Origin of the sequence: Ensifer adhaerens (assembly GCF_002007205.1) — a bacterium.
GTDB lineage: Bacteria > Pseudomonadota > Alphaproteobacteria > Rhizobiales > Rhizobiaceae > Ensifer > Ensifer adhaerens_D.
This window is the reverse complement of the sequence record NZ_LAZS01000008.1, coordinates 285816-399072: the sequence shown is the minus strand read 5'-3', so window position 1 is coordinate 399072 and position 113257 is coordinate 285816. Positions and strand designations below refer to the sequence as shown.

Annotated in this window: 108 protein-coding genes and 1 pseudogene (2 of these 109 only partly in view); 49 read left to right on the top strand and 60 right to left on the bottom strand. The window is 63.8% G+C overall.

Annotated elements, in window-relative coordinates:
* Positions 1-825: the 3' portion of a sensor histidine kinase gene (locus XB14_RS20135; RefSeq protein ID WP_077963366.1), read on the top strand. The gene continues 561 nt to the left of window position 1, outside the view; the window shows 825 of its 1386 coding nt (coding positions 562-1386); its start codon lies beyond the left edge, outside the window; it ends in the stop codon at positions 823-825.
* 5 nt (positions 826-830) lie between these two features.
* The gene (locus XB14_RS20130; RefSeq protein WP_077963365.1) at positions 831-1472 is read left to right on the top strand and encodes a response regulator; all 642 of its coding nucleotides are present in this window, start codon (positions 831-833) and stop codon (positions 1470-1472) included.
* Positions 1473-1630: 158 nt separating this feature from the next.
* On the opposite strand, the gene XB14_RS33295 is transcribed toward XB14_RS20130, so the two are convergent.
* Complete coding sequence (locus XB14_RS33295) at positions 1631-2077, bottom strand: hypothetical protein (protein WP_179119623.1); 447 nt, start codon at positions 2075-2077, stop codon at positions 1631-1633.
* 445 nt (positions 2078-2522) lie between these two features.
* On the opposite strand from XB14_RS33295, the gene XB14_RS20115 reads away from it, so the two are divergent.
* A complete protein-coding gene (locus XB14_RS20115) occupies positions 2523-3671 on the top strand; it encodes a hypothetical protein (RefSeq protein WP_077963362.1) in 1149 nt (382 codons plus the stop codon).
* A 75-nt stretch (positions 3672-3746) separates the two neighbouring features.
* Here the strand turns inward: XB14_RS20115 and pepT are convergent, their stop codons facing one another.
* From pepT to XB14_RS20075, 8 genes are all read right to left on the bottom strand, one after another.
* Entirely contained in the window at positions 3747-4979 is a 1233-nt protein-coding gene (pepT, locus tag XB14_RS20110; protein WP_077963361.1) for a peptidase T, read from the bottom strand.
* Between the two features lie 136 nt (positions 4980-5115).
* Positions 5116-5922: a 4-hydroxy-2-oxoheptanedioate aldolase gene (gene hpaI, locus XB14_RS20105; RefSeq protein ID WP_077963360.1), complete on the bottom strand. Its 807-nt coding sequence runs from the start codon at positions 5920-5922 to the stop codon at positions 5116-5118.
* Between the two features lie 8 nt (positions 5923-5930).
* Positions 5931-6734, bottom strand: a complete 804-nt coding sequence (gene hpaH / locus XB14_RS20100; protein WP_077963359.1) for a 2-oxo-hept-4-ene-1,7-dioate hydratase — start codon at positions 6732-6734, stop codon at positions 5931-5933.
* A gap of 3 nt (positions 6735-6737) precedes the next feature.
* Positions 6738-7607, bottom strand: coding sequence for a fumarylacetoacetate hydrolase family protein (locus XB14_RS20095; RefSeq protein WP_077963358.1), 870 nt, complete (start codon positions 7605-7607; stop codon positions 6738-6740).
* Positions 7604-9040, bottom strand: a complete 1437-nt coding sequence (locus tag XB14_RS20090) for a pyridoxal phosphate-dependent decarboxylase family protein (RefSeq protein WP_077963357.1) — start codon at positions 9038-9040, stop codon at positions 7604-7606. The genes XB14_RS20095 and XB14_RS20090 overlap by 4 nt, the downstream gene beginning before the upstream one ends.
* A 52-nt stretch (positions 9041-9092) precedes the next feature.
* Positions 9093-10073 carry a 3,4-dihydroxyphenylacetate 2,3-dioxygenase gene (gene hpaD / locus XB14_RS20085; RefSeq protein WP_077963356.1) on the bottom strand — a complete coding sequence of 327 codons (981 nt, stop codon included), beginning with the start codon at positions 10071-10073 and terminating at the stop codon, positions 9093-9095.
* 33 nt (positions 10074-10106) lie between these two features.
* Positions 10107-11624 (bottom strand): 5-carboxymethyl-2-hydroxymuconate semialdehyde dehydrogenase, encoded by a 1518-nt coding sequence (gene hpaE, locus XB14_RS20080; protein WP_077963355.1) that lies wholly within the window; start codon positions 11622-11624, stop codon positions 10107-10109.
* 65 nt (positions 11625-11689) lie between these two features.
* On the bottom strand, positions 11690-12082 hold the full coding sequence (locus tag XB14_RS20075; protein WP_077963354.1) for a 5-carboxymethyl-2-hydroxymuconate Delta-isomerase: 393 nt from the start codon (positions 12080-12082) through the stop codon (positions 11690-11692).
* A gap of 108 nt (positions 12083-12190) precedes the next feature.
* Between XB14_RS20075 and hpaR the strand changes: the two genes are divergently transcribed.
* On the top strand, positions 12191-12679 hold the full coding sequence (gene hpaR, locus XB14_RS20070) for a homoprotocatechuate degradation operon regulator HpaR (protein ID WP_077963353.1): 489 nt from the start codon (positions 12191-12193) through the stop codon (positions 12677-12679).
* A gap of 20 nt (positions 12680-12699) precedes the next feature.
* Here the strand turns inward: hpaR and XB14_RS20065 are convergent, their stop codons facing one another.
* The 6 genes from XB14_RS20065 to XB14_RS20040 are packed head-to-tail and all read right to left on the bottom strand — an operon-like array spanning position 12700 to position 19082.
* On the bottom strand, positions 12700-13698 hold the full coding sequence (locus tag XB14_RS20065) for a homoserine kinase (protein WP_419178611.1): 999 nt from the start codon (positions 13696-13698) through the stop codon (positions 12700-12702).
* A gap of 19 nt (positions 13699-13717) precedes the next feature.
* Complete coding sequence (locus XB14_RS20060) at positions 13718-15001, bottom strand: aspartate aminotransferase family protein (protein ID WP_077963351.1); 1284 nt, start codon at positions 14999-15001, stop codon at positions 13718-13720.
* Positions 15002-15005: 4 nt separating this feature from the next.
* Positions 15006-16361 carry an aspartate aminotransferase family protein gene (locus XB14_RS20055; RefSeq protein WP_077963350.1) on the bottom strand — a complete coding sequence of 452 codons (1356 nt, stop codon included), beginning with the start codon at positions 16359-16361 and terminating at the stop codon, positions 15006-15008.
* Between the two features lie 2 nt (positions 16362-16363).
* A complete protein-coding gene (locus XB14_RS20050; protein WP_077963349.1) occupies positions 16364-17050 on the bottom strand; it encodes an HAD family hydrolase in 687 nt (228 codons plus the stop codon).
* The gene (locus tag XB14_RS20045; RefSeq protein WP_077963348.1) at positions 17047-18300 is read right to left on the bottom strand and encodes a Tm-1-like ATP-binding domain-containing protein; all 1254 of its coding nucleotides are present in this window, start codon (positions 18298-18300) and stop codon (positions 17047-17049) included. The genes XB14_RS20050 and XB14_RS20045 overlap by 4 nt, the downstream gene beginning before the upstream one ends.
* On the bottom strand, positions 18300-19082 hold the full coding sequence (locus XB14_RS20040) for an IclR family transcriptional regulator (RefSeq protein WP_077963347.1): 783 nt from the start codon (positions 19080-19082) through the stop codon (positions 18300-18302). Before XB14_RS20040 ends, XB14_RS20045 begins: the two co-directional genes overlap by 1 nt.
* Before the next feature lie 297 nt (positions 19083-19379).
* Between XB14_RS20040 and XB14_RS20035 the strand changes: the two genes are divergently transcribed.
* Together XB14_RS20035 and XB14_RS20030 are read left to right on the top strand one after the other, a co-directional pair.
* The gene (locus XB14_RS20035) at positions 19380-20831 is read left to right on the top strand and encodes an APC family permease (protein WP_077963346.1); all 1452 of its coding nucleotides are present in this window, start codon (positions 19380-19382) and stop codon (positions 20829-20831) included.
* A 116-nt stretch (positions 20832-20947) separates the two neighbouring features.
* Positions 20948-22426, top strand: a complete 1479-nt coding sequence (locus XB14_RS20030) for an aldehyde dehydrogenase (RefSeq protein ID WP_077963345.1) — start codon at positions 20948-20950, stop codon at positions 22424-22426.
* Positions 22427-22469: 43 nt separating this feature from the next.
* Here XB14_RS20030 and XB14_RS20025 read toward each other — a convergent pair whose 3' ends face one another.
* Entirely contained in the window at positions 22470-23372 is a 903-nt protein-coding gene (locus XB14_RS20025; protein ID WP_077963518.1) for a LysR family transcriptional regulator, read from the bottom strand.
* A gap of 195 nt (positions 23373-23567) precedes the next feature.
* Between XB14_RS20025 and XB14_RS20020 the strand changes: the two genes are divergently transcribed.
* Positions 23568-25295 carry an amidohydrolase family protein gene (locus XB14_RS20020; RefSeq protein ID WP_210190030.1) on the top strand — a complete coding sequence of 576 codons (1728 nt, stop codon included), beginning with the start codon at positions 23568-23570 and terminating at the stop codon, positions 25293-25295.
* Positions 25296-25462: 167 nt separating this feature from the next.
* Positions 25463-26173, top strand: coding sequence for a YczE/YyaS/YitT family protein (locus tag XB14_RS20015; protein WP_077963343.1), 711 nt, complete (start codon positions 25463-25465; stop codon positions 26171-26173).
* A 73-nt stretch (positions 26174-26246) separates the two neighbouring features.
* On the opposite strand, the gene XB14_RS20010 is transcribed toward XB14_RS20015, so the two are convergent.
* The 3 genes from XB14_RS20010 to XB14_RS20000 form a co-directional block, all read right to left on the bottom strand.
* Positions 26247-27500: a sensor domain-containing diguanylate cyclase gene (locus XB14_RS20010; protein ID WP_077963342.1), complete on the bottom strand. Its 1254-nt coding sequence runs from the start codon at positions 27498-27500 to the stop codon at positions 26247-26249.
* A 170-nt stretch (positions 27501-27670) separates the two neighbouring features.
* Positions 27671-28183 carry a flavin reductase gene (locus XB14_RS20005; RefSeq protein WP_077963341.1) on the bottom strand — a complete coding sequence of 171 codons (513 nt, stop codon included), beginning with the start codon at positions 28181-28183 and terminating at the stop codon, positions 27671-27673.
* An 8-nt stretch (positions 28184-28191) separates the two neighbouring features.
* On the bottom strand, positions 28192-29754 hold the full coding sequence (locus XB14_RS20000; protein WP_077963340.1) for a 4-hydroxyphenylacetate 3-hydroxylase N-terminal domain-containing protein: 1563 nt from the start codon (positions 29752-29754) through the stop codon (positions 28192-28194).
* A gap of 94 nt (positions 29755-29848) precedes the next feature.
* Between XB14_RS20000 and XB14_RS19995 the strand changes: the two genes are divergently transcribed.
* Positions 29849-30727, top strand: coding sequence for a helix-turn-helix domain-containing protein (locus XB14_RS19995; protein ID WP_077963339.1), 879 nt, complete (start codon positions 29849-29851; stop codon positions 30725-30727).
* A gap of 30 nt (positions 30728-30757) precedes the next feature.
* Here XB14_RS19995 and XB14_RS19990 read toward each other — a convergent pair whose 3' ends face one another.
* Genes XB14_RS19990 through XB14_RS19975 form a run of 4 tightly spaced genes read right to left on the bottom strand, consistent with a single transcriptional unit; the run spans position 30758 to position 34719 of the window.
* Complete coding sequence (locus XB14_RS19990) at positions 30758-31882, bottom strand: P1 family peptidase (protein WP_077963517.1); 1125 nt, start codon at positions 31880-31882, stop codon at positions 30758-30760.
* A 2-nt stretch (positions 31883-31884) separates the two neighbouring features.
* Positions 31885-32715: an ABC transporter permease gene (locus XB14_RS19985; protein ID WP_077963338.1), complete on the bottom strand. Its 831-nt coding sequence runs from the start codon at positions 32713-32715 to the stop codon at positions 31885-31887.
* Positions 32716-32723: 8 nt separating this feature from the next.
* Complete coding sequence (locus XB14_RS19980) at positions 32724-33623, bottom strand: ABC transporter permease (RefSeq protein WP_077963337.1); 900 nt, start codon at positions 33621-33623, stop codon at positions 32724-32726.
* A 1-nt stretch (position 33624) separates the two neighbouring features.
* Positions 33625-34719, bottom strand: coding sequence for an ABC transporter ATP-binding protein (locus tag XB14_RS19975; RefSeq protein WP_077963336.1), 1095 nt, complete (start codon positions 34717-34719; stop codon positions 33625-33627).
* A 164-nt stretch (positions 34720-34883) separates the two neighbouring features.
* Here XB14_RS19975 and XB14_RS19970 point away from each other — a divergent pair, with 164 nt between their 5' ends.
* Positions 34884-35963, top strand: coding sequence for a polyamine ABC transporter substrate-binding protein (locus tag XB14_RS19970; protein ID WP_234804089.1), 1080 nt, complete (start codon positions 34884-34886; stop codon positions 35961-35963).
* 74 nt (positions 35964-36037) lie between these two features.
* Positions 36038-36895 (top strand): MurR/RpiR family transcriptional regulator, encoded by an 858-nt coding sequence (locus XB14_RS19965; protein WP_077963335.1) that lies wholly within the window; start codon positions 36038-36040, stop codon positions 36893-36895.
* Between the two features lie 16 nt (positions 36896-36911).
* Here XB14_RS19965 and XB14_RS19960 read toward each other — a convergent pair whose 3' ends face one another.
* The 6 genes from XB14_RS19960 to XB14_RS19935 are packed head-to-tail and all read right to left on the bottom strand — an operon-like array spanning position 36912 to position 43573.
* On the bottom strand, positions 36912-38210 hold the full coding sequence (locus tag XB14_RS19960) for an amidohydrolase family protein (RefSeq protein ID WP_077963334.1): 1299 nt from the start codon (positions 38208-38210) through the stop codon (positions 36912-36914).
* Between the two features lie 45 nt (positions 38211-38255).
* Positions 38256-39215, bottom strand: coding sequence for a GlxA family transcriptional regulator (locus tag XB14_RS19955; protein WP_077963333.1), 960 nt, complete (start codon positions 39213-39215; stop codon positions 38256-38258).
* Positions 39215-40405, bottom strand: coding sequence for an SLAC1 anion channel family protein (locus XB14_RS19950; protein WP_234804088.1), 1191 nt, complete (start codon positions 40403-40405; stop codon positions 39215-39217). The genes XB14_RS19955 and XB14_RS19950 overlap by 1 nt, the downstream gene beginning before the upstream one ends.
* A 13-nt stretch (positions 40406-40418) precedes the next feature.
* Positions 40419-41180, bottom strand: coding sequence for a sulfite exporter TauE/SafE family protein (locus XB14_RS19945; RefSeq protein ID WP_077963331.1), 762 nt, complete (start codon positions 41178-41180; stop codon positions 40419-40421).
* A 28-nt stretch (positions 41181-41208) separates the two neighbouring features.
* Positions 41209-42084: an MBL fold metallo-hydrolase gene (locus XB14_RS19940; protein WP_077963330.1), complete on the bottom strand. Its 876-nt coding sequence runs from the start codon at positions 42082-42084 to the stop codon at positions 41209-41211.
* Entirely contained in the window at positions 42077-43573 is a 1497-nt protein-coding gene (locus XB14_RS19935; protein WP_077963329.1) for an aminotransferase class V-fold PLP-dependent enzyme, read from the bottom strand. Before XB14_RS19935 ends, XB14_RS19940 begins: the two co-directional genes overlap by 8 nt.
* Before the next feature lie 100 nt (positions 43574-43673).
* Here XB14_RS19935 and XB14_RS19930 point away from each other — a divergent pair, with 100 nt between their 5' ends.
* Positions 43674-44156 (top strand): Lrp/AsnC family transcriptional regulator, encoded by a 483-nt coding sequence (locus XB14_RS19930; RefSeq protein ID WP_077963328.1) that lies wholly within the window; start codon positions 43674-43676, stop codon positions 44154-44156.
* Between the two features lie 30 nt (positions 44157-44186).
* Here the strand turns inward: XB14_RS19930 and XB14_RS19925 are convergent, their stop codons facing one another.
* Together XB14_RS19925 and uxuA are read right to left on the bottom strand one after the other, a co-directional pair.
* A complete protein-coding gene (locus tag XB14_RS19925) occupies positions 44187-44879 on the bottom strand; it encodes an RraA family protein (RefSeq protein WP_077963327.1) in 693 nt (230 codons plus the stop codon).
* Positions 44880-44887: 8 nt separating this feature from the next.
* Positions 44888-46078, bottom strand: a complete 1191-nt coding sequence (gene uxuA / locus XB14_RS19920) for a mannonate dehydratase (protein WP_077963326.1) — start codon at positions 46076-46078, stop codon at positions 44888-44890.
* A gap of 201 nt (positions 46079-46279) precedes the next feature.
* Here uxuA and XB14_RS19915 point away from each other — a divergent pair, with 201 nt between their 5' ends.
* The 10 genes from XB14_RS19915 (at position 46280) to XB14_RS19870 (ending at position 56301) form a co-directional block, all read left to right on the top strand.
* Entirely contained in the window at positions 46280-47023 is a 744-nt protein-coding gene (locus XB14_RS19915; RefSeq protein ID WP_077963325.1) for a FadR/GntR family transcriptional regulator, read from the top strand.
* Between the two features lie 111 nt (positions 47024-47134).
* On the top strand, positions 47135-48094 hold the full coding sequence (locus tag XB14_RS19910) for a substrate-binding domain-containing protein (RefSeq protein ID WP_077963324.1): 960 nt from the start codon (positions 47135-47137) through the stop codon (positions 48092-48094).
* A 70-nt stretch (positions 48095-48164) separates the two neighbouring features.
* Positions 48165-49709: a sugar ABC transporter ATP-binding protein gene (locus XB14_RS19905; RefSeq protein ID WP_077963323.1), complete on the top strand. Its 1545-nt coding sequence runs from the start codon at positions 48165-48167 to the stop codon at positions 49707-49709.
* Positions 49706-50698 (top strand): ABC transporter permease, encoded by a 993-nt coding sequence (locus XB14_RS19900; RefSeq protein WP_034787896.1) that lies wholly within the window; start codon positions 49706-49708, stop codon positions 50696-50698. The genes XB14_RS19905 and XB14_RS19900 overlap by 4 nt, the downstream gene beginning before the upstream one ends.
* A gap of 108 nt (positions 50699-50806) precedes the next feature.
* A complete protein-coding gene (locus XB14_RS19895; RefSeq protein ID WP_077963322.1) occupies positions 50807-51592 on the top strand; it encodes an SDR family NAD(P)-dependent oxidoreductase in 786 nt (261 codons plus the stop codon).
* A 19-nt stretch (positions 51593-51611) separates the two neighbouring features.
* Positions 51612-52724: a mannonate dehydratase gene (locus XB14_RS19890; protein ID WP_077963321.1), complete on the top strand. Its 1113-nt coding sequence runs from the start codon at positions 51612-51614 to the stop codon at positions 52722-52724.
* 9 nt (positions 52725-52733) lie between these two features.
* Positions 52734-53627: an SMP-30/gluconolactonase/LRE family protein gene (locus XB14_RS19885; protein ID WP_077963320.1), complete on the top strand. Its 894-nt coding sequence runs from the start codon at positions 52734-52736 to the stop codon at positions 53625-53627.
* Positions 53624-54646, top strand: coding sequence for a hypothetical protein (locus XB14_RS19880; RefSeq protein WP_077963319.1), 1023 nt, complete (start codon positions 53624-53626; stop codon positions 54644-54646). Before XB14_RS19885 ends, XB14_RS19880 begins: the two co-directional genes overlap by 4 nt.
* 42 nt (positions 54647-54688) lie before the next feature.
* On the top strand, positions 54689-55531 hold the full coding sequence (locus XB14_RS19875; protein WP_077963318.1) for a fumarylacetoacetate hydrolase family protein: 843 nt from the start codon (positions 54689-54691) through the stop codon (positions 55529-55531).
* A gap of 20 nt (positions 55532-55551) precedes the next feature.
* Entirely contained in the window at positions 55552-56301 is a 750-nt protein-coding gene (locus tag XB14_RS19870; protein WP_077963515.1) for an SDR family oxidoreductase, read from the top strand.
* Between the two features lie 170 nt (positions 56302-56471).
* On the opposite strand, the gene leuB is transcribed toward XB14_RS19870, so the two are convergent.
* From leuB to XB14_RS19815, 11 genes are all read right to left on the bottom strand, one after another.
* Positions 56472-57581, bottom strand: coding sequence for a 3-isopropylmalate dehydrogenase (leuB, locus tag XB14_RS19865; RefSeq protein WP_077963317.1), 1110 nt, complete (start codon positions 57579-57581; stop codon positions 56472-56474).
* A 26-nt stretch (positions 57582-57607) separates the two neighbouring features.
* The gene (locus tag XB14_RS19860; protein WP_077963316.1) at positions 57608-57907 is read right to left on the bottom strand and encodes a hypothetical protein; all 300 of its coding nucleotides are present in this window, start codon (positions 57905-57907) and stop codon (positions 57608-57610) included.
* Positions 57907-59295, bottom strand: a complete 1389-nt coding sequence (locus XB14_RS19855; protein WP_077963315.1) for an amidase — start codon at positions 59293-59295, stop codon at positions 57907-57909. Before XB14_RS19855 ends, XB14_RS19860 begins: the two co-directional genes overlap by 1 nt.
* 10 nt (positions 59296-59305) lie before the next feature.
* Entirely contained in the window at positions 59306-60280 is a 975-nt protein-coding gene (locus tag XB14_RS19850; RefSeq protein WP_077963314.1) for an ABC transporter ATP-binding protein, read from the bottom strand.
* Entirely contained in the window at positions 60277-61293 is a 1017-nt protein-coding gene (locus XB14_RS19845; protein WP_077963313.1) for an ABC transporter ATP-binding protein, read from the bottom strand. The genes XB14_RS19850 and XB14_RS19845 overlap by 4 nt, the downstream gene beginning before the upstream one ends.
* Positions 61290-62150 (bottom strand): ABC transporter permease, encoded by an 861-nt coding sequence (locus XB14_RS19840; protein ID WP_077963312.1) that lies wholly within the window; start codon positions 62148-62150, stop codon positions 61290-61292. The genes XB14_RS19845 and XB14_RS19840 overlap by 4 nt, the downstream gene beginning before the upstream one ends.
* Positions 62150-63100 (bottom strand): ABC transporter permease, encoded by a 951-nt coding sequence (locus XB14_RS19835; RefSeq protein ID WP_077963311.1) that lies wholly within the window; start codon positions 63098-63100, stop codon positions 62150-62152. The genes XB14_RS19840 and XB14_RS19835 overlap by 1 nt, the downstream gene beginning before the upstream one ends.
* 140 nt (positions 63101-63240) lie before the next feature.
* Positions 63241-64716 carry an ABC transporter substrate-binding protein gene (locus XB14_RS19830; RefSeq protein ID WP_077963310.1) on the bottom strand — a complete coding sequence of 492 codons (1476 nt, stop codon included), beginning with the start codon at positions 64714-64716 and terminating at the stop codon, positions 63241-63243.
* A 56-nt stretch (positions 64717-64772) separates the two neighbouring features.
* Positions 64773-65519 (bottom strand): glucose 1-dehydrogenase, encoded by a 747-nt coding sequence (locus tag XB14_RS19825; protein WP_077963309.1) that lies wholly within the window; start codon positions 65517-65519, stop codon positions 64773-64775.
* Positions 65520-65585: 66 nt separating this feature from the next.
* A complete protein-coding gene (locus XB14_RS19820; protein ID WP_077963308.1) occupies positions 65586-67031 on the bottom strand; it encodes an aldehyde dehydrogenase family protein in 1446 nt (481 codons plus the stop codon).
* Positions 67028-67711: a GntR family transcriptional regulator gene (locus XB14_RS19815; RefSeq protein WP_077963307.1), complete on the bottom strand. Its 684-nt coding sequence runs from the start codon at positions 67709-67711 to the stop codon at positions 67028-67030. The genes XB14_RS19820 and XB14_RS19815 overlap by 4 nt, the downstream gene beginning before the upstream one ends.
* A 311-nt stretch (positions 67712-68022) precedes the next feature.
* Here XB14_RS19815 and XB14_RS19810 point away from each other — a divergent pair, with 311 nt between their 5' ends.
* Entirely contained in the window at positions 68023-70560 is a 2538-nt protein-coding gene (locus tag XB14_RS19810) for an autotransporter outer membrane beta-barrel domain-containing protein (protein ID WP_419178605.1), read from the top strand.
* Between the two features lie 165 nt (positions 70561-70725).
* A complete protein-coding gene (locus XB14_RS19805) occupies positions 70726-71106 on the top strand; it encodes a DUF427 domain-containing protein (protein WP_077963305.1) in 381 nt (126 codons plus the stop codon).
* A gap of 104 nt (positions 71107-71210) precedes the next feature.
* On the opposite strand, the gene XB14_RS19800 is transcribed toward XB14_RS19805, so the two are convergent.
* Positions 71211-72122, bottom strand: coding sequence for a LysR family transcriptional regulator (locus tag XB14_RS19800; RefSeq protein WP_077963304.1), 912 nt, complete (start codon positions 72120-72122; stop codon positions 71211-71213).
* 91 nt (positions 72123-72213) lie between these two features.
* On the opposite strand from XB14_RS19800, the gene XB14_RS19795 reads away from it, so the two are divergent.
* On the top strand, positions 72214-73173 hold the full coding sequence (locus XB14_RS19795) for an MBL fold metallo-hydrolase (RefSeq protein ID WP_077963303.1): 960 nt from the start codon (positions 72214-72216) through the stop codon (positions 73171-73173).
* 21 nt (positions 73174-73194) lie between these two features.
* On the opposite strand, the gene XB14_RS19790 is transcribed toward XB14_RS19795, so the two are convergent.
* Together XB14_RS19790 and XB14_RS19785 are read right to left on the bottom strand one after the other, a co-directional pair.
* Positions 73195-74490 (bottom strand): adenylate/guanylate cyclase domain-containing protein, encoded by a 1296-nt coding sequence (locus XB14_RS19790; protein WP_077963302.1) that lies wholly within the window; start codon positions 74488-74490, stop codon positions 73195-73197.
* Positions 74491-74657: 167 nt separating this feature from the next.
* Positions 74658-75227 carry a helix-turn-helix domain-containing protein gene (locus XB14_RS19785; RefSeq protein WP_077963301.1) on the bottom strand — a complete coding sequence of 190 codons (570 nt, stop codon included), beginning with the start codon at positions 75225-75227 and terminating at the stop codon, positions 74658-74660.
* Positions 75228-75421: 194 nt separating this feature from the next.
* Here XB14_RS19785 and XB14_RS19780 point away from each other — a divergent pair, with 194 nt between their 5' ends.
* Positions 75422-76555: an aminotransferase gene (locus XB14_RS19780; RefSeq protein ID WP_077963300.1), complete on the top strand. Its 1134-nt coding sequence runs from the start codon at positions 75422-75424 to the stop codon at positions 76553-76555.
* A gap of 11 nt (positions 76556-76566) precedes the next feature.
* Here the strand turns inward: XB14_RS19780 and XB14_RS19775 are convergent, their stop codons facing one another.
* On the bottom strand, positions 76567-77292 hold the full coding sequence (locus tag XB14_RS19775) for a glutathione S-transferase (protein WP_077963299.1): 726 nt from the start codon (positions 77290-77292) through the stop codon (positions 76567-76569).
* A gap of 160 nt (positions 77293-77452) precedes the next feature.
* Here XB14_RS19775 and XB14_RS19770 point away from each other — a divergent pair, with 160 nt between their 5' ends.
* The 6 genes from XB14_RS19770 to XB14_RS19745 all read left to right on the top strand — a co-directional run bounded on the left by XB14_RS19770 (position 77453) and on the right by XB14_RS19745 (position 83291).
* The gene (locus XB14_RS19770) at positions 77453-78454 is read left to right on the top strand and encodes a LacI family DNA-binding transcriptional regulator (protein WP_077963298.1); all 1002 of its coding nucleotides are present in this window, start codon (positions 77453-77455) and stop codon (positions 78452-78454) included.
* A 148-nt stretch (positions 78455-78602) separates the two neighbouring features.
* A complete protein-coding gene (locus XB14_RS19765; RefSeq protein ID WP_077963297.1) occupies positions 78603-79637 on the top strand; it encodes a sterol desaturase family protein in 1035 nt (344 codons plus the stop codon).
* A gap of 8 nt (positions 79638-79645) precedes the next feature.
* The gene (locus XB14_RS19760) at positions 79646-79957 is read left to right on the top strand and encodes a MocE family 2Fe-2S type ferredoxin (RefSeq protein ID WP_077963514.1); all 312 of its coding nucleotides are present in this window, start codon (positions 79646-79648) and stop codon (positions 79955-79957) included.
* 81 nt (positions 79958-80038) lie between these two features.
* Positions 80039-80983 (top strand): substrate-binding domain-containing protein, encoded by a 945-nt coding sequence (locus XB14_RS19755; protein WP_077963296.1) that lies wholly within the window; start codon positions 80039-80041, stop codon positions 80981-80983.
* A gap of 221 nt (positions 80984-81204) precedes the next feature.
* Positions 81205-82410: an NAD(P)/FAD-dependent oxidoreductase gene (locus XB14_RS19750; protein WP_077963295.1), complete on the top strand. Its 1206-nt coding sequence runs from the start codon at positions 81205-81207 to the stop codon at positions 82408-82410.
* Positions 82410-83291 (top strand): sugar phosphate isomerase/epimerase family protein, encoded by an 882-nt coding sequence (locus XB14_RS19745; protein ID WP_077963294.1) that lies wholly within the window; start codon positions 82410-82412, stop codon positions 83289-83291. Before XB14_RS19750 ends, XB14_RS19745 begins: the two co-directional genes overlap by 1 nt.
* Here XB14_RS19745 and XB14_RS19740 read toward each other — a convergent pair.
* Positions 83284-84225 (bottom strand): LysR family transcriptional regulator, encoded by a 942-nt coding sequence (locus tag XB14_RS19740; RefSeq protein WP_077963293.1) that lies wholly within the window; start codon positions 84223-84225, stop codon positions 83284-83286. The two genes, XB14_RS19745 and XB14_RS19740, sit on opposite strands and share 8 nt — an antisense overlap.
* A gap of 151 nt (positions 84226-84376) precedes the next feature.
* On the opposite strand from XB14_RS19740, the gene XB14_RS19735 reads away from it, so the two are divergent.
* From XB14_RS19735 to pcaD, 9 genes are all read left to right on the top strand, one after another.
* On the top strand, positions 84377-85555 hold the full coding sequence (locus XB14_RS19735) for a muconate/chloromuconate family cycloisomerase (RefSeq protein ID WP_077963292.1): 1179 nt from the start codon (positions 84377-84379) through the stop codon (positions 85553-85555).
* Between the two features lie 10 nt (positions 85556-85565).
* Positions 85566-85856 (top strand): muconolactone Delta-isomerase, encoded by a 291-nt coding sequence (gene catC, locus XB14_RS19730; RefSeq protein WP_077963291.1) that lies wholly within the window; start codon positions 85566-85568, stop codon positions 85854-85856.
* Positions 85857-85931: 75 nt separating this feature from the next.
* A complete protein-coding gene (catA, locus tag XB14_RS19725) occupies positions 85932-86870 on the top strand; it encodes a catechol 1,2-dioxygenase (RefSeq protein WP_077963290.1) in 939 nt (312 codons plus the stop codon).
* Positions 86871-86970: 100 nt separating this feature from the next.
* Positions 86971-88329 (top strand): Rieske 2Fe-2S domain-containing protein, encoded by a 1359-nt coding sequence (locus XB14_RS19720; RefSeq protein WP_077963289.1) that lies wholly within the window; start codon positions 86971-86973, stop codon positions 88327-88329.
* Positions 88326-88814, top strand: coding sequence for a benzoate 1,2-dioxygenase small subunit (gene benB / locus XB14_RS19715; protein ID WP_077963288.1), 489 nt, complete (start codon positions 88326-88328; stop codon positions 88812-88814). The genes XB14_RS19720 and benB overlap by 4 nt, the downstream gene beginning before the upstream one ends.
* Before the next feature lie 39 nt (positions 88815-88853).
* The gene (gene benC / locus XB14_RS19710; RefSeq protein ID WP_077963287.1) at positions 88854-89882 is read left to right on the top strand and encodes a benzoate 1,2-dioxygenase electron transfer component BenC; all 1029 of its coding nucleotides are present in this window, start codon (positions 88854-88856) and stop codon (positions 89880-89882) included.
* The gene (gene benD / locus XB14_RS19705) at positions 89879-90667 is read left to right on the top strand and encodes a benzoate diol dehydrogenase BenD (protein WP_077963286.1); all 789 of its coding nucleotides are present in this window, start codon (positions 89879-89881) and stop codon (positions 90665-90667) included. The genes benC and benD overlap by 4 nt, the downstream gene beginning before the upstream one ends.
* Before the next feature lie 36 nt (positions 90668-90703).
* Positions 90704-92038 (top strand): MFS transporter, encoded by a 1335-nt coding sequence (locus XB14_RS19700; protein WP_077963285.1) that lies wholly within the window; start codon positions 90704-90706, stop codon positions 92036-92038.
* 162 nt (positions 92039-92200) lie between these two features.
* Positions 92201-92983 (top strand): 3-oxoadipate enol-lactonase, encoded by a 783-nt coding sequence (gene pcaD, locus XB14_RS19695; RefSeq protein ID WP_077963284.1) that lies wholly within the window; start codon positions 92201-92203, stop codon positions 92981-92983.
* 39 nt (positions 92984-93022) lie between these two features.
* On the opposite strand, the gene XB14_RS19690 is transcribed toward pcaD, so the two are convergent.
* Both XB14_RS19690 and XB14_RS19685 read right to left on the bottom strand, forming a co-directional pair.
* Positions 93023-93427 carry a cupin domain-containing protein gene (locus XB14_RS19690; protein WP_077963283.1) on the bottom strand — a complete coding sequence of 135 codons (405 nt, stop codon included), beginning with the start codon at positions 93425-93427 and terminating at the stop codon, positions 93023-93025.
* A 245-nt stretch (positions 93428-93672) separates the two neighbouring features.
* Positions 93673-94731, bottom strand: a complete 1059-nt coding sequence (locus XB14_RS19685) for an alpha/beta hydrolase family protein (RefSeq protein WP_077963282.1) — start codon at positions 94729-94731, stop codon at positions 93673-93675.
* Positions 94732-94930: 199 nt separating this feature from the next.
* Between XB14_RS19685 and XB14_RS19680 the strand changes: the two genes are divergently transcribed.
* On the top strand, positions 94931-95899 hold the full coding sequence (locus XB14_RS19680) for a helix-turn-helix domain-containing protein (protein WP_077963513.1): 969 nt from the start codon (positions 94931-94933) through the stop codon (positions 95897-95899).
* 85 nt (positions 95900-95984) lie between these two features.
* On the opposite strand, the pseudogene XB14_RS19675 reads toward XB14_RS19680, so the two are convergent.
* From XB14_RS19675 to XB14_RS19665, 3 genes and pseudogenes are all read right to left on the bottom strand, one after another.
* Positions 95985-97160: pseudogene (locus tag XB14_RS19675) on the bottom strand (Do family serine endopeptidase); the annotation flags it as partial.
* A 194-nt stretch (positions 97161-97354) separates the two neighbouring features.
* Complete coding sequence (locus tag XB14_RS19670) at positions 97355-97801, bottom strand: hypothetical protein (RefSeq protein ID WP_077963280.1); 447 nt, start codon at positions 97799-97801, stop codon at positions 97355-97357.
* Between the two features lie 258 nt (positions 97802-98059).
* Entirely contained in the window at positions 98060-99205 is a 1146-nt protein-coding gene (locus tag XB14_RS19665) for a citrate synthase (RefSeq protein WP_234804086.1), read from the bottom strand.
* Positions 99206-99265: 60 nt separating this feature from the next.
* On the opposite strand from XB14_RS19665, the gene XB14_RS19660 reads away from it, so the two are divergent.
* A complete protein-coding gene (locus XB14_RS19660) occupies positions 99266-100357 on the top strand; it encodes a citrate synthase/methylcitrate synthase (RefSeq protein WP_077963511.1) in 1092 nt (363 codons plus the stop codon).
* Positions 100358-100451: 94 nt separating this feature from the next.
* Here XB14_RS19660 and minE read toward each other — a convergent pair whose 3' ends face one another.
* From minE to minC, 3 genes are all read right to left on the bottom strand, one after another.
* Positions 100452-100712, bottom strand: a complete 261-nt coding sequence (gene minE / locus XB14_RS19655) for a cell division topological specificity factor MinE (RefSeq protein ID WP_077963279.1) — start codon at positions 100710-100712, stop codon at positions 100452-100454.
* Positions 100709-101524: a septum site-determining protein MinD gene (gene minD / locus XB14_RS19650; protein ID WP_077963278.1), complete on the bottom strand. Its 816-nt coding sequence runs from the start codon at positions 101522-101524 to the stop codon at positions 100709-100711. Before minD ends, minE begins: the two co-directional genes overlap by 4 nt.
* A gap of 115 nt (positions 101525-101639) precedes the next feature.
* The gene (gene minC / locus XB14_RS19645) at positions 101640-102398 is read right to left on the bottom strand and encodes a septum site-determining protein MinC (RefSeq protein ID WP_077963277.1); all 759 of its coding nucleotides are present in this window, start codon (positions 102396-102398) and stop codon (positions 101640-101642) included.
* A gap of 316 nt (positions 102399-102714) precedes the next feature.
* Here minC and XB14_RS19640 point away from each other — a divergent pair, with 316 nt between their 5' ends.
* The 4 genes from XB14_RS19640 to XB14_RS19625 all read left to right on the top strand — a co-directional run bounded on the left by XB14_RS19640 (position 102715) and on the right by XB14_RS19625 (position 104599).
* Positions 102715-102900 (top strand): hypothetical protein, encoded by a 186-nt coding sequence (locus XB14_RS19640; RefSeq protein WP_034798488.1) that lies wholly within the window; start codon positions 102715-102717, stop codon positions 102898-102900.
* 148 nt (positions 102901-103048) lie between these two features.
* Complete coding sequence (locus tag XB14_RS19635; RefSeq protein WP_077963276.1) at positions 103049-103312, top strand: hypothetical protein; 264 nt, start codon at positions 103049-103051, stop codon at positions 103310-103312.
* A gap of 302 nt (positions 103313-103614) precedes the next feature.
* Entirely contained in the window at positions 103615-104019 is a 405-nt protein-coding gene (locus XB14_RS19630) for a DUF1236 domain-containing protein (RefSeq protein ID WP_077963275.1), read from the top strand.
* 190 nt (positions 104020-104209) lie between these two features.
* Positions 104210-104599: a cupin domain-containing protein gene (locus XB14_RS19625; RefSeq protein WP_077963274.1), complete on the top strand. Its 390-nt coding sequence runs from the start codon at positions 104210-104212 to the stop codon at positions 104597-104599.
* Between the two features lie 114 nt (positions 104600-104713).
* On the opposite strand, the gene XB14_RS19620 is transcribed toward XB14_RS19625, so the two are convergent.
* Genes XB14_RS19620 through XB14_RS19610 form a run of 3 tightly spaced genes read right to left on the bottom strand, consistent with a single transcriptional unit; the run spans position 104714 to position 107692 of the window.
* Entirely contained in the window at positions 104714-105436 is a 723-nt protein-coding gene (locus XB14_RS19620) for an ABC transporter ATP-binding protein (RefSeq protein ID WP_077963273.1), read from the bottom strand.
* Positions 105433-106674 (bottom strand): ABC transporter permease, encoded by a 1242-nt coding sequence (locus tag XB14_RS19615; RefSeq protein WP_077963272.1) that lies wholly within the window; start codon positions 106672-106674, stop codon positions 105433-105435. Before XB14_RS19615 ends, XB14_RS19620 begins: the two co-directional genes overlap by 4 nt.
* A 7-nt stretch (positions 106675-106681) precedes the next feature.
* Positions 106682-107692 carry an efflux RND transporter periplasmic adaptor subunit gene (locus tag XB14_RS19610; RefSeq protein WP_077963271.1) on the bottom strand — a complete coding sequence of 337 codons (1011 nt, stop codon included), beginning with the start codon at positions 107690-107692 and terminating at the stop codon, positions 106682-106684.
* Positions 107693-107835: 143 nt separating this feature from the next.
* Between XB14_RS19610 and XB14_RS19605 the strand changes: the two genes are divergently transcribed.
* Positions 107836-108522 carry a TetR/AcrR family transcriptional regulator gene (locus tag XB14_RS19605; protein WP_077963270.1) on the top strand — a complete coding sequence of 229 codons (687 nt, stop codon included), beginning with the start codon at positions 107836-107838 and terminating at the stop codon, positions 108520-108522.
* 51 nt (positions 108523-108573) lie between these two features.
* On the opposite strand, the gene XB14_RS19600 is transcribed toward XB14_RS19605, so the two are convergent.
* On the bottom strand, positions 108574-110310 hold the full coding sequence (locus tag XB14_RS19600; RefSeq protein ID WP_077963269.1) for a peptidoglycan D,D-transpeptidase FtsI family protein: 1737 nt from the start codon (positions 110308-110310) through the stop codon (positions 108574-108576).
* A 1-nt stretch (position 110311) separates the two neighbouring features.
* Positions 110312-112768 (bottom strand): penicillin-binding protein 1A, encoded by a 2457-nt coding sequence (locus tag XB14_RS19595; protein WP_077963268.1) that lies wholly within the window; start codon positions 112766-112768, stop codon positions 110312-110314.
* A 322-nt stretch (positions 112769-113090) separates the two neighbouring features.
* On the opposite strand from XB14_RS19595, the gene XB14_RS19590 reads away from it, so the two are divergent.
* Positions 113091-113257: the beginning of a LysR family transcriptional regulator gene (locus tag XB14_RS19590; RefSeq protein ID WP_077963267.1), read on the top strand. 751 nt of this gene lie beyond the right edge of the window; the window shows 167 of its 918 coding nt (coding positions 1-167); it begins with the start codon at positions 113091-113093; its stop codon lies beyond the right edge, outside the window.

Here is a 113257-nt window from a genome sequence, read left to right as displayed (position 1 = left end):
AATCAGGCGCGCACGCACACCTGGTTGGCGGTAGCGGCCTTCACGCTCGCGTTCTTTGTCGTGCTGTCGGCGATCGTGCTTCGCGGCAGCAAGACAATCGAAAGCCAGCGTCATGCGCTGGCACAACGCGTCGACGAGCTTTCGGCATCGCTTGCGCAGAACGAAACGTTGCGCGGCCGGCTCCAGCGTGCGTCGCAGCGGGCCACCGCGTTGAACGAAAGCTATCTGAGGCGCATCGGTGCGGATCTGCACGATGGTCCCGCCCAGCTCGTCGCCTACGCCTCGCTGAGGCTGGGTAGCGAGACCTTGAAGCGGGCCGCAACCCCAGCGGCCACGCGCGAGCGCGAAATCGGTGCGATCAAGGCAAGCCTGGACGAGGCGATGCAGGAGATCCGCACGATCTGCGGTGGCCTGGTCCTGCCGCAGATCGAGACGGCCGGTCTTGCCGAAATCCTGCAGCGATGCGTGAAGGCTCATCAGCAGCGGACGGGGTCGCCGGTCGAACTCCATCTGACCAATCCTCCCGATCGTCTCTCGCAGGCGGCGAAAATTTGCATCTACCGCTTCGTGCAGGAAACCCTCAACAACGGCTATCGTCACGCCGGTGGTGTCAGGCAACGGGTGTTGCAGCGGATGGTCGGCGATCGTGTCACGATCGAGGTTGCCGATGGCGGCCCCGGTTTTGATCCGGACAAAGTTCCGCCCACAAGTCTCGGTCTTGCCGGCCTCAGGGAACGGATCGAAAGTCTCGGTGGAACGTTTGAGGTCATCGTGGCCGCGACCGGCACCACCGTTCGCATGACGACCAGCGTCAAGGAGATTTGACAATCATGGTGGCAAGGATACGCGTTGCGGTGGTCGACGATCATCCCCTGTTTCGCGAAGGCGTGACCCGCAGCCTGTCGGAGATCGACGGTTTCGAGATTGTCGCGGAGGGCAGTTCGAAGGACGACGCGACCGAGATAGCGCAGAGCCTTGGGCCTGACGTCATGCTCATGGATATTTCCATGCCCGGCGGTGGGCTAGAAGCGATACCGGCGATCCTGGAGGTCGCCCCCGGCCAGAAGATCATCATCCTCACGGTCTCCGAAGACGGCGACGACGTGACCGCGGCGCTCGACCGGGGCGCCACCGGCTATGTGTTGAAGGGGGTCGGTGCGTCGGCGCTCGCCGAGGTCATTCGCACCGTTGCTTCGGGTGAGCGCTACGTGGCACCGACCTTGTCGGCCAAGCTTTTGTCTCCCAAAGCGCCGGCGCCGTCTGGGAAATCCGGCCTGGTCGCAAGCCTGACGCCCCGCGAAAAGGAAGTCCTGCACCTGGTGGCGGCCGGCATGAGCAACAAGCATGTGGCGATCGAGCTGGACCTGCAGGAGAAGACCGTGAAACATCACATGACGCAGATCATGACGAAGTTGGGCGTCGCCAACCGCACCGAGGCGGCGATGGTGCTGCGTGATGCGCGCGAGCTGTAATCGCCGGAGATCGATTGAAACCGTGGATTAGTCAGCGCCGATCTGCGGTGACGGATCATCGTTCCGTGCCGTATGGCAGGTCGGGATGGCCGCGCGCAGCGCGCAGCGCCATGCGGGCAGTCTAACGCCTGAAGGGCAGGACGAACCCGAAAGACGCTCTAATGCGCGAAGCTCTGCACGCGCTGCTTGTCGGCCGTCGTTGCGCGCCGGTTGATGATCGTCCGTCCGCGGGCGTCCTTCATGATGTAGCGCCCCTTCCTGACTTGCTCGGTTATGCCGCCCTTGTGGCGGATACCGGTTTCGCTGTCGCCTTCGTCGACGGCGTCTTCACTGGCGCGTGAGGCCTTGGAGTTCCCGCCGGAGCGGTTTTCGTTGGAATTGCCGTTGCCGCCGCCATTTCCGCCCCCGTTACCACCGCCATTGCCGCCACCGTTGCCACCATTCCCACCACCGTTGCCGCTGCCGCTATTGCCGTTCTTGGCAAAGGCGGCCGTCTCGGTGAACGACAGGCCCCCGCGTGTCAGATCGAGCTTGTAGGGAAGGGTGGTTGCCAGGAGGAACGCCAGCCAGAAGAATGCAGCGAGAAATATTCGGCAATTGGCCATTTCAGTCCTCTGGCGATTGTCGCGACACACTCGGGTGGGCGCGTTCCGGCGGAGACCGGCACGCTCGACTTTGCTCACGGCCGGCACGGCCAGTCAACGAGTGTCTGCACCGGCGGCGCCTTCCCAGACCTTTCCCCGGCGGCGGCCGGACAATCGTCGGATTCCCTTAGGACCAAAGTCCGGTTCCGTGCGTCGCTTTTGCCGGCCGTTATCCGCGGTTCCTGCCGAATGGCGCCCATGGCACGATGCAGGCGATTGGGGCTGGGCGCGATCGAAAATATGATCGCCCCGCCATTGTATCGGTTCATTTGGCCATATTCTCGACACCGAGATCGCTGACGTCTCCGGCAGGCTGGGACCACCTGGCGTTCATCGAGCGCCCGCTCCCCGCGTCTCTTCGGAGGCCCGGGGGCGGGCGTTTTGCGCCTATTGAAAGATCAACCACTTGTCACGCGACAAATCGACCGGGCACGTCAAGAAACGCATCGTGCTGCATTTTCCCGGCTTCGAGCCGCTGGATGCCGTCAAGCATCAGGCGCGCTACAAGCGATCGGCGGCAAAGACCGCGAAACTCCAGGATTTCGATGTTCAAGTCGGGCCGGTGCAGATCGAGGGATCTGGCCGCTACTTCGACGTGGACAGCCAGGGCGTCGACTGGCAAACGGCCAGCCGAGTCTACATCTTCGATCACGACGATATCGTCAGGCGTCTGAACGGCCGGCGCACGCTTCATAGAATGGTCGCGGGCTACTTGAGTGCCGCGCGCGTTGTCTGGGAAGGTGGAGCCTTCGGCTATTTCCGGCATGCTTGGCGGTTCGGCCTGTTCTTTCTCTTTCCGTTCCTGCTCGTGGCCATCGGGCTCGCCGTCAGCGTGTTGATCGGCACCGCCCCCTATTGGCTTGCGCTTGAGTCATCGTTGCTGGTCCTCAGTGCGATCGCCGCCTACCTGGTCTTCTTCAGGCTGTTCCTCCCCTGGTCGGACAGGTGGCATACACTGCACCTCTTTTCCGACTGGGAGTTGGCGGTTGCCGTTGCCAGTCTGGAAAAACCCTATTTCAAGCAATGGGTTGAGGACAATCTGGCATCCGTGCGGGCTGCTCTCAGCGAACCGGCCGACGAATACGTCATCAGCTCGCACAGCATGGGCTCCAGCATCGCCACCCAGGTTATCGGCACGTTGGTGGAGCGAGAGCCGGGCCTCTTTGCCGGAAAGCGCGTCGTCTTCGTCACGCTCGGCGGCGCGATCCTGCAATGTGCGCTGCTGCGCTCAGCCGAGGTCTTGCGCGCGCGTGTCGGCGCCATCGCCCGGGTCAAGGATATCTTCTGGTTCGACGTTCAGTGCCTGACCGATGCCATCAATTTCTACAGATGTCAGGTCGTGGCGCTTGCCGGACACGGGGATGCACCCCAACCGCCGATCGTCTTCATCCGGCTCAAGCACATGCTGTCTCCGGAGCGCTATCGCCGGATCAAGCGCGACTTCCTGCGGGTTCATCGCCAGTACGTGCTCGATGCCGACGTTCGCGCGCCCTTCGATTTTACGATGATGACGGCCGGGCCGCTTCCGGCCGCCTCGTTCACCAACCCGGTCTGACGGGAGATCGGCCTATGGCGGGCCGATCCTTGTTTCTCCGGGCTATAAATGGTGCGAGGTGGGTGCCGTTTCGGTCTAGGCGCGTTCGGCCCAGATCTTCGCCAGCTCGACCAGCGTCTTGACGCTGCGCTCCATGTCCTGGCGGCTGATCCATTCGAGCGGCGAGTGGAAGGCGTGGCCGCCGGCAAAGAGATTGGCCGAAGGCAGGCCCATGAAGGAGAGCCGCGAGCCGTCGGTGCCGCCGCGGATGCTGCCGCGCACCGGCTGCATGCCGGCCCGCCGGATCGCCTCGATGGCGTTCTCGACGATTTCAGGGTGACGGTCGAGGATCGCCTTCATGTTGCGATACTGCTCCTTGACCTCGAAGCTGTAGGTGGAGCCCGGATAGGCCTTCATCACGTCCTTGACGATGCCCTCGAGCATCGCTTCCTTTTTGGCAAGGCCCGCCTCGTCGAAGTCGCGTACGATGAGGCCGAGCTGCGCCCTGTCCATCGAGCCCGTCACGCCGGTCGGATGCAGGAAGCCGTCGCGACCTTCGGTGCCTTCGGGTGATACTTCTCTCGGTAGCCGGCTAATGATATTGCCGGCGATCTTGATGGCATTCTCCATCTTGTCCTTGGCAAAGCCCGGATGGATGGCGACGCCATGAATGACGATCTCGACGCCATCGGCGGAGAAGGTCTCGTCCTCGATATGGCCGGCCGTTTCGCCGTCGACCGTGTAGCAGAACTCGGCGCCGAGCTTCTTCAGGTCGACCTTGTCGACACCGCGGCCGATCTCCTCGTCGGTGGTAAAGAGCAGCTTGATGGTGCCGTGCCTGATATCGGGATTATCGACGAGGACTTGAGCAGCTGTGACGATTTCGGCAAGGCCGGCCTTGTCGTCGGCGCCGAGCAGCGTCGTGCCATCCGTCGTGACGATGTCGTTGCCGATCTGGTCGTTGAGAACCGGGTGGTCTGCGACGCGGATCACCTGCTGCGGATCGCCCGTGAGCCTGATATCGCCGCCCTGATAGTTGCTGACGATCTGCGGCTTGACGTTCGTGCCGGTGAAGTCCGGTGCCGTGTCCATGTGCGAGCACCAGCAGATGACCGGCACCGGCTTGTCCACGTTCGAAGGAATGGTGGCGTAGACGTAGCCGTTTTCATCGAGATGGGCGTCGGCAAGGCCGATCGCCAGCAGTTCCTCGACGAGTACCCGCCCGAGGTTCTTCTGCTTTTCCGTCGAGGGCTGGGTCTTCGACCTGGCGTCGGACTGGGTGTCGATGACGACATAACGAAGGAAGCGGTCGAGAACGGTATCGGTCATGAGCGGGATCCAATGCTGGTGGGCGTGGATTCGCTATACTCCCAGATCGACACGAGGGAAAGTCCGCGACCGCCCAACGTATGCGGGCGGCCGTGACCTGATCAGCCGCATCCACCCGCGACGCAGGCGATGGCGGTCAGTAGGTTTTTCCGACCGTTGTATCGGTCCCGCCACTGGCTCCTTTGAACTCCGCGGCCAGCTTGGACGTTGCGCCGACCAGCAGACCGACGTCGTTGCCAACGGCGACGAAGGTCGCACCGAGTTCGAGGTAGCGACGGGCAAGTGCCTGGTCGGACGTGAGGATACCGGCTGCCCTGCCGTGCGCCTGGATGCGAACGAGCGCCGCTTCGACTGCCTGTTGAACCTCGGGCGCGCCCGGTTCGCCGAGGAAGCCCATGTCGGCGGCGAGGTCGGCCGGGCCGATGAAGACGCCATCGACGCCTTCGGTCGTCGCGATCTCGTCGAGGGCGGCGAGGCCGGCGCGGCTTTCGATCTGCACGAGCAGGCAGATCTCGTCATTGGCCGTCTGCAGGTAGTCAGGGATGCGGTTGAAGGCCGACGCCCGGGCAAGGGCGGCACCGACACCGCGCACCCCGTGGGGCGGATAGCGCACGGCCCGCACCAGCGCGCGGGCCTGTTCGGCGCTTTCGACCATCGGCACCAGCAGCGTCTGAGCGCCGATATCGAGGATCTGTTTGATCATCCAGGTCTCGCCGATCGGCGGGCGCACGATGGCGTGGCTTGGCGAGGCCGAGAGCGCCTGCAGTTGCGCCGCCAGCAGCGGCACATCGTTTGGCGCATGTTCGGCATCGATGAGCAGCCAGTCGAAGCCGGCGCCGCCGCAGACCTCGGCCGTATAGGGATGGGCAAGCGCCAGCCAGAGCCCGATCTGCGGGCGCTTTTCGGCAAGGGCCTGTTTGAACGGATTGCGCGGAGCGGGCATGGTCGGTCCTATTCGAAGAAGCAACTGACGGTGCCGGAGGGGCCGAAGTCGGCGACGAGGGTGTCGCCATGGCGGGCCTCGACCGGACGGATGAAGGAGCCGGCTAGCACGATCTGGCCGGCCTCGATGCGGTCGCCATAGAGCGCCAGCCGGTTGGCGAGCCAGGCGATGCCGCGGGCCGGATGGTTGAGCACGCCGGCGCCGAGCCCGGTCTCTTCGACCTCGGCGTTGCGCGAGACGATTGCGCCCATCCAGCGCATGTCGATCGCATCCGGCCGCATCTGCCGGCCACCGAGAACGATGCCGGCATTGGCGGCATTGTCTGAGATGGTGTCGACGATGGCGCGCGCCTTCTTCGTCTCGGGGTCGACGCGCAGGATGCGGGTGTCGAGGATTTCGAGCGCCGGGGTCACGTAGTCCGTGGCGTTGAGTACATCGAAGACAGTGACATTGGGGCCGGCAAGCGGGGCCTTCATCACGAAGGCAATCTCGGCCTCGATGCGCGGCTGGATGAAGCGGACGCCCGGGATGCGCGCACCGTCCTCAAACAGCATGTCGTCGAAGAGCACGCCGGAATCGGGGATGTCGATGTTCAGCGCATATTGCATTGCCTTGGAGGTGAGGCCGATCTTCCAGCCGATCACCCGGCGCCCTGCGGCAATTTTCCGTTTCACCCAGGCGGCCTGCACCGCATAGGCGTCGTCCATGGTCATCTCGGGGTGTTTGAGCGACAGCAGCCCGATCTGGACGCGTTCTCTCTCGGCGGCGTCGAGCGCGGCTGCTGCCGCCTCGATCTGGGATTTGTCGAGCATGGATCAGGCCTCGTCGGCGACAGGGTTTATGAGCGTGCCGATGCCTTCGGCCTCGACTTCGACGATATCGCCGGGCTTCAGCCAGATCGGCGGATCGAAACGGGCACCGGCCCCGGTCGGCGTGCCGGTGACGATGACGTCGCCGGGAACCAGCGTCGTAAACGTCGAGACGTAATTGATGATCTTGCGGAAGGAGAAGATCATCCGGCTGGTGCGGTCCTGCTGGCGCACTTCGCCGTTCACCCGGGTTTCCAGCCTGATATCGGCAAGCTGGGCTTCGTCGGTGAAGGGCACCAGCCAGGGGCCGATCGAGCCAGTGCGATCGAAGTTCTTGCCCTGGGTGACGTTGAACTTGGCGTGGCGCACCCAGTCGCGGACCGTGCCCTCGTTGCAGAGCGAAAGCGCTGCGATGTGATCCAGCGCTGACGTCTCGGGAATGCGACGGCCGCCCTTGCCGATGACGATGACGATCTCGCCTTCGTAATCGAGCTGCGCGCTCTCGGGCGGGCGGATCAGCGGTTGACCGTGGCCGGTAAAGGAGCGCGGAAAGCGGATGAACAGCGACGGGTTGGCGGGTGCCGCCTGGCCGTCCTTGTATTCCTCGTTGCGGTCGGGGAAATTGACACCGACGCAGATGATTTTTTCGGGTGCCGGGACCGGGATTTCGTAGCGGATCTCATCGAGAGATATGTCTGCTTGCAGTCCGGCGGCCTGGTCGGCAAGCCGGGCAAGGGCGCCGGCCTCGATCACCTCGCGCAGCGTCGGAAAGGTCGATCCATGCCGCTTCGACAGGTCGATGACACCATTGCCGGAAACGAGGCCGTAGCCGCGCCTTTCGCCGGCTGAGAATGTTACGAAACGGGGATGGTTCATCGGGTGGCTCCCGTTTTCTTCTGATGTTCGCCCAGTGCGCCGGCGACCTCTGTGATCACCTCGAAAGCCGTCTCGGCATCCTCTTCCGTCATGTCGAACTGACCCGCCTGGAACCGGATGGCGACGCGACCGTCGACACGGGTTTGCGTGAGGTAAATGCGGCCGTCATCGTTGATCGCGTTGACGAGCGCGATGGTGTGGCCATCCGGATCCGCGTCCCTTAGATGGCGAAACGAAAACAGAGACAGCATCGGCGCCGTCACGATCTCGAAATCCTGGTGCGCGGCAAGCCGCTCCGCCAGCCGCTCCGACCAGCGCACGTGGTTGCGGATCATCGTCTGCAGGCCATCGAGGCCGTGGAAGCGAAGCAGAAACCAGAGCTTCAGCGCGCGGAAGCGTCGGCCGAGCGGGATCGTCCATTCCGAATAGTTGATGATGCCGTCGCGCCCGTGGGTTTTCAGGTATTCCGGCTGGATCGCCAGCGTCTTCACCAGATCATCCGGGCTGCGGATGAAGTGCGCCGAGCAGTCGAATTGCGCGCCCAGCCACTTGTGCGGATTGAAGACGACGGAATCCGCCGCATCGACACCGGCCCAGAGTTCGCGGAACTCTTCGCAGATCATCGCGGCACCGGCCCAGGCGGCGTCGACATGAACGTAGAGACCGTGCGCATGCGCGACCCGCACCACCTCGGCGATGTCGTCGCACGCGCCCGTGCTCGTGCCGCCCGTGCAGGCAATCACGCCGGCCGGCAACAAGCCCGCTGCCTTGTCCTTCAGGATCGCCGCTTCCAGCGCGCCGGTATCCATCGCGCGTCGCGGTCCCTTCGCCGGGATGCGCACGAGGTTCTCCTCGCCGATGCCCGAGACCCAGATCGCCCGGTCGATCGAGGTGTGGACCTGATCGGAAGAATAGATGCGCAGCTGCTTTTGGCCGGAAAGACCCTTTTTGTTGCCCTGCCAGGCGAGCGCCTTCTCGCGCATGACCAGCACGGCCGACAGCGTCGCCGAGGATGCGGAATCCTGGATGACGCCGGAGAAGCCTTCCGGCAGGCCGATCGCCTGTCGCAGCCAGTCGATTACTTTTGTTTCGAGTTCGGTCGCTGCCGGCGAGGTCTGCCAGAGCATGCATTGCGCAGCCATCGCTGTGACGAGATATTCGGCGACGACGGAGACCGGCGCGGCGTTTGCTGGGAAATAGGCGAAGAAGCGCGGATGCTGCCAGTGGGTCATGCCCGGCAGGATGATCTTTTCGAAATCCTCGAAGATCGCCTGCATGTCTTCGCCGGTCCGTGGCGGCTGTGCCGGGATCTGGGCGGCAATCGCGCCCGGTGCCGTCTGCGCCCGCACCGGCCGGTCGCGCAGCGACGCCCGATAGTCGGCGCCCCATTGCGCCGCCTTCAGCGACCACTCGCCGAAACTTTTCTGATCCATCTGCGTCCTCCCGTCTGCTCTCTGGCTCGACCCGACCCTTATCTCAAAACCTTCAAGGCGCGACGATCGGTTGGGCCTTCAGGATCGAGTCACGGATCTCGGCGCCGGCAAAGACGCTGCCTTCCTCGAACCAGGATTTCGGTGCCGGCGCGCCCCAGAGCGTCTGGCGCTGCGGGTCCTTCAGGTCCCATTTGATCGGCTCGAGATCCGGGTCGACGGTCTGGTAGTCAGAGCAATAGATCTCGATGCGGTGTCCATCCGGGTCGCGCACATAGAGGAAGAAGGCGTTGGAGATGCCGTGCCGGCCGGGGCCGCGCTCGATGTTGGCGAGCCAGCCGGAGGTCGACATCAGGTCGAGCAGGTCGATGATGTTGAGCGGCGTCGGCACCCAGAAGGCGGTGTGGTGCAGGCGCGGTCCGCGGCCGTTGGTAAAGGCGATGTCGTGCACCCCGCCCTTGCGGTGGGTCCAGGCGGCCCAGAGGCGTCCGGTTTCTTCATCGGCCGTGTATTCCGTCACGCGAAAGCCGATCTCGTTGTAGAAGGCGACCGCTTCGTCGACATTGGGCGAGAAGCAGTTGAAATGATCGATGCGTAGCGGCTTCACGCCGCGGTAGAGCGCGTATTTCTGGTGGATCGGCGGCAGGCGATCCATCTTCGAATAGAATTCGAGCGGAATGCCCTGCGGATCACGGGTGCGGAAGGTGCGCGACTGGTAGGGGCGCTCGATCCATTCGACCGGCAGTTCCTTACCCCTAAAGAAATGCGCCGCCTTTTCGAGATCCTCGTCGCCAAAAACCTTGAAACCGAGATCGCGCGCCTCGGCGCTCGCCGCCTTCTTCAGGATAATGCAGTGGTGGCCGCGTTCTTCCATGGCCCTCAGATAAATCGTGTCCGCCGTCTCGTCGGTGACCTGCAGGCCGAGCACGTCGACATAGAAGGCGCGCGACTTGGCGAGATCGGTGACGGCGAGTTCCACATGGCTCAGCCGTACGATGTTGAAGGGCGGATAGAGGTTCGGTTTCGGCAAGGGCATAGATGTCTCCTCCAGAATTTTCTGCCAGCGCGCTCAGCCGCCGAGCTTGGCGATCGCATGCGCCGAGCTGGCAAAGGCAATGTTTTTGGTTTCCATGTAAAAATCGAACGACCAGTCGCCGCCATCGCGGCCGATGCCCGAGCTCTTGACCCCGCCGAAGGGTGTCGGCAGGTGGCGCACGTTCTCCGAGTTTACCCAGATCATCCCGGCTTCGAGACGGTCGGTAAAGCGGAAGGCGCGGGTAACGTCCGAAGTCCAGAGATAACCGGTCAGGCCGTATTGTGTGTCGTTGGCGAGCATCAGCGCCTCCGCTTCGTCCTTGAACGGGATTGCGGTCAGCACCGGCCCGAAGATCTCCTCCTGGGCGATGCGCATGGTGTTGTTGGCGCCGGTGAATAGCGTCGGGGTCACGTAGCAGCCACCACCAGGCCCGTCGAACTTCTCGCCACCGGCAGCAACAGTCGCGCCTTCCTCGCGGCCGATGCGGATATAGTCGAGCACCTTCTTCTCGTGCACCGGATGGATGAGCGGGCCGATGACGGTTTCCGGGGCGAGCGGATGGCCGACCTTGATGCGGCTCGCCTTCTCGGCGACCAGCGCCGTGAAGCGATCGTAGATGCTGTCTTCGACCAGGAGCCGCGAGGACGAGGTGCAGCGCTCGCCGTTCAGCGAGTAGATCATGAAGACCGCGGCGTCTGCCGCGCGTTCGAGATCGGCATCGGCAAAGACGATCACGGGGTTCTTGCCGCCAAGCTCGAAATGAACCCGCTTCAGCGTCTCGGCACCTTGCTTCATGATCATCGAGCCGGTGCGGCTTTCGCCGACGAAGCCGATCGCCTTGATATCGGGATGTTCGGTCAGCGCCCGACCGGCATCCTCGCCGAAGCCGTTGACGAGGTTCCACACGCCCTTGGGCAGGCCGGCGTCCTCGGCGATCTCGACCAGCAGCCGCGCGGTCAGCGGAGAGAACTCAGCCGGCTTGTGCACGACCGTGCAACCGGCGGCAAGCGCCGGCGCGATCTTCCAGGTCGAGAGCATGAACGGCGTGTTCCAGGGGGTGATGATGCCGACCGGACCGATCGGCACGCGCGTCGTCATGTTGATCTGGTTGCCACCGCGCAGCACCTTGCCGTCGCGCGCCTCCGGCGCCCGGTCGGCGAAGAAACGGAAGTTTTCCGCCCCGCGCAGGGCAGCCTTCGCCATGAACTTCAGCGATTGTCCGGTGTCCATGCACTCGACGAAGGCGATTTCCTCGGCGCGGGCGACGATTGCGTCGGCGATTTTGTGCAGCAGCTTCTTGCGCGTCTCGCCGGGCATCGCGGCCCATTCGGCGAAGGAGGCCTTCGCAGCCTTTGCCGCGCGATCGATATCGGCTGCCTTGCCACGTGCGACCCTTGCGAGCGGCTTCAGGTCGACGGGCGAGATCGTCTCGAAGGTCTCGCCGTCAAGTGCCGGCACCGCCTCGCCGTCGATGTGGTTGAACACGCCTTCGCGTCTGAAGCGGGCGAGATAGCCTTCCGCCTTGGCGAGGTTTTCATCGAGCTTGGACATGATGTTCTCCGATGCTGGCGCAGATCTTGCCGCGCACTGCCGTCTTTTTGAGGGGAGGGCCGCGCTTAGCCGTTGGAGGCGCGCAGCCGCGGGTGAATGGCGTTTTTCTTCCAGCTCAGCTCCGGATCGATCTCGCGGATTTCGAGGCTGAGGGCGAAATGTGGTGTAGCGAAAAGCTGCGAAAGCTCGTCGCTGACGGCCTTGAAGATCGCTTCACCGGTGGCCTTCTTCTCGGCCTCGCTGCGGCCGCGGCCGATGCGGAAGGACATGTCGATGAAGCCGTTTTCCGGCAGGAGGTCGGCGATCGCATAGTCGCGGCTCTGGATCGTGCGCACCCTGACGGCACCGAGCTCGAAAAGGCCGGTGCCGAGGACCGCCTTGTGGACGGTCCGGCAAAGCCGGGCAAAGTCGACTTGGGTGTCGAGATTGCCGGAATATTCGATTGTCAGATGCGGCATCTTTCCTCCCGATGCGCTCTCATATATTTAACACGTTAATGAAATTGATGGCGGTGTCAAGCAGCTCGGAGTCTGTGGCCGCAGCTGCCAATTGCGGAACGCAAGAAAATGTCCGATAGAACGGCCATGAGCCGTGAGAAAACCAAGACCGATCTCGGTCACGACGCCCTTTTGCCGCACAATACCCGCCGATCGCTGCCGATCGCGCTTCTGCGCGCACGCGAAGCGGTCATGGCGCATTTCCGCCCGATGTTGGCCCGCCACGACATCACCGAGCAGCAATGGCGGGTGATCCGCATTCTTGCGGAAGCCGGCCGGGTCGATGCGTCCGAAATGGCCGACAAGGCCTTCATTCTGGCACCGAGCCTCACCCGTATCATTCGCTCGCTGGAAGAACGCGGCCTGATCACCAAGCACAAGGATGCCGACGACGGCCGGCGCGTCCTGCTCGAGATTGCGCCGGAGGGCATGCGGGTGATCGCCGATGTCAGCCCGGAAAGCCGGGCGATCTACGAGGAGCTCGAAACCCGCTACGGCCGCGAGCGTGTCGAAGTCCTGCTCGACATGCTGGACGAGCTCGCAAACCTCAACGATTGAGTGCTTCGGCAGCGCCGCGTTCATCTGAAACCCAGTTCTTCGGCAAGCGCCAGCGTCTCGTCGGCGTAGCGCCGGACGCGCTCGCGCGCACCGGGGAGTTCCGGGCGCGCAGCAAACCAGCCGATATAGGTGAGGCTGCGAAGCACGAGGAACAGCGGCAGGCCGGCAAGCGCTTCCTCCGTAAGGCTGCGCGAGCTGCGATAGCCGGCGATGAGGGCCGCCTCGATCATTTCGTATGCCGGCTCACGTCTGTTCTTCAAAAGCGCGGTTGCGAGATCAAACAGGCGATAGCCGTAGCCCGCATCGTCGAAGTCGATGAATTTTACCCCTGTAGCGTCGACCAGCACGTTCTCGCGTACGAGATCGGCGTGGATCAATCCGAAATCCCTAGCCGGAGTCGGCATTACTGCCAGGCGTTGCCGGAGATCGAGGCGAAGGTTCGACAGCGCCGACGCCGGCGCTGCGGACAAGCCCTCACAATCCCAGAACCGGCCCCAGATTGGGCGTTCCCCAATCAGGCCGTCCCCGTTCCAGGCCGCGCGCCAGAAGCCGTCGGGTGGCGTCCAGCGATCGGCAAGATTGTGCATCTCGGCCATCGAGGCGCCGAGCGACGAGAAAATCTCGACGAGCCGCCCGGGCGAATGGGACAACCGTTTTCCGCTTTCGCCCAATGGCTCCCCATCCACCCAGCCAATGACATCGACATGCTGCGCGGCAAGTTCGCCAGCGTCCGGCAGGGCGACAAGCAGCCGCCCGTCCGCCGCCGCGATCGGCCGCGGAACCGCGAGACCGCCATCGCCAAGCGCGGCCATCCATTGCAGCTCTGAGCGGAGTGCTGTTTCGCTGTGATAGCCTGCCCGATGCAGCCGCAGCGCGGCCGGACGCCCGTCGGCAAGGCGGACGCGAAACACAGCATTCTCCCGATACTTCAGCAGTTCCGGCTGCTGGTCGGCGACGCCCCAATGGACGAGTGCCTGACGCGCGCGATTGTCGAGCGCGTGGCGAAAGGGTTTGGACAGGTCCACCGACATCGGCCGCTCACAGGCCCGCAAGCACGTCGTCGAGCGTCGACAGCATGAGATCGGCATTGTCGCGGCTAAACGGCATCGGCGGCCGGATCTTCGTCGTGCATTGGTGGATGCCGAGCTTGCCTATCAGCACGCCGCGCTCGCGCATGGCGTTGATCACTTTGGTCGCGAGATCGCCCGCGGGCGTTTTGGCTCCGCGATCGCTGACGAGTTCGGCACCGAAGAACAGCCCGCTGCCCCGGATCTCGCCGATCAAGCTGTGCTTCTCCGCAAGTCGAGCAAGTCCCGCTTTGGCATAGGTGCCTACGGTGGCGGCGTTCTCGATCAGCTTTTCGTCGTCAATAACATCAAGCACGGCCATGGCCGCCGCGCAGGATACGGGATTGCCGCCGAAAGTGTTGAAATAGCGAAACGCCTTGCGGAAGGCGTTGAGCGTGTCGGCGCCCGCAACGACACCGCCGATCGGGTGGCCGTTGCCCATCGGTTTTCCAAGCGTGGCGATATCGGGAACGAGGCCCGCCTTCTGGTGTCCCCACATATGGCCGCCTGTGCGGCCGAAGCCCGGCTGGACTTCATCGGCAATGACCAGACCGCCGGCCTTTCTGACGGCGGCGACGGCGCCGTCGAGAAAGCCTGCCGGCAGTTCCGGGAATCCTTCATTGGCAAAGAAGGGATCGATGATCAGCGCCGAGAAACCGTGCGAGCTCTGCTCGAGCGAAGCGATCGCTTCTTCCACCTTGGCGGTGAAGGCTGCGGCAAAGGCAGCGCCCTGCGCGCCGCCAAGCGGCCGGTAGCTGTCGGGTGCCGGCACGTGGCGCACATGGCCACTGAAACCGCCGACCGGCGGCATGCGGGTCGAAAGCTGCGACACAGCCGCGGTATTGCCGTGATAGGTGTGGTCGGTGGCGATCACGCCGGTCCTGCCGGTCACCGCTTGCGCCATGCGCAGCGCCACGTCGTTCGCCTCGCTGCCGGTGCAGGTCAGGATCGCCGTGTCGAGGCTCTTGTCGAAGGTGGCGGTCAGCCGCTCGACATAGTCGAGAATGCCCTCGTGCAGGTAGCGCGTGTGGGTGTTCAGCGTCGATGCCTGCCGGGCGATTGCCTCGGTCACCCGCGGGTGGCAATGGCCGACATGCGGCACGTTGTTGTAGCAATCGAGGTAGCGGCGGCCGTCGGCGTCGAAAAGCCAGACGCCTTCGCCGCGCACCAGATGCACCGGCTCCTCGTAGAACAGCGACATGTTGCGCCCGAGCAATTGCTCGCGGCGCGCGATCAGATCCGCGTTGCCGGTCATGGCGTTATCCCCTTGCGGCGGTCAGGCCGGCATCGAGAGCCGTCAGAATGCGGGCAACGTCGTTCGCTGTGATGACGAGCGGCGGCGACAGGATGATGTTGGCGCCTGACGTGCGCACCATGACGCCGGCGTCATAGGTCACGTCCTGGACCTTCTGGACGACGTCCTTCGCCGCACCGGTCTTCTTCTCCCGATCGGAGACCAGTTCGAGCGCGCACATCAGACCCTTACCGCGCACGTCGCCGATCAGTTCGTGCCGCTCCTTGAGTGCTTCGAGACCGGCCATCAGCTCCTCGCCGCGGGCACCGGCATTCGCCGCCACGTTCTGCTTGCGCGTCTCCTTCAGCGTTGCGAGCGCTGCCGCAGCACCGACCGGATGGCCGGAATAGGTGTAGCCATGGCCGATCGATCCGGCTGCGGTGCGGTTGCTCTCGAAGACCTCAGCCACCTTGTCGGCGATCATGACGGCGCCGAAGGGGTAGTAGCCGTTGGTGATCGCCTTGGCGGTCGACATGAAATCCGGCTTCACGCCGAAGAGGCGCGAGCCGGTCCAGGCGCCGGTGCGGCCGAAGGCGGTGATCACTTCGTCGGCGATCAAGAGGATGCCGTGGCGGTCGCAGATCTCGCGCATCAGCGGCATGAAGGTTTCGTGCGGCACGATCACGCCGCCGGCGCCGAGCACCGGCTCCATGATCAGTGCCGCGATCGTGTCGGCGCCCTGGAAGGCGATCTCGTCTTCGAACAACCGCGCGATCGCCTTTGCAATGATGACGCCATCGGTGGTGTCGAACGGGTTGCGATAGGTATAGGGCGCCGGCAGATGGAAGACGCCCGGCAGCAGCGGCTCGTAGTTGCGGCGGAAATTTGAGTTGCCGTTGACCGAGGCGCCGCCGAAATGGGTGCCGTGATAGCCCTTTTTCAGCGCCACGAACTTGGTGCGCTCCGGCTGGCCGTTGAGCTTGTGGTACTGACGTGCAAGCCGCAGGCAGGTCTCGACGGAATCCGAGCCGCCGGAGGTGAAGAACGAGCGCGTCAGCCCGTCCTCGCGGAACCATTCCGCGAGCTCGTAGGAAAGCTCGATCAGCGGCGAATTGGTGGTGCCACGGAAGGTCGAATAATAGGGCAGCTCGTCGAGCTGCCGTCGGATTGCCTCTTTCACCGGCTCGCAGGAATATCCGAGATTGACGTTCCAGAGACCGCCGACCGCATCGAGCACCTTCTTGCCGTGGATATCGACGATCTCGACGCCCTCGCCGGCATTGATGATGCGCGGCGGCGTCGCCTGCATCTCGGCCGGGTGTGCCATCGGATGCCAGAGATGGCGGGCGTTGTTCTCGATGAGGAAGTTGGTTTCGCGCATGGTCATGCTCCTGTCTGTTCAAGGCCGAGCATCCGAAGCGCTCGGGCATAGCTTTCAGCGGGGCGGGTGACGTCGAAATGGACGTGAGGCAGGCCGACGGCCCGCGCACCCTCGGTGTTCTTCAATTGGTCATCCACGAAGACGCAGGCTTCGCGCGGCAAGTTGAGCTGGCTCAGTACCAGCTCATAGGCGCGTGGATCGGGCTTCAGGATATGGGTGTAGGTGGCGTCGACGATCGTCTCGAAGTGTTCGATCAGCGGGAAACGCTCGCGGAACGCGACACCGTAGAAGAGGTCGAGTTCGTTGGAGAGGATCGCGAGCCGGATGCCCGCCCTGTGGGCGGTGAGGATCGCCTCACGCGCCTCGGGCCTGAGCACGAGTTCCGGCTCGGCCCCACGCGCCCGTTGCACGAAGGTCTTCATGTCGCTCCAGTCTTCGCCGAGCAACTTTCCGACCTCGCGCGTGCGTGTTGTCCAATAGTCCCGCTCGGTAATCTCGCGCCGCTGCATCGCCGTCCAGAGCGGATCGGTGGCAGGATCGAAGGGACCGCGCCACGTGAGCGTGCCGGGCGCAAGGCCGAGCGCGCGCTCGGTGACGTCATGGGTTTCGAACAGCGTGCGGGTGACGACGCCGCCGAAATCGAGGATCAGTGCCTTGTCGCTCCTGGTGCCGGTTAAGGTTTTCGTCATGGCCGGCCCTCGGGCACGATGCCGCGTGCCACCCAGTCGTCGAAGATTGCAAGTGCAGCCTGCGAGAATTCCGGCGCATTGATGTGGCTGTCGACCTCGTGCAGCGCGACGCCTGACGGGATCGACCGGCGCATCTCGTCGATGAAGGCGTCGAGCGCTTCCGGCTCATGCAGCGGCTCCTCCGGTTGGTCCCATTCCTGGATGCCCCGAAGCGGCAGGATGAAGGCGACCTCAGCGCCGGTGCCGGCAAGTTTGCCGCCGATGACGCGAGCGATCTCGCGCCGCCCTTCCGACGAGGTGGTCACCGAGCCGAGCAGCCGGTTGTGAGCGTGATAGGGACGGCCGGCGAAGGTTTCAGGAACCGGTTGCCAGGCCGGCAGGTCAACCATGTCGACAGCACCGGGTGCAACGATCTGCGGAATGCCGGATCGCCCGGCATTCTCCAGCCGGTCCGGTCCTGACGTGACGACCGTTCCATGATGGTGGTTGCTGACCTCCTGGATGCAGAGGTCGAAGACAGCGGTGAAACCCTTCTCAGCGGCAATCGCCTCGAAGGCGCGCCCGCCCATGCCGGTCGAGTGGAAGACGGCGACGTCGTAGCCGCGGCGTTCGAGTTCGGGTTTCAGGTGTTTCATGTATTTGAGGCAGCTCGATCCGAGCGAGGTCATGCCGATCACCGGCCGCGCCCCATCCGGTTTCGTGCCGAAGCGCGCGGCGCCGACAACGGCGCCGCAGGCCTGTGAAAGCACGGAGCGGCAGATGCCGTTGAGGCCGTAGAGCCCGCCGGCCCAGAGGATCATCATCAGATCCGGGGCGATGCGCTCCGGCGGCAGCAGGTGCGAAAAGGCAATGGTCGAGACGATGAATTTCGGCACGCCGAGCGGCAGCGCCGCGGCAACGTCGAGGGCGAGATCGGTGCCCATGGAACCGCCGAGGATAATGACCCCGTCGGCCTGGCCGGCTTCGTAGAGCGAGCGGGTGAGGGCGGCGGCACCTTCCGCCATCAGCGCCATGGCGCTGTGTTCGTCGCCGCTTGCGGCAATCGCCGCGATGGTGACGCCTGCCGCTTCGGCGATGTCGTGACGAGAATACTCAGGCACATAGGGTGGGTCGCCGAGAATGCTGACATCCATCATTACGGGCATGCCGCCGGCTTCGCGGATGACAGACGCCATGAACTGGAGTTCGTCGCATTTGGTGTCTCCCGTACCCACGACCAGGATATTGGGGAGGCGGTTCATTGCATTCATCAGCCGGCCCTCCTTGCCAGCGGATCGGCAGCAGCCTGCTCCAACCCGAAAAGTCTTTCGGAAATACGTCTGGCTGTCGCCATAACGGCGCGCCCCATCTGTTCAACCGTCTCCTTGTCGGCCCGCGTTGCGGGGGCTGCGATGGCGATCGCGCCGACCGGCGTACTGCCGGGCGCGCGAATCGGAGCGGCGACGCTGACGACGCCGGTTTCAAGCCCGTGATGGCAGATCGAGTAGCCGCGCCGGAGCGTCTCGCCCAAGGTCTGGCGCAGAGCGGTCGGGTCGGTCAGCGTGTGGTCGGTGAAGGCTTGAAGCGGCGCCGACAGGGCCGCGTCGATCTCCTTCTGCGGGCAAAAGGCAAGAAAACCGAGGCCGGAGGCGGTCGCGTGGAAGGGCAGGATGCTGCCGACATCGACGATGACCCGGTGCGCCCGTTGCGAATCCTCGACATGGATGGTCGAGAGACGACCGGCTGCGTGTTCTGAGAGGTGTACGGTTTCGCCGGTGAGGCTTGCGAGTTCCTTTGCGAAAGGCGTCGCCACGCTCAGATAGGGAAAACGCGTCTCGCGGATACGGGCAAGCCGCACCGGCGCACCGCCGAGCCGATAGCGCCGCGTTTCCATGTCCTGCTCGACGAAGCCGTGTTTTTCCAGTTCGACGAGGAAGCGCCTGGCCGTCGCCTTGTCGAGCCCGCAATGCCTGGCGATGTCGCTCAGGCCCGCTTCCTTTTCGAGGCGCGAGATCGTGTCGAGCAAGGTCAGGGCCTTACCGATGGTGCTCATCCATTCCTCCGTTGTCGAGCGCCCCGTCAGTCTTCTCGCCTGTTCCCTCCTAAGGAGCGGTAGGCCCGCTCTCCTGGTTGTTTCCGGTCGAGATACTTAACATGCGAAATAACTTGACAGGGCCAGATGCAATTTGCAAGTCTATATTTGAAGCTGAGGTTCAAATAATGAACCGAAAGACTTGCGCGGCAAAGACAAAAAGCAAGCCCCGCGCCTCAAGTCCGCTTCAGGGAGCAGCCGCCGGAGAGAAGGACCGGAGGCGAAGAGGCGTTCGCGCCAGCAAGGGGAGCCAAGACCATGACCACTTCACCCTCGCCCGTGACCGGGGCGAACCAATTGCGCAAGAACGCCCTCGGCGTCGGCGCCGTCACCTTTCTCGTCGTTTCCGCTGCCGCACCGCTGACCGCGGTTGCCGGCGGCGTTCCGCTGTCGATGATGCTCGGAAACGGTGCGGGTATTCCCGGCACGTTCCTGATCGTCACGGCGATCCTGCTTCTATTTTCCGTCGGCTATGTCGCCATGGCGAGGCACATCCGCAATGCCGGTGCCTTCTATGCCTATACGGCACAGGGCCTCGGCGGTCTGATGGGCGGTGCCGCGGCGATGATCGCGATCCTTGCCTATAACGCCATGCAGATCGGCGTCTTCGGGCTCTTCGGCGCGGCAACGGCGGGGCTCTTCGCCGGCTTGGGTATCGACCTGCCCTGGTGGATCTGGACCTTTCTCGGCATCGCGGCGGTCGGCGTTCTCGGCTATCGCCGCGTCGATCTCTCCGCCAAGGTGCTGACTATCCTCGTCATCCTTGAATATCTGGTCGTGCTCGTCATCGACGTCGCGATCCTCGCCAAGGGCGGCGACGGCGGATTGACGACGGTTTCGTTCACGCCCTCGGCGATCCTCTCCGGTTCGCCGTCGATCGGCATTCTCTTCTGCTTCGCCGCCTTCATCGGTTTCGAAGCGACGACGATCTACAGCGAGGAGGCGCGCGATCCGGAGAAGACCGTGCCGCGTGCGACCTATATTTCCGTGCTCATCATCGGCGTCTTCTACATGTTCACCTCCTGGCTGATGGTGAACGCGGCCGGTGCCGACAAGCTGGTATCGGAACTGCAGGGTCTCGCCGACCCGACCACTTTCCTTTTCGGGCTCGCCGACCGTTACGCCGGCGGCTGGCTGCCGCCGCTGATGAACGTGCTCTTCGTCACCAGCCTTTTTGCCGGCGTGCTGGCGTTCCACAACGGCGTTGCGCGCTACCTCTACGTCGCCGGCCGCGAACGACTGCTGCCGGCGTCCCTCGGCGTGACGCATCCGGTCTACCACAGCCCGCATGTCGGCTCGCTGATCCAGACGGTGATCGCCGTGATGGTCGTGGCGCTCTTTGCCGCGACTGGGCAGGATCCGGTGCTGGCGCTGTTCTCGTGGCTCACCAATGTCGGTACGCTTGCGGTCATGACGCTGATGGCCTTTACCGCCTTTGCGATCGTCGCTTTCTTCGGCCGCAATCCGGGCCTTGAACGCAACCCGCTGGTGACCAAGGTCATTCCCGTCGTGACCGGCCTGATCCTCATTGCCGTCATCATCGCGATTGCGGTGAATTTCGGCGACCTCGCCGGCGCCACGGGCATGCTTGCCGTGTTGCTGCCGGGGCTGGTCGTCATCTTCGGCGTTATCGGTCTGGCGCTTGCGGCATCGCTGAAGTCGGGCAACCCGCTCGAATTCGCCCGCCTCGGTGCCGGCCAGGAGATCTGAGCGCAGGCCTGCAATTCCCGGAAACGCGTGAAGCGAATTCCGGGAATTGCATAAATTTCCAAGGCAGGGATGGCGGGCTCGCCGCCATTCCCGCAAGTCAATCGGGACAGCACATCATGCAGGACAAGATCGATCAATTGCGCAACCTGCCCGTGACGGCCCAGAAGCTGTTCATCGGTGGCCGCTGGCAGGAAAGCTTCTCCGGTCAAAGCCTCGACGTCGTCTCGCCGATCGACGGCCGCCACCTGACGACGATTGCCGATGCGGGTGCCGAAGACGTCGATGCCGCGGTCCGCGCCGCCCGTACCGTCTTCGAGAAGGGAAGCTGGTCGAAGGCAGCGCCCGCGGTGCGCAAGAAGGTTCTGACCCGCATTGCCGAACTCATCGAGGCGCAGGCGCTGGAGCTCGCCGTGCTCGGCGTGCGTGACAATGGCACCGAAATTTCGATGGCGCTGAAGGCCGAACCGGGAAGTGCCGCCGGCACCTTCCGCTACTATGCGGAGGCGCTCGACAAGGTCTATGGCGAGATCGCGCCGACGGCAGACACCATCCTCGGTCTCATCCATCGCGAATCGATCGGCGTGGTCGCCGCGATCGTTCCCTGGAACTTTCCGCTGATGATCGGCGCCTGGAAGATCGCGCCGGCGCTCGCGGCGGGCAATTCCGTGGTGCTCAAACCGGCCGAAGGCGCGTCGCTCAGCCTGCTCCGGCTCGCTGAAATCTGCGCCGAAGCCGGCCTGCCCGAGGGTGTCTTGAATGTCGTCACCGGTCGCGGCGCGACCACGGGCGAGGCGATCGGTCTCCATGGTGATATCGACGTACTCGCCTTCACCGGCTCGGGCGGCGTCGGCCGCCGGCTGCTCGAATATTCTGCGCGCTCGAACCTGAAGCGCGTTTACCTCGAACTCGGCGGCAAGTCGCCGAACGTCGTCTTTGCCGATGCGCCGGATCTCGACCAGGCGGCGCGCGTTTCGGCTTACGGCATCTTCCGCAACTCCGGCCAGGTCTGCGTTGCCGGCTCAAGGCTCCTGGTCGAGCGCTCCATTCACGAAGCCTTCGCTGAGAAGGTGGCGGCGATCGCAGCCAGTTTGAAGGTTGGTGATCCGCTGCTTCTGACGACCGAAGCCGGCGCGATCTCCAGCGATGCGCAACTTCAGAAGAACCTCGAATTCGTCAGAGACGCGGAGGTCGAAGGCGCGCGGCTGCGCTCTGGCGGCAAGCGTATCCTTGAAGAGACCGGTGGCTATTACATGCAGCCGACCGTCTTCGACGTCGAGCCCGATATGAAGCTGGCGAAGGAGGAGGTCTTCGGCCCCGTGCTTGCGGTCATACCGTTCGATGACGAGATCGACGCACTCCGGATCGCAAACGCGACCGACTACGGTCTGGCGTCGGCCGTCTGGACTGCGAACCTGTCGCGCGCGCACCGCATGGTGCGCGGCATCCGCGCCGGCGTGGTACACGTCAATACCTATGGCGGCGCCGACAATACCGTGCCGCTCGGCGGCGTCAGACAGTCCGGCAATGGTCACGACAAGTCGCTGCACGCGCTCGACAAGTACACTGATCTGAAAACGGCCTGGATCCAGCTCTGAACAAGGGGGGTAAGCCGCATCGGCGCCGAGCCGGATGGGCCCGCTATTCCATCGTCGCCCGCAAAGCCCGGATGATTTCCTCGGCAAACATCGCGGCTGCGAGGCCGTGGCCGCGTCTTTCCCGCTGCACCAGCGAAAGCACGTTCTTTGCAAAAGTCCGGTCGCGGATTTGAAGATATGTCAGCACGCCGTTTCGTTGTTCCTCGGTAATGTCGAACTTGCTGAGGAAAGCGATGCCGTCGCCGGCCGCGGCCAGGAACTTCATCGCCTCGATGGAATTGGTGAGATAGCTCGGCTCGACTGTCAGCCCGGCCTCAGCGAAGGCGTCGGCGACGATGCCATGGATCTGCATCGACTTGTCGGCAAAGATCAGTGGGTAGGGCTGGCAATAGGCAAGCGGCAAAGTCTCCATGCCGACGAGCGGATGTTCCGGCGCCACCACCGCGCCGAGCCGCGTATCCATCTTCCACAGCGTCTCGAGCGGCGGCGCCGAGGGGAGATTGAAGGCGAAGCCGAGATCGGCCTCGCCATCGGAAACCGCCTGAACGATGTCGCGGGCAAACATCACCCGGATCGTGATCTTCAGACGCGGATGGCGCGTGCCGAAGATTGCGGCCACCTTCGGCACGATGCCGCCGGAAAGGCCGTTCATGGTGGCGATGATCACCTCACCGCTCTGCAGCGCCTTGATATCGCGGATCTCCGCCTCGACCTGGCTGTATTCCTTCATCGTCCGGCGCACATGCGCGACGAGGATTTCGCCGGCCGGCGTCAGCCTGAGGCCACGCGGCAGCCGTTCGAACAGCGGTTCGCCGATATCTTCCTCAAGCTGCAGCACATGTTTGTTGATGGCGGAGGCGGCAACGTTCAGCCGCTCGCTCGCTCCGCGGATCGAGCCTGAGCGCGCCACCTCGTCGATATAGCGCAGCACGCGTGAATGCAGCATGGTCTCCCTCAATTATCCGTTCTCGAAAAGCGAACGATACGAGCAGAAAATACTGCTTTTCGGAAGCAGTGCAATGACTTCTTATGGTTTGCCAGGGGCGCACTGCCGGCACCGCAACAAGTGCAAGACGTCCGCTGGCGCGGAGCGCGCGGCCTGCCGGCAGGCGCCGATGGCTATGAAAGTGGAGGACTATTCGTGAACCAGACTGAAGCCGTGCATTACGAAAAGGTGCGCGCCATCTTCGACATCCTGAACGGCGAGCGGGAGGCGGATCTTCTTTTGAAGAACCTGAACATCCTCGATGTTCACGGAGAGACCGTCTACCAGGGGGCCATTCTCGTCTATGACAAGCGCATCGTTGCGCTCAACCCCGACGAGACCGTCTTGAAGGTCAAGCAAGTCTTCGACGGCAAGGGCCTCTATGCGATCCCCGGCCTGATCGACGCGCACATCCACTTCGAATCCCAGCTCGCGCACCCGACGGCACTCGCCGAGGCGATGGTTCCCTGCGGCACGACGACGATCTATGCCGAGTGCCTGGATCTGCTCAGCGCCGCCGGCAAGGAAGGCATCGAAGCGGCCGAGAGCCTGTTTAAGGATTACGAGCAGCTGCCCTATCGGCTCTATGCCTTCGCACCGGGCAAGAAGACCGCGGCATCGGTGACGGAAGCCGTGCTCAAGATGGAACCGGTGATCGGCCTCGGCGAGTTCGAGCACTTCACCTACAGTTCCGGCAATGACGATGACTTCCGCAAGGCGGCCTGGGTCCGCGCCAAGGGCGGTTTTATGAACGGCCACTGGGGCGTCACCGCGCTCTCCGACATGATCCTCAACTACCTGCCGGCGATCGGCGTCTCCAACAATCACGACGTCTGGAACGAGAAGGACATCGAAAAGAGCATTCGCTACGGCTTCCCGACCCACATCAAGTTCGGGGTCGGCAGCAGCGAGGTGATCAAGGTGCTGTTGCGCGCGATCGTCGACCGCAAATGGCCGACCGACAATTTCATGCTCTGCACCGACAACATCTCGATCGAGCGACTGCTCACCATGGGCCACATGGACTGGATCATTTCGCTCTCAGCCGAAATGGGCATCAACCCGATCCACGCGATCAAGATGGCGACCTACAACACCGCGCGCTCTTTCCACATGGAAGACAAGATCGGGTCGCTGACGCCCGGCCGCTTCGCTGACATCGTCTTGACCGACAGCCTGTCGAAGATCAATCCGCTCTACGTGTTCAAGGATGGCGAACTGGTCGCAAAAGACCGCAAGCTGCTGAAGAATGCTGACATCGACTATTCCGGCATGTGCAAGGACGGCGTTTCCGGCCTCGCTGATCTCTCGCCGGAGCAACTGGACATCGTGCCCCTGGAAGTATCGGAAGACGGCACGCAGGCCAAGGTCTACCTGTTCGATGTCTACGGCCGCGGCCACGCCAAATTCTACCAGGAAGTCTGGGTTCCGCTGAAGGATGGCAAGGTCGTTGCCGAGCATGAGGGCGCGAAGCTGAGCCGGCTGTCGGTCGTTCAGCGCTATGCCGATGGCAGGCGTCACGTGGTCAACGGCCTGTTCAAGGGCGTGCATGTGGATCGCGGCGCGGTGGCGACGTTCTGGCCGGCGCCGAAGCCCTATTTCGTTGTCGTCGGTCAGGACAGCGCCGAAATGTGCCATTGCCTCAAACGGGTCGATACCCATGCCGGCGCCTGCATCGTCACCGAAAACAGGGTGGAGAAAGCCGTCATGCCGCTCGAGATCTACGGGGTCATGGCGAACATGAGCGTCGAGCAACTGACGGCCAGCGCCGCTGCGATCGATACGGCACTCGAAGCGCTCGGCAACCACAACGAAGGCGAACCGGTGGTCAACAAGCTGCTCAGCCTGTTCATCTCGTTGCATCGCTTCCGCTTCATGGCCTAGAGCCGGTTGAGAAAGAGCAGGCGGGCGTTGCGGCGCCCGCCTGCCTGAAATGTGGCGTGCCGCCCCGACAATGGGCGGAGATGCCGGGAGATTTCAAAAGCGCATCGCTGAGGGGGCGATGGGCAGGCGGGGGAAGGAAACCCGCTTAAGTTTCGAGGGAGGAAACAATGGAACACAATGCGGCGGAAGCCGAGATCGTCGATACCGGCAGCCTGACGCGGCGCTGGATCATGTATGTCGTCGGCATCTATGTGCTGACCTTCGGTGTCAGCCTGGCGATCCGGGCAGGCATCGGCATCTCACCCCAGAGCAGCCTGACGCGGACGATGACGCTGGTCTATCCGCCGTTCAGCCAGGGCACCTACAACTTCATGCTCGAACTGATCATGCTGTTCCTGACCTATCTGGTCCTGCCGAAGGACTTCAAGCTCAAGAACTTCGCGTCGCTGATCCCGGCCTTCGTGCTGGCAGTGTTCCTCGACTTCAACCTCGGCCTCACCGAGTTCATCAAGCTCGACGCCTATCCGCTCAGGGTCGCGCTGTTGGTCTTTGCCGATGCGGCGCTCGCCTTCGGCCTGTTCCTGATGATCCGCGCCAATCTCGTGCTGATGCCGATCGACATGTTCGTCAATACGATCTTCAAGCGCACCGGCTGGAAGTGGGGCAACATCAAGACCGGCTTCGACTGTACGCTGCTCGTTCTGTCGGCCTGTATCGGTCTGCTCTTCCTCGCCGAGGTCAAGTTCATCCGCGAAGGCACGATCCTCAACGCCATTCTCGTCGGGCAGTACATCAAGCTCTACTTCTTCCTGTTCCGGAAGATGCAGGGCGGCAGGAGATCGGCTGCGCTGAAGTCCCTGGAGCCGGCTACGAAATAGTATTCGCCGCCCAAGGACAGAAAGGGGGAGGTCGCCGGTCCGGCGCGCCTCCCCCTTTCCACGGCCCGCTGATTCAGCCGAAAGCGAGTTCGAGGTTCTGCCGGTCCCGGGCCACCACCTGGCACCGCGCTTCAAAACCGTCGCCGGGAACGGCCAGCACGACTTCGGAGGGTATGCCCGCCGAGTCCGAGACCGTGACGGCCGCGCCGTCGGCACCAAGCGACCGGATCGTGCAGTCTATCCGGACGTCAGGGTCGCTGAGGACGATCGAGCCGGCCTTGAGGACGCGTTGCCTGGGGCTCGCATGATGGCGAATGTCGAGGCCGCTCCAATCGACACAGCGATTTCGTCCGGCGGCTTTGGCGAGATACATCGCCGCATCGGCCTGAGCGAGCAAGGTGCCGCTGTCTCTGCTTTTGATCGAGAGCGGGGATGTCCCGAAGCTCGCGGTCACGGCGAGCTGGCCGAAGTCACCATGGATTGTTTGCGCGGCAATCGCCGCTCTCAGTTTCTCCGCGGCCGCCAGCGCGCCCTGCGCGTCGACATGCGGCAGCATGATGGCGAATTCCTCGCCTCCGAGCCGTCCGAACACGTCGCTTGCGCGAAGGTTGGACTGGCAGACGGAGGCGACGGCCTTCAAAACCTCGTCCCCGGCCGCATGGCCATGCGTGTCGTTGACGCGCTTGAAATGATCGACGTCGAGCACGATGCACGACAGCTCGTGCTGATGTCTTACGGCAAGCTTGATGAGCTTGTCCGCCTCTTCCCGGAAGGCACGTCGGGTGAGCGTGCCTGTGAGCCCGTCGGTTGCGGCCGAGCGAAGCAGCTCGATCCGATCCATCGCTACCCCTGCCAGTTCCGTCAGGATCTGGAGATCCCGGTCGGCGAAGGGCTTGGGCGAACGATCGATCGCGCACACCGTTCCGACCGTGTGCCCGTCCCTGGTTCTGAGGGGCACGCCGGCGTAGAAGCGAATGTGGTCCTCGCCGGTCACCGCAGGGTGCTGCGAAAACCGCGGATCCTTCGTAGCATCATTGACGATCAGCGGTTCTTCGGACGCGACCACGTGCTTGCAGAACGTATCCTTGCGCGGAACCTCGTCGGCCGAGAGGCCCGAGCAGGCCTTGTACCATTGCCGATGCGCGTCGATGAAAGAGACGATCCCGATCTCGATGGCGAAGACCTGCCTGATCAGCCGCACCACGCGGTCGATGCCTTCGTCCCTCGGGGTGTCCAGGATATCGAGCTGTTCGAGGGCGGCCAGGCGATCGGACTCTCGGCCCTTCGCTTCCGCCATTGGTCGTCCAGTTGGCTGAGCAACCACCATTCGGTTTTCCTTTCTCATTCGCGCCAAGCAAATAGACGCGTTTCTGGAAAAAGCAAAAGGCGCTGATCAGCATGTGGATGTGGATTGCGTCGGCTCTTGGGCAAGAGCTGCTGCGGCAGCGGCCGAACAGGTCGATTGTGTCGTGCTCGACAAATGGCCGTTGCCGGCCCTTACCCGCCGAAACTTCCGAGTTGGGTCGGCACGTGCACGTAGTTGCGGTCGAAGTAGAGCAGGGCATTGCCGTCGCTGCGCGAGCGAATGCCGACGACCCGGCCGATCAGGATGTGGTGCGTCCCGAGGAGCCGCGCTTCTGACAGTTCGCAGTCGAGCGAGACGATGGCATCCTTGACGGCAAAACTGCCCGATTGCATCTCGACCCAGTCGGCGGCCGCATAGCGCGCCGCCATATCCTTCGTGGCGCCGGCAAAATGGCCGGCGAGGTCCCGGTGGTCGTGGCTGAGCACGTTGACGCAGAAGCGCCTGTTGTCGATGAACAGGCCGCATTGAGCGGAGTTCCTGTTCATGCAGACGAGCAGTGTCGGCGGCTCGTCGGTCACCGAGCACATGGCGGTGGCGGTGAACCCGCCGCGTCCGGCGGGTCCGTTGGTGGTGATGACGTTGACCGGGGCGCAGACCCGCGCCATGGCGTTGCGAAACTCGGTCTTCGAGACGAGCGGCTCCATGGCGGACCTCATTCGGCTGCGTTGCGAAGGGATGCAGTCTCGCCGAGGGGCGGCAGCCAGGTGCTGCTGGTCCAGCCATTCTCGTCGTAGTCGGCCATGCATTGGTCGACCAGCGCTTCCATCTCCTTCAGCCGCCCGCCGCGTTCGGCGCCTTTCAGTACCTGAAGGCGCACCTCTTCCGGGGCGCCCGCATAGTTGAGCTCATAGAGCGCATGCCGACCGCCGAACTCGGTCCCCGTCGCGTCCCAAAGCAGTTTCATGATCTTGATGCGTTCGATGTGGCCCATGTCGTTGGAGCCGCGCACATATTGCGCCAGGTAACGATCGATCTCGGGATTGCCGAAGTCGCGCGCCGAAGACGGCAGGTAGATGAGGCCCGAGGCGACGACCTTGCGGATCGTTTCGACCACCCGCGGATAGGCCTCCGACATGAAGGTTCGATAGGAAAGGGCGGCCTCGAGATTGGGAAGCACCGCACCGTCGGCCCAGGGAATGGGGTTGTGCGCCATGGCATTGGAGAAGCTCCAGAACATATGGCGCAGCGCAATAACCTCGCCGAGTGCCGCCTGGTTGCCGCGGAAGGCGTCGCCGCCGGTCGCCCTCAAGGCCTTGGCAAGCAGTCCCGCCAGGAAGTCGAGCTTCACCGCGAAACGGGTGCAGCCCTGGAAGCAGTAGCCGTGCATGAAGCCGGAGGCCGGGTGGAAGGAGAGGATCTTGGCGGCATCGCGCAGGACCAGCACATCCTCCCAGGGCACGAAGACATTGTCGAGCACCAGGATCGCGTCGTTCTCGTCGAAGCGTGAGGACAGCGGATAGTCGAAGGGATGGCCGACCGTATTGGCGGTTTGCTCGTAGGAGACACGGCAGAACATCTTGATGCCGGGCGCGTTCATCGGGACGATGAACATGACGGAGAGCGACGGATCTTCCGTCACCGTCGCCGAGCTTTGCGCCAGGAAATTGTAATGCGTCAGCGCCGAGGAGGTCGCGACCACCTTGGCACCCGAGACGTAGATGCCGGCGTCCGTTTCCTTGGTGATGTGGACGAAGACGTCTTTCACCGCATCCGCCGGCTTGTGGCGATCGATCGGCGGATTGACGATCGCATGGTTCATGAAGAGGGCCGCTTCCTGGGCGCGTCTGTGCCAGGCAAGCGCATTGTCCTTGAAGGGACCGTACCAGTTGGCATTGGCGCCGAGCGTGTTCATCAGCGCCGCCTTGTAGTCGGCGGTGCGGCCCATCCAGCCATAGGACATGCGCGCCCATTCGGCGATTGCGCCCTGTTGGGCGGCAAGGTCAGTAGAGGAGCGGGCGACGCGGAAATATTTGTGCGTGTAGCCGCCGGAGCCGGTGTCGGTCGGCGAGGTCAGGATGTCCTTCTTTGCCGGATCATGCAGCGCGTCGTAAAGCCGTGCGAGCGAACGGGCGGAATTGCGCATGGCCGGGTGGCTGGTGACATCGTGGATGCGCTCGCCGTTGATATAGACCTCGCGGCCGTCGCGCAGGCTCTCCAGATACTCGGCGCCGGTAAAGGGCCGCGTCCGGTCGGCGCGGAAATCCTCTGCTCTCATTTTCTCCTCCTTGAGTTTCGTCAAGGCTAGGCGTTGAAATCGTCCGCTGCCATGGACAGAATGGCAAAATGACTTGTACTTTTTTCGGTGAGGCATGACCGGCAGCATCCCAAGTTTCTTCGTCTACGGCGAGCCTGAGCAGACGCTCGAGCCCGGATTCTTCCACGTCGAGACGGTGATGGCGCGGCGTAACCTGCATCAGGGACAGGTGAAGGCCCACAAGCACGACCAGATGGGACAGATCACCTACTGGCTGAGCGGCGGGGGAACGTACTTTATCGACGACAAGCCATTGGACTTTTCCGCACCGGCCGTCAGCTTCGTGCCGAGCGGCACCGTACACGGCTTTTCCGTCGATCCGGAGATGAGCGACGCCGTCGTCGTCTCGATTGCCGACGGCGCGCTGCTTTCGATCCGAGAGAACACGACGCTTCCGCTCGATAGGCCGACGATGATCCGCGGTGACAGCGGGGACCGGCATTGGCGTCGCCTTGCGGAATTGCTCGATATCGTCGCCGATGAGTATGCCGGCGGTGCGGCCGGCGCCCAGCAGATGCTGGCGTCGCTGGTCGCCGCCGTGCTGACGCAGATCGCGCGTCTGGCAGCCGCCGCGCCCGCCACCGCCCAGGCGACGCAGGCTATGCTTGCAACCGAACTTCGCCGGCTCATCGACGGACACTTTCGCGAGAACTGGAGCGTCGGGCACTACACCGATGCACTCGCAACGACGCCGCATCTGCTCGCCAAGGCGAGCAGAGACGCGTTCGGCATGCAGGTGAAGGAACTGATCAATGAGCGTCGGTTGCTCGAGGCCAAGCGACTGTTGCTCTTCACCGTGCGGCCGCTCGAAGACATCGCCTATGAAATCGGCTTTGCCGACGCTGCCTATTTCTCGCGTTTCTTCCGCCTGCGGGTCGGAGAGGCGCCGAGCGACTGGCGCCGCGCGCGCGTCGGCTCGTCCGGAGCCGGCTAAGTCACCGACCCCGGGAGCGAAGGCTGCCGGTCATCGGCCATAGGCCCGCATCACCTCCATCAGCGCCTCGTGCCGGATCGCCTGGATCCTGAAGCGATCGTGGGGCGTGCCGCCGGAATCCTCAGCCGCGATCATCGCGTTGACGACCGCCTCCTCGACGCTGTCGACGGTTGCGAGATAGACCGGATCAAGCAGTTCGTCGTTGACGATCTCCAGCGACAGGCGCGGGGGCGCCTTGTGGGCCATCGGCTGGGTGTTGGCGGTGGAAAAGGCGAGGAAGATGTCACCGGAGTTGTTGCCGCCGGGTGTGCCGTTGCGGCCGATGCCGATCGCCGCGCGCCGCGCCAGCCGCTTCAACTGATGCGGCGCCATCGGCAGATCGGTGGCGATCACGACGATGATCGAGCCGCGCTCCTGCATCTGGCTTTGCGGCGTGCCGTCCCGCATGTGCTTGCCGACCGGAACGCCCCCAATCGTCAGCCAGTCGCGCTGGCCGTGATTGGCTTGCACCAGCGTGCCGATCGTGTAGTCGCGGCCGCCGAATTCGACGATGCGCGAGGCCGTGCCGGTGCCGCCCTTGAAGCCATAGGCAATCATGCCGGTGCCGCCGCCGCAATTGCCCTCCTGCACCGGGCCCGACGTGGCGTCGTCGAGGGCTGCGCGCACATCGGCTTCCGTGATCGGCTGGCCGTTGATGTCGTTCAAAACGCCGTCATAGGTCTCGGCGACCACCGGCATCAGCCACAGGAAGTCGTCGGTGTCATAGGTCGTCCTGTAGCGCTCCAGCATCCACTTTATGGTGGCGTGGTGCGTCATGCCGACCGCGTGGGTGTTGGTGATCATGACGGGACCGAGGAAGAAGCCGCCATCCTCGATCCAGTGGGTTCCGGTCATCTCGCCGTTGCCGTTGAAGCGGTGCACGCCGGCATAGACCGGCACCGGCGTTTCCGATCCGGCATGCGGCAGGATGGCCGTGACGCCGGTGCGCACGGGGCGCTTGCGGCCAGGACGCGGCGTTTGCTCCTCGATGGTGCGGAAGCCGACGGCGATGCCCTCGACATCGGTGATGGCGTTGAAGCGGCCGGTGCGGCCGGAAAAGGGCAGGCCGATATCGCGGGCGCGCACGGGCGAAGGCGTCGAAGTTTTGTCGGTCATGATCATTTCTGCCGGGAGCGAAGGTAGAGGCCGAGCGAGGCGACGACGAAGGAGAAGGTCAGCATCATCACGGCGATGGCGTTGATCTCCGGCTTGATGCCGCGTCGGAGCATGGAGAAGATGAACATCGGCAGCGTGGTGACGTCGACGCCGGCGATGAAGTAGGTGATGACGAGATCGTCCATCGAGATGATGAAGGCGAGCAGTGCGCCGCCGACGATTGCCGGAAAGAGCTGCGGGAGCACCACCCGGCGAAACGTCATCCACTCATTGGCGCCGAGATCGGCCGACGCGTGTTCGAGCGTCCGGTCCATCCCGGCAAGGCGCGCCGAGACGACGATGAAAACGTAGGAAATCAGGAAGGTGCATTGGCCGATGATGATCGTCGTCAGGCCGAGCTTGATGCCGGAATTGACGAAGAAGATCAAAAGCGCGATGCCGAGCACGATATCCGGCATCAGCATCGGCATGAACATCACGACCCGATAGAAGCGCTGGCCGACGAACTCGAAGCGGTGGAGGGCGATCGCAATTGCCGTGCCGAAGACGGTCGCAATGGCTGTCGTTGACGCGGCGATGACGAGGCTGTTCCACACCGCCTGCAGCAACTGTCCCGTCGATTCGATATAGAGCGCGCTTTCGGAGACCTTGGTCTTGAAGCCGAGCACCTGCGCGTACCATTCGGTGGTGAAGCCCGTCCAGGTCATCATGTTCACCGGATTGGCGTTGAACGAATAGACGGCGATGACCACCAGCGGAATGTAGATGAAGGCGAAGAACAGGCCGGTGTAGGCAAGCAGGCCACCGGTGAAAAGGGATCGAGCGATCTTCATGGATGACCTCACCGTGCCAGCGCTGCGGTGGCGCTGCGCCGTCCGGAAAGCACCACATGGGCGACCATCATGATCAGCATGACGCTCATTACCATCATCGCAAGTGCTGCGCCGAAGGGCCAGTTGCGGGCGGCGAGGAACTGCTGCTCGATCAGGTTGCCGAACATCATCACCTTGGCGCCGCCAAGCACGGCCGGCACGACGAAATTGCCGAGTGCCGGGATGAAGACGATGACAGCACCTCCGGCAATGCCAGGAGCCGTCAGCGGCAGGATGACGCGCCAGAAGGTGCGCACAGGACCGGCGCCGAGATCGAGCGAGGCGCGCACCAGCGTCCAGTCGAGTTTCTCGACGCTGGCATAGACGGGCATGAACATGAAGGGGATGAACACATAGGTCATGCCGAGGATGATCGCGCCCTTGGTGTAGATGAGGTCGAGCGGCCGTTCGATCAGCCCTGACGACAAAAGCACCTCGTTGACGAGGCCGGTCTGGCGCAGGATCAGCACCCAGACGAAGAGCCGCACGATCAGGCTGGTGAAGAAGGGCAGCGTGATCAGGAACAGGCAGAAATTCTTCCAACGCTCGGAAAGCCGGGCGATGCAGAAGGCCGCGGGATAGCAGACAAGAAGGGTCGCAAGCACCGTGAGCGCCGCGATCTCGATCGAATTGAGGAAGATCGCAATGTAGATCGGATCGAAATCCTCGAACATCGGATCGGCGAAGCCGAGGATGCGGCCGAAATTGTGCGGATAGAAGGTCCACTCCACCCCGCCGTAGAGACCGGGCGCAAGAAAGCTGGTCACGATCATGATCGCGAGCGGGCCAAGGAAGAAGATGGCGAGGAAGGCCGAGACGGGCCCGAGCAGGAGCGCAAGCTGGAAGCGGCGACGGCTGGCGATCGACATCTTACACGCCCTCCATGTTCGAGCCGATCAGGTGCACGGCTGCCGGATCATAGGCAAGCCGCGCCTTGCGGGTTTGCTCCATCGTGCCGACGAGACTGCGGCGGTTCGCCGGCAGCTCCGCCACGACCTTGCGGCCCTCGGCGGTGCGGCCGAACAGTTCGAAGGTGGAGCCGACGAAGACGATCTGGTCGAGATCGACGTCGATCGTCGGGAAGGGGGCGTTGTCCTCGGCGAGGAAGAACTGCTCCGGGCGGATCAGCGCCGTCGCCCGCGTCGAGATCTTGCGGTCGCAGGGCTGGTGGCGGATCGCCATGCCGTCCGCCGTCATCAGCCGGTCGCCGTCGAGCCTGCCCTCAAACAGGTTGCTGGCGCCGATGAAGGTGGCGACAAAGGTGTTGACCGGGTGGTCGTAGATGGCGCGCGGCGTGTCGAGTTGCTGGATGCGCCCGCCGGACAGCACCGCGACGCGATCCGACATCGTCAGCGCTTCCTGCTGGTCGTGGGTGACGAAGATGAAGGAGATGCCGAGCTCGTTCTGCAGCGTCTTCAGCTCGATCTGCATCGCCTGGCGCAGGTTCTTGTCGAGCGCCGACAGCGGTTCGTCGAGCAAAAGCAGCTTCGGCCGGGCGATGATGGCGCGGGCGAGCGCCACGCGCTGCTGCTGGCCGCCGGAAAGCTGGCGCGGGCGGCGCGCTTCCATGCCTTCGAGCCCGACCATCTTCAGGGCGGATGCGACTTTTTCCCGGCGCTGCGGCTTGGCAACGCCCGCAACCTCCAGCGAATAGGCGACGTTTTCGCCTACCGTCATATGCGGGAATAGCGCGTAGTTCTGGAAGACGGTGTTGACGGGGCGGCGATAGGGCGGCCGGTCGGTCATGTCCTCGCCGTCGATCAGGATCGAACCGCTGTCCAGTTCGACGAAGCCGCTGATCGCCTGAAGCAGCGTGGTCTTGCCGCAACCGGAAGGGCCGAGCAAGGTCAGGAATTCGTTGCGGCGGACGTCGAGGTCGATCCTGTCGAGAGCGATCACGCTGCCGCCTTCCGGAGTGGTGAAGGCCTTGCTCGCCTCCACCAGCCGGACGATGGAATTCTGCATACTTCTGTTCCCCAAAATGTTATGCAAATAACGCTTGTGCGTTTTCGATATATGGATACCATTTGCCCATCGGAGTCAACGGCCGCCAAGAAGCCGAGATCCGGAAGCGGCCGGCAAGGGTCGCAGAGGGCCGTCCGGCCACAAGCCATCAGAGGAGAACATCAATGACAAATACCAACGGGGTCACGCGACGAGGCAGAAAGCGCTTCGCTACCCGTGCGCGCACCGTGGCACTTTCGCTGACAACGCTTTTCACCCTGTTCGGGACAGCCGGAGCGGCCGAACTCAACATCTACAACTGGGGCGAATACATCAATCCGGCGGTGCTGAAGAAGTTCGAGGAGGAGACCCAGATCAAGGTCAACCTCTCCACCTATTCGTCGAACGAGGAAATGCTGGCGAAGATCCAGGGCGGCGCCACGGGCTACGACATCGTCTTCCCGTCGGTGCACATGCAGGACATCATGTCCAAGCTAGACCTGCTCGAAAAGACCGACATCAACGCCTATGAGGGCTTCAAGAACATCGACCCGACCTTCCTTCGCGCCAAGAGCGACCCGAAGGGCGAGTATTGCTTGCCCTACGCCTTCGGCTCTGTTGGCATCCTCTATAACCGCAAACTGCTCGGCAAGGACGTGACCGGCTGGCGCGATCTGATCGAGACGGTGAAGGCGAAAGGCCTGAAGTTCACCCTGCTCGACGACATGCGCGAGGTGCTTTCGGTCGGCCTGATCCTCAACGGCCACAAGGTCAATTCCACCGACCCGGCCGAATTGCAGCAGGCGGCCGACACGATCATCGCCATGAAGCCGGACGTTGCTGCCTTTACCTACGACACCCGCCCGATGGTCGCCGCCGGCGACGTGGCGGCAGGCCATTTCTTCGTCGGCTCGATGGTCGACGTCTTCGCCAATCCCAAGGATCTCGGCTACGTCATCCCGGAGGAAGGCGCGACGATGTACCAGGAGGACATCTGCGTGCTGAAGACCGCGCCGAACAAGGATAACGCCATCAAGTTCCTGCAGTTCTATACGCGTCCCGAAGTGGCGGCGCTCAACATCGAGCAGCAGACGAACGGCACGGCCAACGTGCCGGCGCGGCAATTGACCCCCGAGCAGATCAAGAATAGCAAGGAAATCAACCCGCCGCCGGAAACCATGCAGAAGCTGCAGATCTTCGAAGATCTCGGCCCCGGCGTGCGCCAGCTCGACCGGGTCTGGACGAAGGTGAAGACGGCGCAATAATCATGCGATGCGATGGAGCGGGATGGCGGCGGGGCTTGCTGCTTTCCCGCTCCGATCATGCAATGGGAGGGGACGTGGCACAGCGCATCCTGAAGCTGCTGCGCAGCGACGAGCTCAGACGCTCGAAATCGGACAAGCTCATCGCCAACTATATCGAGCGCAATCTCGCCGATATCCCATTCGAGACGGCGCGCTCGATCGCGACCCGTCTCGAAATCTCGCCGATGACGGTCGGGCGCTATCTCCGGCGCATGGGTTTCGACGGTCTCGACGAGCTGAAGCACGCGCTGAGACGCGACGGTTCCAACAATCCCGCCTGGCAGGTCAAGGGCTCGGTCGGCCGGCTGCGGGAGGATAACCGCGAGGGCAAGCTGCTCGCCGGCCTGATCCAGCAGCAGGTCGACAATCTCGGCATGATCTACGAGCTGACGACCGCGCCGGAATGGCAGCAGGCGATCGACGCGCTGATCTCCGCCAGCGAAGTCTACGTCGCCGCCTACCAGAACGTTCGCGGCATCGCGCAATATTTCGCCAGCCAGCTTTCCTATACCCGGCCGCGGGTGCAGTTCGTCGACGGTCTCAACGGGACCTATGCAGAGCTGCTCGACGGTTCCGTCGAGGGGCGGGTGCTGTTCCTGCATGACGTGCGCCGCTTCGCCGCGAAGGCACGGCCCTTGGCTGAAGAAGCGCGCCGGGCCGGCGTCAAGGTCATTCTCTTCACCGACGAGTTCTGCCCTTGGGCGCCGGAGGTCTCCGACATCTGCCTCGTCGTACCCGGTTCGCACGGCCCGCTCTGGGATGGGGCGGCAACGACGGTTGCGGTCATGGACCTGCTGCTCAGCAACATCATCGTTGTCCTCGGCGACGATGTCGGCGAGCGCGTCGCCCAACTTACTCGGCTACAGAACGTCTTCGGCGACTTCGAGGACTGAAATCGAAGTCCGACGCTCAGGGCGCCGGCGTCTGAGGGACGTAATCCAGCCCGATGTCGATCGAGGCCGGCCGCCCGTCGAGGAAGAGCTCACCGATGCGTGGCGCTGTCCTGGCGATGATCTTGCCGGCCTTGATGACGAACAACCGGTTCGGTTTCAGCCGCAGGGCTTCGCTGACATCGGAGGCCTGCAGCAACACGAGGTCGGCCTTGCAGCCAATGTCGAGCCCGTAGCCTTCAAGTCCCATGGTTTTCGCCGAATTCACGGTGATCGCGTCGAAGATCTTCCGCTTGTCCTCGATGCCGCCCATCTGCGTCACATGGATGGCCATGTGGGCGACCTCAAGCATGTCGCCCGATCCCATCGAGTACCAGGGATCCATCACGCAGTCGTGGCCGAAGGAGACGTTGAGGCCTGCCGCCATCAGCTCCCTGACGCGCGTCATACCGCGCCGCTTCGGATAGGTGTCATGGCGCCCCTGCAGCATGATGTTGATCAGCGGATTGGGAATGACGTTGATCTCGGCTTCCGCCATCAGCGGGATGAGCTTGGAGACGTAGTAGTTGTCCATCGAGTGCATCGAGGTCAGGTGCGATCCGGCAACGCGCCCCTGAAGCCCGAAGCGAACCGTTTCAGCCGCCAAGGTCTCGATGTGGCGCGACAGCGGATCGTCGGTCTCGTCGCAATGCATGTCGACCGGCAGGCCACGCTCGGCGGCGATGCGGCAGAGTGCTTCGACGGAGCGGGTGCCGTCTTCCATTGTGCGTTCGAAATGCGGGATGCCGCCGACGATATCGACGCCCATGTCGAGAGCGCGGTTCAGTGACGCCACGCCGTCGGCCGCGCGAAAATAGCCGTCCTGCGGGAAGGCGACGAGTTGCAGGTCGATATAGGGCGCGACCTTCTCCTTGACCTCCAGAAGCGCCTCGGCGGTAACGAGCCGCGGGTCGGATGTGTCCACGTGGCTGCGGATGGCAAGCAGCCCCTGGCTGACGGCGAGGTCGCAGTACCGCAGCGCCCGCTCGACCAGCGCTTCCCTGGTCAGGGACGGGCGCAACTCGCCCCAGAGCGCAATACCCTCGAGCAGCGTGCCGGAGACGTTCATCCGTGGAAGTCCGAGCGACAGCGTCGCGTCCATGTGGAAATGTGGGTCGCAGAAGGGCGGGCTGAGCAACCGCCCGGTGGCGTCGATTTCCTCGCCGCCTGCCGCAGCGATCGCCGGCTCGATCGCGGCAATCCTTCCGCTCCTGACGCCAACATCGACGCCATGCCGTCCGTCAGGAAGATTGGCGTTGCGGATGATCAGGTCGAACATGCTGGTTTTCTCCGGTGGCGGTAGCGGCGCGGCCTTGAGCGAGGCTTAGGAGCCGAAGCTCTTTCGATAGGCCGCCGGCGACGTGCCGAATCGACGAACGAAGGAACGACGGAAGGCGATATCGTCATGGAAGCCGATATCGGTGGCAATCTTTTTGAGCGGGATGCTGGTGTCTTCGGCGAGCCTGCGTCCGGCTTCGAGGCGCATGCTCTCCACATAACCGGCCGGCGTCATGCCGACATCCTGCTTGAACTGTCTCGAGAAATTCCGCTCGCTCATGCCAATGCGCCTGGCCATCGCCGCGACGCTGAGGTCGGCGGCGAGGTTGTCGGCGATGAAATCCTGGACGGCACGGATCGGCGTCTTCTGCGCAAGCTGCCCGGCAAGCAGAGTGCTGAACTGGGTCTGGCCACCGGGTCGCTTAAGGAAGACGACCAGCTCGCGCGCGACCTTGAGGGCGATATCGAGGCCAAGATCCTTCTCGACGATGGCAAGGGCGAGGTCGATGCCAGCCGTGACCCCGGCCGAGGTCCAGACATTGCCGTCCTTGGTGAAAATGCGGTTGGGCTCAAGCTTCACGTCGGGGAAGCGCTTGGCGAATTCCGCCGCTTGCGACCAATGCGTCGTCGCGCGTTTGCCGTTCAGCAAGCCAGCTTCGCCGAGGACGAAGGCGCCGGAACAGACCGATCCGAAGCGGCCGGCGCGGGCCGAAACTTCCGTGACCCATTCAAGGAGCGCGGTCGAAAGCGGCCGTTCCTGGATGAGTGGATCGCCGGCAACGAGCAGGGTATTCACATCGGAGATCCCCTGCTCGATCGAGCGGTCCGGAACGAGGGCGAGGCCGGAGGACCCCCGCACAGGGGTACCGGACGTGCTGATGACCTCGACCGCGTAATAGTCGGTGCCACTTTGTCGATTGGCCTCGGCGAACACGTCGGAAGGGCCGACGACGTCGAGAAGCTGCACCCCCTGCATCGCAACGATCGCAACCTTATGAACGGCCATTAGCGTACCTCGAATAACCTGCCGGTCACAACGATGCTGACGGTGCGATAGAAGACGACCGCGATGGCTCCGGTGAGCAACAGGAAGAACAGACCGGCCAGCCCCGTGAAGATAGCGCTGTCGATGAACGCGGCATACCGGAAGAAGGCGATCGACAGGGCGGCAAGCGGGAAGCTTATGGCCCACCAGGCGATACTGAAGGGAATATGCGAGCGGAATACCATCGGCGAGAGGACCAGCATCAGAAACAGCGCGAAGTAGAACAGTACCGTGGCGAAGAGATCGACTGAGCCCGTAACATTGGTATAGGCGAGGAAGCCAACGGCGAAGGGCGCGACCAGAACCATCAGTGACGGCCGAGCCAGCGGCGGGAGCGGGTCCTCATGCCGCAGCCGCGAGAAGATGAGCGCGACGAAAACCGCGGCGATGACGCTGCCGACCGAGAAGGCGAACATGTTGACCTCATGCGCCCAGGCGTGGCCGGTGACTGCGATATCCAGGGTCGCAACACCCGGAATGAGAAGCGGCGGCAGGGTGGTTTCGCGTGACTGCTGCCGGCCGAGAAAACCCCTGGCAACGACGTAGGCGAGCGCAAACGTCAGCGCCGACGCGGCGATCCAGACGGTTTGCGACAGGAGCGCGCTATAGCGGCCCAGAAAGGCCGACTGCAACAGCAGTCCGATAGCGACGGTCGCAAAAAAGTTGCTTTGAACGGGATGGGCAAATTCCGCGGCGACCGAGGTCGGATGGCGGTGCCACTTGATGGCGTAGCCGAGGGCGAGGCTGACAAAGATCAAGCTGGCGAGAAAGCCAATGTACTCGCCGGGGATTGCCGGCATGCCAATCGCCTTGGCCGCTTCACGCCATGCCAGGCTCAGGCCGGTGATGCCCATTACCGAGCCAAACAGGTTGATGGGAAGCTGCGAGATCGAACGCGTGGCAGAAGGGGTGCAGTTCGAAATGTCGATGGTTTGAACGGTCATCGGCTTGCTCCTGTCCGAAAAAGTAGTGACAGGATTAAAACACGCAACACCCTTCGTCTTAAATGGTGTCGATAGTACGATATCGGACAGCCATCGCACGTACTCGGCCAGAGGACCTGGATGCGCTCGGTAGCCCATTCCGAACGCCGGCTCACGGATCCTTCGCGTTCCTTGGCCATCCTCGGGGCCAAGGGGCGCGATCGCCATGCGGATCCGGCCGCTATGGCGCTATGTAGCTGCGCCAGAGAACATAGAGGCTCACGGAAAAGATGATGGCGCGGAAAATCTGCGTCAACGCATCGCGATGACTGGAAAGCCGGGTGGAAACCATGGTGCCGACGATGCCGCCTGCAATGCCGCCGGCGATGAAGTAACCGGCGATGCGCCAGTCCACCAGCCCCGAGGCTGCGTAATTGATCGCCGTCGTCAGGCCGAAGGTGCCGACGGCGAGAAGGGATGTGCCGACCGCGTTGATCAGAGGCATGCCGGTTGCAAGCAGCAGGCCGGGAACGATGAGGAAGCCGCCGCCGATGCCGAAGAAACCGGAACAGGTACCGGTCACAAGCGCTGTCAGTCCGGTCTTGCCGTGCGTTCCGATCGAAAGCGACTGCGGCGTCGCCGCCGTGTCGCACTTCACCTTTTTCATGGCGAAGCTGACGAACATCATCACGAGGCCGAACAGGAACAGCAGGCGTTGGCCGTCGACCAGCTTGCCGAGACTGGAGCCGAAAAAGGCCCCGAGCGAACCGGCGACCGTGAAGATCAGGGCGCAGCGCCACCAGAGATGACCGCGAAGCGCATGGCTGATCAGGTTGAGATAGGCGTTGGCCGACACCGCGAGCGCGCCGGTTCCGAGCGCCGTGTGCACGTCGCGAATGCCGACCACATAGATCAGAAGCGGCGTCGCCAGGATCGAACCGCCCCCGCCGATCAGCCCGAGCGTGAAGCCGGTGAGCGAACCGGAGCCGATCGCGAGCAACATCTGCTGGAATGGGTCCGCCACGATGCCGTTACCCCCAGACCGAGCCGGGAAGAGCGTCGAGCGGGATCTTCAGATAGCGTTTGCCGTTGTCTTCGACGGGCGGAAGTTCGCCGCCGCGCACATTCACCTGCAGCGCATGCAGGATGAGCTTCGGCATTGGCAGGGTGCGGTCGCGCGCCTCGCGCAGATTGACATAGTCCGTCTCGGTTTTCCCGGCGACGTGCGGGTTCGTGGCTTTCTGTTCGGCGACGGTGCTTTCCCAGCGCGCCTCGCGGCCGCCCTGGCAATAGTCGTGGCCGGTGAAGAGGCGCGTCTCGTCCGGCAGCGCCAGGATTGCCTGGATAGAACGCCAGAGGTCGACGGCACTGCCGCCCGGAAAATCGGCGCGGGCCGAGCCGCTGTCGGGCATGAACATCGTGTCGTGGATGAAGGCGGCGTCGCCGATCACGTAGGAGATCGAGGCGAGCGTATGTCCGGGCGAATGGATCACGCGGGCCTTGAGTTCGCCGATCCGGAACGTCTCACCGTCAGCAAAAAGCCGGTCCCATTGCGAGCCGTCGCAGGCAAAATCCGGCCAGTTGTAGATTGCCTTCCAGATCCGCTGAACGCCCTTCACATGCTCGCCGATCGCGGTCGGCGCGCCGGTTTTCGCCTTCAGGTATCGCGCCGCCGAGAAGTGGTCGGCGTGGGGGTGGGTGTCGAGGATCCACTCGACGGTCAGACCCTTGGCCGCGATATGATCGAGGATCGCATCGGCATTGCGGGTGGCGGTCGAGCCCGATTTCTCGTCGAAATCGAGCACCGGGTCGATAATGGCGCACTTGCCCGTCGCCGGGTCCGCGACGACATATTGGATGCTGCCGGTGCGGGCGTCGTAAAAGCCGGTCACATCGGGCTTATGCATAGGCGCGCGCCTCTTCGGCCGTCGCCCGCGGGAAGAAGATGGCGCGGGTCGGATCGAAATCGTAGTCGGCTTCGTAATCCGGCGCGTCCGCCGCCAGTTGGGCGACGCAGTCGAGGATGAACTTCACTTTCTCGTCCGAGAGCAGGACGCTGAAGTTCAGCCGCGTGAAGCCCGGCTTCTCGATTTCTTCGCCGGCAAGGATGGCCTGGCGGATCTCTTCCGAGTGGGCCGCGTCGATCGACAGCAACCGGTGAACGTAGGGTCCGGCGCAGGCGCAGCCGCCGCGCGCCTGGATGCCGAAGCGGTCGCTCAGCATGCGGGTGACGAGCTGCTGGTGGACATAGCCGCCCTTGCCGTTCCTGATGCGGAACGAGAAGATCGGCAACCGATCCGGTTCCTGAAGGCCGAGCAGTTCCAGTTGCGGCACGGCTTTCCAAGCGTCAAACGCCTGCCGGGCCATGGCGCGGTTGCGCCGTTCCATCTCCCCAAGCCCGATCGCGTGCTTGACGATGAAGGCCAGTGCAGCGCGGATGTCGCCGACGACATTCGGCGTTCCCGCTTCTTCCCGGGCCTCGAGGTTGCCGCTGTAGTCGTGGGCATCCGGCGAGACGAACTTCACCGTGCCGCCGCCCGGCCAGGTCGGCTTGTCGGTCGTGACACTGTCGCGGCGAACGATCAGGATGCCGGAAGCACCCGGGCCACCGATGAACTTGTGCGGCGAGACGACGATGGCGTCGATTTCCGCGCCCGTTGTCGGCGTCATCGCAATCGCCACATAAGGGCCGGCGCCGGCATAGTCCCAGATCATCTTCGCGCCGGCTGCCTTGACCATCCGGGTGATCTCGGCCACGTCGCTGGTGATCCCGGTGATGTTCGAGCCGGCAGAGAGCGCGCAGACCGTCAGGTCTCGCAAACCGCCGCCGAGTGCTTCCTTCAGCAGGGCCAGATCCGGGCCGCCCGCCGGGCATTCGGCGATCTCGACGATCTCCGCGCCGCTCTCGCGCCAGGGCAGGATGTTGGAATGGTGCTCGTAGGGGCCGATGATGACGCGGACGGTTTGGCCGGCAGCAACCGCGTCGGTAACGCCGAGCAGCTTGACCAGGCGGTTGATGCCGGAGGTCGCGCCGGAGCCGGTGAAGATCACCGCGTGGTCGCTGGTGGCGCCGCAGAATTCGCCGATCATGGCCCGCGCTTCCCGCCGCATCCGGGTCATGAAGCCTCCGCAATAGGAGGCTTCCGTATGGCTGTTGGCGTAATAGGGCAGGACCTCTTCGAGCACGAAATCTTCGACCACCCGCAATGCGCGGCCGGAGGCGACATAGTCGGCATAGACCAGCGCCTTCATGCCGTAGGGTCCGGCGATCCGCGCTTTCGCTCCGACCAGATCGTCGCGAAGGTCGGCGACGAGACCCGGGCGGTTCAGGGACTGGCGAAACCGGGCGAGCGGCGAGAGCGCCTCGCAGGGCTGGTGGACGGCGGGCACGATCATCGCGCTTACTCCTCGGAGCGGACATTGACAGCAATTGTAATCCCGTCCAGGGTCGGAAACTTCACCTATCTTCTGCGGTTTCACCGAGGAATTGTGTCAAATGGTCGAATCTTCGTTCAAAATCGATGCGTTCGATCTGAACATTCTTACCGCATTGCAAAAAGATTCGTCGCTGTCGCAACGCGATCTGGCCGAGAAGGTAGGCCTGTCGCAAAACGCCTGCTGGCGCCGCCTCCAGCGCCTGCAGTCGATCGGGGTGATCCGGGGCTCGCACGCGGACATCGATCTCGATGTTCTAGGGTTGGATCTCACCGTGTTCGTGATGATCCGCACCCGCCATCACTCCAAGGAATGGAGCGATGGTTTCCGGCAACATGTCGAGCGGCTGCCGGAGGTGATCGATTTCTATCGCATCGGGGGAGACTGGGACTACCTGATCAAGGTGGTGACCCGCGGCATGCGTGGCTACGATGGCTTCTATCAGAAGCTCATCACCAACTTCGATCTGGCGACCGTCACCGGCTTCTTCTCGATGGAGGCGATCATCAACAGTCGCCCCGTGGATCTGAGCCGGTTGAAGTGAGGCGCCGGGCCCCGGCGCCTCGTCCTGTCGTCACATGACGCCGAAACGCTCGAAGGCCTCGACGGTGCTCATGCCGGCCTCGATCGCCAGGCGCACCTTGTTTTCGGTCTCGGCCTTTTCCAGCGCCAGCGCGATCGCTTCGGTTTCCGCCTCGCGCGGTATGACGAGCACGCCGTCGCGGTCGCCGAAGAGGATGTCGCCCGGCCGGATGCGGATGCCGCCGATCTCGATCGGGATACCGTAGTCGACGACCTTGCCGCGCGGGCCTTGGTCCTGCGCATAGGATCCGTAGCAGAAGGTCGGGAAATCGAGCGCGAGAATGCCGGCGCTGTCGCGGCAATAGCCGTCGCAGATCGCACCCGCTGCCTTCAATTTCATTGCCCGCGTCGACATCAGTTCGCCCCAGACCGCATAGCGCGGCGAGGAGCCGGAGCAGACATAGATCTCGTTTTCCTTCAGACTGTCGAGCGCATGGAACATCAGGCCGAAGGGCTTGGCGCTGAATTCCGAATGGCCGCCAGCCTCCGCCGTCGCGAAGAAGTCGGCCTCCAGCACCGGCATGGCCCGGCCGACGGCGACCATGTCGTCGCGCAGGGCCTTGATTTGCGGCGGCAGGAACTGGTGCTGCAGGCCCATCGTGTCGAGAATGTCGCCGACCACGGCCGTGAACAGCCGGCTGCGCATGGCGGCAAACAGTTCGGTATCGTCTTCAAAATGTTTCATTTCTTCCCTCAAGCCTTGTGCGCCATGGCAGTTGCGATGCCCTGCATGACGCCTCTGATTTCTGCGAGACCCTTCAGCCGACCGATCAGCGAGTAGCCGGGATTGATACGTTCCTTGCCGATGTCGTCGGCGAGCAGGTGGCCGTGATCCGGCCGAAGCGGGATCTGCCAGTCCGTGCGACCTTCGCGGACGCGGCGCTCCTGCTCCTGCATCAGCGCGAAGATCACTGCCGGCATGTCGGTCGATCCGCCGAGATGGTCGGCCTCGTAGAAGGAGCCGTCCTCCTCGCGCTGGACGTTGCGCAGATGGGCGAAGTGAATGCGCGGCCCGAATTCGTGCACCATGGCCGGCAGATCGTTGTCGGCGCGGGTGCCATAGGAGCCGGTGCAGAAGGTGATGCCGTTGGACGGGCTGTCGACGGCGGCGAGGATGCGCCGGACGTCGGCCGGCGTCGAGACGATCCGCGGCAGGCCATAGAGAGAAAAGGCTGGATCATCCGGGTGGATGCAGAGCCGGATACCGACCTCCTCAGCGACCGGCACGATCTCCTTGAGGAAACGCGCCAGGTTGGCATGCAGGGCGTCAGCGGTGACGCCGTCATATTCGGCGAGCGCCGTCAGAAAGCTCGACCGGTTGAACTGGCGCTCGGTTGCCGGCAGTCCGGCAATGAGGTTGCGCTCGATCCGGTCGATTTTCGCCTGGTCCATCTCGTCGGAACGCTGGCGGGCGGCGGCGATCTGCTGCGTTGAATAGCTATCCTCCACATGCGGACGCTGTAGCACGAAAAGGTCGTAGGCGGCAAAGTCGACTGCATCGAACCGCAGTGCAAAGCCGCCGTTCGCCAAAGGCTGCATCAGCTCCGTGCGGGTCCAGTCGACCACCGGCATGAAATTGTAGCAGACGATGCTGATGCCCGAACGTGCCAGCGCGCGTAGCGTGTCCTTGTACCAGCCGATGTAGCGGTCGCTTTCCGAGGTCGCGAGCTTGATCGAATTGTGCACGGGAATGCTCTCGACGACGCTCCAGCGCAGGCCGGCCGCCTCGATCAGCGCCTTCTGCGCCAGGATAGCCTCATCGGACCACGGCGAGCCGTCGTAGATGTGGTGCAGCGCCGAGACGATCCCGGTGGCGCCCGCCTGGCGGATGTGGCTGAGCGGCACCGGATCGTTCGGCCCATACCAGCGAAAGCACTCTTCCATCAGTCTCATGTAGAACTCCTACCCGCTTCGGTCGCCTATTGTTGGACCACGCCGAGCAATAATGTCCCATTGGTCCAACAATTCAAGCCTAGAAACAGTCATTTTGGGTGAAAATCATGAGGAGAGCCGAAATTTAGAGATTTACGCTTGACTGTTCCCGCGATCTGGACCAACAAATAAAACATGACAGGGAGGATGGCGGTGAGCAGTTCGGTACGGGAAGAGGCATTGTCGGGCGTGGAGGCCGTGGAGCCGGGAAAGACCTCCGCCGTCGACCGGCTCGTCGAGCAGATCCGCGACATGATTTCCGAGCGCGGCCTTGGCGTCGGCGACGCGCTGCCGACCGAGCGCGATCTCGGCGAGCAGTTCCAGGCCGGCCGCAACACCGTGCGCGAGGCACTGCAGGTGCTGCGCGCCTACGGCATGGTCGAGACCCGGCCGAAAGTCGGTGCCGTCATCAGTGGCGGCCACGGCGAGGCGATCCGCCGGCTCTTTGCCTTCCACAACGGCATTTCGCCGGACTCCTTCCATGATCTGCAGGGCTTCCGCCGCATCATCGAGACCGGTGTCGGCGAGCACATCATCCTGACGGCAAGCGATGCCGATTTCGACCGGCTCGATGCGATCAATTCCAGGATCCTTGAGGCCGAGAGCGTCGAGGCAGCCGCACAGTGCGACTATGAGTTCCATTCGGCGATCGTCGAACTCTCGGGCAACCGCACGACGCTTGCCGCCTATCACATGCTGCGTTCGGTGATCGAGGAGGTCATGCGGCTCGGCAAGGCCGAACGTCCGGTGCACGCGGCGACCTTCGAAGCGCATGCCGAGATCATCCGGGCGCTGAGGGCGCGCGATCGCATCGCCTATGTCTACCTGATGAGCCGTCATCTGGAGTTCGGCATCCGCTTCGTCGATGCCGTGCCGGGCAGCTCGCAGCCACGATAAACATTTGGAGATTGGGTCCGAACCGCGCTTCACGCGGTGCGGGCAGCCATTTGCCGGATTTTCGCCCGTTGGTCCGGCGGCACGAACAGGGCACTTGGGAGGAGAACCAATATGAGCAACATGAAACGTCTGGCGCTTGCCGCACTTCTTGCCACCGTCAGCTTTGCGCCGGGCGCGGCCTTTGCCGGCGGCAAGGCGATCGCTGGCATCGTCTTCCAGCAGGACCAGTATTTCCGCGGCATCCAGATCGGCATGGAGAAGGCTGCGGAAGCTGCCGGCGACGAGCTTCTGGCCGGCAACAGCGACAGCAAGCTGGAGAAGGAAGCGCAGCTGATCGACACCTACATCGCGCGCGGCGTGAATTCGATCGTCGTCGCGCCGCTTTCGGCGGATGCCTCGGTGCCAGCGCTGAAGAAAGCGCGTGACGCCGGCATCACCGTCGTCACCTATGGCACTTCGGCCAATGGCGATGTCGCCCAGGCGACGGTGACAAGCTCGGACCGCGATATCGGCATCGGCACCGGCAAGGCCGCGACCGACTTCCTGAAGACGCTCGGCAACGGCGGCAAGGTCAAGATCGGTACGCTCGCCTTCAAGGCGCTGCTGCCCGAGCAGTCGAACGCCCGTGTCGATGGTTTCCTGAGCGTCGTCAACGATCAGGTCGACATCGTCGCCCAGCAGGACGCCTGGCTTGCCGAGAAGGCGCTTGCGGTCGCAAGCGACATGCTGACCGCCAATCCCGATATCCAGGTGATCTATGCCGCCAACGAGGGCGGCACGATCGGTGCGGTCCAGGCCGTGAAAAAGGCAGGCCTCGAAGGCAAGGTCTTCGTCTTCGGCACGGATGGTTCCGAGCAGCTCGCCAACATGCTACTCAATTCCGACAACGTGCTGCAGGCAACGACGGCGCAGCAGCCGCTCGAGGTCGGCAAGCAGGCGATCGAAGCGGCGCAGAACCTGCTCGACGGCAAGAAGGTCGAGACCAAGGTCAATGTGCCGGTGCTGCCTCTGACGCGCGCCGATACACAGGCGGTTGCTGCCTACAAGGAAGGCCTGAAGGCTCTGAAATAAGGGCCTGGACGTGAGCCGGGCGGCGGAATCCCCGCCGCTCCTTCGCAGCAGCCGACAGCAGGAAATCCGCATGAGTAATCCGCAACCAAGGTCAGCCGCGTTGCAAGGGGTGCAGGGACGGCTGGACTTTCGGGCCGTAACCAAGCGTTACGGCCCGACTGTCGCCCTCTCCGAATTCACCCACAGTTTTGCGCCGGGCCAGGTGCATGCCCTGATGGGCAAGAACGGCTCGGGCAAGTCGACGCTCGTCAAGCTGCTCGCCGGCGTCACCGAGCCGACATCGGGCACGATCACTGTCAACGGCGAGGACCGCCACTTCACCTCGCCGCACGATGCCTTTGCCGCCGGCATCGTCACCGTGCACCAGGAGCTTTCGCTGGTGCCGGAACTTTCGGTCGGCGAGAACATCTTTCTTGGTCGGCTGCCGCATCGGCGCCGTGCCGGCTTCAGCGTCGTCGACTGGGCGGGCCTGCACCGCCGCGCCGGCGAGTTGCTGGCCGATATGGGGCTCGCGATCGATTCCCGCCAGCCGGTCTCGGCCCTCAGCGTCGGCCAGCAGCAGGTGGTGGAAATCGTCAAGGCGATGTCCTTCAACCCGTCGATCCTGCTCTTGGACGAGCCGACCTCGGCGCTTGCGTCGCGCGAGGTCAAGCAGCTCTTCGCGTTGATCGAGCGGCTGCGCGCCCGTGGCGTCACGATGATCTACATTACCCACCGGATGAGCGAGCTCTTCAAGATCGCCGACACCTGCACGGTGATCCGCGACGGCCATTACATCGGCGCGGTCGAGATGAGGGAGACCACGCCTTCGGCGATCGTCGGCATGATGTTCGGCGATGCCGCGCGCGCGACGCGGCCGCCGCGGCGCACGCTCGACCGGACAAAGCCGGTTCTCGAAGTGCGCGACCTCAGCCGGTCGGGGCATTTCCACAATGTCTCCTTCGATCTCTATCCCGGCGAAATCCTCGGCATTGCCGGCCTGCTCGGCGCCGGGCGCACGGAACTGATGCGGGCGATCTTCGGCGCCGACCGGATCGACGGCGGCTCGGTCGTGTTTGACGGCCGCGACATGACCGGTGCCAGCCCGCGCGAGATGCGCAAGGCGGGCCTCGGCTACACGCCGGAAAACCGCAAGGAAGTCGGCCTCGTGCAGTCGCTTTCGACGGCCGACAATCTCTGCATGGCGAGCCTGGGGCCGATCTCCAACAGGGGCTTCATCTCGCGCCGGCGCGAGCAGCCGTTCGTCCGCCGTCAGATCGCCGATCTGCACATCAAGTGCGGCGATCCGGAATTGCCGGTGTCGTCGCTGTCCGGCGGCAACCAGCAGAAGGTGGTGATCGGCAAGTGGCTGAACCGACAGCCCACGGTGATGTTCTTCGATGAACCGAGCCGCGGCGTCGACGTCCAGGCCAAGCGCCAGATCTTCGACATCATCTGGCAGCAGGCCGCCGATGGCCTTGCCAGCCTCTTCGTCTCGACGGAACTCGAGGAGGTGCTGGAAGTCGCCGACCGCATTCTCGTCATGCATCACGGCGCCGTTGTCGCCGAAGTGGATCCGACGAAAATCGACCTGACCGAACTTTACGGCCTGTGCATGGAAGGGGCCAAGCAATGACACTTGTGAGCCAAACCACGGAAACAGGCGGGCAGAACACGCCGCTCAAGTTCCTGAAAACCTATCCGATGGAGATCATTCTCGCCGCACTGGTGATCTTCCTGATCTTCGTCGCACCGGGCTTCGCCTCGACCAGCAACGTCTTGAATGTGCTGCGCACCGTCTCGATGCTCGGCATCATCGCCTTCGGCATGACGGCTGTCATCATCAGCGGCGAGATCGATCTCTCGGTCGGCGCCGGTGCCGCGCTCGCCGGCTGCATCGTTGCCTGGTTCGCCGACCGTTTCACCGACACGTTCGGTGACTGGGGCGCGGTCACCGTCGGTTTTGCGGTGGCACTTCTGCTCGGCTTCTCGCTCGGCTATCTCACCGGCCGTTTCCGGCAGTGGTTCAACGTGCCGACCTTCATCACCACGCTGGCGCTTTTCGCGGCACTTCGCGGTGTCGCCAATTTGATCACCGGCGGCTTCCCGATGTCGTCCTTCCCGCTCGGCTTCGATTTCCTCGGTGGCGGCTATCTCTTCGGCATCCCGTTCCCGGTCTACATCTTCGCGCTCACCTTTGCCGCCATGCACTTTCTGATGAAGTACACCAGCTTCGGCCGCGAGGTTTATGCGGTCGGCGGCAACATGGAAGCGGCGCGCCTTTCGGGCATCGACATCTGGAAGGTGAAGGCGCTGACCTTGGGGCTGACGGGTGCGCTGACCGCCGTCTCCGGCACGCTGATCGCCTCGCAGATCGGCGCCGGCACCGGGACGACGGCGACCGGCATGGAACTCGACGTGATCGCGGCCGTCATCATCGGCGGTACCTCGCTCTTCGGCGGCAAGGGCCGCATCTGGGGCACGCTGATCGGGGTGCTCTTCCTTGGCTGCATCTCCAACGGCATGACGCTGATGAATGTCAGCGAATATTGGCAATACGTCGTGCGCGGCGGGATCATCCTCGGCGCCGTGCTCCTGAACCAGGTTCTGGAACGGGTGCGCTGAGACCGGCGCGGGGTGTCCGCATCCCGCTCCCCCTTATGACCAACGATCACGCTTATGATCTCGGGTCGACGCCGGCCCGGATCATCGCGATCCATCGCGGAGACAATCATGACTGAATTCAAGGGAAAGATCGCGCTGGTCACCGGCACGTCCGGGATCGGGCTTGCCTCGGCGATCCGGCTCGCCTCGTCAGGCGCGACCGTGCTTGCCTGTGGCAACGACGTCGCCACCAACGAGGTCTTCGACCGCATAGCCAAAGAGCGCGACCTGCCGATGTCGACCCGGCTCGCAGATGTCTCGGTGGAGGCGGAGGTGGAGGCGGCAGTGCGCGAGGCGGTGCTGCGCCATGGCGGGCTCGACATCGTCGTCAATGCCGCGGCCGTCCATCCCTATGGCACGGTTGTCGACACCAGCGCCGAAACCTTTGCGCGTTGCCTGTCGGTCAATGTCGGATCGATCTATCTGACGGGGCGCTTCGGCATACCGGAAATGGCGAAGCGCGGCGGCGGAGCGATTGTCAACATCTCGTCGGTACAGGGCCACGCCTGCCAGCAGAACGTCGCGGCTTACGTTGCCTCCAAGGGGGCGATCCATGCGCTGACCCGCGCCATGGCGCTCGATCACGCGGCGGCGAAGGTCCGGGTCAATTCGGTCAGCCCCGGCTCGGTGCGCACGCCGCTGCTATCGCTTGCGGCGCGCACCTATGGCGGCGAGGGCGTCAGCGAGGCGGAAGCCTTCGCCCGCTTCGGTGCCGCGCACCCGATCGGCCGCATCGGTGAACCCGAGGAGGTGGCAGAACTCGTTGCCTATCTCGCCTCCGACCGCGCCGCCTTCGTCACCGGCTCGGATTTCCGCATCGACGGCGGCCTCACCGCCGGCATCGGCGTCAAATAATCAGACAGGAAGAGAACAGATGAAGATCGGCCTTGGGCTCTACCGGGAACAGCTCACCCCGGATAATTTTCAGTTTGCGCAGCAGGCGGGTGCGACCCATGTCGTCGCGCATTTGACCAATTACTTCGCCGGCAAGGATCCGAAGATCGACAGCGGCGATCAGGGCGGCTGGGGCGATTGCTCCGGTGATCGGCTCTGGACTTATGAAGAATTGTCGGCGCTGGTGAAGGACGTGTGCACCGGCGGCCTGGAGATAGCGGCGATCGAGAACTTCTCGCCGCGCTTCTGGCACGACGTGCTGCTCGACGGGCCAGAGCGGGCGCAGCAGATCGAGGGGCTGAAGCAGCTCATCCGCGACGCCGGCCGCGCCGGCATCCCTTGCATCGGCTATAACTTCTCGCTCGCTGGCGTCTATGGCTGGACCCGCGGTCCCTATGCCCGTGGTGGCGCAGAGTCCGTAGGGTTCGGCGTCGAGAACAGCATCGCGCCGAGCCCGGATGCGCCGATCCCAGACGGTATGATCTGGAACATGCGCTATCGCCGCGGCGTCGCCGGCGCTTCCTCCGTCTCCGTCAGCTCGGCGGAGCTCTGGGACCGGCTCGGCCACTTCCTGAAGGAGGTCGTGCCGGTTGCCGAAGAGGCGGGCGTGGTGCTCGGCGCCCATCCGGACGATCCGCCGGCCGAGGAACTGCGCGGCACGGCCCGGCTCGTCAACCGTCCAGAGAAATACGACCGGCTGATGGCGATCGTCGACTCGCCCTCGAACGGCCTGGAACTCTGCCTCGGCTCGCTGCAGGAGATGCCGGGCGGCGACATCTACGAGCACGTCCGCCGCTTCGCCCGTTCGGGCCGCATCGGCTACATCCACTTCCGCAACGTGCGCGGAAAGATGCCGCGTTATGTCGAGACCTTCGTCGATGAGGGCGACATCGACATGGCCGAGATCATCCGCATCCTGCGCGACGAGAACTATCAGGGCGTGATGATCCCGGACCATACGCCGGCCATGACCTGTGGCGCCTCCTGGCACGCCGGCAAGGCATTCGCACTCGGCTACATGAAGGCGCTCGTGCAGAATGCTGAAGCCCTTGGTCCGTCGCGATCGATCCCGACGAGCATGGCGGCGGAATAGGAGGCGGAAATGGTCCGTGATCTTGTCTGTGTCGCGCCCGTTGGCGACCGTTGCGGCGAAGGTGCCGTCTGGTCGGCGGACGAGGCTGCGGTCTACTGGACTGACATCAACCGCTTTCTGATCCACCGCTATGACGAGGCGACGTGCGCGGTCAGGACGTGGCTCTTCGACGAGCCGGTGGTGGCGATCTCGCTGACCCGTGAAGATGGGCGTCTGCTCATCGCTCTCGGCTCGAAGCTCATATGGTGGTGGCCCGAAACCGACCGGCGGCAGGATCACGGCTTCGTCCTGCCCGGTTCGCCGCGTGTTCGGCTGAATGACGGTCGCGCCGATCCCCTCGGAAACTTCTGGGTCGGCTCGATGAAGAACAACGTCCTGCCCGATGGTCAGCTCGGCGACGTTGCGCCGGGCGAGGGCATCCTCTATCGCATCGCGCCCGATGGCGCCGCCACCGAATGGCGGCATGGACTTGGGATTTCCAACACGCTCTGCTGGAGCCCGGATCGAAGCACCTTCTACTTCGGCGATACGCTGGCAAACGAGATTTACGCCTTCGACTATGATCCGGAGGCAGGAGCGATCTCCGGCGAACGGCATTTCTTTACCGGCTTCGACCGCGGCTCGCCTGACGGCTCGGCGATCGACAGCGAGGGCTTCCTCTGGAACTGCCGCTATGGCGGGCGGTGCATTGCCCGCCTTGCGCCCGATGGCAGTCTTGCCGAGGTGATCGAGATGCCGGTCAGCAACATCACCACTTGCACCTTCGGCGGCGTCGACCTGAAGACGCTCTACATCACCACGGCCGGCGGCGGACCGGCCGAGCGCCTTGCCGGCAGCCTTTATGCCATGCGGGTAGACATCGCCGGTCTTCCGGAAAATCGCTATGGGATGGTGACAAGGTGAGCGCGCAGACGACACGACGCGCGTTGGCCTGGGCGCATGGGTGCCTTTCGGTGCAGTCGCTCGGCGGCATGCTCGGCCCGGTGCTGTTCCTGCTGCCGGACGGGCGCCAGGTGAGCCCCTTGCAGGTGGCGCCCTGGGGCAACGATCCCGAGCGCGAGACATTGCCGGAAATCCTGCGGGAGCTTCGCGGCGAATGGCCGTGCGTGCCTTTCGGCAGCGACGCGGATCGTACATTGCCCGTGGGATGGTCCGCGCGTGGCGAGAGTTTTGACGGCGCCGGCGTGCCGCATGGCCATAGTTCCAACGCCCATTGGGCGTGGGGCGCCTGCGACGACGGTCAGATCACCATGGGATGCCGGTATCCGGAGAACCATCCGATCCGGTTGCTGCGGCGGCGGATCGCGCCGGATCCAAGTGCGACCGCAATCGACATCACGCTGGAAATCGAGGCTCGGCGTCCGTGCCGCCTGCCGATCGGTCTGCATCCGACGTTTCGGCTGCCGAGCCGCCCCGGTTCGGTCACGATCGAACCGGGAGCCTATGATCACGTCTGGAGTTTTCCCGGCGATGTCGAGCCGGGCGCGGCTCTGTTTGCGCCCGATCGGCAATGGTCATCACTCGGCAAGGTCGAGACGCGCGAAGGTGCCATGCTCGATGCGTCGCAGGTGCCGCTTGTCGAGGAGACCGAGGACCTGCTGCAGCTCTCGGGTATGGACGGCAGCCTGGCGCTCCACTATCGCGATGAAGGTTTTCGCGCGCGGCTTAGCTGGCAAAAGGAACATTTTCCGAGCCTTTTGCTCTGGTACAGCAACCGCGGTCGCAAGGCCTACCCCTGGAATGGGCGGCACGTGGCGCTCGGTGTCGAGCCGATCGCGTCCGCCTTCGATATTGGACCGGCGCTCTCCACGGGCGACAATCCCATTGCGGCATCGGGCGTTGCAACGGCAATTGCCTTCGAACCCGATCAGGCCTTCACCACCCGCTATCGGCTTTCCGTCGAAGCCGCCCCGATCGGCTGAGCCGTCGCTCGCTGAGACATATCCAACTGAAAGGCCAAGAGAATGAAATTGCTGCGTCTTACCGTTGATGGCTCCGCCGTGCCCTGCATCCTTGATGGCGAGGGCAAGGCGCGAGACGTGACTTCGCTCGTCCAGGATTTCATGGCGGAGACCTTGCCTCAAGTCGTCGCGACGCTGTCTGGAGCCGATCTCGCGGCCCTGCCCGTGGTGCCGGTCATCGATGCGGACATACTGCCGCCGGTCGCAAGGCCCGGCACGATCTGGTGCGTCGGCCTCAATTATTCCGACCACGCGGAAGAAGCGGGTCTGCCGGTGCCGGCTGAGCCGATCCTCTTCAACAAGGCGGCCGGCACCTATTGCGGGCCGAACGCGCCGCTTCTTTATTCCGAAAAAATGTCGAAGCTCGACTGGGAGGTGGAACTCGGCATCGTCATCGGCAAGCGCGCCCTGAACCTGTCGCGCGCCAACGCGATGGAACACGTGTTCGGCTATACGGTTGTCAACGATGTCTCCGAACGCGCATGGCAGATGGAGCGCGGCGGGCAGTGGGTGAAGGGCAAGAGCTTCCCGAATTTCTGCCCGACGGGCCCCTGGCTCGTGACGAAAGACGAGGTGCCGGACCCGCAGGCGCTGTCGATGTGGCTCGACGTCAACGGCGAGCGCATGCAGGCGGGCACGACCGCCCGCATGATCTTCGATGTCGCGACCATAGTCTCCTACATGAGCGAGTTTTGCGTGCTTGAGCCGGGCGATCTCATCTGCACCGGCACCCCGCCCGGCGTCGGCATGGGCAAGAAGCCGCCGCGCTACCTCAAGCCCGGCGATACGGTCGAGCTCGGCATCGATGGGCTCGGCCGCCAGCGCCAGGTCGTTCAGACCCTCTAGACATGCAGAAGGGTCTCACCATGAAGGAAAAGACGGGACGTTTGGCCGGGCGCATTGCCGTGGTCACGGCTGCCGGCCAAGGCATCGGCCGCGCGGTCGCCGAACGACTGATGGCTGAAGGCGCCGAGGTCCACGCCAGCGACATCAATGCCGAGCTGCTCGCCACGCTCGAAGGGGCTACAACGACGCTGCTCGATGCGACGGATCATGTGGCGGTCGGTGCCTATTTCGACGCCTTCGCGCGGGTCGATATCCTCGTGCACGCGGTCGGCTACGTGCATCAAGGCACGATCGAGGAATGCTCGCCCGAAGACTGGCGGCGCTCGGTGAACATCACGCTCGACAGTGCCTATAACGTCATTGCCGGCGTGATCCCGAAGATGAAGGCAGGTGGCGGCAGCATCATCACCATCGGATCGGTCGCCTCGTCGATCAAGGGCTTTCCGCGGCGCGTAGCCTACGGCGCCGCCAAGGGTGGTGTCATCGGCCTCACCAAGGCGGTCGCAGCGGATTACGTCTCCCAGGGTATTCGCTGCAATTCGGTCTGCCCCGGAACTGTCGCGTCGCCATCCTTGGAAGAGCGCATTGGCGAACTTGGCGAAAAGCTTGGAAGCCGGGACGAAGCGTACAGGTCCTTCATCAGCCGCCAGCCGGCCGGGCGCTTCGGTACGGTCGAAGAAGTCGCCGCCATCTGCGCCTTACTTGCTTCCGACGAGGCGGCCTTCATTACTGGCCAGGCAATCAACATCGACGGCGGCATCACGATCTAACGCACGCGGCCGTCGTGGCTGGCGGCACAACAGCATCGGAGACGACCGCTGCTCAACCCGGAAGGTTTCGATGAGGCCGTAAACGGAAACCCCTCCGGATGCGCTCCGGAGGGGTTTGTTTCAGTGCCGTCTGTCGGCGGCAGGTCACGCCTTCAGGTGGCGATTGTCGCTTACGCCGACAGCGCCTTGAACTCGGCGAGGATGGCGTCGCCCATCTCCGTCGTTCCGACCTTCCTGGCGCCTTCGGCCATGATGTCGCCGGTGCGGATGCCCTGGTCGAGCACGGCGGCGATCGCCTTTTCGAGATTGTCGGCGTCCTTCACCAGGTTGAAGGAGTAACGCAGGCACATGGCAAAGGAGGCGATCATGGCGATCGGGTTGGCAATACCCTTGCCGGCGATATCCGGCGCCGAGCCATGCACCGGCTCGTAGAGCGCCTTGCGCTTGCCGGTGACACCGTCCGGCGCACCGAGCGAGGCCGACGGCAACATGCCGAGCGAACCGGTGAGCATCGCCGCCACGTCCGACAGCATGTCGCCGAACAGGTTGTCGGTGACGATGACGTCGAACTGCTTGGGCTGGCGCACCAGCTGCATGCCGCCGGCATCGGCCAGCATGTGCTCGAGCTGGACGTCGGAATACTTTGCCTTGTGCGTCTCGGTCACCACCTGGTTCCACAACACGCCCGACTTCATGACATTGCGCTTCTCCATCGAGCAGACGCGGTTGTTGCGGGTGCGGGCGAGCTCGAAGGCGACGCCTGAGATGCGTTCGATCTCGTAGGTGTCGTAGACCTGGGTGTCGATGCCGCGCTTCTGGCCGTTGCCGAGATCGATGATCTCCTTCGGTTCGCCGAAATAGACGCCACCGGTCAGTTCGCGCACGATCAGGATGTCCAGGCCTTCGACCAGTTCGGGCTTGAGCGACGAGGCGGCGGCCAGCGCCGGGTAGCAGATCGCCGGGCGCAGATTGGCGAAGAGCTCGAGATCCTTGCGCAGGCGCAGCAGGCCCGCTTCCGGGCGCACCTCGTAGGGCACCGCATCCCACTTCGGACCGCCGACGGCGCCGAACAGCACCGCGTCGGCGGCGAGCGCCTTTGCCATGTCCGCTTCCGAAATCGCCTGGCCATGGGCATCATAGGCCGAACCGCCGACCAGGCCCTCGTCGGTCACGAAGCCGGCTGAAAGCTCGGCGTTCATGTAGGCGATGATCTTGCGGACTTCCGCCATGGCTTCCGGGCCGATGCCGTCGCCGGGCAGGATGAAAAGCTTGCGGGCCATTGTCGGCACTCCTGTGGTTTTTCAGTCTAATTCTGAAGCGGCGTCGCCGCGTGGGTGTTGTTGAGAGCTATCTGGTTCTCAGGCGGCGCCATGCTCGCGCCCGGCAGCGGCCGAGCGCCCTCGATTTGCGCGATGCGCTCCCTGAGCGTATTGGCGACGGCGTGCGAGGCCGAGGACACGGCGATTTCGAGGTTCGCCTTGCCGCCGTCCACCTCGATGGCGAGCTTCGAGACGTTGACGCCAAGCCGGCGAACGATATCGAGCAGCCGGGAGACGATGTTCTCGAGATCACCGCTCTCGATGGTGTAGCGCATCGTGTCGCTCATTATGCCACCTTCGGCCAAGGCCGCTGCTCGGGGCGCATGGTTTCGTATGCGCGCGCCAGGCGAAGCACGCCGATGTCGTCGAACTGTTGGCCGATGATCTGCAGGCCGATCGGCAGGCCGCCCGCGGTATAGCCGCAGTTGATCGAGACCGCCGGCTGTCCGCCCATGTTGACGGCGACTGTGAAGGCGATGTGTTCGAAGGGCTTCTGCGGGTCGTTGACCGGCGAGGCCCATTCGGCGGGATAGGAGGCTGTCGGCGCGGTCGGCGAGAGGATGAAATCATAGCCCGCGAGAGCGGCGTGCAGCGCGTTGCGCATGGCGTCGATCTGGGCGAAGCCGGTATAGACCTCGCGGCCGGAGAAATTCTCGGCCGTTTTGATCCAGTCGAAGATATAGGGCAGGATCTGCGCCTGCTTTTCCGGCGAAAGGCGCGACACGTCTTCCCAGCCGCGCGCCCGCCAGAAGCGGTCGAGACCGTCGATCATTTCGCGCGTCAGGAAGGGGCCGATCGGCTCGATGATCGCGCCGGCATCGGCAAAGAGCTGTGCCGCCTTCTTGACCGCCTGTTCCGTTTCTTGCGTGACCGACTGGCCGAAGCCGGCGTCGAGCCAGAGACCGATCTTCAGACCCTTGAGATCACGATCGAGATCGAGCCAGGGAATATCCGCATAGGGCAGGGCCATCGTGTCGCGGGCGTCGGGCTTGGAAAGCACCGACATGTAAAGCGCGGTGTCGGCAACCGTCCGAGTCATCGGCCCCGCGACGCGGCCGATGAAGGGCGGGTTGATCGGTACGCGTCCCGCCGATGGTTTCAGTCCGACGATACCGCACCAACCGGCTGGCAGGCGGACCGAACCGCCGATGTCGGTGCCAATGTGGAGCGGGCCGTAGCCGGCGGCGGCGGCCGCTCCGGCGCCGGCGCTCGATCCACCCGGATTGGCCGAGAGGTCCCACGGGTTGCGGGCAAGCTTGTGGAAGCTCGAAAGGCCTGAGGACAGCATGCCGTAGTCGGGCATGGTGGTCTTGGCGAGCAGAATGCCGCCCGCCTCGCGGGTGCGGGCTGCCGGCGGCGCGTCGGCGGCTGCAGGCGTCAGCGACACGGCAGCACAGCCGAGCGGCACGGCGGTGCCCTTCGTTGCGATGTTTTCCTTGATCGTCACCGGCACGCCGTCGATTGCGCCGAGCGGTTCACCCTTCGCCCAGCGCTCTTCCGATGCCTTGGCGGCCTTGCGCGCCTCGGCCGGGTCATAGGCCCAAAGCGCGTTCAGCTTTGGCTCGGAAGCGTCGATGCGGGCAATCACCGCTTCGGTGACCTCGACGGGGGAAAGCTTCTTTGAGCGGTAGGCGTCGACGAGATCGACGGCGGAGAGATCGGCGAGTTCGGACATGGGGCACTTCCTAGGCAAAATGGCAGCGGGCGGACCAGGCCGGCGTCACCGGCTTGGCCTCAGGCGTTCGGGTCAGACAGATCTCCTGCCTGCGGGGACAGACGGCAGCATAGGCGCAGCCGGCTGCGGTCGTTGCGGTATGGACGGGCGTTTGCGGCGGCCCAGCGGAGCGCACCCGCTTGCGCCGTCCGGAAAACGGTTTCGGCACGGCAGCGACCAGCGCCTGAGTATAGGGATGGCGCGGGTTGTCGAAGACCTCGGCCGTCGGTCCTTCCTCGACGATGCGGCCGAGATGCATGACCGCAACCCGGTCGGTGATGGCGCGCACGACGCCGAGATCGTGGCTGATGAAGAGATAGGAGAGCCCAAGCTTTTCCTGCAGGTCCATCATCAGGTTCAGCACCTGCGCCTGGATCGAGACATCGAGCGCGGACACCGGCTCGTCGGCGACGATCAGCGCCGGCCGAGTGATGAGCGCCCGCGCGATGGCGATGCGCTGGCGCTGGCCGCCGGAGAACTCGTGCGGGTATTTCTCCGCCGACGCCAGCGGCAGGCCGACCGCCTCCAGCACCTCGGCGATGCGCCGTTCACGCTCCGCCGTGCTGGTGCCACGTTCCAGCGAGACGATCGGCTCGGAGATGATCGTGCGGACCGTGTGGCGCGGATCGAGCGAGCCGTAGGGATCCTGGAAGATTGCCTGGAAGCCCTTGCGCGCCTCGCGCAGGTCCGAGCGGTCGAGCGCGTAGATGTTCCTGCCGGCGATATTGACCTCACCCGATTGCGGCCGCTCCAATCCCATCACCGCGCGGGCCAGCGTGGATTTGCCGGAACCGCTTTCGCCGACGATGCCGAGGCTCTGGCCAGCGGCAAGTTCGACGCTGACGCCATGCAGCACGCGCAGGCGGCTGTGTTTCGAGAAGATCGACGGGCGCGGCAGGTCGTATTCGCGCACCAGGTCGGTGGTTTTGAGGATCACCTCGCTCACAGTGCCACCATCCTTTCGCGCGGATGAAAGCAGGCGGCGCGATGCTCGACGTTTTCATCGGTATTGATCAGGTCCAGCGCCGGGATCGCCTGTCTGCAATCCGTCTGCACAAAGGCGCAACGCTCGGCGAAGGAACAGTGCGGCGGCCGGCCAAAGGGATCGGGAACAATGCCCGGAATGGCATTCAATCGTGGCCGCCCTTCACCCGTCGGGCGTGGCGCGAGCGCTGCACCATGCGGCGAGGCGGCAAAGAGACCCCGCGCATAGGGATGCGCCATGCGGGCGAAGACGTCGTCCGTGCGCCCGGTCTCGATGATGCGCCCGGCATACATGACGGCGATGCGATCGGTCATTTCGGAGACGACGCCGAGATCGTGGGTGATCAGCATCAGCGCCGTGCCGGTGTCTTCAATCAATTCGTCGAGCAGGTCGAGGATCTGCGCTTGCACCGTAACGTCCAGCGCCGTCGTCGGCTCGTCGGCAATGAGAAGATCCGGCTCACAGGCGATCGCCATGGCGATCATCACGCGCTGGCGCTGGCCGCCGGAGAGCTGGTGCGGGTAGAGGTCGAGGTCGAAGCGCGGCGCCGGCAGGCCGACGCGGTCGAGCAGCGCACGCGCTTTCTTCTCCGCATCGGCTTTCGTTTCGCCGAGATGCAGCCGCCGTCCCTCGGCGATCTGCGCGCCGATCGATTTGACCGGATTGAGCGCCGTCATCGGCTCCTGGAAGATCATCGCCATGCGCCGGCCGCGATAGCCGCAATAGTCGGCTTCGCCCAAGGCCGCGAGATTGCGGCCGTCGAAGGAAAGTTCGCCGCGCACCCGCATGCGCTGCGGAAGCAGGCCCATGACGGCAAGTGCTGTCATCGACTTGCCGCTGCCGGATTCGCCGACGATCCCGAGGCGCTCGCCGCGATTGAGCTTAAGATCGATGTCGCAGACGATATCGACCTGGCTTTTGCCTGCGGAGAGTTCGACCGACATGCCGGCCATGTGAAGCAAGGGTTTCGTCATCGTTGCCGCCTCACGCGCGGGTCGAGAATATCGCGCAGGCCGTCGCCGAGCAGGTTGAGGCCGAGCACGGCGAAGGTGATCGCCAGTCCGGGGAAGATCGCGAGCCAGGGCGCCTGATAGATGAAGGTCTGGGCGTCGTTCAGCATCTTGCCCCAGCTCGGCATCGGCGGCTGGGTGCCGAGACCGACATAGGAGAGGCCGGCTTCGGCGACGATTGCGAGCGCAAACTGGATCGTCACCTGGACGAGCAGCACGTGGTTGATATTGGGCAGGATATGCAGAAGCGTGATTGTCACGTCACCGCGGCCGGCACAGCGGGCGGCCTGCACATATTCGCGTTTCCACAGACCCATCGAGGCGCCGCGGGTGACGCGGGCAAAGACCGGGATGTTGAAGATGCCGATCGCGATCATCGCATTGGTCGCGCCCGGGCCGAAGATCGCGGTGATGATGACAGCAGTCAGCAGTGCAGGGAAAGCGAAGGCAAGGTCGCTCATGCGCATGACGAGACCGTCGACCCATCCGCCGCGGGCGGCTGCCCAGGCGCCGAGCGGCACGCCGATGCCGGCGCCGACCAGCACCGCGACGATCGAGACGCTGATCGAGTTGCGGGCGCCGACCATGATCATCGACAGGATGTCGCGGCCGAAGTTGTCGGTGCCGAACCAATGGGCGAGGCTCGGTCCCTGCAGCTTGTCGCGGAAGTTCATCGCCGTCGGCGAATAGGGCGTCCAGACATAGGAGACGAGCGCCATCGCCACGAGGATGACGGTGACGGTGGCGCCGATCGTCAGATTTCGGCTGCCGATAAGCTTGGAGATGAGGCTGGGTTGCGCGGCGGTTGCAGGAGCGGACATCAGTGGCCTCCCCTCGACAGGCGCGGATCCAGATAGCCGTAGACCAGATCGACGAGGAAATTGATGGTGATGACGGAGGCGGCAAGCAGGGTCACCAGCGTCTGCACCGTCACGAGATCGCGCTGCGCGATCGCCTGGAAGACGAGGCGGCCGATGCCCGGCAGGTTGAAGACGTTCTCGATGATGATCGTGCCGGCAAGCAGGAAGGAAAATTGCAGGCCGATAATCGTGACGACCGGAATGAGCGCATTGGGCACCGCATGTTTCCAGAGAGCGCCCGAGCGGCTAAGCCCCTTGGCGCGGGCGGTACGGATGAAGTCCTCGCCGAGCGTTTCGATGACGGCCGAGCGGGTGACGCGACCGAGAATGGCCGCAAGCGGCAGCCCGAGCGCGAGCGCTGGCAGGATGAGCGAATGCAGGCCGTTCCAGATGCCGCTTTCCCAGCCGGCAAAGCCGGAGGCCGGGAACCAGGCGAGCTTCAGCGCGAAGAGCAGAATGAAGAGAAGCGCCAGCCAGAAGTTAGGGATGGCGACGCCGACCTGGGCGATGCCCATGACGACGGTGTCGCCGGCCTTGCCGCGGTTGGCGGCGGCATAGACGCCGATCGCGATGGCGACGACGACGGAGATTGCCATGGAGAGCAGCGCCAGCGGCAGCGTCACCAGGATGCGTGGGCCGAGCAGTTCGCGGATCGGCACGGAATAGGTAAGGCTCATGCCGAAATCGCCGACGAAGAAGCCGCCGATCCAGTGGAGGTAGCGGATCCAGATCGGCTGATCGAGGCCGAGCTGCCGGTGCAGCGCCGCGATCGCATCGGCGTCGGCATTCATGCCGAGCATCAGCACGGCCGGGTCGCCCGGCAGCACCTGCATCAGCAGAAAGACGATGACTGAGGCGACCAGCGTCGTCAGAACGAGCGACACGAGGCGACCGCCAATGAAGGAAATCACATCAACCTCCCGGAAAGAGCGAGCGTTGACCGGCGCCGGGTGCGTCAATCAACGGCAGATCTGCGTCCGCTCCCTCAGAAAGGAGCGGATGCCAGAACGGGGTGCGGTCTTCCGCCCGCATCCCGCTCAATGAAAGTCGATCAGTTTTCCCAATAGGTCTGGGTCTGGTCGTCGGCCGGCACCGGCATGTTCTTCCAGAGACCCTTCACCTTCTTGTTCCAGACGCCGATCTTCGGCAGCGCGTAGAGGAAGACGTTCGGTTCGTCCGCTGCCAGCTTGCGCTGGAGCTGGCCGATCAGGTCCATCTGCTCGGCTTCGGTCGCAGCCAGCGTGTAGGACTTGTAGAGCGCCTTGTATTCCGGGTTCTGGTAGTTGAAGTAGTACTTGTCGCGCGCATAGATATCGAGGTCGCGAGCTTCCGCATGGGCGATGATCGTCGCGTCGAAGTTCGAGTTCTTGAAGACCTGATCCAGCCATTGTGCGAACTCGATCGGAACGAGGTTCACCTTGACGCCGACTTCGCTGAGCATCGCCGCGATGATCTCACCACCACGCCGCGCATAGGCCGGCGGCGGCAGCATGATGGTGATTTCGAGGTTCTGAACGCCCGCTTCCTGCAGCAGTTGCTGCGCCTTGCCCGGATCGTAAGGGTAGGCGTCGTTGAGATCGACATAACCGGGCTCGACCGGCGAATAATGCGAGCCGATCGTCGTACCGAAGCCCGAGTAAGTGCCCTCGACCAGCGCCTTGCGGTCGATCGCATGCGCCAGCGCCTGGCGGACGCGCACGTCGTCGAAGGGCTTCTTCGCGTTGTTGAGCGCGAGAACGACCTTGCCCGAGGTGCTGCCGACCTCGACCTGCAGGTTCGGGTCGCTCTGGAACTGGCTGACGAGCTCGGCCGCCTGGAACATCGGGAAGGCATCGACATTGCCGGCGAGAACGGCGGCCGCTGCAGCCGACGGGTCGCTGATGAACTTGAAGGTCACTTCGCTGAGCTTGGCCGGTTCACCCCAATAGTCGGCGTTCTTTTCAAGCACGACCTTGTCGCCCTTCGCCCACTCCTTGAACTTGAACGGGCCGGTGCCGACGGGCTTGGTCTTGTTGTCCGCCGCAGAAGACGGCGCGATCATGACCGCATCGCCCCAGGCCATGTTGAAGAGGAAATTCGAGGCCGGGCGCTTCAGCGTCACGACCGCGGTTGCCGGATCCGGGCATTCGGTCTTTTCGATCGGCTCGAACAGGCCCTTCTGCGCATTGGTGGAATCGGCCGAGACGGCGCGCTCATAGGAGAACTTGACGACCGAGCAATCGAAAGCGGTGCCGTCATGGAACTTGACGCCCTGGCGGAGCTTGAAGCTGTAGGTCTTCTGGTCGTCGGAGATCGTCCAGCTCTCGGCGAGCAGCGGCTTCACCGTGCCGTCTTCGACCACGCGGACGAGGCCTTCGAAAAGGTTGCCGTAGGTGATGTAGCGGATCGGTGCTGCGGCACCGGCGGTCGGGTCGAGGCCCGGAGGCTCGAGCACCTGGCCGACGGTGATCGTATCCTTGGCCATCGCCGGCGTCAGCGACGCGGCGATGAAGCACGAGGCAAGCGCCAGTTTCGTCAAGTTCATCATGGTTCCCCCGCTTTGCGGTTTGGTTGTTTATGGTCCCAGAAATCAGGTCGAAATAATCAGATCGAGCGTCCGCCGTCGACGTCGAGCGCCACGCCGGTGATCATCGATGCCTGCGGCGAGGCGACGAAGAAGGCGGCCTCCGCAAGGTCTTCCGGCTTCAACAGGCGTCCGAGCGGAATGGAATCGCGGAACTTCTTGCGGATTTCCTCGGTGTCCTCGCCCATGAAGGTGGTCAGCAGCGGCGTTTCGCCGGCGACCGGATTGAGCGCGACAACGCGGATGTTGAAGGGCGCAAGCTCGATCGCCAGCGCCTTGGTGGCGGAGACCACCCAGCCCTTGGTCGCGTTGTACCAGGCCAGATTCGGCCGCGGACGGTTGGCGCCGGTCGACGCGATGTTGACGATCACGCCCGCCTCGTTTTCCTTCATGTGCGGCAGCAGCGCCCGCGTCATCAGATAGACACCGCGCACATTGACGCCGAGGATGCGGTCGAACTCGTCTGGCTCGACCAGTTCGGCGTTCTGCGGCTTGTGGCCGATGCCGGCATTGTTGATCAGAATATCGACGCGCCCGAATTTTTCGAGGCCGGCGGCAACGGCCGCTTCAACGTCTGCTTCTTTGGCGATATCGGCGACAACCGCAAACGCGTTGCCGCCGAGCGACTTGGCAACACGCTCGGCGCCGGTGGCATCACGATCGACGACGATGACCTTGGCGCCGCCCTCGACGAAGCGCTTCGCAATGCCCTCGCCGAAGCCCGAGCCTGCGCCGGTGATGAGAGCGACTTTACCTTCTAGTGACACGTGTTTCTCCTCAGGCAATCATGGCTGGAGGGGGATGGGGCGGAGACCGTCCACTCTCATCCCGCTCTAGCCGTGGTAGACAGAAATGGTTTTCATGCTGGCGAAGCCGTAGAGGGCTTCAAAACCCTTCTCGCGGCCATGGCCGGATTTCTTCACGCCGCCGAAGGGCAGCTCGACGCCGCCGCCGGCACCGTAGTTGTTGATGAAGACCTGGCCGGCGTGGACGGCGCGCGCCAGACGCAACTGCCGGCCGCCGTCTTTGGTCCAGACGCCGCAGACGAGGCCATAGGCGGTGCCGTTGGCGAGGCGCACAGCTTCGTCTTCGCCGTCAAACGGCATGATCACCTGCACCGGCCCGAAGATCTCTTCCTGCACCGTGCGGTGTTGGTGCGGCACGTCGCGCAAAAGCGTAGGGGCGACATAGGCACCGCCGGCCGGTGCGTCAGCGACGATCTCGCCCTGCGCCGCGACCTTCAGGCCGTCCTGCGCAGCATCGTCGAGGAAACCCTCGACGATCGCCTTCTGCCGCTGCGAGACGACCGGACCAACCGAGAGATCGCTACCTGCCGGGCCGACCTTCAGCGCGCGGTAACGCTCGCTCATCCGCGCAACCACCTCTTCGTAGACGGCGCGCTCGACGAGGATGCGCGACGAGGCCGAGCAGGTCTGGCCGGCATTCTGGATGCCGGCATTGACGAGGAAGGGAACGGCGCGGTCGAGGTCGGCATCGGCAAAGACGATCTGCGCCGACTTGCCGCCGAGTTCGAGCGTCACCGGTACCGCGTTTTTCGCCGCTGCCGCTTGCACCATTTCGCCTGTGCGGACCGAACCGGTAAACGAGATGTGGTTGACGTCAGGGTGCTCGGAAAGGGCAGCACCCGCCTCCGAGCCGAAACCGGTGACGATGTTGAGCGCGCCCGCTGGCAAGCCTTCTTCCTCAGCGATGCGGGCAAATTCGAGGATGGTGAGGCAAGCCTCTTCGGCCGGCTTGACCACGGCGGCATTGCCCATGGCAAGGGCCGCGCCCAGGCTGCGGCCGAGGATCTGCATCGGGTAGTTCCAGGGGATGATATGGCCCGTCACCCCATGTGGCTCGTAGACGGTCAGCACGGTGAAGCCGTTCTGATAGGGGATGGTGTCGCCATGCACCTTGTCGGCGGCGCCGCCATAGAATTCGAGATAGCGCGCAAGCGCCACGACATCGGCGCGCGCTTGGGTCAGCGGCTTGCCGACATCGCGCGCTTCGAGCTCCGTCAAGAGGTCGATATTGCGCAGCACGCCCGCCGAAATCCGGGTCAGCACCCGGCCGCGCTCGGTCGGCGTCATGCGCCCCCACTCGCCGGAGAGCGCTGCGCGTGCCGAACGCACGGCGAGATCAATATCGTCCCGGGCTCCCTTGGCGATGCGTGCGAATTCCTGGCCATTGGAGGGATCCCTGACGGCAATGAACTCGCCGTTCGTTGCGTCCTGCCACTTGTTCGCGATGAAATTCCCGTAGCTCTTCACTGTCATGCCTCTTTGTCAGTCCCGCGCTCTTCAAGCAGCGCCTTCAATCTCATGGCCGTCGCGTTGATGTGGGCGCGGGCCAGTTTCTCCGATTCATCAAGGTTCCGTGCGGCGATCGCCTCGACGATCAGCCCGTGTTCGGCGACGGCCGTGCTCGCCCGCTCGCTCGAAAGCGAAAAGGCCGGCGCAAAGACCTGCGAGGTCATGCGCAACAGTGGCCCGAGCGCCGCCAGCGACACATTGCGCGAGGCGCTGACGATCGCCTCGTGAAAGACGACGTTGGATTGGGTATAGGCGCCCGGATCCCAGTTTTCGACGATCTTGCGCTGGCGCTCGACCTGCTTTGCCAGATCCTTGATTTCGGCAGACGTCGCGCGCTCCGCGGCGTTGCGTGCGGCCACGCCATCCATCGCCTCGCGCACCGCATAGGCGTCGAGCAGTTTCGGCAGGTCGGCCGTCGCCACGCGCACGCCGCTGCCAGGCTTGTTGACCACCAGCCCGTCACGCTCGAGCACCCGCAAGGCCTCGCGCAGCGGCGTGCGGCTGATGCCGAACTCGGCGGCGATCTTCTCCTGCCGGAGCGTCGCGCCGGGGGCGTAGACGCCGGCATAGATGCGTTCGCGAAGCGCCTGTGCCACTTCGTCGAGCAGCCGCGATTGGCTTCGCCATTTAAAGGATTGGTTCATCGATCCCTCCCAAGATCGAGGCAAATTGTATCCAGGATACAGGTGTTGTCAATCGGTCAGGATGTGAATGCCGCTAGGCAGGATGGTCTGTGTTGCTCAGCGAGACGCAGGGGCACCGACGCCCGCCTTGCGCCATGTCTTGGCACGGACCCCAAAATTTGACGGTTGTCAGGTTGCGCCACCCATGGCTGAAATCGGCAACCGGGGATGGGAAGCCGCGTGCTTGGTTCTACCGGCGGGCATTGCACGGAGGGGATACGGTGCATTACGAGGCCACAGGGGACGAATCCGCCTTCACATCTGCGCGCTGTTTGGCAGTCGCGGGATTTCTCTCGACCCGGCAACTCGCCCTGCTGGCGTCGACGGCGGCGGGCCTCTGTCTTCAGACCCTGCCGGCTATAGCTGCCTGCAGCTTCGCACCGACCGCGGGCGGCGATTTCTACATATGCGACAGCGGCACTTCGGCCGGATTTACCGACCTTGGCGGTAACAACACGCTGACGCTGCCTGCCGGCGGCACTGGAACCATCACCAGCGGCATAACCTTCGGCGCCGGTGTCGACACCGTCGAGATCCACAGTGGAACGATCAGCGCCAATCTTCAGCAGGGCGACGGCAGGGACAGCTTCACCATGACCGGTGGTACGCTGCAATCGCTGAACCAGGGCACGGGCCTAGACACGTTTTTCATGTCGGGCGGCCATATCGTTGATTTCTTCGACGACGGCGACAGTGCGGTCATGACCGGTGGGCGCATCGGCCGCGTCAACATGCTGCTCGACGACAACCTGTTCGACATGTCGGGCGGCGTGATCGACAACAACCTGGCTGCGGGCTTCGGCAACGACACGATCATTCTCTCGGGTGGCAGGATCGGCGGCAATATCAGCGTTAGCGGCGGCACCGACAGCGTGACCGTGACCGGCGGTTCTGTCGGCGGCAATGTGCTGATGAGCTTCGGGACGGATAGGTTCACGTGGGACGGCGGCGGCACCATCGATGGCAGCATTGACCTCGGCGCCGACAACGACACCGCGACGCTTCGCAATCTGACCGGCGCCAACCTCGCCGGGACCGACACACTGACCGGAGGCCTCGGCATCGACCGGCTGACGTTGGAAAACCTAGAGACCGGCGGCGTGGCACGGATGCAAAGCTGGGAAAACATCGATGCCAATGCTGGCACGGTGCTGACCTTCGACGGCAATCTGACCCTCGGCGACACCGGCACGGGAACCGGAACGCTCACTGTCGATGTCTCCAGCACCCTTCGCGGCGGCGGCATCAACGCAGCGATTTCGGCAGCCACGGCCGGCCAGTTCGTCACGGTCAACAACGGCGGCACCATCGATCTATCGGACGCCGGCGCAAGCGCCAGCGACCGTTTTACGATCAATGGCAACTACACCGGCAATGCTGGTCTGCTGGTGCTCGATACCGTGCTTGGCGACGACACCTCCGCCTCTGATCGCCTGGTCTTATCCGGCGGCACGGCGGCGGGCACCACGGCCATCAGCGTCGTCAACGCCGGCGGTGCCGGTGCCGACACGCTTGCGAACGGCATCATGGTCGTCGAGTTCGCCAATGGCGCGACGTCGGCGGCAAGCGCTTTTGCGCTCAATGGCAGGGTTGCCGCCGGCGCGCACGAGTATCTGCTCTACAAGGGTGGCGTGACGGCCGGTTCGCAAGAGAACTTTTATCTGCGTTCGACACTCGTGGTCGTGCCGACGCCGACAACGCCGCCGCCCGAGATCGTGCCGCCGGTCGTCGAACCGGAAATCGTCATCCTTCCACCGGGGCCCGGTGTGGCGCCTCCGTCCGAGGGGGCGACGCCGGTCGAGCCCGAGATTGTCATTGTCGACATCGGCGGCGTGCCGACCGCAGTCGAAGTGGTGCCGCTCTATCGCGTCGAAGTGCCGACCTATTCCGCCATCCCGCCGATTGCAGAACATCTGGCGCTTTCGAGCCTGGGCACCTTCCACGAGCGACGCGGCGAGCAATCGCTGCTCGACGGAGCCGGCGCTTTGACGGCGAGCTGGGGTCGTGTTTTCGGCCAGAAGACGGAACTGGACTGGCAGGGAACCGTCGATCCCAGCTTCGACGGCAATCTGGTCGGCTTCCAGGTCGGCCAGGATCTTTTCGGCTGGGACACCGAGGGCGGTCATCACGACCGCGTCGGCGTGTTCTTCAGCCACGCACGGGCCGATGGCGATGTCACCGGGCAGGCGGTCGGCTGGAACAATCTCCACGTCGGCGAGATCGATGTCAGGGCCAACAGTTTGGGCGCTTACTGGACCCATGTCGGCCCCGGCGGCTGGTATCTCGACGCCGTACTCATGGGTAGCTGGTTTGACGGCGACGCCCGCTCTATCGGCGGCAGCGGTGTTGAGGTCGAGGGCACGGGCGTCACCGCCTCGCTCGAAGGCGGGTATCCGATCGCGCTCGGGGACACCTGGACGCTGGAGCCGCAGGCGCAGATCATCTGGCAGTATCTGTCGCTTGACGATCAGCGCGATGCGTTCTCGACCGTCAAGTTTGACAGCGACGACGCGGTGACCGGACGGCTGGGCTTCCGCCTGCAAGGCGAAGCGATCGCCGAGACGACAACCTTCCGGCCATACCTGAAGGCCAACCTCTGGCACCGATTCGACGCAGACCAGCGGGTGACGTTCGGCAGCGATGCGATCGTCACCCAAGGGGGCGGAACAACACTGGAACTCGGCGGCGGCCTGATCGCCGATCTGTCCGAATCGACAAGCCTCTATGCGACGGCCGACTACACGACCAATCTCGGCGGTGAAAAGGTCGACGTGCTCGAAGGCAACATCGGTCTTCGGGTGAAGTGGTGACCCTGCGCAAATCGGCGTTGGCCGGCGCACATACTTTGGTGCCCAAGACCTGACGGCTTGCCGAGCCAAACGAAGAATGCGTTGGTGACACGAGACGCGAGCGGTTGGAAATCGACGGCGCGGCAACCATCTAGAGTTCAGCAGTTTTTTTGGAGGCGGTCGCCCATGTCAGACAAACCGATCAAGATCCCCGGCCCCGATCATCCGATCACCATCGAGAAAAACCCGGCGCGTGTCGTCGTCATGCTTGGCGGACGCGTCGTTGCCGACACCCGCAATGCGCTCGCTTTGCGCGAGGCGTTCTACCCGGCGGTGCAGTATATTCCGCGTGAAGATGTCGACATGTCGTTGCTTCAGCGCACCGACCACTCGTCCCACTGCCCCTACAAGGGCGACGCTTCCTATTTCAGCATCCTGTCCGGAGGCGAGCGGTCGAAAAACGCCGTCTGGACTTACGAGGACCCGCACGCGGCGGTCGCCGCCATCAAGGATCGACTGGCGTTCTATCCGGATCGGGTGGATTCGATCGAAGAGATCCGGCCCTAGGCATCGGACTTTCAGGTGACCAACTGAGCGGAAGATGCTCTGGTTTCGAAGCGCTGGAGCGTCCTTCGTGCGTTCACGAGAACGCACGACCCCTCGTCGCAAGGTTACTCGCCGCGAACGCGAAACATCTCGCGTACCGCCTTCAGGAATTCCGTCACTTTCGGCAACTCGCTGAGTTGCTGATGGAAGAGATAGTAGACATCGGTGGGCGGCCCGGACCATTCGGGAAGAACCGGAACGAGCCGGCCGGTGGCGACGCCGGCGGCAGCAAGCGCGTCGCTCAGCATGCCGATGCCGACGCACGCGGCGATCAGCCGTTCACCGATCGCCGGATCGTCGACGACGATCGACGGCGGGCGCTCGAGCGTAAAGTGCCTGTTGCCGTCCGACAGCACCCAATGGGCGAGCTCCCGTCGCATGCGCGTCCGGTGGGCGACGAGCGCGACATGCATGAGGTCCTCGGGCGAGGACAGCGCCAATCCTGCGCAATAGGCGGGAGCGGCATAGAGGCGCTGCTCGATCGTTCCGATCTTGCGGTAGATCATCTCGCTGTCGACCGGCTTTCCCATCCGGAGCGCCACGTCCACACTTTCGCCGATCATATCGACGTTGTGATGGGTGGTGTGCAGGTCGACCAGAACCTCCGGGCAAAGCTCGGCATAGCGCTTCAGGATCGGTGGCAGGAAAGTGCAGGCAAAGGCCACAGACGTGGCGATCCGCAAGCGTCCGCGCGCCGTACCGTTGGCCGGTCCGAAACCGGCAATGCCGCGGTCGATGAGCTCCACCGCCCCACCGATCTGTTCCAGCAGATGTTTGCCCGCCTCGGTGAGCGAGACACGACGCGTCGAGCGCAACAGGAGCGCGACACCGAGCGCGGTCTCAAGCTCCTGCAGCCGCCGGCTGACCGTGCTTGGCGGGAGGTGGAGGCGAAGCGCCGCTGAGGAAAAGCTTTCGGCACGGGCAACCTCGAGGAAAATCCTGAGGCTGTTGAGATCGGCAGATAGAGGAGATTTCATGCGTTTCCGGAACAATCACTTCCATGCCGACAGGATAATCGACGGAGAGTTGAATTGATAGGTTCCTCGCATCCAATCGAAGGAGCCGATCATGACCACCCGCAGACAAGCCCTTGGCCTTCTCGCCGCCACCGCCCTGTTGCCGCTGGCGCCGCGGTTCGCCTTTTCCGCCGCCCCGTTCTCGACCGTTGCCAATGCCGGCTACTACCGCTTCCGTTTCGGAAAGTTCGAAGTCACGGCGCTGTCGGACGGCACGTTGGCGCTGCCGATGGCCAAGATCTATCAGAACGAGCCGGAGGGCGAATTGCAGCGCAGGCTCGACGAGGCCTTCCTCGGCAAGGAACCGCATTTGTCGATCAATGCCTATCTGGTCAACGACGGCGAGCGGCTGGTGCTGATCGACGCGGGATCGGGCGCCTTGCTCGGTGCTGCCGCCGGCAAGCTCTCGAGGCATCTTACCGCCTCCGGCTACCGGGCCGATCAGGTCGATGCCGTGATCCTGACCCACGTGCACGCCGACCACTCCGGCGGCCTGACCGTCGATGGCAAGCCGCAGTTTCCGAATGCGGAAATCCACCTCGCCGATCGCGAGTATCGCTACTGGATCGAGCGCCAGGGCGTGACAACCATGACCGAGGCGCAGAAGACCGATTTCCAGCGGGCGCAGGATGCCCTTGCCCCCTATATCGAGGCCGGGAAGGTGAAGCGTTTCGCAGACAATGCGAACGTGTTGCCGGGCTTCGGGTCGATTCTGCGGGCCGGACATACGCCCGGACATTCATGCATCGTGCTGAAAACGGATGACGGCCAGCGTCTTGTCTTCTGGGGCGACATCATCCATGGCGATCACGTCCAGTTCGACGCGCCCGACGTCTTCGTCAGCTTCGACGTCGACGGCACGGCGGCGGCCAAGACCCGCGCCGTCGTGTTGGCGGATGCGGCTGATGGGCGCTACCTCATTGCCGGCGCACACCTGCCGTTTCCCGGCATCGGTCACGTCGCCCGCGACGAGACGCTTTATCGCTTCGTTCCCTGGAACTACGTCGAATAGGCGCTGCTCCAGAAAGGCCGCTTACCGATAGGCATAGGCGTCGATGGTCTCGCTGCGTCCGCGCAGGCGCAGGCCCTCGTGCCTGGACCAGCGGTCTGCGCCTGGGCCGCCGATTTTCGCGTCGTCGAAGGCTGTGGCCGAGACCACGACCGATGCATTGAGATGGCGGGATTCGGCCTGCAGTCGCTGGCCGACATTGACGGCGTCGCCGATCACGGTGAATTCGTAGCGCTGGTCGCCGAGAAGCCCGACAAAGACCTCGCCGACATGCACGCCGATGCCAACTTCCACCGGCTGCTCGCCGTTTGCCTGGCGTTCCAGGCTCCATGTGTCGATGGTGGCGGCAAGCGCAGTTGCCGCCTTGATGGCATTGCCGGCATCGCCCGGGGCGGGCGAAGGCAGGCCGAAGATCGCCAAGAGACCGTCGCCGATGAACTTGTCGATGACGCCGCCATGGGCGGTGATCGCCTGCTCGGCCCGGGTGCGGAACGCGTTGAGAAGCGTGACGACCTCAGACGGGTCGAGCGTCTCCGACAGGGTGGTAAAGCCGCGGATGTCGGCAAAGAGCACGCAGACCCTCTGGCGGATGCCATTGCGCAGCGTGTCGACATTGCTGGAGAGCACATAGCGGTTGATCTCAGCCGAATTGAACCGTTCGAGCACGGCCCTTTCCCTCGCGGTGCGGATCGCCAGCATCAGCGTCTTGCGGGCCCGCGACGCTGCCAGCGCCATCGCCAGGCCCGTCAGGAGCACGATCGCCAGCCGCGTGACGTTGGAGCCATCTGAAAACAGCAGTTGCAGGCGCGGATCGATCGCGAAGCCAGCCTCGTTCGCGGACGACGGCCACCAGATGAGCAGGCTGATCGCGAGCCCGAGAAGAACCGTCTGCACGAGGAGCCGCCAGGCGTTGAGCCCGAGCGACGTGACGGCTAGCAGCAAGAATGCGCCCCAGGGCGACACCAGCGCTGAGCGCATGCCCGCGGGAAGGTTCTCCAGCCACGGGCCGAACCAGCCAATGCCGAACAGCAAAAGGGCATCGGCACAAACCCCGAGCCAGGGCAGGATCCTGGGAAAGACGGATGCGCGCGCCAGAAAGGCACTAAGCGCAGAGATCGCCACGTTTGCGATGGCGATCATTGCAACCCAATCATTCCATCGCCCGATGACGATCGAAAGCACCAGCATCAGGGCGGCGATCGCGAGCGAAAAGGCGAGCCGCGCATTGGCGGCGAAGCGTTCAGCCTCGCGCTCGGCATCGAACAGCACGCGACCGTCCTGGCTGCTCCAGCCATCCGGCGGTTCAACCTTCAAGAGCATGCAGATCCCCCTCGCCAAGACGGGTGCATCCTTCCATTCGGGCTGCCTTGAATCAAGCGCAGTACAGGCCCGCTGTACGCAATCGATGAACTGTCATCTTCACGTTGCCGTGTGTGCTCCGGGGTTGCATCGTCGGGCAGGGCGCTGGATAGCCGGCGACCGTCGGCTCAGGAAATGACGTTGCGGACGAACCGCGCCACAGCGTCGCCTTCGTTGACATAGGAATAAGTCTGGGCCGAGCTATAGACGGCGAAAGTGCCGCTGACATAGCGCCTGCGTTCACCCGAGAGCTCCAGCGTCAGGGCGCCTTCCGTCACGAACAGCATCTCATGCCAGCCCTGCGGATCGGGCTCGGCGTCGTAGCGTTCACCGGGGGCAAGCGACCAGAACCACATCTGGGTTTCGGACGTCGCCGGGGTGGACGCAAGCAGCCGCGCTTCGCTTTCCGCTTGGCTGCCACGCCAGGTCACCGCGTCGATGTTGTCGCGAGATTGGCGCGACGGGTCTCTGACGAGATCGACGAAACCGACATTCATGGCTGCCGCGAGCCTGTCGAGGCTCGAGAGGCTGATATTGGCGTCGCCACCTTCTACCGCCACGATCATGCGCCGGCTGATGCCGGATGCCTTTGCCAGTGCCGCCTGGCTCAAGCCCGATGCCAGGCGGACCCGCTTCAGATTTTCGGCCACGTGCGACAAAACGTCGGATCGATCTTGACTGTGCAATATATTGCTCATAGCATCCTTCTACACGGATCGACCACCAAATGAAACGGCCTTCTTACCGGGCCTCCGTCGGCGGCGGAGGCTGCTGCGGAGCCGTGTCGGCATCATCGGTTCATGTCACAGCAAACGGCAATTCTCAACGAGCGTGCCCCGCATGGCGCTGGCATGCTCGAAACCTGCCTCAAGTTTTCGAAAGGACGTACGCCATGAAAATCCGCGACTTCGGCGTCGAGATCTGGATGAACCGCTACGAGAACCATTGCGAATGGAACCTCGCCGAAACCTGCGTCGAATCGCTGACCGTGGCGGAACTCCTCGACTTGGCGGGCAAGACGGACACGATCCTTTCCGAACTGCTGCCGCTGAAGCTGACCTATGGCGCGATCGAGGGGTCCGAGCGGCTGCGCGGCCTGATCGCAGGCCTCTACGAGAAGCAGACGATCGACAATGTCGTCACCACCCATGGCGCAATCGGCGCCAACGCGCTGGTTCACGAGACGCTGGTCGAACCGGGCGACCGGGTGATTTCGGTGCTGCCGACCTACCAGCAGCATTATTCGATCCCCGAGAGCTATGGCGCCGATACGCAGATCCTGCGCCTGACGGAAGCAACGGGCTTCCTGCCCGATCTGGAAGAGTTGCAGCGCCTCGCCACGTCAGGCACCAAGCTGATCGCCATCAACAATCCCAACAACCCGACCGGTGCGCTGATGGATCGTGCCTATCTCGAAAGGATTGTCGCGATCGCGCGCGCCTCGGGCGCCTGGATCCTCTGCGATGAGGTGTATCGCGGTACGGATCAGCAGGGCGACGGACTGACCGCGTCGATCGCCGATCTCTACGAAAAGGGCATCAGCACCGGCAGCATGTCGAAGAGCTTTTCGCTCGCAGGCCTCAGGCTCGGCTGGATCGTCGCGCCGCCGGAATTGATCCGGGCCGTTTCGGTTCATCGCGATTACAACACCATCAGCGTCGGCATGCTCGACGATCACTTCGCGGCAATCGCACTGGAGAACAAGGACAAGATTCTCGCCCGCAGCCAGCGCATCACGCGACGCAACCTCGCCATCCTCTCGGACTGGGTGGAGAGCGAACCGCTGATCTCCTGGGTCAGGCCACAGTCGGGCACGACGGCGCTTCTGAAATACGACCTGCCTGTTACCTCCGAGGGTTTCTGCCTGCAACTGCTCCAGCGCACCGGCGTGATGTTCACGCCGGGCAGTGCGATGGATATGGAGGGCTACCTCCGGATCGGCTACGCCAACAATGAGGGCATCCTGCGCGAGGGGCTGAAGCGCGTCTCCGCGTTCTTGCGGGAGCAACAGGCAGCCGCCGCCTGAGGGAGTTCCCGTCAGGGCTCGATATCCAGTTCCGGGTAACGGCGGAAGATACCGTCCTCGTTGAAGGCCAGCCGTCGCGGCGAAGCGAGGTAGGCGGCTATGTTGGGCCGGGTTTTCACCGAGGCATGCAGTTTCATGAGCTTGGGGTATTGCCGCTCATAGTGCCGCATCGCCTTGGCAAAGGCATAGCGCAGCCCCTCAATCACCTGGAACAGCGATAGGTCGACATAGGTGACAGCGTTGCCGACTGCATGGCCGCCGCCATCAGGGTTTTGCCCAAGCACCCGGTCGAAATAACCGAGAAATTTCGGCATGCGGTTGCCAACGAATTCGGCTGCGCGGGCCTTCGCTTCCTCTTTCTGGTCTTCGTAATATTTCGAAGTCGCGATCGGATGGTGCGTGTCATGCACTTCGGCGATGAAGTCGGTAACGGTGAGCTGAAGGCCGTTGGCGAACCAGCGCAGCGCCTCACCGTCAGGCGCAAGGCCGAGCCTGGGGCCGAGGTAGAAGAGGATGTTGGCCACATGCGAGATGATCTGGTCGCCATCTCTCAGAAAGGGCGGTGCAAAGGGCACGTGCGCCTCGGTGGCGCTTTCCATCAGCTTCAGCATCTCACCGGTGCCGCGGCCCGGCGCGCGCGTGACATCGACATAATCGGCGCCGGCGTCTTCGAGTGCCAGCCGGACAAATTCACCGCGCCCCTGGATGCCGTCCCAGTAGTACAATTCATAGGCCATGATGCCTCGATCCCGTTCTCGATATCCGGTTGATATAGGTGCCGCGGCAGCGGCGGCGAGGGGAGGCCCTGACTTCGACGCGTGCTCTGTCGAACAGGGCTCGTCCCATGCTAAGCCGCTATGAACACGTGTCGTCGGTCGATGGCGGGAGTAAGTCTGGGTGGGCAAGCCGAACTATCGCGACATTGCGGAACTCGCAGGCGTCGGAACCGCGACGGTCGAGCGGGTTTTGAACGGGCGCGGCGGCGTCCGCCCGGAACTGGTCGAAAAAGTGGTCGTCGCAGCGCGCACGCTCGCCTATCCGCGAACGCTTCCCGAGGCCCATCGCGGGCTGCTGCGCATCGACGTGCTGATGGTGCGTCCGGAGACGACCTTCTATCGCCGCCTGTCCCAGGCGTTCCAGCGCATCGCCGAGACGCTGGATCCGCTCGTCGTCGTGCATCGCAGTTTTACCGAGGAAATGAAGCCGGAGGAGATCGCCAGGCGCATCCATTCAACGGAGGTCAGTCGCGCCGGATTGATCCTCGCCGTGCCCAACCATCCGCTGATCAGCGCCGCCGTCGAAGCCGTGATCGCGCGCGGCGTGCCGGTGGTCCATGTCGTGACAAGGGCCTCGCACGACCTGGGCGAGTTCGTCGGCATCGACAATCACGCGGCGGGTCGGACAGCGGCACTCTTCATCGCGCGCATGGCACGCCAGGCAGGCCCCGTCGTCGCCCTCTGCCACCCGATCTACCAGGTCCATCGCGATCGCCTCGCCGGCTTCTCGGACTACTTCGACGCCCATCCCGGCGAATGCCGGTTCGAGTGGCTGGGCTTTACCCGTGACGAGGAACACTACGGGGCGGAAGCGTTGCGATCCGCGCTTGAGATGTATCCTGACATGGCCGGGCTCTACAATGCCGGCGGCGCCAACGCGGCCCTGATCGATGTGCTTCGCCGACATCCGCGCGGCAAGCAGATCTTCTTCGTCGGCCATGAACTGACCGACTATACGCGCAAGGCGCTTGCCGACGGCATCATGGATGTCGTGCTCGACCAGGCGCCGGAGGCTCAGGCCCGTCGCGCGCTTGATCTGACGCTGCGTCGCATCGGTCTCGCGGAAATGGAGCCGGACACCGCGCCCATTCGCTTCATCACCATCACCATCGAAAGCCTTTGATCTGATTTGATCAAAGAAGGCGTCGTCGTTCCGACCGCCTCCTGCTAGATTTTTGTCAAGAAGGAGACACGGATCCGAGGCAACCGGACAGCATTCTTCTTCGTCGGAATTTGGCGGGGCGCACGCGGTCCGCCGGGAGGAGAGCGCCATGGACGACCTGAAGTATGGAACCCGCAACAAGCGCGGCGACTGGGCGCCGAACGAGCCGATCGAAACGGCGCCGCTGTTTGCCTTTCCGCCAAAACTGCTGGCGCTCATCAAGTGGCTGCCGCACTATTTCTTTCCGTGGAACGCGATCTTTGCGGCTTCCGCCGTCGCCTATTGGGCCTGGGTGATCCCGCCGGTCGAGACGATGCAGAGGTTGAGCTTCGGCTGGATCGCCTGGCTCTACGTCGTGAACGCGGTCTGCGTCTTCCTCTTTTACGGCGCCTTCGAACTGCATCTCTATGTGCTGAAGCGACAGGAGACCCGCTTCAAGTACAATGGCAAGTTTCCCGCCGAGCAGAAGAGCAAGGCTTTCTGGTTCGAAAGCCAGAACCTCGACAACATCCTGCGCACGTTCCTCTCAGGCGTGACCATCTGGACCGCCGTCGAGATCGCCATGCTCTTCGCCTATGCCAATGGCTATGCGCCGTGGCTCACCTTTGCGGACAATCCCTGGACGCTTGCTCTGGTCGCACTCGTCGTGCCCGTCATTCACGAGTTCCACTTCTTCTGCATCCACCGGCTCATCCACACGCCGCTGCTCTACAAGTGGGTGCATTCGGTCCACCACAATTCGGTGAACCCGTCGCCGTGGTCGTCGCTGTCGATGCACCCGGTCGAGCACCTGCTCTACTTCGGCACCGCTTTCTATCACCTGATCCTGCCGTCCAACCCGATCCTGATGCTCTACCAGCTTCACTATGCGGGGTTCGGTGCCATTCCCGGTCATGTCGGCTTCGACAAGGTCGAGGTCGGCGAAGAGACCCTGGTCGATAGCCATGCCTATGCGCATTACCTGCACCACAAGTATTTCGAGGTGAACTACGGCGACGCCCTGATCCCGCTCGATCGCTGGTTCGGCACATGGCACGACGGCTCCAAGGAGGGCGAGGCGCGGATGCAGGAACGGTACCGCAAGCGCAAGGAAAAACTCGCTAGCCGCAAGGCACGCAACACGATCGGGGAGGCAGCCGAATGAGCAACGTGATCACCTGGGTTCCAGCCTGCAAGCTGGACGACATCGAACAGGAAGGGGCGATCCGCTTCGACCATGGCGGCCGAACCTATGCGATCTACCGCGGCCCCGACGACAGTGTTTATTGCACCGCCGGCCTCTGCACTCATGAAGCCATCCATCTCGCCGATGGGCTGGTCATGGACTACGAGGTGGAATGTCCCAAGCATTCCGGCGCCTTCGACTACCGCACCGGCGAAGCCATCAGGCTGCCGGCCTGCGAAAACCTGAAGACCTATCCCGCCGAAATCGTCGACGGGGAGGTTCGTGTGGCGCTCGGCTAAGGCCACCCACGCAAGCATTGACCAGGCCCGCGGGGCCTCCGGAATGCGATCGGGTGATCCGGCACCCATCGGGAGGAAATCATGAAAGCCATGTACCTGGCGGCAGCGCTTGCCGCCTTGATGGGAAGTGCTGCCTCGGCGGAGACGATCGGCGTCTCGATGCAGAGCTTCGACAACAACTTCCAGACGCTGCTTCGCGAAGGCATCAGCGCGAGGGCATCGGAGGCCGGCGGCGTCAATGTCCAGATCGAGGACGCCCAGACCGACATTTCCAAGCAGCTCAACCAGGTCAACAACTTCATCGCGTCCGGCGTCGACGCGATCATCACGACGCTCGCCGATACCTCGGCCGCCCCCGGCATCAGCGAGGCGGCGGAGAAGGCCGGTATCCCGCTCGTCTATCTCAACCTTGAGCCCGACAATGTCGCCAGCCTGCCGCAAAGGCAGGCCTATGTCGGCAGCCGGGAAACGGACTCCGGCAAGCTGGGCGCGGAAGCTGCCTGTTCGCTGCTGAAGGAAAAGGGCAAGGCCGCTAATGCGCAGGTCTATATCCTGATGGGCGACCTCGCTCACCAGGCCTCGCGCGATCGCACCTCGTCCTTCAAGGAGACGCTGGCTGCCGGCGACTGCAAAGGTGCAACGATCACCGACGAACAGTCGGCTGCCTGGACCCGCACCAACGCGATGGACCTCACCACCAACTGGATCACGGCCGGTCGCCCGATCGACGTGGTCTTCGCCAACAACGACGAAATGGCGATCGGCGCCATCCAGGCGCTGAAAGCCGCCGGCGTGTCGATGGACGACGTGATCGTCGTCGGTATCGATGCGACGCAGGATGGCCTTGCCGCCATGGCCGCCGGTGATCTCGACGCGACGGTGTTCCAGAACGCCAAGGGCCAGTCGGCAAGCGCGCTCGATGCCGCCGTTGCGCTGGCGCGCGGCAAGGCCGTCGAGCGGGAAGTGATGGTTCCTTTCGAGCTCGTCACGCCTGAGAATATGGCCGACTACACGACGCGCAACTGATCCTGCGTGGGGCCTTTGTTCGTAGCCGAGTAAAGGACAAAAACATGCAGGAATTCAACGTTCTACAGCGACCGTAGCGCGTCTGATCTGACGCGCGGCGCTGGGGGCCGGCGCATTTCTCCTGCCTGCGCCGGCCACCTTTTTCCTTAAGCGGGATGAGGAAAAGTGCGTGCGGTTTTCCGCCCGCATCCCGTTCCACCTATGATTTATGGAGCCAGTCCATGGACCGCATCCTCATCATCGGCGCCGGGGAATCCGGCACGCGCGCGGCCGTTGCGCTCAGGGAATCCGGGTTTACCGGCAGCCTCACGCTGGTCGGCACGGAACCGCACCTGCCCTATGAGCGGCCGCCGCTGTCGAAACCGCTCGATGGGGCTGTGCAGATGAAGCCGATCTGCGGCGCCGAGGCCCTGGAGGCCGCCGGCATCGATTATCGCCCGGGCATTTCTGCGTCTCGGCTGGATGCGGATGCCCGCTCCGTCGCCTTGGGCGACGGGCAAACACGCGTTTACGACAAGCTGCTGCTCGCCACCGGCGCCCGCCCGAGACAGCTGACTTGCCCTGGCGCCGAGCGCGCGCTCGATTTCCGCACCTACGCCGATGCGGCGGCGATCTTCGCCCGTGCCGAATCCGGCAGACAAGTTGCGATCATTGGCGGCGGGCTGATCGGTATGGAGCTCGCAGCGGTGCTGCGCGGCAAGGGCATAGATGTCAGCGTTATCGAAATGGCGCCCAAGCCGCTCGGGCGCGCGGTTCCGCCACGCTTCGCTGCAAGGCTTCACGCCCGGCATGAAGAGGAAGGCGTTGTCTTCCATCTTGGGCAGGGGCTCAGCGAGATTACCGATGACGCTGTCGTTCTCTCGGATGGCAGCAGGGTGCCGGCCGATATCGTCGTTTCCGCGATCGGCGTTCAGCCGGATGTCGCGCTCGCCGAGGCGGCAGGGCTTGCCGTCGGCAACGGCATCCTGACCGACCCCTATCTGCGCACCAGCGATCCGAACATCTATGCATCAGGCGATTGCGCCGCCGTGGCTCAGCCGGGTGGCGGGCATATGCGGTTTGAAAGCTGGCGCAACGCGCGCGCCCAGGCAGAGGTCGCGGCCCGCAACATGGCCGGCGGCAAGGAGGCTTTCGCTGCCATTCCCTGGTTCTGGACCGATCAATACGATCTCGGCCTGCAGGTGGCAGGCTTGCCGCATCCGGACCATCAAAGCGTGACGCGCCAACTCGAAGGCGGCGAACTCGAATTCTACCTGGATGGCGGGCGTCTCGTCGCTGCCGCAGGCCTCGGTCTCGGCAACGGTATTGCCAAGGATATCAAACTCTCGGAAATGCTGATTGCTGCCGGCGTCAGTCCCGATCCGGGAGCGCTCGCCGACGCCAGCGTGAACCTCAAGGCGCTGCTCAAAAGTGCCAGGGCCGCCTGATGCAGAAGCTGCTTGTCTTTCAATCGCTCTGGGCAATGGAGCGCCGGCATGCGGATGGACACGAGCGCAGTCTTGAAGAAAACATCGCTGCTATCGTCGAGGCCGGGTTCGACGGGATCAGTGCGCACTATACCAACCGCCGGGATGTCGAACACCTCGGCGAAGCGATCCGCGGCACGGGCCTGAAGATCGAGGGCGTCTGCTTTCCTCGCAGTGTCGAGGATCTGCGCCTGACGCTTGAACTGGCGACAGAGTTCCCGGTGAGCCATATCGACCTGCAGGCCGACATTCGTCCGCGCCGGGTCGAGGATTGCCTGCCGCTTCTTGACGGATGGATGCGACTTGCGGAGGAGACAGGCGTTCCCGTCTATGTCGAAACCCATCGCCACCGCATCACCAGCGACCTTCTGTTCACGCTCGACCTGCTCGACCGGCGGCCGGAATTGCCGCTTCTCGCAGACCTCTCGCACTATCTCGTCGGGCGGGAGTTCGCTTTCCCAGTCGAAGACGAAAGCCACGCCCAGATCCGGCGCATTCTTGACAATGCCAGGGCGTTTCACGGCCGCATCGGCTCCTGCCAGCAGATCCAGATCGAGATGTCCTTTCCGCAGCATCGTCCCTGGGTGGAGCTCTTCCGTGACTGGTGGGCCTACGGCTTTCGCAACTGGCGCTCGCGCGCCGCTGAGGATGCCGAGCTGGTCATGACCTGCGAGCTCGGCCCCAGGCCCTATGCCATCACCGACCGGCACGGCAACGACACGACCGACCGCTGGGCCGAGGCGCTTCTGCTCGGGCAAATGGTCCGTGAGATCTGGGCCGAGGGCGCCATCCTTCCGCCGAGCGAAGGACGGGACCTGAGGATGCCAGAACGCGTCATTTAACGAAAGACGGCCGAAACGGCAGATTGTGCTCCAGGCCAAGCCAGGGCGGGTTCTCCGCATACATTTCGACGATCAGGTCCTTGATCAGCTCGATATGGCGTGAATTGTCGCCGGCGCGATGGTTGAGAATGACCGGCGAGGTCGCGCGTTCCCCCTCGACCATGCGGTAGTGGACGTCCGAGCGAACCTGACGGGCGGAAGAGGGCACGACGCACAGGCCGGCTTCCGAGGCGACGAGACCGAGGGCACTCTGGATCTCGCGCACTTCATGCACCTCGGCCGGGCGCACATCCTCAGCGTGAAGCAGGCTCAACACATGATCGGCATAACTCGGGCGCGGTTCCTTGGGGTAGACGATCAGTTTCTGGCCGTTGAGCGCGTCTAAGGGCAGGGGAGACGTCTCTTCCGCCAGCGGCGTGCCCTGAGGTATCGCGATGGCAAGGCGCTCTTCGCGCATGAGGATGCCGACGACATTGGGATCGTTGTGGTGCAGCCGGCCGAAGCCGACATCAATCCGGCCTTCCTTGAGCGCCGCGATCTGCTGCACCGAGACCATCTCCAGCAGCCTGATATCAAGCTCCGGCGCGTTTTGCCTGAGCTTGCGCACGAGCGTCGGCAGGCCGCCATAGAGCGTGGAGGCGACGAAACCGATCGACAGCACACGGTTCTGGTTGAGCCCGACGCGACGCGTCGCCTCCACCATCTGCTCGACTCTCCCCAGAACCTGCAGCGACTGCTCGTAAAACAGCCGGCCTGCCTCCGTCAGCCGCACCGGTCGGCTCTTGCGGATGATCAGCGGCACGCCCAGTTCTTCCTCCAGCAGCTGGATCTGTCGGCTCAAGGGCGGCTGGGCGATGTGCAACTGTTCGGCAGCGCGCGTGAAATTGCGTTCGCGGGCGACGGCGACGAAGTAGCGAAGCTGGCGCAGATCCATGTTCAAACCCTCATTTGACCTATCATTGCGGTATGTTGCAGTGCGGTAAGCGCATGAATCTGCCTGATATCGACGATACTATACCATAAAGGTATGATGGCGAACCTATTTGGTGTTGGACGCCGGAAGGTGAGCGGCGCACAGTCTCGCCATGAACACGTTCCTTGCACCCCTTGCTCCGACAGCCCTTTCCCCCGTCGTCGAACGGGTCGAGACGATGCTGGTCGACCTGCCGACGATCCGGCCGCACAAGCTCTCGGTCGCGACCATGACCGGTCAGACGCTGATGCTGGTCAAGGTTCATTGCAGCGACGGCACGGTCGGCATCGGCGAAGGCACGACGATCGGTGGTCTCGCCTATGGCGGCGAGAGCCCGGAAAGCATGAAACTTGCGATCGATACCTATTTTGCGCCGGTCATGGTCGGCGAAGACGCAACGCGTGTTCGGGCGCTGATGGCACGCCTCGGCAAGGCGGTGAAGGAAAACCGCTTCGCCAAATGCGCCGTGGAAACGGCGCTGCTCGACGCCCATGGCAAGCGTCTCGGCCTGTCGGTCGGCGAACTCTTGGGCGGCGCGTTGCACAGACGGCTGCCGGTCGCCTGGACGCTGGCTTCCGGCGATACCGCCAAGGACGTCGCCGAGGCCGAAAGCATGCTCGACCTTCGCCGCCACCGGGTCTTCAAGCTGAAGATCGGTGCCAGGCCGTTGAAGGACGATATCGCCCATGTGGCGGCGATCAAAAAGGCGCTCGGCGACCGCGGCGCGGTGCGCGTCGACGTCAACATGGCCTGGAGCGAATTCGAAGCAGCCTATGGCATGGCGGCGCTCGCCGATGCCGGTTGCGAACTGGTCGAGCAGCCGGTGGCTTCGACCGCAGCGCTCGGTCGCCTGGTCCGTCGTTTTCCGGTGGCGCTGATGGCGGACGAGTCCCTCACAGGGCCTGAATCGGCGTTCGAGCTTGCCAAGACCAAGGGTGCCGACGTCTTCGCGGTCAAGATCGAGCAGAGCGGCGGCCTCTTCAATGCCCAGCGCGTGGCCGTCATCGCCGATGCCGCCGGCATCGAACTCTACGGCGGCACGATGCTCGAAGGTGGTGTCGGCACGGTGGCGTCAGCTCACGTGTTTTCCACCTTCGCCAAGCTGCAATGGGGCACGGAACTCTTCGGCCCGCTGCTATTGACCGAGGAGATCCTGGCGACGCCGCTCGACTACAGCGACTTCGAGCTGACGGTGCCGGATGGTCCAGGGCTCGGGATCGAACTCGATGAAGACCGGCTGAAATTCTTTGCGCGCGACGGGCTGCGCAAGACGATCAGCGTTGCGAAGTGAGGATCAAGTGATGCTGTTTCACGTCAGAATGGACGTTCGCATTCCCCATGATTTCCCCGCCGGAGAGGCTGCCGAAATCATCGCCCTGGAAAAGGCCTATTCGCAACAGCTCCAGCAGAGCGGCAAGTGGCGGCATATCTGGCGGATCGCCGGTCAGTACGCGAACTACAGCGTCTTCGACGTGAAGGACAATGCCGAGCTGCACGAGATTTTGTCCGGCCTGCCTCTGTTCAAGTTCATGGAGATCGAGGTGACGCCGCTGCTTCGGCACCCGTCGTCGATCCGTGAGGACGATAGCTAGAATTTTGTGAGTGCCGCAGCCGGGAGGTTTGGCAAGCGGCTCGAGCGTCAAGACAATCCAAGTGGAGGAATTGATATGAGCGTGAAGATTTTCGACAAGCCGGAGACTCAAGCTTTCCTGAAGGTCCTGAGCGGCCTCGACAAGGATGGCGGCAATCCGCGCGTCAAAGAGATCGTGCACCGGCTGATGTCGGACCTGTTCAAGGCGATCGACGATCTCGACATCACCCCGGACGAATACTGGACCGGCATTGCCTGGCTGAACGAAATCGGTGCGGCCGGCCAGGCCGGCCTGATCTCGCCCGGCCTCGGCCTCGATCACTTCCTCGACGAACGCCTCGACGCGATCGACGAAGCGCTCGGCATTCAGAACCCGACGCCGCGCACGATCGAAGGTCCGCTCTATGTCGCCGGGGCCCCGGCCTCGGAAGGTTTTGCCCGCCTCGATGATGGCCGCGACACCAATGGCCAGCCGCTGATCATGCACGGCGTGGTCTATGACGCCGACGGTCAGCCACTCAAGGGCGCGACCGTTGAAGTCTGGCACTGTGATACCCGTGGCTTCTATTCGCACTTCGACCCGACCGGCCTGCAGGCGCCGTTCAACATGCGCCGCACGATCGTGACCGACGCCAAGGGCTGTTACAAGTTCCGGAGCATCGTGCCGCACGGATACGGCGTTCCCCCGGGGAGCCCGACCGAACAGCTGCTCTCCGCCCTCGGCCGCCACGGCCAGCGCCCGGCCCATATCCATTTCTTCATCAGCGCCGACGGCCATCGTAAGCTGACGACCCAGATCAATATCGCCGGCGACCCGCTTGTTAACGACGACTTTGCCTATGCCACCCGTGACGGGCTGGTGCCCGATGTCACCGAGCGCACCGATGCGGCGAGCATCAAGGCGAACGGTCTTTCCGGCCCCTTCGCCGAAATCGAATTCGACATCCATCTCACCGCTTTGGTGAATGGCCTCGATAATCAGATCAACGAGCAGCGCAAGCGCGCCGCCGCCTGATCATAGTTGCGGCGGCCGACCGAGCCGCCGCCCCCTTGCCACCGACATTGTTGCAATCGCTAGAGCCGAGCACGGATCAGCCGTTTGCGGGAGAAGAACCATGTCCGCCGTTATCGACAAAGCCCAAGCCCTCGACGACCTGCTCGCCACCGCGGTCGAGGACGATCATGAGGCCGGCACGTTCCGCTGCCGTCGCGACATCTTCACCAACGAAGACCTCTTCGAGCTGGAGATGAAACATATCTTCGAGAGCAACTGGGTCTATCTCGCCCATGAGAGCCAGATCCCCGAGAACAACGACTATTACACCACCTATATCGGCCGCCAGCCCGTCGTCGTCACGCGAGACAAATCGGGCGAACTGCACGCCGTCATCAATGCCTGTGCTCACCGCGGCGCCATGCTTTGCCGGCGCAAGCATGGCAACAAGGGCAGCTTCACCTGTCCCTTCCACGGCTGGACCTTCTCCAACACCGGCAAGCTGTTGAAGGTGAAGGACGAGAAGACGACGCAGTATCCGCCGCAGTTTGCCAAGGATGGTTCGCACGACCTGAAGCGCGTCGCCCGTTTCGAGAACTATCGCGGCTTCCTCTTCGGCAGCCTCAATCCTGATGTCGCTTCGCTCGAAGACTATCTCGGCGAAACCAAGGTCATCATCGACCAGATCGTCGACCAGGCCCCCGATGGTCTCGAAGTGCTGCGCGGCAATTCCTCCTACATCTACGACGGGAACTGGAAGCTGCAGATGGAGAACGGCTGCGACGGTTATCACGTCAGCTCCGTTCACTGGAACTATGCCGCCACCATGGGCCGGCGCCACGAGGAGGGCACCAAGGCGGTTGATGCCAGCAGTTGGAGCCGTTCGATCGCCGGTGTCTACGGTTTCGACAACGGCCACATCCTGCTCTGGACCAACACCATGAACCCGGAGGTCCGGCCGATCTTCAGCCACCGCGAGGAGATCAAGTCGCGCGTCGGCGAGGTGCAGGCGGATTTCATCGTCAACCAGACCCGCAATCTCTGCCTCTATCCCAACGTGTTCCTGATGGACCAGTTCAGCACGCAGATCCGCGTTACCCGTCCCATCAGCGTCGACAAGACCGAGATCAGCATCTTCTGCTTTGCGCCGAAGGGCGAAAGTGCGGCCGATCGCACGCTGCGCCTCCGCCAATACGAGGATTTCTTCAACGTCTCCGGCATGGGTACGGCCGACGACCTCGAGGAGTTCCGCGCCTGCCAGCAGGGCTATGCCGGCATCACTGCGCTCTGGAACGACCTGTCGCGCGGTGCGCCGCTCTGGATCGACGGTCCTGATGATAACGCCAGGCGCATGGGCATCGCGCCGCTGCTTTCGGGCGAGCGCAGCGAAGACGAAGGCCTCTTCGTCCGCCAGCACGAATACTGGGCGAAGGTGATGCGCGCAGCACTTGCCTCCGAGAGACAAGGAGCGGTCGCATGACGATCTCCTACGAAACCGCCTGCGCCTTCCTCTACCGCGAAGCGCGCCTGCTCGACGATCGCCAATGGGACGAATGGCTGACCTGTTATGCGCCCGATGTCAGCTACTGGATGCCGGCCTGGGACGACGACGACCAACTGACTGAAGACCCGCAGTCGCAGATCTCGCTGATCTTTTATCCGAGCCGCGATGGCCTGGAGGATCGCGTCTTCCGCATCAAGACCGAGCGCTCGGGCGCCTCCACACCGGAGCCGCGCACCAGCCACAACATCACCAATGTCGAGCTTGTCGCCGATCGCGGTGAGGAAGTGGACTTCCGCTACAACTTCCACACGCTCAACCACCGCTACAAGGTCACCGACCACTTCTTCGGGACCATGTTCGTCACGCTGCGCAAGAGCGGCGACGGGCTCACGATTTCGCAAAAGAAGATCGTGCTGAAGAACGACTACATCCGCCAGGTCATCGACGTCTACCACATCTGATGACCATCGCCTGACAAGACAGGACTGGGAGGAGCAACCATGGCCAGCTACAGGATCGCTTTGAATTTCGAGGACGGGGTTACCCGTTTCGTCGAATGCCGGGACGACGAGAAGGTGCTCGACGCCGCCTTCCGCAACAAGATCAACCTGCCGATGGATTGTTCCGACGGTGTGTGCGGCACCTGCAAGTGCCGCGCCGAAAGCGGTGCCTACGAGCTCGGCGACGACTTCATCGACGATGCGCTCACATCGGACGAGGCTGAAAGCGGCCTGGTTCTGACCTGCCAGATGAAACCGTCGAGCGATTGCGTCATCGCGGTGCCGACGACATCTGCCGCCTGCAAGACCGGCCAGCAGAAGTTTACCGCGACCGTGGCACACGTCGCCCCGCACAACGATGCCGCGATCGTTCTCGAACTGGATGTCGAAGATGCTTCGACACCGGCCTTTCTGCCCGGTCAATACGTCAATATCGATGTGCCCGGCAGCGGCCAGAGCCGCTCCTATTCCTTCTCCTCGGCTCCGGGCGAAGCGCGCATCGGGTTCCTGATCAAGAAGATCCCCGGTGGGGTGATGAGCACCTGGCTGGAGCGCGCCGAAGTCGGCGCGAAACTCGAACTCACCGGTCCGCTCGGCAGCTTCTATCTGCGCGAAGTCCGGCGGCCGCTGCTTCTTCTCGCCGGCGGCACCGGCCTTGCGCCCTTCCTGTCGATGCTTGAGGTGCTGGCCCGCACCAACCCGGAGCAGAAGGTGCATCTGATTTACGGCGTCACCCGCGATCTCGACCTGGTGCTCGTCGACGAGATCGAGGCTTACGCCAAGCGCCTTGCCAACTTCACCCATGGGACCGTCGTGGCGGACGCGGCGTCCAGCCATGTGCGCAAGGGCTGGGTGACCCAGCATATGCCCAAGGACGTGCTGAACGGCGGCGATGTCGATGTCTATCTCTGCGGCCCGCCGCCGATGGTAGACGCGGTGCGCAAGCATTTCGACGACACCGGTGTGCAACCCCACAGCTTCCACTACGAGAAGTTCACGCCGAACGCGGTGGCGAAGGAGGCAGCATGACCTCCGCTCGCTTCGACGGACGCTTTGCCGGCAAGGCAATCGTGGTCACCGGTGCTGCGCAAGGGATCGGCCGCGCCGTGGCGCTGCGCGCGACGGCCGAGGGCGGCAAGGTCCTCTTCGTCGACCGCGCCGATTTCGTGTCCGAGGTGGCGGCGGAGGCCGGCAGCGAGCGGGCGGCCGCCTTCGTGGCCGATCTCGAAACGCCCGAAGGTGCGACCAATGCCATGCGCTTTGCCGCGGAAAAAATCGGCGGCATCGACATCCTGATCAACAATGTCGGCGGCGCGATCCGCATGCGTCCCTACGCCGAATTCGAGCCGGCTCAGATCGATGCGGAAATCCGCCGGTCGCTGATGCCGACGCTCTATTGCTGCCATGCCGTTCTGCCGCATCTCTTTGCTCGCGGCGGCGGCACCATCGTCAACGTCTCTTCGAACGCGACGCGCGGCGTTCATCGCGTGCCCTATTCCGCGGCCAAGGGCGGCGTCAACGCCATCACCCAGTCGCTGGCGATGGAGCTTGCCGACCGCAACATCCGCGTGGTGGCGACAGCGCCGGGCGGAACGGAGGCGCCGCCGCGCCGCATCCCGCGCAATGCCGAAGGCGACAATGAGGCCGAGCGGGCCTGGATGGGCGACGTCGTCGCCCAAGTGAAGCAATCGAGCTTCATGAAACGCTACGGCAGCATCGAGGAGCAGACGGCTCCGATCCTGTTCCTGGCCTCCGACGAGGCCTCCTATATCACCGGCAGCGTGCTGCCGGTCGCCGGCGGCGATCTCGGCTGACGGTCATATTTCAACGCGCGAAAACCTGGGGAGGAGATGATGCGCACGATCGATGTAAATGAGGCGATAGACGGGAGCCCCCTTGGTGGCTTCCAATGGATGGTGGTGGCGCTCTCGGCGCTGCTGTTGATCGTCGACGGCTACGACGTCTTCGTCGCCGGCACCGTGCTGCCGACGCTGATCGCGGAATGGGGCCTGAGCAAACCGCAGGCGGGCGCGCTGCAGGCCTGGGCGCTGTTCGGCATGATGTTCGGGGCGCTGATCTTCGGCCCGCTCGCCGACCGGATCGGCCGCAAGAAGGGCATCGCCATCAGCTTCCTGCTGTTTACCGTCTCGACGCTTCTGACCGGCCTTGCCAACTCGCCGGAACAGTTCAAGATCTTCCGGTTCTTCGCCGGTCTCGGCTGCGGCGGGCTGATGCCGAATGCGGTGGCCTTGATGAACGAGTATGCGCCGAAGCGCCTGCGCGGCACCCTGGTGGCGCTGATGTTCTCCGGCTACTCGGTCGGCGGCATGGTCGCAGCCGGCCTCGGCATCGGTCTCATTCCGTCCTATGGCTGGAAGCCGATGTTCTTCATTGCCGCTGTGCCGCTGCTTCTGCTGCCGGTCATTCTCTGGAAACTGCCGGAATCGCTCGGCTTCCTCATCCGTCAGGGCAAGCAGGAGGAGGCCAAACGCATCTACGCGAAGATCGATCGCAGCGCGAAACTTGGCGCATCGGATCGGCTGGTCTTCTCCGAAACGAAGGGTGCCTCGGCATCGGTCATGGAACTTTTCCGCCACCAGCGCACGCTACGCACCCTCATGCTCTGGGTCGCGTTCTTCTGCTGCCTGCTGCTCGTCTATCTCCTGTCGTCCTGGCTGCCGAAGGTGCTGCAGGAGGCCGGCTATGCAGAGAAGGCGAGCCTGCTCAGCCTGTTCTCGCTGAATTTCGGCGGCATGGTCGGTGCCATTGCCGGCGGCTGGCTCGGCGACCGCTTCGGGCTGCCGAAAGTGGTGGTCGGCTTCTTCGTTGCCGCCGCGTTCTCGATCGCGCTGATCGGTTTCAGCCTGCCGCCGGCCCTTCTGTTCCTGATGGTGTTCGTTGCCGGCGCCACCACGATCGGCACCCAGATCCTGCTCTATGCCAGCGTCGCGCAGCTCTATAACCTCTCCGTCCGTTCCACCGGTTTGGGATGGGCCTCGGGTGTCGGCCGCATCGGCGCGATCGTCGGGCCGACGCTCGGCGGCGTGCTGCTGGCCCAGGAGTTTCCGCTGCAGCAGAACTTCGCGATCTTCGCCATTCCGGCGGCGATTTCGGCGGTCGCCATGCTCATCTTCGCGATCAGCAATGCCCGCCGCGTCGAAGTCGCGCAACTGGCGACGGCATAGACGGCGACGATGGTAGCCGGATCACGAATGGGTCCGGCCGCCACGCCTTGAGCGCGCTCTGCGGATAGTCTTACAGCGCGCGTGACATCCGGGGCGCGACGTTGCGCCAAGAACAGCGAAGCCGCCATCGCTGGCGGCTTTCCCGATCGGAGTTTCTCTTTCATGGCCTATCTCGACCTGCCCAGCCATCGCCTTCACTATCGCATCGACGGCGACCAAAGCGGCAAGCCCTGGCTGCTCTTCTGCAATTCGCTCGGGACCGACCTCTCCATGTGGGACGCGCAGGTCGACGACCTGTCGCCGCATTTCCGCGTGCTGCGCTACGACCGCCGCGGCCATGGCCGCTCCTCGGCGCCGCCCCCGCGCTATGGGCTGTCCGACCTCGGCGAGGACGTGATCGCGCTCATGGATGGCCTGGGGATCGAAAAGACGCATTTCTGCGGCCTGTCGATCGGCGGGCTGACAGGGCAGTGGCTCGGCGTGCAGGCGGGCAAGCGCCTGGACAGGATCGTGCTCTGTGCGACGGCGGCCCGCATCGGCACAGCCGAAGGCTGGGCCGCGCGCATCGACAGCGTCAGGGCGGGCGGCCTTGCGGCCTTGACCGCGGCCACGGCCGAACGCTGGTTCAGCCCGGCATTCGCAGACAGCCATCGTGAAACCGTCGATCGTGTCATCGAGAGCTTCGCCGCCACCTCGACCGATGGCTATATCGGCGGCTGCAGCGCGCTGGCGGGGGCGGATTTGCGAGAGGAAATCGCTGAGATCGCCAATCCCTTGCTGGCGATTTCCGGCGAGGGCGATCCGGTATGCCCGTCGGCGGACCTTGAGAACATCGCCGCTCGCGTAAAGCGCGGCCGGCACCAATCGCTGCCGGGCCGCCATATCGTCAACATCGAGTCCGCGGCCCTCTTCAACGCGGCGCTGCTCGAATTCCTTGCCGCCTGAAGGCTGGATCGAGCGGCGCCCCGCCGGTCGACGCAACTCTTATTTGACGGGAACGAGAAGCGGCGCGTCCTTGATGACGATGTAAGTCGCCAGTTCCGATGCCCTGGCGGTGCCGACGTTCTTTGCCACATGGGCAACGCCAGCCGGAATGAACAGCGCCTGGCCCGCATGAAGTGTCACCGGCGCCCGGCCCTCGAGCTGGTATTCCAGCGAACCCTCGAGCACGTAGGCGATTTCTTCGCCCGGATGGGAATGCTTGATCGAGGCGGTGCCCGGGTCGATATCGACGCGGACCTGCACGGCCTCGTGTCCGGACACGCTGATCTCGTTCTTGATCAGGTCCGTGCGCTGAATGCCCTGCATCTGCTGGGCCTCAGCCATGCGAAGCGTCGTCAGGCTGCCGGCGATCAGCAAGGCTGCGGCAATGATACGGGTCGTTTTCATGAGATTCTCCGTCAGTTGGTCGTTTGTGCGTCGTTGGAAGCACGCTGATTTGAGCGGAGGCGTGTATGGACGGTGTGTCGGCCGGGCGGCGCTTTTGTAAGCCTTTGTAGTCCGCGGCCATCGGAACCGGCGATGGCCGCCTATGGCAATCCGGTTGCAGGACGCGGGGCGGCGGGCAGCAATCTGTCCGGCCGAGCGGCGATCCGCAGTGCGCATCGCCGCCAGGCCTGCGATCTCGCCAACCGCTATTCGCCGAAGCTCTGCTGCAATGCCTCACGGGCAAGCTTGATGATATCCGCATGGATGTCACCACGGTCCCGTTCGGTCGGTTCGCAGATCGGATCGACCTCGCCGAAGGATTTCAACCGTTCGGTCGCGCCATCCTTGCATTCCGGCAGGAAGCTGAAATGGTCGGCCCCGGCGATCGCGGCATAAGAGCCCTTCGGCGTCAGCGCCGCCAGTGGTTTCGCGGCGACGGCCAAGGGAATGGTCTCCGCGCTGCCGAGATTGATGAAGTGCATCGGGATTTCGATCGTCTTCAGGCTTTCGTCCCGATAGGCCTGGGCGAGGCCCGGATCGACCAGCACGGCCGCCTTGATGCGCCGGTCAAGGTTCGACTGTTCGAAGCGCGCCTTGTCGATGGTGCGAAGATAGAGCTTGTCGACCTCAACCGGGATGTCGTCGACATAGCCCTTTCCGCCGGAAAACCAGGCGCAATCCCATTTCTTGTAGCTGTCGCAATAGCGGGCATAGGCCTCGAGGCTTGCCTCAGCGCCGGATATTTCCATGGCCGTCGAGCCCCCGAGCGAAAAGCCGAGGACGGCGATGCGGTCCGCGTCGATGACGCTGTTCCATTCGCCGTCGCCGGCGAGCTTGTCGATGACGGCCGAGAGGTCGGCCGTGCGCTCCCAGATCTTCGGCGTGTTGGCGGGTGTCGAGTCGCCGCTGGTCGTGCCGGGATGGTTGGGGCCGGCGACGATGAAGCCGGCTTCGGCAAGCGCGATTGCCAGCCAGCTCATCGCTTGAACGCGGCCCCCGGAGCCGTGCGAAACGACGATCAGGGGGAACGGTCCCGGGAGGAATGGGGCGTTCCTTGCGGCCTCTGTTCCCTTGAAGATCTGGTTGTCGCCGACGAGCGTGGCCTCGCCGCCGGCGGCAGCCGGATACCAGATGGAAACAGAAAGGTCTCGGCCTCGCTCGGGAGCGGGAACGCTGATCTCGCGTACGCCGACATCATGGGCATGCGCGGGGGTGACAGCGGCCAGAATGAAGATGGCGGCGGGGAGAAACTGAAGAAGGGGCATGGGCATCTCGCTGGTTGGAAAAGACGACCGATCGTCGCTGGCGTCGCGCCTCTTCCGCGACCTCGATCGTGATTGAGGTCGTCCCGAATCGCGATCTGGGCCATGACGTGCGAGGTTGTTTGCGCCAAAGGACTCGCCCTCGATCTTCCTGCCGTTGCCCTTCGTCGTTGCCTTGCTGCTCCTTACTCTGCTTGCATTCATGCTGCGCGGCGAAGAGCCTGAGCGGCGCAACCGACCGTTCCTCGCCCTGGTAGCGCTTTGCGCGCTCCAGTCCGTGGTTGTTGGCCTGCGCTGGGGCTATGACGTCGCGGCGCTGAAACTTGTCTTGCCGGTGCTCGCAAGCGGCGTGCCGCCTCTGGTGCTTGCGAGTTTCCACAGCCTGATCCGCAGAGATGAGCGAGGTGCTCCCGGCGGCGCATGGATTCATGCCGCGCCGACGATCGGCGTCCTCGTGCTGGTGCTTGCACCGCGATACATCGATTTCGCCCTGATCGTCGAATATGTCGGCTATGCGCTGGCGCTCTTGAACCTGGCGCGCACCGGTACGGACGTCCTCGAAGAGGCACGCTTCGAAAGCGCCGTCGCGGCGCACCGCGCATTGGTCATCGCCGCCTTCTCGCTCTGCCTGTCTGCCCTCTTCGATCTTGTGATCATTCTCGACTTCGAGTGGACCAAGGGGGCGAATATCGGGCTCATCGTCAGCAACGCGAATATGCTGGGATTGCTCTTCATCGGGCTGACGGCCATGGTGGCAGACCGGGCGCGCGCGCTTCCGGCAGCCCGTGCGGTCGTCGACGAGGATCCGGTTTCAATGCCTCAGGATCGGGAGATCCTGGACCGTATCGACCACCTGCTCGTCAGCCAGAAACTGGCCCGCGACGAAAACCTCACTTTGTCGCGTCTTGCGCGGCGCGCGGGCCTGCCGGCACGCCAGATATCGACTGCGGTCAATCGCCTGGCCGGCAAGAACGTCTCGCAGTACATCAACGATTTCCGCATTGCCGAAGCCTGCCGGCTGCTGCGCGAGACCGACATGTCTGTGACCGCGGCGATGCTCGAATCCGGCTTCCAGACGAAGTCCAACTTCAATCGCGAATTCCGCCGGGTCACCGCCTTGAGCCCGGTCGCCTGGCGCGAGCAGAATCGGGCTGGAGCACTTGCCGCCTGACCGAAAGCGGCAAAGCCATGCCCGGTCGTGGTCCGACCGGACATGGCGAAAAATGGCTTGCGGTCCCATCCGGCTGCAAGCGTTACTGCTGATCTGCGGCATTGTCGCCGATCGTGATCGCAACGTCCTTCGTCGCGCCGGTCCGCCATACGCTCAGGGTCTTCGAGGTGCCGGGCGAGAGGTCGGCCACCATGCGCGACAGGTCGCGCGGCGACTTGACCGGATTGCCGCCAAGCGCGGTGATGACGTCGCCGGCCTTGAGGCCGGCCTTGGCGGCAGGCGTTCCGCCGTTGACGCCGGCAACAAGGGCGCCCTGAGGCTCAGCAAGGCCGATGGCATCGGCGATATCGGCCGTGACCGGCTGTATCTGCACGCCGATGAAGCCGTGCCGGATCGAGCCGTCCTTCATCAGCTCAGTGACGACCTTCTGCGCCTGGTCGGACGGAATGGCGAAGCCGACACCGACGCTGCCGCCGTTGGGCGAATAGATGGCCGTGTTGATGCCGACCACCTGTCCCTTTGCATCGACCAGCGGTCCGCCGGAATTGCCGCGGTTGATAGGTGCATCGATCTGGATGAAATCGTCGTAGGGACCGCTGTTGAGGTCGCGTCCGCGCGCCGAGACGATCCCGGCCGTCACCGTCGTGCCGATGCCGAACGGGTTGCCGATCGCCAGCACCTGGTCGCCAACCCGCAAAGCGTCGGAATCGCCCCAGACAACCGTTGCAAGCGGCTTCGGCGCCTTGATCTTCAGCACGGCGAGATCGTTCTTCGGGTCGGCGCCGACAAGCTTGGCGGGCACCTGCGTGCCGTCGTCGAGGGTGACCGTGATGCTCGACGCCTTGTCGATAACGTGGTTGTTGGTGACGACGTAGCCGTCGGCGGTCACGATGAAGCCGGAGCCGAGCGCTTCGGCCCGTTGAGCCTGACGCTGCTCGGGTGGCTGGTCCGGCAGCGGAATGCCCTGGTCGCGGAAGAACTGGCGAAACTGTTCGTCGAAGTGCGAGTTTCCGCCGAGCTGCGACGATTCATCGTTGCCGGTTTTGTCGGCCCTGATCACGGTCGTGACGGTCACGACCGCCGGCTTGTCCGCCGACACGATCGGCGCAAAGGAGCCGCCGGATGTGGCCGGGACCGCAATGGCCGGGCCGGCCGCGGCGGCCACGTCATGGCCGGAAAAGGCGGCCACGGACAAGGGCGCAATGATGACGGCTGCGCCGAGGAGGGCGGCAGCGCGATACCTCGTGAGAATGTTTGACATGATCCTGTTCCTTTCGCTGCCTGTTGCCGGACGACCTCCATCGGGCGCAGCTCGAGACAGGTCGGGTTTGCGGCACAGCGTCGGCCGGCTTCGGTTGAAGGTGGTCTTGATTGCCGAAGGACCGGGCCCTTGGGAAGGGCCCGGCGCCAACGATTGCGGCTCACCCGAAAACCGCGTGAGCCTCGGCCTGTCGCTCAGGCCATTCGGGCGATGTCCTGGTCGAGATGACGAACGTCGCTCTGCAGGCGGGCATAGGATCGGGCCGGAAGCATGCCGTCGTGGGCGGCGGCGGTCTTGAGCGCCTCGGCGCGCACGGCGCCGTCCTCGCGTTCAAGCTTCCTGTAATTTGCGGCCGTCAGCTTGCCCTGCTCACGATCGGCGTTGATGCGGTGATTGTCGACCTTGAGTTCATTGAGGACGCGATCGAGCCGCGACGACGCCATGTGAACAGGTGTCCGATAGACCGGCATGGCCGGCGTCGTCATGTCGTCCTGGCCAAAGATGCCCTGGTAATAGTCGCCGGTATAGGCGCCCTTGTCGCTGTCGCGGCCGAAATCGTGATGACCGGCAGCAAAGGCAGCGCCACTCAAAAGGACGAGGGCGAGAGTTGCGATGGTGGTGGTCTTGAGGGGCGAGCGCATATCTGCATCTCCTGAATTGAAGGAAGCGCCATGCGCTTCCGTTCGAGGCTGTCTCCTATTGTCGCGTCACGGCCGAAGCGGTCGCCGGCAATATTCAGCCTCGAAATGAAGGTATTACTTCAGATCGGCGTCGTCATGTTAATAGTGTGTAATATTTCCTAAAGCATCGTCGGAAGGATGCTTCATTAACATTATTTAATAATCCAGGTCTTGCTGGCGCGGTTGGGTTATTACTGTCGGCGGGCCTGCGTGGGTGCCTTAGGAGCCGGCATAATGGGCGCGGGGGCGGATCAGGTCGCCGCTTTCGATCTGCTCCATCGCGTGGGCGAGCCAGCCGACGGTGCGCGCCAGTGCGAAAATGACGAGGGGCGCATCGTCAGGAAGGGCATAGGCGGCCGCAAGGGCGGCCAGCGCGAAGTCGAGATTGGCGGGCTCTCCGAGCAGTTCTTCGCCGGCTTCGGCCAAGGTGACGTAAAGCGCCGGCACGTCGAAGCTTGCCATGATCGCCTTGGCGCGCGGATCGCCGTCGGGATAGAGCCGATGGCCAAAGGCCCTGACCACGCCCTCGGAGGAAAGCATTCCCCGGATCGCTTCGCGCACACCACTCGCCGCCGCCTGCTCGGCAAGCCGCGTGACGCTCAGCCAGGCGCCGCCGTGACGGGGCCCGGTGAGGGTGGCGAGGCCTGAAAGCGTGGCAGCGGAAAGTGCTGCACCCGAGGATGCCGTGACGCGGGCCGCGAAGGCCGAAACGTTGAGTTCGTGTTCCGCCGACAGCACCAGGCATCGGCGGATCGGCTCCGCCGCCTCCGGCCGTCCCCAGCCCAGCGCCAGCCGCTCGTGCAGCGGCAAGCTTTCCCGCGTCGGCGCAAGCCCCGCCGCGACGGTCGCGAGCACGTCGGCGGCCTCGGCCTTTAAGATGGCCGGTCGGCGGCCGAGCGCGGGCAGGTCGCCTTCGATCCGTGCGGCAAGCTGCGCGAAGGTTCCAGCCAGGCGCGATTGGCTGCCGCCATGATCGCCGGCAGGAACGCTCACTGGCTCGGACGATTGCCAAAGCAGCGTCGCAACATCTTCCAGCGTCGCGCCGTTCGAGAGTTCGACCGCATCGTGGCCGCGATAGAAAAGTCGTCCGCCGGCGATGCTTGAAATCGTCGTTGGCAGCACCGGTTCGCCCCAGCGGATCGCTTCGGCAGCGACCTCCGCTGCCTGGCGCCGTCCGGCGTGGCGTTCGGCCAGTCGCTTGACATCGTCGGCCTGATAGAGGCTGCGGCGCGGGTCGGCCGGATCGGGCTTGGCGCGAATGCGTCCACGGCTGACATTGGCGTAGAGCGTCTGCCGCTTGCTTCCCAGTTTGGCGAGCGCCTCTTCGGCAGTGATCCAGAGTGTCTTCATGTTGATCGATTGCATCAAGATTGACGTCAATAGGTCTAGGTCGGATCATTCTGCGCGTAAAGGAGAAATTTGATGATGAACAACGGACTTGAAGACGTCGTCGCCGCCGAAACAGAGCTCTCCCATGTCGATGGCGAGGCGGGTCAATTGATCATCCGCGGCGTCTCGCTCGATCACCTGGCCGGGCACGCAAGCTATGAGGATGTCGTCGCTTTGCTGTTCGGCGGGCTGCTGGGATCGGCACCCGATCGAGCCGAGCTTGCCAGGCGCCTCGGTCAGAAGCGGGCGGAAGTGTTCGCCCATGTCGGCGCCGTTGACGATCGGCTGCTCGAATTGCCGCCGGTCGACATCATGCGCGCGCTGATCGCCCGGCTCCCGGACGGCGATGATCTCGACACGGCGCTTCGTCTGCTCGCCGCTCCCGCGGTTTTCCTGCCGGCGGCGCTGCGCCTGCAGCAGGGCCAAACGCCGGTCGCGCCGACACCGGCGCTGTCGCACGCCGCCGATATCCTGGCGATGCTCAATGGCAGGGTGCCGAGCAGGGAACAGGTGGCGGCCCTCGACGCCTATCTGGTGACGATTTCGGACCATGGTCTCAATGCCTCGACCTTCGCGTCGCGCGTGGTCGCCTCCACCAAGGCCGGTCTCACCTCTTCGGTGCTTGCCGCGATCGGCGCGCTCAAGGGGCCGCTTCACGGCGGCGCGCCCGGGCCCGTGCTCGACATGCTGGATGCGATCGGGACGGCGGAGAACGCGGAAGCCTGGCTCTCAGAGGCGCTCGACCACGGCGAACGGCTGATGGGCTTCGGCCACCGCGTCTATCGTGTCCGTGATCCCCGCGCCGACGCGCTGAAAGGCGCGCTGAAACGACTGATCGCCGCCGACCCGGCGAACCGCGATCGAATCGGGCTGGCAGAAGCGGTCGAACGATCGGCGCTCGCCATCCTGAAGGCGCGCAAGCCCGACCGCCCGCTCGACGTCAATGTGGAGTTCTATACGGCGCTGCTGCTCGATGCGCTGAACTTCCCGCGCGAAGCCTTTACCGGCGTGTTTGCGATCGGCCGCACGGTCGGCTGGATCGCCCACGCGCGCGAGCAGGCGCTGGAGGGCCGCCTTATCCGGCCGCGTTCGCTTTATGTCGGGCCGCTGCCGCAACAGGCGGCCTAAGCGAAAGAGATTGGCGCCGGAGTTCTGAGCGAAAAAAACGGCAATATCCGCCGGATACTGCCGTTTGAAACGTTCCGAAGACGGAAGGCGGCACTCAGGCCGCCTTCTTTGCGTCGAAGGGGATCTCGATGTCGACGGCGAGCGTCGAGACCTGGGGGCCGCGTTCCATGGTGACCCGAACCTTGTCGTCGTCGATCTGCATGTGCTTTGAGATCGCCTGGAGGATTTCGTCGCGCAGCTTGGTGACGAGATCGCTGTCGCCGGCGGAGGCGCGTTCATGAGCGAGCAGCACCTGCAGCCGTTCGCGAGCGGCCGGGGCTGACTGGGTGCGGGAGAATAAACGGAAAAGGTTCATGCCGCCTTCCTTCCGAAAATCTTGCCGAGGAAGCTGCGCTTCTCGCCGGGGATGTTGATCGGCAGGGCCTCGCCCTTCAGTCGGCGAGCCGCCTCGAAATAGGCGAGCGCCGGGGCCGAGCGGGTGTCGGCCAGCGTGACCGGCGAGCCGACGTTGGACGCGCGCAGCACGTCGGCGCTTTCCGGGATGATGCCCATCAGCGGGATCGACAGGATTTCGAGCACGTCGTCGACCTTCAGCATGTCGCCGCGCTCGGCACGAACCGGGTCGTAGCGGGTCAGCAGCAGGTGCTTTTCCATGCGCTCGCCGTTCTCCGCCTTCAGTGTCTTGGAATCGAGCAGGCCGATGATGCGGTCGGAGTCACGCACCGACGAGACTTCCGGGTTGGTTACGACGATCGCGATATCGGCGTGGCGCATGGCCAGCGTCGCGCCGCGCTCGATGCCGGCGGGGCTGTCGCAGATGACCCAGTCGAAGGCGCTCTGAAGGGCGGCGATGACCTTCTCGACACCTTCCGGCGTCAGGTTGTCCTTGTCGCGGGTCTGGGAGGCCGGCAGCAGAAAGAGCGTCTCCAGCCGCTTGTCGCGGATCAGCGCCTGCGACAGCTTGGCCTCGCCCTGGATCACGTTGACCAGGTCATAGACGACGCGCCGTTCCGCGCCCATGACGAGATCGAGATTGCGCAGACCGACGTCGAAATCGACGACAACGACCTTATCGCCGTTCTGGGCGAGTGCTGCGCCCAGTGCGGCGCTGGACGTCGTCTTGCCGACGCCGCCCTTGCCCGATGTAACTACGACTACCTTGCCCATTCGTCTCTCCAAGTTCTTAAGAATTCGCCTTCGCCTACGTCCTCGTGACCCCGGCCGGATCGACCTGAATCACCAGATGCGGATGGCAAGCATCCACACCTTTCCTTGCCTCGCCCTAGCCGAGCGCTCCTGCCTTCAGCGCTTCGCCGTCGAGCCAGATCTGCACGGACTTGCCGCGCAGGTTTTGCTCCATGTCGTCGGCAGTCTTGTAGAAGCCGTCGATCGCAATCAGTTCCGCTTCGAGCTTGCGGCAGAAAATCCGCGCCGAAGCATTGCCGGTGGTTCCGGCCATCGCCCGGCCGCGCAGCGCGCCGTAGATGTGGATCGAGCCGCCGGCGACGACCTCTGCGCCCGAAGCGACCGAGCCGATGATCGTGACATCGCCTTCGGGGAAGAACAGCGACTGGCCGGAGCGCACTGGCTGGGTCACGACCAGCGACGGCGTCGCCTTGGTGGCAAGCGGCTCGGCCGTAATGACGGCTGCGGCTGCGGCTGTTGCTTCCGCTTCTGGCGCTTCGGCCTTTTCAGCCTGTTCCGCCATCTTCGCTTCGTAGTCCGCCGCCGGGCGCCCGTCGTTCATCGCCGGCGGCAGGTCGGCGCCGAGCAGTGACTGGCGCGCGCCCTCGATGCCCATGATGCGCACGTTGCGCTTGCCGAGCTGGTCGACGAGTTCGCGCAGTTGCGACCGGTCGATGTCGAGGCCGTCGACGTCAAGCACGACCGGCCGCCGCAGGAAGAAGCCGGCGGAGCGGGAGGCGAGATGGTCGAGGCGGGTGAGCCAATCCTCGAGCGGAAGCTCGGGGGTCAGCGCTAGCGCAAGGAAGGATCGCCCCTTGAGGCGGATCGGCCGGGATTCGGTTAACACATCGTTCATCTTGGTAAATTTTCCGTTGCTTCGGTGTATCGAGCAAATGGTTAACAAATGGTTAATTCGGCCATGCGAAGGTTAATGAGGGGGACCGACCGGGCCTGAATAACAAGGGAAATTTGTCGTCGGAAAAGGCAGAACTTTCGGCCATTTTTGTCTCGGCAATGGCGGAGCAAGCCTTCTGCTGCCCGTTGACGAGGGCATGAACCAACATCCCGTCGCAGGCGATTCGCTATGGCTTCGTGAGGGGAGTTGACATTGGAGTGCTAAAATAAGAACATAACAAGAACAAACGGAGGTTCCCATGAATCGGATGGAGACCATGACCCACACGGAAGAAGTGATCGAACGCGCCATGGCCGCTGTCGCGGCCGCCCGGAAGAAGCGGGAGCGTGAGGCCGAGTGGCGCAAGCGCACCTTCGGGCGCATCGACATGGCGCCGCCCCTGCCGCGGCTGAAGCGTGGCGGCGTGCAGCTTTCGCTGCGGCTCGACGGTTCGGCGCGATGACCGAAGAGACGGTTGCTGCGGACCGGGTAAGCTGACGAAGATATCGCAGCGTCTGATGTAGCGTCGACGGTACCAGGCCACCTCGCAAACCACGGCTGCCCGCGCGTCATGATGGGCGGATCGAGACGAAGCTTCGAGAGGACTGACTATGAGGCATCGTCGAAGCATCGAGCTGATGCCGCGCGAAAATGCGGCCGATTACGGCTCGACCCTGGAACTGCTGCCGGAATGGTATGTGCTCGTGGCGAAATGCGGGGCCTGTCGACACCAAGGGCGAATTGACCGTCGGATGATCGCCAAAACCTACGGATGGGGCGTCCATCTCAATTCCATTGGCCGTACGCTCAAATGTTCGCGCTGCGGCAACAGGGAAGGGAACAAACTGCTGCTGGGTCGATTACCCCGCGACTAGCGGGGCCGATGGCCTCGTTGGCGTCGGACATGTCAGCGGCGAGAGCCGCTGCGTTGATTCTGCAGGGTGTCCTGCGCAAAGTCGAACCACGACTTCCGGCGGATATCCAAGAGAATGTTCGCCTCAGTTTGGAGTAATTATCAATTACTTTTGTTGTTCTTGAAGGCGAGTTTGCTGGCATGTTCGAATCATGTGTAATTGTTAATGAAAGTTATCAAGCGTGACTCTAAGGCCATAAGGTCGGTCTGGAACAATTTATTATCCTTTTCGTTGAGTTGGCGATCTAACGAAAGGATGAGATCATGAAGAAGCTTGTAATCACGGCGGCCGTTGCTGCCCTAATGGCCGGCTCCGCCTTTGCTCAGAACACGAACAAGGAAGCCGGTACGGCGGCAGGGATCGTTGGCGGCGCGACTGCGGGTGCCGTCGTCGGTGGCCCGATCGGCGCCGGTGTCGGTGCCGTTGTGGGTGGCGCGCTCGGTGGAGCGCTGACGCCTCCGCCGCCGGAAGTGGTCACCTATGTCGAGCAGCAGCCGGCTCCGCAGTCTGTCGTTGTTCAGGAGCAGATCGTGGTCGGTCAGCCGATCCCGTCAGCTGTCGTGTTGACGCCGGTTCCTCAAAACCCGCGTTACGCCTATGCCGTTGTCAACGACCATCGGGTGATCGTGGAACCGCAGTCGAGAACGGTGGTCCAGGTCATCAACTGACCGCGAGCTCAAGTTGTCTCTCCCTCGGGCGGCGCTTACGAGCGCCGCTCTTCTTGCGGTTCTGCCCGGCTTCCGCAGCCCTCTCTTCTGAACTGCGCGGATCCGGTTCCGCACCCATCGTACCGAGGCGGCAGCGCTGCTACACTCCAGTGGCAAATGCCTAGGATCTGTCGACCCCGGGGAGGTCAGCATGGGCGTTATCGTGCACAAGAACTGGCCTGTTGAGCTATGGCGCTCCGGTGTCGAAACGCGGATGTTGATCTCGGCTGTGAACGGCGCCTCGCAACTGTGCCTTTTCGAGCAGTGGGTGGCGCCTGGCGCCGGCGCCCCGACGCACCTTCATCCCGTCGAGGAAATTCTGACCGTGATCGCCGGCAAAGCGGAGGTGTGGATCGACGACGAGCGTCTCGTCGTTATGCCCGGCCAGTCTCTCATCGTGCCGCCGCTCCATCTCCACGGCTTCGCGAATATTGGCAGCGATACGCTCCACCTTCAGGCCACCCTGGCGGCGGCAAGCTTCGAGGCCCGGTTCGAGGGGGCCCCCGAAAGCGTCAGACGCTGGCGTGGCGAAGTCGCTTAGAAAATTCGCCTCGGTCCGGGCAACGTAAATACCTCCTCTGATCGAGGACGTTTCGTGCCCGGTTCTATCGGGCAGGGATGACGTCTTCGGCCCTCGCTGCGCAGCCGCGGAGTGTCAATCGTGCGGCGACCCGTCTTCCCCGGGCACTGCGGCGTCCTCGGTCTCAGAGGTCAGGCGCCCATCGATCAGATGCAGGCGCCGGTCCATCCGCGAAGCCATGTCGAGGTCATGGGTGACCGCGACCACGGTCTTGCCCTTTTCGCGCACCAGCGTTTCGAGGATCTTGAAGACCTGTTCGGAGCTCTTGCTGTCGAGGCTGCCGGTGGGTTCGTCGGCGAGGATCAATGGCGGATCGTTGGCGAGCGCACGGGCGACCGCCACGCGCTGGCGCTGACCGCCCGAAAGCTGATCGGGCCGCTTGTTGAGGTGATCGGTAAGCCCGAGTGCTGCAAGCAGGTCGCTTGCCCTTTCACGCATCTCGCCCCGGCTGAGGCGGCCGAGCTTGCGCATCGGGATCTCGACGTTTTCGCGGGCGGTGAATTCCGGCAGCAGGAAGTGGAACTGGAAGACGAAGCCGATATTGGCGAGCCGCGTGGCCGCCCGTTCGTCCTCGTCCATCCGCGCCGTATCGCGGTCGCGGATCGTAAGCGTGCCGCCCGTCGGTCGGTCGAGCAGGCCGAGCAGATAAAGAAGCGACGACTTGCCGGAGCCGGAGGGGCCGGTGACCGCGACGAACTCCCGTTCGCCGATAGTGAGCGAGATGTCCTTCACCAGCGTGACCGGCACCGTCTCGTTGAGGATCCGTGTCAGATCCCTCGTTTCGATCAGCGTGCTCATGTCGCACCCCGGATGATGTCGACGGGATTGGAGCGGGCGGCGCGCCGAGCCGGCAGGTAGCCGGCAATCGCCGCCGAGCCGAGCGCGAAGGCGGCGGCGATCACATAGTGCAGCATGCTCCAGGCGATCGGCAGCCGGGTCATTTCCTGGCCGGTCGCGGCGAGCTCGAAACGCACGAGCGAGAGCGCATAGATCATCGCGAAGCCGAGCGCCCAGCCGAGAAGCGTGCCGGCGGTGGCGATCGCCACGCCTTCGAGCACGAAGAGGATGCGCATGTCGGCCTCGGTGAAGCCGAGCGACTTCATGATGGCGATATCGCGCGCCTTCTCATGCGTGATCGTCGAGATGATGTTGAAGATGCCGAAGCCGGCGACCAGCATGATCGCGGCGACGACCGTGTACATGATGACGTTGCGCACGACGAGCGCCTCCAGGATCGACTCATTGGCCTCCTGCCAGGCGACAGCCTTATAGCCGAGCTCCGCCTCTATGCGCCGCGCAACAATGGGTGCGGCGTTCGGATCGTCAAGCTTGATGTTGATCTCGTTGATCGCGTTCGGGCGGGCCGAGAGGATCTGCGCGTTCTTCTGCAGCACGTAGGCTTCGCCCTCGTCGCGGGCCGTCGTGCCGGTGTGGAAGAGGCCGACGATCTTGAAGCGGCGGCTGAGCCCTTCCGACGAGACGGCGGTGATCGTATCGCCGAGCTTGGCGCCGAGCCGGGAGGCCATGGTATCGCCGATCACCACATTGTTGCCGCCGGCAGCCAGCGCCGCGAAATTGCCCGCCTTGAAGTCTCCGATGATCGGCGAGACCCGTGGTTCCGCCTGCGGATCGATGCCGATGACGGCGGCGCCGACCTCCTGGCCGGAATAGCGGATGACGCCCTGCGCCTTCAGGGTCGCGGCAAAGCGGCCGGGGACCCAGCCGTCGAGCCAGGAGAGCGCCTCGGTGGGATTGATGATGCCGCGGCGGTCGTCGCGTGGCCTCAGGCCGGAAATGGCGGCGGCGTCGAACAGGTCTTCCGCCGGCTGGCGGCGCGCCGTGCGCTGCTCGTCGGTCACCTGCACGTGCGGCATTGTGTCGACGAGTTGGCGGACGAAATCGTCCTGGCCGCCCTGCATCAGCGCCGCCATGGCGATGGAGAAGCCGACGCCGACGGCAACACCCAGCATCGCGACGATCGTCTGCCGGCCCCGGCCGGAGATGTGCGTCAGTGCGATGTCGAGGATGAGGCGCATGGCGGGCTCACTTCTCCGGGGCGGCCGCGGCCGTTACCCGCGCGCCATCGGCAAGGCCGGCCGGGAAGGGCGAGACGACGCGTGCGTCGTCCTCCAGGCCGGAGAGGATCTCGACGCCGTCGGCGCCGCTTATGCCTAGTTTCAGTTCATGGATCCTGGCACGATTGCCGTCGATGACCACAGCCTTTGTCCCCTCCAGCGCCACGGTCGGAAGGATCAAGGCGCCCTGCGATACCCGCACGATGATGTTGACGTCGGTCGACATGCCGATCCGTAGCGGCGTGTCGTCGGGCAGCCGAAAGCGGACGCGATAGGTCTTCGTCACCGGGTCGCCCTTCGGCGTGATGCTGTCGACCGTCGCTTCGAGCTTGCGGTCGGGAAAGGCGTCGGACCGCAGCAGCGCCTTCTGGCCGACTTCGACGCGCGGGATATCCTCTTCGTTGACGTCGGCGGTGACGATCAGCGGCTTCGGCTCGCCTACCCAGAAGAGGACCGTGCCGAGATCGGCGACCTCGCCGATCTCGCCGTCCTGCCGGAGCACCTGGCCGGTGCTCGGTGCTCTGAGCACATAGGTCGCGAGCCGTGCCTGGCGGCCGGCGACGAGTGCTTCGAGCTGGCCGAGTTCGCTGCGTGCCCGGTCGACCTCCTGTTCGCTGATCGTGCTGCGCTCGGCAAGCGCGACTTTGCGTCGGTATTCTTCCTGCGCCAGCGTCAGCCGCGCCTGGAGCTCGCCGAGCGCCGCGCGTGCCTCGGTGTCGTCGAGACGGGCGAGCACGTCACCCTTGGCGACGCGTTCGCCTTCGCAATTGCACTGTTCGACGATGCGTTCGGCGACCGTCGGGGTGACTTTTGCCCAGGTGCGCGGCTCCACGACGCCATCGGCATAGATGATTTCCGCCGCATCGCCGCGCTTCGGCGCGATTACGGACACCGGAACGGGGCGAAACAGATACCAGGAGACGGCGGCGCCGATGGCGACGACGATTGCCGATCCGATTGCATAGCGAGCCAGCCTCACGAGACGCTCCTTGAACGCTTCCAGTTCGTTCTGTATAAATAGACCGACGGTCGGTTTGTTTCAAGATGCCTGGCGTCCATGCCCCGATGGTCCTCGTGGACCGCGCCGTGAACCCGTGCTAAGCCGCTGTTCTGGGAGTGCTTATGGTCAGAACGAAGAAATCGCCGGAAGTCCGATCGAACGAGTTGATCGATTGCGCCGAGCGTCTGTTCTTCCAGCAAGGCTACGAGAACACGACGGTCAACGACGTCATCCGCGAGGCCAATGTCTCCAAGGGCGCCTTCTACCACTATTTCGTTTCGAAGGAGGCGCTGCTGGAGGCGGTCGCCACCCGTCTGGCTGAGCGAAACCTTAGGGAATTGCAGCCGCTTTTCGAAGACCCCTCGCTGGATGCGGTCGGGCAGCTGAACGCGCTCTTTGCCGGCTCGCGGCGACTGAAGCTCGACATGGCGCCGCAGCTGAAGAACACCTTCAACGCTCTCTTCAAGCCCGAAAATGTCGCGCTCTACCATCGGATCGACGAGGCGCTGATGGCTGTCAGCGTGCCGCTGGTCGCCGAGATGCTCCGGCGCGGGCACGCGGACGGAACGCTCGATGCACCCGACCCGGAAGCCTCCGCCCTGATGCTGCTGCAATTGCGGTTGAGCGTCGCCAAGGTGATGCACAAAGCCTTGCAGCGGCAGGAAGCCGGCGACCTTGACGGGGCGGCCGCGATGCTCGACGGCTGGATGCGGACCTATGGCACCGCCATCGAACGCTTTCTGAAGCTGCCTGACGGGACGATCGAAGTGACCGAGCCAGGGTTCGCCCGCACCTTTCTCGAGGCGTAGCCGGTCGTTCGGCAATCGACCCACCCATCGTTGCCGCCTGCGGCAGCGGGGTCAAAGCGCTCCTTCGATCGCGCCACTCTCGCGCTCGCCTCTGTTCGTCGGTGACGGAAAGAGCTGGGAGCCGAAGGCGCCCTGGCTGCTGATCTCGGGAAAGCTGACATCGGCGATCTCGAAATCGGGCATGAGCTGGAGCATCGGCAGGATCCGTTCGAAGACCGCGCCGCCCAGCGGCGTCGCATTCCAGCCGGAGGTGCGAAAGCCATAGGTCTCCTTCAGGCCCTTGGGCTCGTCGAGCAGGGTCAGAAGCAGGTAGCGCGGATTGTCGACGGGAACGACGCCCATGAAGGAGGTGATGTTCAGTTCCTTGGAATAGCGCCCGCCGACCACCTTTTCGGCTGTGCCGGTCTTGCCGCCGATGAAATAGCCTTTGACCTCTGCACGCTTTGCCGAGCCGGTCTTGGCATTGAGGCGCAGCAGATAGCGCAGCGCTTCGCCGGTCTCCGGCCTGATCAGATCGCGCGCGATAATGCGATCTTCCAACGGAGCGCCCTTGATCAGGGTCGGCCTGATGAGGCGGCCGCCGTTGACCAGCGCCGCCACCGCAATGCTCGCCTGCAGCGGCGTCACGGCGATGCCGTGGCCGTAGGACGCGGTTGCCGTATCGATCTCACCCCAACGTCGCGGCAATTGCGGGTGGGCGCTTTCCGGCAGTTCCGTCGTCAGCCGCGACATCTGGCCGAAGCGATCGAGGAAAGTTCTGAAATTCTCCGGTCCAAGAGCGATCGCCATCTTCGCCATCGAGATGTTCGACGAGTAGATAAAGGCTTCCGGCACTGTCAGCGGCCGATGCTGGCCGCGATAGTCGTTGATGCGAAAGCGCCCGAAGGCAAGCGGTTTGCTGGCATCGACAATGGAGCGAAGCGTGAACTGGCCGGAGTCGAGCGCCATCGCCGTGGTCAGCGCCTTGAAGGTCGAGCCCATTTCGAATGTGGCGGCGGCGATGCGGTTGATCCGGTCGGGTTTCAGCGCGTCCACCGGTAGGTTCGGGTCGAAATCGGGATAGGAAACGAGCGCAAGGATCTCGCCATTGGTCACGTCGAGCACCAGGCCGGCGCCGGCCTTGGCGCTGAACTTGGTGATCGCCTTGCGAAGTTCGGTTTCAAGCGCATGCTGGATGCGGATGTCGAGCGTCGTGCTCACCGGCTCGAGATTGCGGTGCGAGAGATCCATGCCGCTCTGGCGCAGCACCTCCAGCCCCTGGCCCTCGATCCAGCGCTCGATACCGGCAATGCCGATATTGTCGATGTCGACCGCGCCGAGCACATGGGCGGCGAGCGAGCCATTGGGGTAGAAGCGCTGCTTTTCGCGCTGGAAGCCGATCGCCGGAAGGCCGGCGTTCCACACGGCCTGTTCCTCCGCCGGGGTTACCTGGCGCTTGATCCAGGCAAAGGCAGCACCACTTTTCAGGCGGCGATAGAGATCGCGCCCGTCGAGATCGGGAAAGATCGCCGTCAGCTTTTCGACGGCCTCGTCGACATCGACGATCAGCCGCGGCTCGGCATAGAGCCCGGAACTCGGCACGTCGATCGCCAGCAGATTGCCGTTGCGGTCGAGGATCGAGGGGCGGCCGAGAGATGGCGGCGGCGGTATGTACCCGGTGCGCTCGTAGTCGGCGACGCCGAGCTGGACAAGACGCGCAAGCATGAGGCCGAAAACGAGAGCGAAGGCGCCGATAACGAGGAGAAGGCGGCCGCGGGGATCCGGCCGGGGCTGAACCTTGCGTGCCATCTCAATAAAGTCCGTTGCTGTTGGTGAGAAGCTTCTCCCGCTGTTCGGGCGTTAGGTCCGCATCGGCCGTGGCTGATGTGCTCGCCGTCTCGAAGCCGTCGATGACCGGGCAGCCGCCGGCGCAGGGGGCGGTTCCCGGCTTGAAGGATTCGAGAATGGCGCCAGGCGTGCCCGCCGGCACGGGCTGGCCGCTCTTCCGGTCGATCGCCTCGACCATCATGCCGGACGGCGCGTGAAAATCGGCCGCCGGCCGCCCCTCAAGCGCCACCTTCATGAAATCGATGAAGATGGGCGCGGCGAGGCCGCCGCCGGTTTCGCCGTAGCCCATCGGCTTTGGCGTGTCGTAGCCGAGAAAGACGCCGGTGACGATATCAGGCGTGTAGCCGACGAACCAGACGTCCTTCTCGTCATTGGTGGTGCCGGTCTTGCCGGCGATCGGCACGCCAAGCGAGGCGACATTCCGGGCAGTTCCGCGTTCGACCACACCGCGCAGCATCGAGGTCACCTGATAGGCGGTCATCGGATCGAGCACGTAGTCGCGGTCGTCGACGGGCACAGGCTCTTCCTGGCCCGTCCACTCGGAGGCGTTGCAATCGTCGCAGCGGCGCTGGTCGTGACGAAAGATCGTGCGGCCGTAGCGGTCCTGGATGCGATCGACCATCGAAGGTGTGACCGCCTTGCCGCCATTGGCGATGACCGCATAAGCCGAAACCAGCCGGAGCAGCGTCGTCTCGCCGGCCCCGAGCGACATCGGAAGGTAAGGCTTGAGTTCGTCATAGATGCCGAAGCGCCTGCCGTAGTCGGCGACGAGGTCCATGCCGAGATGGCGGGCGAGACGCACGGTCATCAGGTTGCGGCTGTTTTCGAGCCCGACGCGCAACGTCGAGGGGCCGCTGAAGCGTCCGTCATAGTTCTTTGGCTTCCAGGTCCGCCCCGCACCGTCGGCAAGGGCGATCGGCGCGTCCATCACCAGCGTCGTCGGCGCATAGCCGTTGTCGAGCGCAGCCGCATAGACGAAGGGCTTGAACGAAGAGCCGGGCTGGCGATAGGCCTGGGTCGCGCGGTTGAATTCCGACTGGGCATAGGAAAAGCCGCCGGCGACCGCCAGCACCCGTCCGGTGTTCGGGTCCATGGAAACGAGCGCGCCCTGCACGCGCGGCGGCTGCCGGAGCGCATAGCCGTCATCCATCTTTTCCACATAAATGACGTCGCCGGGCGACAGAACGCCGTCGGCTCCGGCGGCGCAGTTCCGCTTGGCCTTGGCCGAACGGCAGAGCGCCCAGGCCATGCCCGGCCGGCCGAGGCGGATCGTCTCGTTGGTGCCGAGCGCGCCGCTTCGTGCCGCGGCCGTCGGTCTTAGCCCGATCTCCGCTCCGTCCTTGTCTGTCGCCAGCACCACGCCGAGCCGCCATTCCGGCACGTCGGCAAGCGGCTGGAGCCTGGCCAGCGCCGGCGCCCAGTTTCCGGTCGAAGCGAGCCTGGTGACGGGGCCGCGGTAGCCCTTTGCCTGGTCATAGGCGACGAGGCCCTTGCGCAACGCCGTCATGGCGGCTGCCTGCAATCGCGGATCGAGCGTCGTGCGTACCGAAAAGCCTGCCGTGTAAAGGGCGGCCTCGCCGTACTGGGCGTTCAGTTGGCGACGAACGTCCTCGGTGAAATAGCCGGAGCTTGCGATCGCGGGCGATTGCTGGCGCTGCTTGACGCCGAGGGGGGAGGCGGATGCCTTGGCGGCGGTCGCCGTGTCGATGACGCCGTTCTGCCGCATCTGGTCGATCACCCAGTTGCGGCGGCCGATTGCGCGCTCCGCCTGGTGGTCGGGGTCGTAATTGTTGGGCGCTTTCGGCAGCGCTGCAAGGAAGGCGGCCTCGGCAACCGAGAGCTCGCTGACCGGCTTGTCGAAATAGGTGAGCGCCGCCTGGGCGACGCCATAGGCACCGCGCCCAAGATAGATATCGTTGAGGTAAAGTTCGAGAATGCGGTCCTTGGAATAGGTCTGGTCGATGCGCAGCGAAAGGATCGCCTCGCGCAGCTTGCGCTCCACCGTCCGGTCCGAGGTCAGCAGGAAATTCTTGGCGATCTGCTGCGTGATCGTCGAACCGCCGATCATGCGGCGGCCGGAGCCGTAATTGGCAAGATTGGCAAAGAACGCCGTGGCGATGCTCGCGACGTCGATGCCGGGATGGACATTGAAGTTCTTGTCCTCGGCCGACAGGAACGCCTGGCGAATGCGTGCAGGGATCGTGGCGATCGGCAGGAAAAGCCGGCGCTCCCGCGCAAGTTCTGCGACCATCGTGCCGTCGGCGGCATAGAGGCGGCTGGTGACCGCCGGCTCCCAGTTGGCGAGCGCGTGGTGATCGGGCAGGTGCCGCGTCAGGGCTGCGACGAGCGTGGCCGCGGCGAGCCCGGCGACGACAGCGAGATTGAGGCATGTGCCGAGTAGATTTGCGAGGAACTTCATAACGGGCAGAGCGGACCTTCATGGCAGCAGGCAGCGTCGCCGACACGGGTGTTCGTGCGGCGGGTAGCGCATGCGGAGCGGAGTATTGGGGTGCGCCTACGTCCGCGGACGTGGGCTCGGCGACGATGCCTGCGGCCGCTAGGGCCAGATGAAACGGCGCATGGATCAGGTCTCCGAAAGCGGTGCGGCTGACCACGCCTTTCCTGAGTTGGCGGCTTCCGGGCAACGGCACGCACTGCCGATGAAGTTCACCGTAAAGGGATTGTGCTTCAGCAACAAACCACGTTTATTTGCGAGACCCATTAGATGAGTTAGGGCATTCATGGTCAGGCCATATCTTCCGCTCAATGCGCTCAGGGCTTTCGAAGCCTCGGCGCGGCATCTGAGCTTCACGCGTGCGGCTATCGAGCTCTGCGTCACGCAGGCAGCGGTCAGTCATCAGGTCAAACTTCTCGAAAGCCGCCTGAATGTCACCCTGTTCAAGCGGCT

What these genes read in the sequence shown, in the direction of transcription:
- XB14_RS19905 (WP_077963323.1), top strand. Translation starts at nt 48,165, where the DNA reads ATGAGTAATCCGCAACCAAGGTCAGCCGCGTTGCAAGGGGTGCAGGGA.
- XB14_RS19745 (WP_077963294.1), top strand. Translation starts at nt 82,410, where the DNA reads ATGCAGAAGCTGCTTGTCTTTCAATCGCTCTGGGCAATGGAGCGCCGG.
- XB14_RS20095 (WP_077963358.1), bottom strand. Translation starts at nt 7,607, where the DNA reads ATGAACCATCCCCGTTTCGTAACATTCTCAGCCGGCGAAAGGCGCGGC.
- XB14_RS19800 (WP_077963304.1), bottom strand. Translation starts at nt 72,122, where the DNA reads ATGAAATCTCCTCTATCTGCCGATCTCAACAGCCTCAGGATTTTCCTC.
- XB14_RS20025 (WP_077963518.1), bottom strand. Translation starts at nt 23,372, where the DNA reads ATGCTGCATTCACGCGTGCTGCGCTATATCGACGAGGTGGCGCGCTCA.
- XB14_RS19750 (WP_077963295.1), top strand. Translation starts at nt 81,205, where the DNA reads ATGGACCGCATCCTCATCATCGGCGCCGGGGAATCCGGCACGCGCGCG.
- XB14_RS19830 (WP_077963310.1), bottom strand. Translation starts at nt 64,716, where the DNA reads ATGATGAACTTGACGAAACTGGCGCTTGCCTCGTGCTTCATCGCCGCG.
- XB14_RS19955 (WP_077963333.1), bottom strand. Translation starts at nt 39,215, where the DNA reads ATGGCCGTTCATAAGGTTGCGATCGTTGCGATGCAGGGGGTGCAGCTT.
- XB14_RS19960 (WP_077963334.1), bottom strand. Translation starts at nt 38,210, where the DNA reads ATGTTCGACCTGATCATCCGCAACGCCAATCTTCCTGACGGACGGCAT.
- XB14_RS20045 (WP_077963348.1), bottom strand. Translation starts at nt 18,300, where the DNA reads ATGAATGCAATGAACCGCCTCCCCAATATCCTGGTCGTGGGTACGGGA.
- XB14_RS33295 (WP_179119623.1), bottom strand. Translation starts at nt 2,077, where the DNA reads ATGGCCAATTGCCGAATATTTCTCGCTGCATTCTTCTGGCTGGCGTTC.
- XB14_RS19895 (WP_077963322.1), top strand. Translation starts at nt 50,807, where the DNA reads ATGACTGAATTCAAGGGAAAGATCGCGCTGGTCACCGGCACGTCCGGG.
- XB14_RS19980 (WP_077963337.1), bottom strand. Translation starts at nt 33,623, where the DNA reads ATGTCGATCGCCAGCCGTCGCCGCTTCCAGCTTGCGCTCCTGCTCGGG.
- XB14_RS19990 (WP_077963517.1), bottom strand. Translation starts at nt 31,882, where the DNA reads ATGACCGACAAAACTTCGACGCCTTCGCCCGTGCGCGCCCGCGATATC.
- XB14_RS19935 (WP_077963329.1), bottom strand. Translation starts at nt 43,573, where the DNA reads ATGATCGTGCCCGCCGTCCACCAGCCCTGCGAGGCGCTCTCGCCGCTC.
- XB14_RS20015 (WP_077963343.1), top strand. Translation starts at nt 25,463, where the DNA reads ATGGAACACAATGCGGCGGAAGCCGAGATCGTCGATACCGGCAGCCTG.
- XB14_RS19665 (WP_234804086.1), bottom strand. Translation starts at nt 99,205, where the DNA reads ATGCAATCGATCAACATGAAGACACTCTGGATCACTGCCGAAGAGGCG.
- XB14_RS19755 (WP_077963296.1), top strand. Translation starts at nt 80,039, where the DNA reads ATGAAAGCCATGTACCTGGCGGCAGCGCTTGCCGCCTTGATGGGAAGT.
- XB14_RS19720 (WP_077963289.1), top strand. Translation starts at nt 86,971, where the DNA reads ATGTCCGCCGTTATCGACAAAGCCCAAGCCCTCGACGACCTGCTCGCC.
- XB14_RS19900 (WP_034787896.1), top strand. Translation starts at nt 49,706, where the DNA reads ATGACACTTGTGAGCCAAACCACGGAAACAGGCGGGCAGAACACGCCG.
- XB14_RS19820 (WP_077963308.1), bottom strand. Translation starts at nt 67,031, where the DNA reads ATGACAGTGAAGAGCTACGGGAATTTCATCGCGAACAAGTGGCAGGAC.
- uxuA (WP_077963326.1), bottom strand. Translation starts at nt 46,078, where the DNA reads ATGGAAGAGTGCTTTCGCTGGTATGGGCCGAACGATCCGGTGCCGCTC.
- minE (WP_077963279.1), bottom strand. Translation starts at nt 100,712, where the DNA reads ATGAACCTTTTCCGTTTATTCTCCCGCACCCAGTCAGCCCCGGCCGCT.
- hpaI (WP_077963360.1), bottom strand. Translation starts at nt 5,922, where the DNA reads ATGCCCGCTCCGCGCAATCCGTTCAAACAGGCCCTTGCCGAAAAGCGC.
- XB14_RS19840 (WP_077963312.1), bottom strand. Translation starts at nt 62,150, where the DNA reads ATGTCCGCTCCTGCAACCGCCGCGCAACCCAGCCTCATCTCCAAGCTT.
- XB14_RS20040 (WP_077963347.1), bottom strand. Translation starts at nt 19,082, where the DNA reads ATGAGCACCATCGGTAAGGCCCTGACCTTGCTCGACACGATCTCGCGC.
- XB14_RS19660 (WP_077963511.1), top strand. Translation starts at nt 99,266, where the DNA reads ATGAACAACGGACTTGAAGACGTCGTCGCCGCCGAAACAGAGCTCTCC.
- XB14_RS20035 (WP_077963346.1), top strand. Translation starts at nt 19,380, where the DNA reads ATGACCACTTCACCCTCGCCCGTGACCGGGGCGAACCAATTGCGCAAG.
- XB14_RS19910 (WP_077963324.1), top strand. Translation starts at nt 47,135, where the DNA reads ATGAGCAACATGAAACGTCTGGCGCTTGCCGCACTTCTTGCCACCGTC.
- benC (WP_077963287.1), top strand. Translation starts at nt 88,854, where the DNA reads ATGGCCAGCTACAGGATCGCTTTGAATTTCGAGGACGGGGTTACCCGT.
- XB14_RS19940 (WP_077963330.1), bottom strand. Translation starts at nt 42,084, where the DNA reads ATGCATAAGCCCGATGTGACCGGCTTTTACGACGCCCGCACCGGCAGC.
- minD (WP_077963278.1), bottom strand. Translation starts at nt 101,524, where the DNA reads ATGGGCAAGGTAGTCGTAGTTACATCGGGCAAGGGCGGCGTCGGCAAG.
- XB14_RS20030 (WP_077963345.1), top strand. Translation starts at nt 20,948, where the DNA reads ATGCAGGACAAGATCGATCAATTGCGCAACCTGCCCGTGACGGCCCAG.
- XB14_RS19855 (WP_077963315.1), bottom strand. Translation starts at nt 59,295, where the DNA reads ATGTCCGAACTCGCCGATCTCTCCGCCGTCGATCTCGTCGACGCCTAC.
- XB14_RS19975 (WP_077963336.1), bottom strand. Translation starts at nt 34,719, where the DNA reads ATGCAGAATTCCATCGTCCGGCTGGTGGAGGCGAGCAAGGCCTTCACC.
- minC (WP_077963277.1), bottom strand. Translation starts at nt 102,398, where the DNA reads ATGAACGATGTGTTAACCGAATCCCGGCCGATCCGCCTCAAGGGGCGA.
- benB (WP_077963288.1), top strand. Translation starts at nt 88,326, where the DNA reads ATGACGATCTCCTACGAAACCGCCTGCGCCTTCCTCTACCGCGAAGCG.
- XB14_RS19890 (WP_077963321.1), top strand. Translation starts at nt 51,612, where the DNA reads ATGAAGATCGGCCTTGGGCTCTACCGGGAACAGCTCACCCCGGATAAT.
- hpaR (WP_077963353.1), top strand. Translation starts at nt 12,191, where the DNA reads ATGTCCGATAGAACGGCCATGAGCCGTGAGAAAACCAAGACCGATCTC.
- XB14_RS19640 (WP_034798488.1), top strand. Translation starts at nt 102,715, where the DNA reads ATGACCCACACGGAAGAAGTGATCGAACGCGCCATGGCCGCTGTCGCG.
- catA (WP_077963290.1), top strand. Translation starts at nt 85,932, where the DNA reads ATGAGCGTGAAGATTTTCGACAAGCCGGAGACTCAAGCTTTCCTGAAG.
- XB14_RS19605 (WP_077963270.1), top strand. Translation starts at nt 107,836, where the DNA reads ATGGTCAGAACGAAGAAATCGCCGGAAGTCCGATCGAACGAGTTGATC.
- XB14_RS19785 (WP_077963301.1), bottom strand. Translation starts at nt 75,227, where the DNA reads ATGAGCAATATATTGCACAGTCAAGATCGATCCGACGTTTTGTCGCAC.
- XB14_RS20090 (WP_077963357.1), bottom strand. Translation starts at nt 9,040, where the DNA reads ATGGATCAGAAAAGTTTCGGCGAGTGGTCGCTGAAGGCGGCGCAATGG.
- XB14_RS19680 (WP_077963513.1), top strand. Translation starts at nt 94,931, where the DNA reads ATGCTGCGCGGCGAAGAGCCTGAGCGGCGCAACCGACCGTTCCTCGCC.
- XB14_RS20075 (WP_077963354.1), bottom strand. Translation starts at nt 12,082, where the DNA reads ATGCCGCATCTGACAATCGAATATTCCGGCAATCTCGACACCCAAGTC.
- XB14_RS19735 (WP_077963292.1), top strand. Translation starts at nt 84,377, where the DNA reads ATGAACACGTTCCTTGCACCCCTTGCTCCGACAGCCCTTTCCCCCGTC.
- XB14_RS19860 (WP_077963316.1), bottom strand. Translation starts at nt 57,907, where the DNA reads ATGAGCGACACGATGCGCTACACCATCGAGAGCGGTGATCTCGAGAAC.
- XB14_RS19790 (WP_077963302.1), bottom strand. Translation starts at nt 74,490, where the DNA reads ATGCTCTTGAAGGTTGAACCGCCGGATGGCTGGAGCAGCCAGGACGGT.
- pepT (WP_077963361.1), bottom strand. Translation starts at nt 4,979, where the DNA reads ATGACCGATACCGTTCTCGACCGCTTCCTTCGTTATGTCGTCATCGAC.
- XB14_RS20055 (WP_077963350.1), bottom strand. Translation starts at nt 16,361, where the DNA reads ATGCGCGAAACCAACTTCCTCATCGAGAACAACGCCCGCCATCTCTGG.
- XB14_RS19690 (WP_077963283.1), bottom strand. Translation starts at nt 93,427, where the DNA reads ATGAAAACGACCCGTATCATTGCCGCAGCCTTGCTGATCGCCGGCAGC.
- XB14_RS19875 (WP_077963318.1), top strand. Translation starts at nt 54,689, where the DNA reads ATGAAATTGCTGCGTCTTACCGTTGATGGCTCCGCCGTGCCCTGCATC.
- XB14_RS20005 (WP_077963341.1), bottom strand. Translation starts at nt 28,183, where the DNA reads ATGGAGCCGCTCGTCTCGAAGACCGAGTTTCGCAACGCCATGGCGCGG.
- XB14_RS19885 (WP_077963320.1), top strand. Translation starts at nt 52,734, where the DNA reads ATGGTCCGTGATCTTGTCTGTGTCGCGCCCGTTGGCGACCGTTGCGGC.
- XB14_RS20000 (WP_077963340.1), bottom strand. Translation starts at nt 29,754, where the DNA reads ATGAGAGCAGAGGATTTCCGCGCCGACCGGACGCGGCCCTTTACCGGC.
- XB14_RS19635 (WP_077963276.1), top strand. Translation starts at nt 103,049, where the DNA reads ATGAGGCATCGTCGAAGCATCGAGCTGATGCCGCGCGAAAATGCGGCC.
- XB14_RS19630 (WP_077963275.1), top strand. Translation starts at nt 103,615, where the DNA reads ATGAAGAAGCTTGTAATCACGGCGGCCGTTGCTGCCCTAATGGCCGGC.
- XB14_RS20010 (WP_077963342.1), bottom strand. Translation starts at nt 27,500, where the DNA reads ATGGTGGTTGCTCAGCCAACTGGACGACCAATGGCGGAAGCGAAGGGC.
- XB14_RS19600 (WP_077963269.1), bottom strand. Translation starts at nt 110,310, where the DNA reads ATGGCACGCAAGGTTCAGCCCCGGCCGGATCCCCGCGGCCGCCTTCTC.
- XB14_RS19795 (WP_077963303.1), top strand. Translation starts at nt 72,214, where the DNA reads ATGACCACCCGCAGACAAGCCCTTGGCCTTCTCGCCGCCACCGCCCTG.
- benD (WP_077963286.1), top strand. Translation starts at nt 89,879, where the DNA reads ATGACCTCCGCTCGCTTCGACGGACGCTTTGCCGGCAAGGCAATCGTG.
- XB14_RS19945 (WP_077963331.1), bottom strand. Translation starts at nt 41,180, where the DNA reads ATGTTGCTCGCGATCGGCTCCGGTTCGCTCACCGGCTTCACGCTCGGG.
- XB14_RS19995 (WP_077963339.1), top strand. Translation starts at nt 29,849, where the DNA reads ATGACCGGCAGCATCCCAAGTTTCTTCGTCTACGGCGAGCCTGAGCAG.
- XB14_RS19780 (WP_077963300.1), top strand. Translation starts at nt 75,422, where the DNA reads ATGAAAATCCGCGACTTCGGCGTCGAGATCTGGATGAACCGCTACGAG.
- XB14_RS19740 (WP_077963293.1), bottom strand. Translation starts at nt 84,225, where the DNA reads ATGGATCTGCGCCAGCTTCGCTACTTCGTCGCCGTCGCCCGCGAACGC.
- XB14_RS20050 (WP_077963349.1), bottom strand. Translation starts at nt 17,050, where the DNA reads ATGACGAAAACCTTAACCGGCACCAGGAGCGACAAGGCACTGATCCTC.
- XB14_RS19625 (WP_077963274.1), top strand. Translation starts at nt 104,210, where the DNA reads ATGGGCGTTATCGTGCACAAGAACTGGCCTGTTGAGCTATGGCGCTCC.
- hpaD (WP_077963356.1), bottom strand. Translation starts at nt 10,073, where the DNA reads ATGCCCTTGCCGAAACCGAACCTCTATCCGCCCTTCAACATCGTACGG.
- catC (WP_077963291.1), top strand. Translation starts at nt 85,566, where the DNA reads ATGCTGTTTCACGTCAGAATGGACGTTCGCATTCCCCATGATTTCCCC.
- XB14_RS19815 (WP_077963307.1), bottom strand. Translation starts at nt 67,711, where the DNA reads ATGAACCAATCCTTTAAATGGCGAAGCCAATCGCGGCTGCTCGACGAA.
- XB14_RS19775 (WP_077963299.1), bottom strand. Translation starts at nt 77,292, where the DNA reads ATGGCCTATGAATTGTACTACTGGGACGGCATCCAGGGGCGCGGTGAA.
- pcaD (WP_077963284.1), top strand. Translation starts at nt 92,201, where the DNA reads ATGGCCTATCTCGACCTGCCCAGCCATCGCCTTCACTATCGCATCGAC.
- hpaH (WP_077963359.1), bottom strand. Translation starts at nt 6,734, where the DNA reads ATGCTCGACAAATCCCAGATCGAGGCGGCAGCAGCCGCGCTCGACGCC.
- XB14_RS19845 (WP_077963313.1), bottom strand. Translation starts at nt 61,293, where the DNA reads ATGACGAAACCCTTGCTTCACATGGCCGGCATGTCGGTCGAACTCTCC.
- XB14_RS19805 (WP_077963305.1), top strand. Translation starts at nt 70,726, where the DNA reads ATGTCAGACAAACCGATCAAGATCCCCGGCCCCGATCATCCGATCACC.
- XB14_RS19930 (WP_077963328.1), top strand. Translation starts at nt 43,674, where the DNA reads ATGGTCGAATCTTCGTTCAAAATCGATGCGTTCGATCTGAACATTCTT.
- XB14_RS19970 (WP_234804089.1), top strand. Translation starts at nt 34,884, where the DNA reads ATGACAAATACCAACGGGGTCACGCGACGAGGCAGAAAGCGCTTCGCT.
- XB14_RS19765 (WP_077963297.1), top strand. Translation starts at nt 78,603, where the DNA reads ATGGACGACCTGAAGTATGGAACCCGCAACAAGCGCGGCGACTGGGCG.
- XB14_RS19595 (WP_077963268.1), bottom strand. Translation starts at nt 112,768, where the DNA reads ATGAAGTTCCTCGCAAATCTACTCGGCACATGCCTCAATCTCGCTGTC.
- XB14_RS19685 (WP_077963282.1), bottom strand. Translation starts at nt 94,731, where the DNA reads ATGCCCCTTCTTCAGTTTCTCCCCGCCGCCATCTTCATTCTGGCCGCT.
- XB14_RS19950 (WP_234804088.1), bottom strand. Translation starts at nt 40,405, where the DNA reads ATGGCGATCGCGCCCCTTGGCCCCGAGGATGGCCAAGGAACGCGAAGG.
- XB14_RS19620 (WP_077963273.1), bottom strand. Translation starts at nt 105,436, where the DNA reads ATGAGCACGCTGATCGAAACGAGGGATCTGACACGGATCCTCAACGAG.
- XB14_RS19870 (WP_077963515.1), top strand. Translation starts at nt 55,552, where the DNA reads ATGAAGGAAAAGACGGGACGTTTGGCCGGGCGCATTGCCGTGGTCACG.
- XB14_RS19925 (WP_077963327.1), bottom strand. Translation starts at nt 44,879, where the DNA reads ATGAAACATTTTGAAGACGATACCGAACTGTTTGCCGCCATGCGCAGC.
- XB14_RS19615 (WP_077963272.1), bottom strand. Translation starts at nt 106,674, where the DNA reads ATGCGCCTCATCCTCGACATCGCACTGACGCACATCTCCGGCCGGGGC.
- XB14_RS20130 (WP_077963365.1), top strand. Translation starts at nt 831, where the DNA reads ATGGTGGCAAGGATACGCGTTGCGGTGGTCGACGATCATCCCCTGTTT.
- XB14_RS19670 (WP_077963280.1), bottom strand. Translation starts at nt 97,801, where the DNA reads ATGCGCTCGCCCCTCAAGACCACCACCATCGCAACTCTCGCCCTCGTC.
- XB14_RS20060 (WP_077963351.1), bottom strand. Translation starts at nt 15,001, where the DNA reads ATGACCGGCAACGCGGATCTGATCGCGCGCCGCGAGCAATTGCTCGGG.
- XB14_RS19700 (WP_077963285.1), top strand. Translation starts at nt 90,704, where the DNA reads ATGATGCGCACGATCGATGTAAATGAGGCGATAGACGGGAGCCCCCTT.
- XB14_RS19985 (WP_077963338.1), bottom strand. Translation starts at nt 32,715, where the DNA reads ATGAAGATCGCTCGATCCCTTTTCACCGGTGGCCTGCTTGCCTACACC.
- leuB (WP_077963317.1), bottom strand. Translation starts at nt 57,581, where the DNA reads ATGGCCCGCAAGCTTTTCATCCTGCCCGGCGACGGCATCGGCCCGGAA.
- hpaE (WP_077963355.1), bottom strand. Translation starts at nt 11,624, where the DNA reads ATGTCCAAGCTCGATGAAAACCTCGCCAAGGCGGAAGGCTATCTCGCC.